The sequence below is a fragment of the Bradyrhizobium ferriligni genome, from assembly GCF_056837965.1.
The window spans coordinates 55,839-145,960 of the sequence record NZ_JBXEJO010000010.1; the positions used below are offsets into that span (position 1 = coordinate 55,839).

A 90,122-nucleotide genomic window follows, 5' to 3' on the forward strand; every position below is an offset into this window, starting at 1 on the left:
TCCGCTTCCCGCCAGCCGAGGTGGCCGCCCTCGAGAATCTCGGCCGTGATGTTGCTGCAGCGGAGCCAGGCGGCGGTGCCTTCGGCAAGCTTCTGCCCCTTCTGGCAGACCACGACCACGGACTGGCCGGTGAGGCGGGAGGCCCAGTCCTGGACGCCGAGATGGGAGTAGCGGACCGCGCCCGGGATCAGGCGCGGATCGGCGGCGAAATCTTCATCGAGGCGGACGTCGACGAGCGTCGGCGCCTTGGCCGTGCCGATGAGACGGGACAATTTTTCGGATGAGATCGATGTGTATGACGACATGGTGCGCCCTTGGTGACAGGACGCGATTCTTGGGCATGTCGCCTCGCGGGGAGATCGCACATCCCCGTAGCCGCATCAAAAACCTTGATCTCCGGGCTGTCAACCGGACTTTGCCGAATCCGCAGCAATCGCCGATCGACAGTCACGAAAACTTCATCGCGCAGCTTGGAACGAACATCCGCTGCGGGAGCGGCGGGCTGCCCCTATCAATCGCCGACCGAAGCCGGCTCGAGCCGATGGATCACCTCTCCATCTCCGGCGAGTCGCGAATAGGAACATACAATTCGTTGCCGAGTTGCGCGGTGGCAGGGACCAGCTCAGGTAGACGCCGACACCGCGAACGTGTCGCGCTCCCACCTGCATTCATTGGAGCAATGCCGATTGATGGACAGTCATTATTGGCATGCGACGCCTGTTGCGCTTGTCGCCATGCTGCTCATCACAACAACCGGCGGCGCTCTCGCCCACGATCATCAGCACCCCGACTTGAACGGTTGGTACGAGGGCTTGCATAGCAGCAAGGGTCCCTGCTGCGATGGCACGGATGCGCAGCACATTGACGACGTCGACTGGGAAACCAGGAACGGCCATTATCGGGTGCGCATCGATGGCGAGTGGGTCGACGTTCCGAACGAAGCCGTCGTGCCCGGGCCGAACCTGTCCGGCCGACCCATCGTGTGGCCCTACTACATAGACGGTCACCCGAAGGCGCGTTGCTTCATGCCTGGAAGCATGGGCTGACGCCCGTCGCTGATATCCCGCCGCCATGTCTGGATGCACGCCCGGCCGGCCGACAGCGTGGTTGACCAATATAGGGTACCCCCCTATATTACAATCATGTCGCATACCATCAAGCAGAAGTCCAAGCTCGTCGGCCGGGTTCGCCGCATCAAGGGCCAGCTGGAGGCCGTCGAGCGCGCGCTGGAGTCCGAGATTGGTTGTGCCGACGTGCTGATGCTGGTGGCCTCGGTTCGCGGCGCCATCAACGGGCTCACCGCGGAATTGCTCGAGGATCACATCCGCCATCACGTCGTGGATCCTGCCCGGGAAAAGGATCCCGAGAAGGCGCAGGGCGCCGCGGACCTGATCGACGTCGTTCGTACCTATTTGAAGTGAGTGCCATGACCGACCTGTCTCAGCTGCTCCAGCAGGGCAGCGCGCATGCATGGCTGTTCGTACCCAGCGCGATCCTGCTCGGCGCGTTGCACGGGCTCGAGCCCGGCCACTCCAAGACGATGATGGCGGCCTTCATCATCGCGATCCGCGGCACCGTGGTGCAGGCGGTGCTGCTCGGCCTGGCGGCGACGATCTCGCACACCGCCATCGTCTGGCTGGTCGCGCTCGCAGGGCTTCATTTCGGCCAGCAATGGTCCGGAGAACGCAGCGAAGCCTGGCTGCAACTGGTGTCGGCGGTGATCATCATCGCGATCGCAATCTGGATGGCCTGGCGCACCTGGCGCGAGCAGGCTGCCGAACACGATCACGATCATCACCATCATCACGACGAAACGCGCCGGCTGGTCCTGGCCGGACAATCGCTGTCGCTTGAGATCTTCGAGGACGGGGTGCCGCCGCGCTGGCGGTTGCGGAGCGAGGCCGGAGCGCTGCCGGCGGCGGGCGACATTGCCGTCGTGACGATCCGTCCCGACGGCAGCGAACAAAGCTTTCGTTTCGCCGGCCACGACGGCTATCTGGAAAGCATCGACGAAATTCCGGAGCCGCATGCGTTCAAGGCGCGCGTCTCGGTGGGCGCGGACATGGCGGAAGTCCTGTTCGAGGAGCACGACCATGCGCATATGGATCTCGGCGACGAGGACGACGCGCATGCGCGCGCGCACGCCGCCGATATCCGCAAGCGCTTTGCCGGACGCACCGTCACGACGTGGCAGATCATCCTGTTCGGCCTGACCGGCGGGCTGATTCCGTGTCCGGCGGCGATCACCGTGCTGCTGCTCTGTCTTCAGCTCAAGCAGTTCAGCCTCGGCTTCGTGCTGGTGCTTTGCTTCGGCATCGGGCTTGCGATCACCATGGTCTCCGCCGGTGTTGCGGCCGCGCTGAGCCTGCGTCATGTCGAGCGCCATTGGGCCGGCTTCAGCCGCTTTGCCCATCGCGCTCCCTACGTCTCGGCCGCGTTGATCGTGCTCGTCGGCCTCTATACGGGCTGGCTCGGGTTGCACGGGATCACGGCGTGATCCGGGATCACGGCCTGATCCACTTCGCCCCACTTCGATCTTGAAACCTGTGCGAGGTGGTCTAGATTTACCTCAAGGGGACAAGGCAGACTCCCCGTGAGACCTCGGTCCAAGCTCTGCGCGACATTCACCGTCGTGGAGCTTTCACATGGATACCGAACCACACACACGTCTTCGTTCCGAAAATCGTCTTCGCAACATCGCTATCCTGTCGCGTGGCGACGCCGCGTCGCGACGGGAGGCGACGGCGCAAAACAGCCGTTTCGTCCGCGTCTTCGAAGCGCTCGCCGCCTCGGGCATCGAGGCCGTTCCCGTCGTCTATGACGAGACATTCGCCGATGCCGTTCGCGACCAATTGCTGACCATGGACGGCGTTCTCGTCTGGGTCGATCCGATCCATCAGGGCAAGACGCGCGCGGCCCTCGATCCGCTGCTGCGCGAGGTCGCGGTGAAGGGACCGTGGGTCAGCGCGCATCCCGACATCATCCTCAAGATGGGCGTCAAGGACGTGCTCTACCGGACGCGTCGCCTGGGCTGGGGCGCCGACACCCATCGATACGCCACGGTCGATGCGTTCCGCGCCGAATTCCCCTCGCGCTTGCGTGCGGGTGGTCCGCGCGTGCTCAAGCAGAACCGCGGCAATGGCGGGCAGGGCGTCTGGAAGGTGGAAACCGTGTTGCCGAACACCGACGCGACGATTCGCGTGCTTCATGCGCTGCGCGGCAGCCAGCCGGAGCAGTTGCCGCTGGAGGACTTCATGGCGCGCTGCGAGCCGTATTTCGGCTGGGGCGGCTGCATCATCGATCAGGCGTTCCAGCCGCGCCTGCCCGAGGGCATGATCCGTTGCTATGTCAGCGGAGCAAAGGTCGCGGGCTTCGGGCACCAATTGATCAAGGCCTTGATCCCGCCGCCCCCGCAAGGCCCGGATTCTCCGGAAGCTCAACCTGGATCGCGCATCATGCACGGCCCCGATGCCCCGCAATTCCAGGCACTGCGAAGGTTGATGGAGGACGAATGGATTCCGCAAATGATGGCCGCGCTGACGATCGATGAAGCGTCGCTGCCGGTGATCTGGGATGCCGATTTCCTCTACGGTCCGCGCGACGCTGATGGCGCCGACACCTATGTGCTCTGCGAGATCAACGCGAGCTCGTGCTTTGCGATCCCCGACGAAGCGCCGGCGGCGATCGCGCAAACGGTAGGAGATCGCATCGGTCGGAACATGGCGAGCGTGAGGTGAGCACGCCCTCCAGGCTCCCTCTCCCGCATTCGCCAAGAGGCGTCGGCGGATAGGAGGGGGAGGGAGCCTGCCGCCGATGCTTGACGCACGCGTGGGGCGTCAATCAATTTGTTCTGATTTTCGGAATTCAACTATTCGCTGTCGTCCCTGCGAAAGCAGGGACCCATAACCACGAACGGTCATTGTTGAGCGATGCAGGAAAGACGCATTCCGTTCACCACTTCCGCCGCGGAGTATGGGTCCCTGCTTTCGCAGGGACGACGGTTGTGTTTGCGGCGCGCCCGTCAATCTCCCTCAGCAGCGCCACTCGCCACTCGTCCCGCGACCCCGAAGCGCGTGCTTCGGGCTACCCATTGCCAGTCCGATCTTCTATGGTGAACCGTTCGGGTCGCATGAGGCGAACTCGATAAATCCATGATATCAAAGGCTTAAGGCTCTGATCGAAGCCTTTGGAGGGCGGTTTGACGCGGTATATTTCGACCAGGGGTGAGGCCCCGGTGCTTGGCTTCTGCGATGTGATGCTGACCGGGCTTGCCCGCGACGGCGGGCTCTACGTGCCCGAGACCTGGCCGCAGCTGTCGCCCGAGACCATCGCCACCTTCTTCGGCCGTCCCTATTGGGAGGTCGCGGTCGAGATCATCCGTCCGTTTGTCGCCGGCGAGATTTCCGACGCCGAGCTCGGCCGCATGGCCAACGAGGCCTATGCCACGTTCCGCCATCCCGCGGTGGTGCCGCTCGATCAGGCCGGGCCGAACCAGTTCCTGCTCGAGCTGTTCCACGGGCCGACCCTGGCGTTCAAGGACGTCGCGATGCAGCTGATCTCGCGGCTGATGGATCACGTGCTGGCCAAGCGCGCGCAGCGCACCACCATCGTGGTCGCGACCTCGGGCGATACCGGCGGCGCCGCGGTCGAGGCTTTTGCCAATCTCGACAATGTCGACCTCGTGGTGCTGTTCCCGAACGGCCGCATCTCCGAGGTGCAGCGCCGCATGATGACGACGACCGGCGCCGCCAACGTCCACGCGCTGGCAATCGAAGGAACGTTCGACGATTGCCAGGCGCTAGTAAAGGCGATGTTCAACAACCATCGCTTCCGCGACACGGTGGCGCTGTCGGGCGTCAACTCGATCAACTGGGCGCGCATCGTCGCGCAGGTGGTCTATTACTTCACCTCGGCGGTCGCGCTCGGCTCGCCGCACCGCACCGTCGACTTCACGGTGCCGACCGGCAATTTCGGCGACATCTTCGCGGGCTATGTCGCCAAGCGGATGGGGCTGCCGATCCGGAACTTGCGCATAGCCGCCAACGTCAACGACATCCTGGCGCGGACGCTGAAGACCGGCATCTACGAGGTGCGCGAGGTGCACGCCACGACGTCGCCGTCGATGGACATCCAGGTGTCCTCGAACTTCGAGCGGCTGCTGTTCGAGGCGAGCGGCCGCGACGCCGATCAGGTCCGCCGCCTGATGGCCTCGCTGAAGCAGTCCGGCCGCTTTGTGCTGCCGGATGCGACGCTGGCCGCCGTGCGCCGTGATTTCGACGCCGGCCGCGCCGACGAGACCGAGACGGCGGCGGCGATCCGCGCCGCCTGGCGCGAGGCCGGCGACCTCGTCGATCCCCACACCGCGGTGGCGCTCGCGGTCGCCGACCGCGACACCTCCGATTCCAGGATTCCAAACATCGTGCTGTCGACCGCGCACGCGGCCAAATTCCCCGACGCGGTGGAAGCCGCCTGCGGGGTGCGTCCGCAGCTGCCGGTCTGGCTCGGAGGCCTGATGAGCAAATCCGAACACATCACGGTCATGAAGAATGATTCCGCCGAGGTCGAGCGCTTCGTGCTGTCGGTCAGCCGTGCTGCCAAGCAGGGAGTTGCCTGATGGGCGTTGAAATCACCAAGCTGCCGAGCGGCCTGACAATCGTCACCGACACCATGCCGCATCTGGAAACCGCGGCGCTCGGGGTCTGGGCCGGCGTTGGCGGGCGCGACGAGAAGCCGAACGAGCACGGCATCTCGCATCTGCTCGAACACATGGCGTTCAAGGGCACGGCGCGGCGCTCCTCGCGCGAGATCGTCGAGGAGATCGAGGCGGTCGGCGGCGACCTCAATGCCGGGACCTCGACCGAGACCACGGCCTATTATGCGCGGGTGATGAAGGCGGATGTGCCGCTGGCGCTCGACGTGCTGTCCGACATCCTCGGCAACCCGTCATTCGTGCCGGACGAGCTAGAGCGCGAGAAGAGCGTCATCGTGCAGGAGATCGGCGCGGCGCAGGATACGCCCGACGACGTCGTGTTCGAGCATCTCAACGAGCTCTGCTATCCGGAGCAGCCGATGGGGCGCTCGCTGCTCGGCACCGCCAAGACGCTGAAGGCCTTCGATCGCGACATGCTGCGCGGCTATCTCTCGACGCATTACCGCGCCCCCGACATGGTGGTCGCGGCCGCCGGCGCGGTCGATCACGCGCGCATCGTCGAGGACGTCACGCAGAAATTCGCAAGCTTCGACGCCACGCCGGCGCCGAAGCCGCAGGCCGCGATGTTCGGCAAGGGCGGCTCGCGGGTGGTGCATCGCGACCTCGAGCAGGCGCATCTGACGCTGGCGCTCGAAGGCGTGCCGCAGACCGATCCGTCGCTGTTCTCGCTGCAGGTCTTCACCAACACGCTCGGCGGCGGGATGTCGTCGCGGCTGTTCCAGGAGGTGCGCGAGAAGCGCGGGCTGTGCTACTCGATCTACACCTTCCACGCACCCTACACCGACACCGGCTTCTTCGGCCTCTACACCGGGACCGATCCGGCGGATGCGCCGGAAATGATGGAAGTCATCGTCGACGTCATCAACGACGCGGTCGAAACCCTGACCGAGGCCGAAGTCGCCCGCGCCAAGGCGCAGATGAAGGCCGGCCTGTTGATGGCGCTGGAAAGCTGTTCATCCCGGGCCGAACAGTTGGCACGCCATGTGCTAGCCTATGGCCGGCCGCAGACGGTGGAAGAACTGGTGGCACGGATCGACGCGGTCAGCGTCGAATCGAGCCGCAACGCCGCCCGTGCCCTGCTGGCGCGCAGCCGACCCGCCGTTGTCGCGCTCGGCAGCGGCAGGGGTCTGGACACGGCGGTGGCTTTTGCGGAAGGATTGACGACGTCGAAGGCAAAGACGCTGCTGCATTAAGAATTCTGCTTACCTCGCCCTGGGCTTGCGGGGAGAGCATAGGCCGCCTACCGGCGGCCGTTGACGGACATACGCCGAGGCCGAGCCTCGGCTATGGCCGAAGGCTTCGGGTGAGGGGTAGAGCCGCAAAACCGAATCTGCGGTAAGACCCCTCACCCCGACCCTCTTCCCGCAAGGGCGGGGCGAGGGAGAAGTGGCGGGGAGTGTTGGGCCATGGCCCTGTTTCGTTTGCCGTCCAATGGACCCGCTGCACTGATGCCGCGCGGTCACGGGCTCTTGCTGCGCGCGCCGCAGATGTCGGATTTCCCGCAATGGGCGCAATTGCGCGAATTCAGCCGCGCCTATCTCACGCCATGGGAACCGATCTGGCCCTCCGACGACCTGACCCGCGCCGGCTTCCGCCGCCGGCTGCGCCGCTACACCGAGGATATCGCCGCCGACCGGTCCTATCCGTTCATCATCTTCCGCGAATCGGACGGGGTGATGATCGGCGGGATCACGCTCGCCAATGTGCGGCGCGGCATCGTGCAGGCCGGCACGATCGGCTATTGGGTCGGGCTGCCGCACGCCCATCGCGGCTACATGACGACGGCGCTGCGGGTGCTGCTGCCCTCGCTGTTCGGCGAGCTCAATCTGCACCGCATCGAGGCGGCCTGCATTCCCTCCAATGCCTCGTCGATCCGGGTGCTGGAGAAGTGTGGCTTCACCCGCGAGGGCCTGGCGCGGCGCTATCTCTGCATCAACGGGATCTGGCAGGACCACCTGCTGTTCGGCCTGCTGCACGAGGATTTCCGCGGCTGAATCATAAGCCTATTGGCTGATGGCGATGCCCATTCCATGCCTTGGGTTCGCCGCCATTGCCTTGCTATAACGCCCGCGAAACGGGGAACCGGGCTTGGAGATTTGAGGATATTGATGGGTGACAGGGTGATCAGGTTCGCGCTCGCGGCGGCGGTATCGATCGGTCTCGGTGCCACCCTGCTGCCGTCGGCAGCTTCCGCGCAGTCGCTGAGCGACCGCTTCAAGAGCCTGTTCGGCGGTTCGTCCGACCAGGACAAGCCGGCAACGCCTGCGGCGCCGCAGCAGCTCAACGATGCCGACGCCGAACTGACCTGCCCGCCGGTGCAGATCCGCTCCGGAGCCTCGACCTATTCGGTGGCCGCGAACGGCAAGGAAGCGGTCGGCAACGACGTCAAGTTCCTGGCCTCGATCACGCGCACGGCGCGGCAGTGCAATCTGAACAGCGGCCAGATCACGGCCAAGATCGGTATTCAGGGGCGGATCATTGTCGGTCCCCAGGGCGCGCCACCGAGCATTCAGGTGCCGCTTCGCGTCGCTGTGGTGCAGGGCGGCGTCGGCGAGAAGACGATCATGACCAAGGCCTACACCACCACGGTGCAGATGGACGAGAGCGGCAGCGTGCCGTTCAGCCTGGTCGCCGAGGACGTCGTCTATCCGGCGCCGTCGCCGGCCGACAACGACAATTACGTCTTCTATATCGGCTTCGACCCGCAGGCCCTGAAGCCGGAGCCCAAGCCCCGCGCGCCGCACAAGAAGAAGTAGTACCAGAGCGTTTTCGAGCGAAGTGGGTACCGGTTCGCGTGAAGAAAACGCGTCAAAACAAAGCACCCCGCATCATGCGGACAGATACGGGCAAAGAAAAAGGCCGGCGCGATCAGCTCGCGCCGGCCTTTTGTCGAAGGAGTTGAGATCGCGTCAGTTCAGCTTGGAGCGGACTTCGGCGATGCCCTTGCCGACGAGGTCGTCGGCAACCGAGCCCCTGACCGATTGCGACAGGATGGTCGAGGCGGCGGTCACTGCGGCGTTGGCCGCGGCGGCGCGAACATCGGCCACGGCCTGGGCCTCGGCCTGGGCGATCTTGCTCTCGGCGGTCTTGGTCCGCCGGGCGACAAAATCTTCCATCTTGGTCTTGGCCTCGGCCGCGATCCGCTCGGCTTCGGCCTTGGCGCTGGAGACGATCTCCTCGGCCTCGCGCTCCGCGCTGGCGCGGCGCGCTTTGTACTCGCCGAGCAGCTTGGCGGCCTCGTCCTTCAGACGGCGGGCGTCTTCCAGCTCGGCCTTGATGCGCTCGGCACGGTGGTCGAGCGCCGTCAGCAGAGTGCGATGGACGCCGAGATAGCCGAACACGACCAGCAGAATGACGAAGGCGATCGCAACCCAGGTTTCCGGTTCGTAAAACATCGTCTATCCCTTCAGCGACGCGTCGACGGCGCTGTTGACCGCATTGGCGTCCGGCGTGACGCCGGCGAGTTGCTGGACGATGGCGCCGGCCGCATCCGCCGCGATGCCGCGGACGTTGCTCATGGCGTTGGTCCGGGTCGTTGCGATCTGCTTCTCGGCGTCGGCGAGCTTTGCCGCCAGCTTCTCTTCCAGCGCCTTGCGCTCGGCTTCCGAGGCCGCGTTCAGCTTCTCGCGGGTCTCGTTGCCGATCGCCTGCGCGTTGGCGCGCGCATTCGCCAGCTCGGTCTCGTAGGCCTTCAGCGCCGCGTCGGACTCGTCCTTCAGCTTCTGCGCCTCGGCCAGATCGCCCTCGATCTTGTTCTGACGTGCGTCGATCGTCCCGCCGACGCGCGGCAGGGCGAAACGCGACACGATCAGGTAGAGCGCGACAAATGCAATCGCCAGCGACACCAGCTGCGAGGCGAAATTGGACGAATCGAACGGCGGAAAGGCTCCGCCGTGATGTCCGCCGTCGGTCTCGGTGTGGGCGCCGGCTTTCTGGCCTTTTGCCTCGCCATGACTCTCAGCCATGGTGTTCTCCTGTTGCTGTCATGCGCGCCGCCCTTGAGGTGACCCTTGGGCGGCGCGAAGGGGTTGCCGCTAACGCGGAACCGGGGTGCCGCTCAGAGCGGAACGAACAGCAGGAGCAGCGCGATCAGCAGCGAGAAGATGCCGAGCGCTTCGGTCACGGCGAAGCCGAAGATCAGGTTGCCGAACTGGCCCTGAGCGGCCGACGGGTTACGCACTGCAGCGGCGAGGTAGTTGCCGAAGATGATGCCCACGCCGACGCCCGCGCCGCCCATGCCGATGCACGCGATGCCCGCGCCGATAAGTTTTGCTGCTGCCGGTTCCATATGTAGCTCCTTGAGAAAGATAGACAGATTGGTGGGTGGAGATTCCCCGGACCGCTTAGTGTCCCGGATGAATGGCGTCGTTGAGGTAGATGCAGGTCAGGATCGCGAACACGTAGGCCTGCAGGAACGCGACCAGCAGTTCGAGGGCGTACAGCGCAATCGTGAGCGCCAGCGGGAGCACGCCGCCGACCCAGCCGAGCGCGCCCAGCGAGAAGCCGAGCATCGCGACGAAGCCCGCGAACACCTTCAGCGCGATGTGGCCGGCCAGCATGTTGGCGAACAGACGAACGCTGTGCGAGACCGGCCGCAGGAAGAACGACAGGATCTCGATGAACATGACCAGCGGCAGGATGTAGATCGGAACGCCGTGGGGGACGAAGATGCTGAAGAATTTCAGGCCGTTCTTGTAGACGCCGTAGATCAGGACGGTGAAGAACACCAGAAGCGCAAGCGCCGCGGTGACGATCAGGTGACTCGCGATCGTGAAGGTGTAGGGAATGACGCCGACGAGGTTCGAGACGCAGAGGAACATGAAGAGCGAGAAGATCAGCGGGAAGAACTTCATGCCTTCCGCGCCGGCCGTGCTGCGAATCGTGGTGGCGACGAACTCGTAGGAGATTTCGGCGACCGACTGCAACCGTCCCGGAACCAGTTCCCGGCCGCTCGCCAGCATCAGCAGCGCAATCAGCAGCACCGCGATGAACATGAAGAGCGAGGAATTGGTGAAGGCGATCGTATGATTGCCGATGTGGCCGAGCGTGAAGAGGGGCTCGATATTGAACTGGTGGATCGGGTCGATTTTCATCCGCGCGGCTCTTGGTCCACCGGCTATAGTGCCGGTAATCGAATTTCAAATGTCGTGACTTCCCGCCAGCGCTCAGCGCTTGCCCGAGGCCACGCCCGCGGACCTCACCACGTTGACCACCCCGGCGACGAAGCCGAGCAGCGTTAACACGATGAAGCCGAATGGCGACGTCGACAGCAAACGGTCGAACCCCCAGCCAATCGCCGCTCCGACGGCAACGCCCGCGATCAGCTCCGAGGAAAGACGAAAACCGAGCGCCATCGCCGAAGCTCTGGCGGCACTGTCCCCGCTTTCATTACCGGATTGATCAGTCTTGCTCCTGCGGCTGTCGCGAATTTCTGACAACCGATGATCGAGACTTCCGAGCCTTGCGGAAAGCGCAGCTTCGTCAGGAGGCGATTGATCGCGACTTCCATTTGCGCCGTCGTTGGTGTTCTCAGCCATGCTGCAAACACTAACCGATGCCGCGGATGATGGAAATTGCGCCCGTCCCCGTCAAAAGCCGCGCGGACCATACTTACCGCGTCTAATCAAGTCAAGATTGCGTCGTAACCAGTTATTGCTTTGATTCTGCTGGTTTTATTTGGAGATATTCAAGGTCAGAGTGACGCAGTGATCGCAGTGCAACAGCTTGCGTGGCATTGAGCGATATTGCGTGGCTTTTCCCGCTCTGCTGGGATCGCCGAAAGTCCCGTCCCTCTCATGCAGTCAGGTTCCGCATGCCGCGCCAGATCGATTACTACTTCTCGCTGCAATCCCCCTGGGCCTATATCGGCCACAAGCCCTTCGTTCGACTCGTAAGCACTTACGATCTCAAGGTAAATTACCGGCCCGTGCTGCTGGTCGATCTGTTTTCGGAGACCGGCGGACTGCCGCTCGCCAAGCGCCATCCGGTGCGACAACGCTATCGGATGATCGAGTTGCAGCGCTGGCGCGACAAGCGCGGGCTGAATTTTCATCTGCAGCCGGCCAACTGGCCGTTCAACGGGCGGCTTGCTGATGGCGTCGTGATCGCGGTGCTCGAGGCCGGCCTCGACCCCGAGCCGTTCCTGCAACGGGCTTATCCTGCGGTCTGGGAGCAGCAGCTCAACCTTGCCGATCCTGCGACGCTGGTGAAGCTCGCCGACGATGCAGGTTTGCCCGGCCGGCAGCTGGTGGAGCGCTCCGGCACTGAAGCGATCAGCGCGACCTATGAACAGAATCGTCAGAATGCACTGGACGCCGACGTGTTCGGCTCGCCCGGATATGTGCTCGATGGCGAAGTGTTCTGGGGCCAGGACCGGATCGAATTGCTTGAAGACGCGTTGAAGTCAGGCCGCAAGCCCTATAGCTCTGTTGTGTAGGGGCAGGAATCAGGTTGAGGCGGAGCAAGCCATGCCCATCGCGATGTCGCCGTCGAAATTGTCCATCGCAATTGCTGCCATCCTGATCGCAAGCGGCGGCGCGGCGATCGCGCAAACCGCACCCGACACCGAGAATGGCCGCTACGCATTGTCTCCGGCCGGCGACGGTTTCCTGCGGCTCGACACGCGCACCGGCGCGGTGTCGACCTGCACCAATTCCAGCGCCGGCTGGGCCTGTTACATGGTGCCGGACGAGCGGGCGGCGCTGGATGCCGAGATCGGGCGTCTGCAGGCCGACAACGACAAGCTCAAGGGCGAGCTCGCCGCGCGCGCACCGTCGGCCAAGACCGACGAGGCGTTGCCGAAATCGGATTCGTTGAAGAAGCCAGAGCCGAAGAGCGCCGAGGGCGAGCGCAAGATCGAGATCCCGCTGCCGAGCGACCGCGACATGGATCGCATGATGTCGTTCGTGGAGCGGGCCTGGCGGCGGCTGATCGAGATGGCCAACCGCGTGCAGCGCGACGTCAATGGTGGCAAGATTTGATGTTGTGCTACCCCAATGTCGTCCCGGCCTAGTGCGCAATTGCGCACGGGAGCCGGGACCCATAACCACCGCTGGGAGTTGGGTGGCTAAGCTGGCAACTCCAAATCTTCGTAACTGAGGGGCCGCGGAGTATGGGTCCCGGCCTTCGCCGGGACGACATAGTGAGAGTTACAGATGAATTCATCGAGGACCATCACGCACTCGGCGCCGTCCTCCGTCGCGGCAACCAGCATCGTGTCGTCGCGATTGACGGTCGAAACGTCGGGCGCCGGCTTCACCGACATCACGCGCGAGGTCGTCAAATTCCTGCGTGAGGTGCGCGCCGGCGAGGGCGCGGTGACGCTGTTCATCCGGCACACCTCGGCCTCGCTGACGATCCAGGAGAATGCCGATCCGACCGTGCTGCTCGACCTGATGACGGCGCTCGATCGCGCGGCGCCCGAAGACGGCGGCTGGCGTCACGACGCCGAAGGTCCCGATGACATGCCGGCGCACATCAAGACCATGCTGACGTCGACCTCGCTGCAGGTCCCCGTGCTCGACGGCGAGATGGCGCTCGGCACCTGGCAGGGCATCTATCTGATCGAGCACCGCGCCCGGGCGCACCGGCGCGAGATCGTGCTGCAATTCATCGGGGCCACGCGCTGACGCGCGCATTGTCATCCGGCTTCGGCTCCTAAAACGACATCGGCCGCGGATCGCTCCGCGGCCGATGCATTTTTACCGGGATGTCGACGGTCAGGTCTTGGTGATGTCGACGTCCTTGGTTTCCGGGATGAACAGCGCGCCGACCACGACGGTGATTGCGGCGAAGATGACCGGATACCAGAGACCGGAGTAGATATCGCCGGTCGAGGCGGTGATCGCGAACGCGGTCGCCGGGAGCAGGCCGCCGAACCAGCCGTTGCCGATGTGATAGGGCAGCGACATCGAGGTGTAGCGGATGCGGGTCGGGAACAGTTCGACCAGCATGGCGGCAATCGGGCCGTAGACCATGGTGACGTAGAGCACCAGGATGAACAGCAGGCCGATGACCGAGGCCACCTGCGGACGGAAGACATCGAACGGGTGCGACATCTTCACGATGCCGGCGTCACCCGGCTTCGGATAGCCCGCCGCCTGCACCGCCGCGAGGATTGCGGGGTTCGACGTCTTGGCGTCCGTATACGGCACTTCCTTGTCGTTGATCAGGATCTTCACCGGCGAGCCGGCCGGGCCCGGCACCGTCGAGTATTTCACCGACGATTGGGCAAGGAAGGCGCGGGCGGTGTCGCAAGGCGCGCTGAAGACGCGGGTGCCGACCGGGTTGAACAGATCGCCGCAGCCCGCGGGATCCGCAACCACCTGCACCTTGACCGTCTCATAGGCCTTCTCCAGCGCCGGATTGGCGTTGGTCGTGATCATCTTGAAGATCGGGAACAGCGTGAGTGCGCCGATCAGGCAGCCCGCCAGGATGATCGGCTTGCGGCCGATCTTGTCCGACAGCGCGCCGAACACCAGGAAGAAGCCGGTGCCGAGCAACAGGGACCAGGCGATCAGCAGGTTGGCGGTATAGCCGTCGACCTTCAGGATCGATTGCAGGAAGAACAGCGCGTAGAACTGGCCCGTGTACCAGATCACCGCCTGGCCCATGGTCAGGCCGAGCAGCGCGAGGATCACGATCTTGGCGTTGCTCCAGGTCGCGAAGGCCTCGGTCAGCGGCGCCTTGGAGGTCTTGCCCTCGTCCTTCATCCGCTGGAACACCGGCGATTCGTTCAGCCGCAACCGGATCCAGACCGAGATGCCGAGCAGCAGCACCGACACCAGGAACGGAATGCGCCAGCCCCAGTCGGCGAAGTCCTTTTCGCCGGTGAGGGTTCGCGTGAACAGGATCACCAGCAGCGACAGGAACAGGCCGAGCGTTGCCGTGGTCTGGATGAAGGAGGTGTAGTAGCCGCGCTTGCCGGGCGGGGCATGCTCGGCGACATAGGTCGCGGCACCGCCATATTCGCCGCCGAGCGCGAGGCCCTGCAGCAGGCGCAGCGAGATCAGGATGATCGGCGCCGCGATGCCGATGGTCTTGGCGTTGGGCAACAGGCCGACGATGAAGGTCGACAGACCCATGATCAGGATGGTGACGAGGAAGGTGTATTTGCGGCCGACGATGTCGCCGACCCGGCCGAACACGATCGCGCCGAACGGGCGCACCAGGAAGCCCGCGGCGAATGCCAGCAACGCGAAGATGTCGCGGGTCGCCGGCGGATAGTCGGAGAAGAACTGCGCGCCGATGATGCCGGCCAGCGAACCGTAGAGATAGAAGTCGTACCACTCGAACACGGTACCGAGCGACGACGCGAGGATGACGAAACGCTCATCCTTCGTCATGCCGGCGGGCCGCGCCGAAGTTGCAGTCATAGTGGACATCTGGATTGCTCCCCCCGAAATATTGCTGCCATGCTCGCCCCCGGCTGGCGGGTGAGGCCCGAATGGGCCCTCGGCTTGAGATGAAGGTAACATCGCAGTGAAACCCGCCCCAATAAGACTTTTGGCCTTTTCAGGATCGAACCTATCTTCAGAAGGAAGAGCAGGATGGAACGCCTCTGCAGGCGTCTATTGCGGCGCACAAGCTGCGCGGGTTAACCGCGTTGGCATCTGGTATTATCAAGCGCTTGCGTGATACTGCCGCGCGGGCGAAAACCGAGCGACGCGGGTTTGCCTGAAGCCCGCTTGTGGGACTGAGATGACTGCTGCTGCCAATACTCATCTTGTCATCGCCGACGACCATCCGCTGTTCCGCGATGCGTTGCGTCAGGCGGTGTCGAGCGTCGTGAGATCGGCCACGATCAGCGAGGCCGGATCGTTCGAGGACCTGACCGCGCTGTTGGAGCGGGACTCCGAGGTCGACCTGATCCTGCTCGATCTGAGCATGCCGGGGATCAGCGGCTTCTCCGGCCTGATCTATCTGCGGGCGCAATACCCTGCGATCCCGGTCGTCATCGTCTCCGCCAGTGACGATGCCGGAACCATCCGCCGCTCGCTCGACTTCGGCGCCTCCGGCTTCATCCCCAAGCGCTTCGGTGTCGAGACGTTGCGGGATGCCATCATGAAGGTGATGGAGGGTGACGTCTGGGTGCCGCCGGACACCGATCTGTCGGCGGCCGGCGATCCCGACATGACGCGGCTGCGCGACCGGCTGGTGACGCTGACCCCGCAGCAGGTGCGGGTGCTGATGATGCTGTCCGAGGGGCTGCTCAACAAGCAGATCGCCTATGAGCTCGGCGTCTCCGAAGCCACCATCAAGGCGCATGTCTCGGCGATCCTGCAGAAGCTCGGCGTCGAAAGCCGCACCCAAGCCGTGATCGCCGCCGCCAAGATCGCCGGCGGCCAGTGGCGCCAGGGCACGCCGCCGACGTAGTCCCGAGCAACTCCAGCTGTGATCGCCGGGCTCGGGCCACGGCATTGAAAAAAGGGGCGCGAAAACGCGCCCGATGGCACGCTTCCGCGCAGCCATCCAGATCCCATTCAAACTGCGCATCGGTCGAAAACCGAGTATCCTGTCCGGCATCGGCCCGTGAGAGGCCGCGTGCTTTTGGGGAGAACGCCATGATTTCCGTCACTCGCGTCGCCGGACCATCTCTGGCTGCGGCAATCCTTCTCGGTACCAGCTCTTTCAATTGCGCTCAGGCCAAGCCCCTGATGATCGTCGGCCTGGACGAGAAGCTGTTGTGGGACGACGACGGCAAGCCGGTGCTGTCAGCGCCCGGCAAGGATCAAGTGCTGATCGTCGATCTCGCCGATCCCGAGAACCCGAAGATTGCGGCTTCTCTCCCATTGAAGAACTCGGTAGTCGGCCCCCCGGTCAACGTCGCGATCGATCCGACCGGAACGGTGGCGCTGGTCGCGGATTCGGTCGACGTGGTGAAGGAAGGCGATGCTCTTAAGCAGGTGCCGGATAACAAAATCTATGTCATCGATCTCAAGGCGGCCCCGCCCAAGCTGGCAGCGACCATTGCCGGCGGCAAGCAGCCATCAGGGTTGAGCTTCAGTCCCGATGGCAAGATGGCGTTGGTTGCCAACCGCGGGGACAATTCGATCAGCGTACTTTCGGTCAACGGCACTGACGTCAAGATCACCGACACGATATCGATGCCTGACAGTGTCGCACATGTCGCGTTCGCGCCGGACGGCAAGCACGCGCTGGTCGCGCGTTTTCCCGGGCACAAGATATCGGTGCTCGACATCGCCGGCGACAAAGTCACCTACACCAAGATAGACCTGCCGGCCGGCCAATGGCCTTACAACGTCGCAGTGACCCCGAACAGCAAGATCGCGTTGACGTCGGACAATGGCAACGCAGGCGCGTCGGACGGCAGCGTCGACACGGCCAGCGTCATCGATCTCGAAGCCAAGCCGCCGCGCATCATCGATCGCGTGGTGGTCGGCGATGGACCGGAGGGGCTTGGCGTCAGCCCGAAGGGGGATCTCGCAGTCTCGGTGATCCTGCGCGGCTCGAACATGAAGAATGCGTTCTTCCACGAGAAGAACGGCAGCGTCTCGGTCCTGAAGATCGACGGCAAGAAAGTGACCAAGACCGGAGATATCGAAGTCGGCGGACTGCCCGAGGCCGCGGTCTTCACGCCTGACGGAAAATACATCCTGGTCGGGAACTACCTCAGCCAGGATTTCTCGATCTTCAAGGTCGACGGAACCAACGTTACCGACACAGGCAAGCGCTTTCAGGTGCCGGGGCACCCGGCGTCGGCCGGAATGGGACCGAACTAAACCGACGCTTGGTGATCTGGAGCGTGTGATTTTCGGTTGAGGCCACTCCGCGGCTCGCTTCACCTCTCGCGCTTGCGGGAGGGAACGCCGTGTCCTTGCGGCGCCTTCATGATGCGATTCGATCCAATCGCATCATGATCCAAAGCGAGATACGCGCCCGGATTGCGCCGCCGCGCGCTACTCCGCCGCTACCATCTGCTGGGTGCGCCATTGTCCGAGCAGGGCGCGCAGCGAGGCGGGTTTCACCGGCTTGTTCAGCACGGCGATGTTTTCCTCGCGCGCGGCGGCGCGCACCGCGGGGCTGCGGTCGGCGGTGATCAGGATCGCCGGAATGCCGTCGCCGAAGCGGCGGCGGATCTCGCGGATCGCGGCAACGCCGTTGCCGCGGTCGAGATGGTAGTCGACCAGCACGCCGGTGACGCGGCCGCCGGCGGCCTCGATCGCGCTGATCGCGCCGTCGGCGTCGAGCACCGCGATCACCTCCGCGTCCCACGCCGTCAGCAGCGTCTTCATGCCGTCGAGAATGGCGGGATCGTTCTCGATGCAGACGATCAGCGAGCCGCTCATCGGCGTCTTCGACAGCGGCGTCGCCGTGGTGACCGCCGCGGTATGGTTGACGGCGGTCGCGACCGGCACGGTGACCGAGAACGCAGAGCCGCCGCTGACATTGGCCGAGATCGCGATGCGGTGGTTGAGCACCCGCGCCAGCCGCTCGACGATCGACAGGCCGAGGCCGAGGCCGCGCGCGATCCGGGCGCCCTGCTCGAGACGATGAAACTCCTTGAAGATCTCGCCGCGCTTCTGCACGGGAATGCCGACGCCGGTGTCGAAGATGCTGATCTGGAGCGTGGCGCCGCGGCGGCGGCAACCGATCAGGACGCGGCCGCGCGGGGTATATTTGATCGCGTTGGAGATGAAGTTCTGCAGCAGCCGGCGCAGCAGCGAGCGGTCGGATTCGACCGGCAGCGAGCAGGCCACGAAGCGCAGGTCGAGGCCCTTGTCGCGGGCGATCGGCATGAACTCGATCTCCAGCGAGCGCATCAGGTCGGCCATCCGGAAGCTCGTGATCGCCGGCGTCATGGCGCCGGCGTCGAGCCTGGAAATGTCGAGCAGCGCGCCCAGGATGTCCTCGATCGCTTCGAGCGAGTCGTCGATGTTTTCGACCAGGCGCGAGTCCTCGCCGCCGTTCTGACGCTCGACCAGGCTCGTGACATAGAGGCGCGCCGCGTTGAGCGGCTGCAGGATGTCGTGGCTGGCGGCCGCCAGGAAGCGCGTCTTGGAGGCGTTGGCGTCTTCCGCGATGCCCTTGGCGAGCGCGAGCTCAGAATTCAGCCGCGTCAGCTCCTCGGTGCGGTCGCGCACCCGCTTTTCCAGCGTCGCGTTGGCGCGCTCCAGCGCCTCCGCCGCCTCGAAGCTCGGCGTGACGTCGGAGAAGGTGATGACGAGCCCGCCGCCCGGCATGCGGTTGGCACGTACCTCGATCACCAGATGGCGGTCGGTGAAGCGTTCCAGATAAGGCTCGCCCTCGGTGGTGTAGGCGCGCAGGCGGGCCTGCAGGAGGCCGTCGCCGTCGCCGGACGCAGGCGGACTGATCGCGCCCATGAATTCGAGGATCTCGGACAGCGGGATGCCGAGCTGCACCAGATGCTGCGGCAGCCCCAGCAATTCGGAGAACTGGCGGTTGGAACAGATCAGCTGCAGATCGGCGTCGAACACCGCGATGCCCTGGCGCACGTGATTGAGCGCGGTCTGCAGGATCTCGCGGTTGAAGTGCAGGGCGGCGTGGGAATCGTCGAGCAGTTTCAGCGCGGCCTTGGCCGACACCGTGCGCCGTTGCAGCAGCAGCGACATCACGAGGCGCGAGGACGCCGCCCCGATCGAGGAGGCGATCAACCGCTCGGCATGCTGCAGCAGCTCGAAATCAGCCGGTGCCGACGCCAGCAGCACGATGTTGCGGTCGACGGCGAAGGAGGCGAAGGCCTCGCGGGTCCGGTCGGGGCCGAGATATTGCGTCACCGTGCTCTGGATGTCCTCCACCGTCACCGTGGTGCGCCAGCGCCGGAAGCTGGGCGCGATCGGGGCCAGCGCGTTGGGCACAAACACGTCGGCCTGCAACAGCTCGATCGAGGACGGCGCGCGCGCCAGCGAGAACAGCACATAGGTGAGGATGTTGAGCGCAAGGCTCCACAGCACACCGTGCAGCAGCGGCGGCAGGTCGGCGCCGAACAGCGCCTGCGGCCGCAGCGCCTCGATCCCGAACGGCCCGTGCTGCAGCAGCATCATGCCGGCGGTCGAGGTTTCCAGGAAACTCGGGATGAACAGCGTGTAGAGCCACGTCGCGAAGCCGACCAGCATGCCCGCCATGGCGCCGCGTGCGGTGGCTCTGCGCCAGAACAGGCCGCCGAAGAACGCCGGCGCCAGCTGGGTGATCGCGGCAAACGACAGCAGGCCGATCGCGACCAGCTGGGTGTTGCCGAGCGCGCGATAGTAGAAATACGCCAGCACCATGATGGCGAAGATCGAGAAGCGGCGCGCCTTCAGCAGGAAATCGCCAAAGTCCTTCTGGCCGGCGCTGGCGTCGTCGCTGCGCGGCAGGACCAGCGGCAGCACGATGTCGTTGGAGACCATGATCGACAGCGCGACGCATTCGACGATCACCATCGCGGTCGCCGCCGACAGCCCGCCGACGAACACGGCGAGGCTGAGCAATTGCGAATTGCCCTCGATCGGCAGCGCCAGCACGAACATGTCGGCATCGACCGCGCCGAACGGGAAGATGACGAGGCCGGCGATCGCGATCGGAATCACGAACAGGTTGATGGCGATGAGGTAGAGCGGGAACAGCCAGCGCGCCCGGGTGACTTCGGCGGGCGTCGAATTCTCCACCACGCTGACATGGAACTGGCGCGGCAGCAGCATGACCGCGCAGAACGACAGCAGCGTCATGATCAGGAAATTGCCGATCGACGGCACATATTCGATCGCGCGCACCGCCTCCGGCGTCTTCAGGGCGCGCTCGTAGAGCTCGACCGGAGAGAACATCCAGAAGGTGACGAAGGCGCCGGCGGCGATGAAGGCGACCAGCTTGACGATGGACTCGGCCGCGATCGCCAGGATCAGGCCGTGCTGGTGCTCGGTCGCGTCGGTGTGGCGGGTGCCGAACAGCACCGCGAACACCGCCATCGCCAGCGTCACCATCAGCGCGATGTCGCCGATCACGGGGATTTTCGAGAACGCCTGGTCCTCGCTCAGGATGGTCTCCAGCGACGCCGCCACCGCCTTCAGCTGCAGCGCGATGTAGGGCACGGAGCCGATGATCGCGATCAGCGCCACGGTCGCCGCCACCGCCTGGCTCTTGCCGTAACGCGCGGCGATGAAGTCGGCGATCGAGGTGATGTTCTGCGACTTGGCGAGCGCGATCACCCGGCGCAGCAGCGGCGTACACAGTCCGACCATCACGATCGGGCCGACATAGATCGCCAGGAAGTCGATGCTGGTGCGGGTGGCGAAGCCGACCGAGCCGAAGAAGGTCCAGGAGGTGCAGTAGATCGCCAGCGACAGCGGATAGATCCACTGGCTGGCACGACCGCGCTCGCCCGGCGACGTGCGGTCGCCGCGGCTGGCAATGAAGAACAACAATCCGATGTAGGCGAACGCCGTGGCGATTACGCCCCAGTCGTGCAGCATCGCTGCTTATCTCCGTCCAGGCCGGGGAAGGGGCCGGATACCGGATTATATAACGCAAAGAGCCGGCCGCGCGATGCACGGCCGGCCCAAATTCGGGGTCGGAAACGGATAGGGTTACTCGGCGGCCAGCGACTTCTGGCGCAGGGGCAGGCCGAGACGGTCCCAGACCTGGAGCAGCGCCTCGGCCAGCGCGTCGATCAGGCCGTCGTCATGGTAGGGCGAGGGCGTGATGCGCAGCCGCTCGGTGCCCTTGGCGACCGTCGGATAGTTGATCGGCTGGATATAGATGCCGTGGTCCTCGAGCAGCAGGTCGGAGGCCCGCTTGCACTTCTCGGGATCGCCGACGAACAGCGGCACGATATGGGTGTCGCTCGACATGACCGGCAGGCCGGCGGCGGTCAGGATCGCCTTGGTGCGGGCGGCACGGTCCTGGTGGCGCTCGCGCTCCCAGTTCGAGGTCTTCAGGTGCCGGATCGCAGCCGTCGCGGCCGAGCAGATTGCCGGCGGCAGCGCGGTGGTGAAGATGAAGCCCGGCGCATAGGAGCGCACCGCGTCGATAACCTCGGCGCGGCCTGCAATGTAGCCGCCGAGGCAGCCGAACGCTTTTGCCAGCGTGCCCTCGACGATATCGATCCGGTGCATCACGCCGTCGCGCTCGGCGATGCCGCCGCCGCGCGGGCCGTACATGCCGACCGCATGCACTTCGTCGAGATAGGTCATGGCGCCGTATTGCTCGGCGAGATCGCAGATCTTGCCGAGCGGCGCGACGTCGCCGTCCATCGAATAAAGGCTCTCGCAGACGATCAGCTTCGGCCGATCGGGACCGGCGGCGATCAGGAGCTCCTCGAGATGCGCGACGTCGTTGTGGCGGAAGATCTGGCGCTCGCAGCCGGCCTGGCGCACGCCCTCGATCATCGAATTGTGGTTCAGCGCGTCCGAAAGGATCAGGCAGTTCGGGATCAGCTTGGCGAGCGTCGAGATGCCGGTCTGATTCGAGACATAGCCCGAGGTGAACAGCAGCGAGGCTTCCTTGCCGTGGAGGTCGGCGAGTTCCGCCTCGAGCTGCACCAGCGGGTGATGGGTGCCCGCGATGTTGCGGGTGCCGCCGGCGCCGGTGCCGACCCGGGTCGCGGTCTCGACCATGGCGCCGACCACCTTGGGGTGCTGGCCCATGCCGAGATAGTCGTTGGAGCACCAGATCACGACGTTGCGGCTGCCTCTCGGCGAATGCCAGGTCGCGTGCGGGAAGCGTCCCGCGATCCGCTCGAGGTCGGCGAACACCCGGTAGCGCCGCTCGTCGTGCAGGCGGTTGAGGGCGGTATTGAAGAACTGGCTGTAATCCATCGGCAAACCCAGAAAGCGGAACCTGACCGGAATGATTGCTTCTTCTTAGAGCTTTTCCAGCTCTAATGTCCATGCATTGACCCACATCTGGGCATGCGCCGCAGTTGGGCAAATTGCCCTAGCCGGGGCCGTTCGGCTTGATTTCGGTCAAATCGCCGGGCGATGCCTTGCCGCCCGGCCGGCTTCAGGTCGTCTTGAAGCGCAGCATGCCGTCGGCGTGCATCTCCGCCGTCAGGCGGCCCTCGACCAGCATGTAGTTGACATGGGCGACCAGCTCGCCGGCGGCAAAACCCATCTGGTGCTCGTCCAGCACGTGCTTGTGGAACACCACCGGCACCAGCTCCTTGGAGGTCTGCGGCACCTCGCGGCAGGCCTCGGCGATCAGTCGGCAGCGCTCCTCATGATGATCGGCGAGCTGCTTGATCCGGGTCTTCAGCCCGTAGAACGGCACGCCGTGGCCGGGCAGCACCATCACGTCGTAGGGCAGGGTGGTGGTCAGGCTCGCCAGCGAAGCCAGATATTCGCCGAGCGAGTTCTGCTCGGGCTCGACCGCCCAGACGCTGACATTGGGCGAGATCTTGCTCAGCACCTGGTCGGCGGACAGGAACAGCTTGTCGGCCGCGCAATACAGCATCACCTGGTCGAGCGCGTGGCCGCCGCCGGTGATCACCTTGAAGCGCCGCGTGCCGATCACGACCTCGTCGCCATGGGTGAGGCGGTGATAGGACGGCGGCAGCACCGAGACGCGCTTCAAATAGTCCTGGCCGCGGCCGAGCAGTTTTTCGGTCAGGTCCTCATCCATGCCGTGGCGGCGGAAGAACAGCCGCTGCGCATTGCGCCGCTCCTCGGTGCCGCGGTTTTGGTGATAGACCGACTGCAGATATTCCACCTGCGACATGAACAACGGGCAGCCGAAGCGCTCGGTGATCCAGCCGGCGAGACCGACATGGTCGGGGTGCGAATGCGTCACGATCAGGCGGGTGACCTTGACGTGCTTCAGCGGCCCCTCGAACAGCGTGGTCCAGGCCGCGATCGATTCCTCATTGCCGAAGCCGGCATCCACCATGGTCCAGCCGTCGCCGTCGGCGAGCAGATAGATGTTCACATGGTTGAGGCGGAACGGCAGCTTCAGCCGCGCCCACAGCACGCCGGGAGCCACCTCCACGACCTGGTCGGGGCCGGGATGGTTCTCCCAGGGGTATCGCAGTGCCTCCGCCGAGGAGTGCACGGGGTCGGTCTTCGTATGCATGCTACCGGCTTAGCGGCACACGGGCCGCCGCGCCAGCCGAAAAATCAGATAGTCGTCCGGAGAATACGTTGATCGAGCGGCCTAAATTCCGTAGCCCGGATGAAGCGAAGCGCAATCCGGGACAGGTCACTTTGTCAAACCTCCCCTTGAAAAGGGGAGGTCGCTTTGCTCGCAGAGCAAAGCGGGTGGGGATCTGTTCTCTCCACATGGAGCGTCGCCTGCGGCTGACCCCCATCCCGACCTTCCCCCTTTCAGGGGGAAGGGGACAAACGGTGGTTCCGGATTCCGCGGCGCTTCATCCGGGCTACGGGATATCGTTGCTACGCCGCGCGGATGTTCGACAGGAAGCCGTCGATCTCCGAGCGCAGCACGTCGGCCTCGCGGCGCAGTGCGTCGGAGGCGCTCAGCACCTCGCCGGCGGCAGAGCCCGCCTCGGCAGAGGCGGTGGAGACGCCGACGATGTTGCTCGACACCTCGCTGGTGCCGCCCGCCGCATGCTGGATGTTGCGGGCGATCTCGCGGGTCGCCGCGCCCTGCTGCTCGACCGCGGCGGCGATCGCGGTGGTGACGTCGTTGATCTCGCCGATCGTGCTCGAGATGTTGCGGATGGCGGAGACGGCCGTCGTCGTCACCTCCTGCATGCTGACGATCTGCTGGCGGATTTCCTCGGTCGCCTTCGCGGTCTGGCTCGCGAGGTTCTTCACCTCGGAGGCGACCACGGCAAAGCCGCGGCCGGCCTCGCCGGCGCGCGCCGCCTCGATGGTGGCGTTGAGCGCGAGCAGATTGGTTTGCGAGGCGATGGTCTGGATCAGGTCGACCACCACACTGATGCGTGCGGCATTGTCGGCGAGCCCCTGCATCGTGCTGTCGGTGGCGCTGGCTTCCTCCACCGCCTTGCGGGCGATCTCCGCCGAGGTGACGACCTGGCGGCCGATCTCCTGGATCGAGGACGACAGCTCCTCGGTGCCGGCCGACACCGTCTGCACGTTGACCGAGGTTTCCTCGGCGGCCGACGCGACGGCGTTGACCAGCGCACTCGACTGGTCGGCGGTCGCCGACATGCTCTGCGCGGTCGACTGCATCGAGTTCGCCGCGGTCTGCAGGCTGCCTAGCGCGCTGCGGACGTTGGACTCGAACGTGACGATCTGCGCTTCCATGCGCGAGGCGCGCTCCGCCTTGGCGCTGCGGTCCTTGTTCTGGTTTTCCGTGAGCTCGCGGCTCTCGACCATGCTCTCGCGGAACACCTGCAGCGCGTCGGCCATGACGGCGATCTCGTCGCGCTGCCGGCTCTGCGGGATTTCGGTGTCGAGGTCGCCGTCGGACAATAGCTGCATCGAGCGCTGCAGGCCGCGGATGCGGCGCAGGATGTTGCGTCCGACATAGAGCCAGACGAACAGGAACGAGCCGACCAGCGTCAGCGCGCCGAGGCCGATCATCACCATGGTCGCGAGCGAGATCTGCTGCCGCGCCTGGAAGGTCGAACTGTCGGTCTCCTTCTGCACCGCGTCGACCAGCTGCTGCACGCTGATGCCGAGCCCGACATTGAGCTTGCGCGTCTCTTCCAGGATGGTCTGGCCGTAGTCGATCGCGTCGAGCTCCTTCTGGCGGATCTTGAACACGCCGGTCTTGCCTTCGCCGAGCACGAGCAGCTGCGAGGCGGTGTCGCGCACCGCAACGATCGCGGGATTGTTCGGCAGGTCCTCGAGGTTGGACTTGACGCGTTCGCGCCCGGCCTTGAACTCGGCCTCGATCGCATCGAGCGTTTCGCTGGAATTGGCCGACAGCGCCGCGGTCATGTCGGCGGCCATCAGATTGCCGGCGGCAAGCACGTTGCTGATCTGGCCGACGGTGCGGGCCGCCTCGGTGGCGTCGTCCGCGGACACCTCGGCCGCGGCGAGGATGGCGTTGAGGCGGGTCTGCGCGTCGAGCATCGCGGGACTTGCGGCGGAGACGAACGCGCCTTGCGCCTTGCGCAGCGCGTTGTACTGCTTGTCGCGCAGCGCGCCGACCTCGAGCCGCTCGCGCGCCGCCGAGATCAGGCTCTTGGTCGCCTCGTCGGTGTTCTTGACGTTCTCCTGCAGCGCGCTGATGACGGATTTGTCGGCGCCGAGCTCGATGATCTCGCCAAGCTTGGCGTTGGTGAGCCGCGCGACGTCCTGCACCTTCTTGGTGCGATCGTTCAGCGCGTCCTCGCTCTGCACGGCGAGCAGGCCGGGACCTTGCGCCGCCAGCGAAGCGCTTTGCGCGGCAAGTTGCAGGCTCGCGGCAAGCCGCGGAATGTCGCGACCGCTGAGATCCGTCATGGTGCCGCCGAGCTGATGCAGCACGATGCCGGCGCCTGCGCTGATCACCAGCGCCATGCCTGCGATCACCGCGAACGCTGCAAACAGGCTGCCCCTGACGCCCATCTGCGGCAGATGGATACGCTTGAGATTTGGATTGCCGAGCTTGAACCGAAACGCCATTGCCCCCGTGCCCCCTGGCCCACTACCTTGGCCACTACTCTTGGATGTTTCCCCGGCGCGGGAGTATCGGTGCGGCCGGTTAACAAAATCGGGAAAATTGCGACCATCTGCGGGATTTTTCAGGGCTGCCGCGCCGTAGCGCCGTCCTGGTTCGCTGTGCGGAATCGATGCTCGCGATATGACGCAAAAAGGCCGGCGTGAGCCGGCCTTTTCCACTATCGGTTGTGGGCAGTATTCTCAGTAGCGGCCGTAAGCGGGGCCGCCGAGGTTGCCGAGATTGAAGCGGTAGTTGAGGCCCGCCTTCACGGTGTGCTCGTCATTGTGGAAGCTGCCGACCGGCACCAGCGCGCCCGGCGCGGTGAAGCGGCTGTCGCCGAAGTCGTAGTACTGGTACTCGACCTTGGCCGACCAGTTCGGCGCGAACATGTATTCGGCGCCGCCGCCGATGGTCCAGCCGTTGCTGTGGTTGTCGCTGAGCGTGAAGCCGACCGGCGCGCCGCCGAGCGTCACCGTTTCGTTGTTGTCGGAATAGGCATACCCGCCCTTCACATAGATCAGGCCCGGGCCCCAGGTGTAGCCGACGCGGCCGGTGATCGAGCCGATGCCGCGCTGGTTGTTGTTGTAGACGTAGCCGCCTGGGAAGATCGCGTTGAGCTGGTGGCCGCCGACCCAGGAATACTGGCCTTCGACGCCGATCACCCACATCGGCGACAGCTGCCAGTCGTAGCCGCCCTGCACGCCGCCCATGAAGCGGGCGTCGGAGTCCGACAGCGCGAGGCCGTTGAAATTGTTGTTCTGGGAGAACACGCCGCCGAGATGGCCGCCGAGATAGAAGCCGGTCCAGTTGTAGAGCGGCGCGGCGTAAACAGGCGCGGGCGCCTTCTGATAGTAGCCACGGTTGAAATCGGCGGCGTTGGCGGTCGCGCCAAAGGCAGCGACGGCAGCCGCGGCGGCTGCGGTTGCGAGCAGGAACTTCTTCATGGGGGCAGTCTCCGGACAAGTCATGAGGCGCAGCGTGAATGGCGCCATCCATGGCGGATGGGTTAGACCGCATTTGAATAAAATGCAGTCACCCGAACGCTGCTCGGAGCGTTAAGTCGCAGCCTTTGCGGCGAAACGTTTTGTTGTGCCTAACGAACGCTTAAGGTGGAATGAAGCAAGGCTTAACGCGGTGCGCGCGGCGCGCATTTCCCGTTAACCAAGCCGCCGGCTAGGCCAGTCGCTTGCGCACGTCGTCGCGCATCTGCTCGCGGAACGCCTGGCGACGCGCGGCGCGATCCCTGACCGGAACGTCGTGGCGATCGAACACGTCGAACTTCTCCAGGATCGGATAGTGCTCGCTCGCCATCGCCAGCACGCGCAGCAGGGCGGCAACCTTCGGGGTCGGGCCGGTGACTTCCCACCTGCGCAGCTTCTCGGCGCCGCCGGCGGCCGACAGCCCGCACAGCTTCGCCATGTCAGCCGCCGTCAGCTCGCGGCCGAGTGCCTCGCCGAGATGTTCGCGTAATTTCTTCAGTTCTGGGCCGGTCACGCTGGGTCCGCTCCGCGATGGCAAAATGTGAAGTGAGTCACATGACGTGCTCGAGGTGCGGGCTATACACCGCGTATGCGACTTCTAAAGCATGATCCGGAAAAGTGCGAAGCGGTTTTCCGAAAAGATCATGCTCAAACAAAGAGCTAAAGCGCGATGACGATTCAACCTAATCTCATCGCGCTTCAGAGCCTTTTCCGTTCCAATTGAATCGGAACGGGGCTCCGGATTCTTGTTTTGACGCGTTTTCATCACGCGAACCGGTCCCCGCTTCGCTCGAAAACGCTTCTGAAGGAAACCATCATGCACGGCATCATCGAAAGCCTCAGCCCCGAACATGATCAGATCGATTGGAAATGGGTCGGCAGTGTGTTCGCGTTCTACGTCGTGCTGACGATCGGCGGGATGAGCGCGCTGCTGGCGCATTGAATCCAGCGCACGGAGATCGCGAGCGGTTGGAATCCATCGTCCGCTAGTGAGTCGCGCCGGATTGGTCGTGAACCCGATCGGCGAGCGTCTTGCGGCCGCGCCGGTTCAGCCAGCCCTGGCCCCAATCCCGAAGTTGCAGCAGCAGCGGACCAAGCGAACGGCCCTCGTCGGTCAGGCTGTACTCCACCTTCGGAGGAATCACCTGATACGCGATCCGCTGGATCAGCCCGTCCTCCTCCAGTTCGCGCAACTGCTTGGTCAGGAGGCGCGGCGTGCAGCCGGTCAAATGGCAGTGCAGCTCGTTGAACCGCTGAGTCCCGTCGAGCAGGTGATAGAGGATCACCGACTTCCACTTGCCATTGATCAGGTTGACTGCCGCTTCCATCGAACAGCCGGGAACCAGATCGTATCGTCTCTGCTTTTGCATATCGTTGACACTACGCTTAAGGATAGTACTGGCCAATTTTTACAGTATAGCGCATTCGGATACTGCCCTCCAGATGGATCAGGCCGCTGACCTCCGTCAGCCGCCATAAACATGAGGAGAGGACGGCGTGTCGAAGAGCGTGAGATTCCATCAGGTCGGCGGCCCGGAGGTGTTGAAGATCGAGACCGTCCCGATCCCTGTGCCGGGCGCGGGCGAGGTTCGCATCAAGACCCGGGCGATTGGGCTGAACCGGGCAGAGGTGATGTACCGGTCAGGCGCCTATGTGTCGGCGCCGGTGTTTCCCGCACGGCTCGGCTATGAGGCCGCCGGCATCGTCGACGCGGTGGGCGATGGCGTCGACGGCTTCGCGGTCGGCGACGCCGTCAGCGTGATCCCGGCGTTCAGCTTTGCCGACTATGGCATGTACGGCGAGGATGTGGTCGCGCCGGCCCGAGCGGTCGTGAAGCATCCGCCTTCGCTGAACTGGGAGATGGCCGCGGCCGTCTGGATGCCCTTCGTCACCGTCTGGGGTGCGTTGATCGACATCGCGAAGCTCACCAAAGGCGATGTCGTGGTGATTCCGGCCGCATCGAGCAGCGTCGGCCTGGCGGCCATTCAGGTCGCTCGCTACGTCGGTGCGTTGCCGGTCGCGCTGTCCCGGACGTCGTCGAAGGCCGATGAGTTGAAAGCCGCAGGCGCGGCGCATGTCATCGCCACCGCCGAACAGGATGTGACCGCCGAATTATTGCGTATCACCGACGGCAAGGGGGCGCGTGTCGTGTTCGATCCGGTCGGCGGTCCGGCGTTCGAGCAGCTGGCGCAAGCAACCGCGGTCGGCGGCATCATCTTCATCTATGGCGCGCTGAGCCCGGACGCGACGCCGCTGCCCCTGATGGCCGTGCTGGGGCGTCACCTGACCATCCGCGGCTATGAGCTGTTCGAGTTCACGTCGCAGGATGACAAGCTCAGGCAAGCGAAGGCGTTCGTGCTTCAGGGGCTCGCCTCCGGGCATTTCAGCCCAAGGATCGCGCGGACCTTCCCGTTCGAGAGCATCGTCGAAGCCCATCGTTTCCTGGAGGCGAATGCGCAGGTCGGCAAGGTGGTGGTGACCGTCTGAGGCCGCGCACCGAGCGCGCGACGAGGCCCTAGATCAGCGCGGGACACCATGGCTCTTCATGATAGTCGAAGCCCGAACCTGACCGGACGACGCGGATCAGGCCGGGGAAGTTGAGATGCGGCCCCGCGATCAAGATGCGCTCTGCGGCCGCCATATCGAGCGTCTTCATGCGCGTTGTGCGGGCCTGATCGGGGTCCGCGTCGAAGGCGATGGTGACGTCCGGCCGCTTGATCTGCACGTCAGGCACGTGCGTGATGTCGCCCCAGACCAGCAACGTGTCGCTTCCCGACGTCACCTTGTAGCCGCCATGGCCCGGCGTGTGTCCGGGAAGAGCAACGAACGCGATGCCAGGTACAGCTTCGCCGCTTCCGATCGGGCGCAGAGCTTTGCCGTAAGCTGCGAAGGCTGCACGGGCGAGCGCGAACATCGGTCGCATGGCCTCCGGCGCGGAGCTGGCGCGCGCGGTATCCGCCCAGAAAGCCAGCTCGACGTCCGACAGGATCAGCTCGGCATTGGCGAACACGGCAGCGCCGTCTGCGCCGACAAGACCGCCGATGTGGTCCGGATGCGCGTGGGTCAACAGCACCGCATCGATGTCGCCGGGAGCAACCCCGGCGGCGGCAAGTGCGCCCGGCAGCTTGCCGCCCCAGCCGTTGAACCCGCCGCCGCCGCTGTCGATCAGGGCGGTGCGGGTCCCGTCCTGCACGAGGAATGCGCTGACGCTGAAGCGCGGATCTGGTGGACGATGCGCAGCCGCAAGCATCGCCTCGGCCTGCGACACGGTGATGTCAGCCAGCAGCTCGAAGCTGAGATCGAGGTAGCCGTCATTCAATACGGTGACGACCGTATCTCCGACGCGGCGGCGATTGAGGCCCGGGGCCTGTGACGTTGGACGGCTGGACATGCGGGTCTCCTGTTGAGAGCATTCCGTTGTCCTCATTCATGAGCCCGCTTCTGCGAGAAGAGAACGCGCCGCCAGGCACGTCAGAATGAACCAGGGGTTTGCAATGGACCGCTTTCTCAGCATGGGAGTCTTCGTCAAGGCCGTCGAACTCGGCTCGTTCGCGGCCGCCGCGAGTGCGTACGGTATCTCGGCGCCGATGGCCGGCAAGCACATCCGTTCCCTTGAAGCGCATCTCGGTACGACCCTGGTGCATCGCACGACCCGCAAGATGGCGCTCAGCGATCTCGGGCGCGCCTATTTCGAGCGCTGCAAGGCCGTGTTGTCGGAAGCGCACGCCGCCGATGCCATGGTCAAGGATCACGTCGGCGCTATCAGGGGAACGCTGCGCGTCACCCTTCCCGTGATCTACGGGCGAATGCTGATCGCGCCGCTGCTGGTCAAGCTCGCGACCAGGCATACCGCGCTTGATCTCGTGCTGTCGTTCAGCGATCGGCCAAGCGATCTGCTTCGCGAGGGCTACGATCTGAGTGTGCGAAGCGGTCTTCCCACCGACGGTGGCGGTCTCATCAGCCGCAAGCTGGCGGAGTATCCGATGGTCGCTTGCGCAGCGCCCGCTTACACCGCCGCGCGGCCGTTGCAGGAACCGGTGCAACTCGCCGACCATGATGGCATCTTCTACAGCCGCTCGGGCCGGCCGCGACCCTGGCGCTTCCCCCGAGAGAGTGGGACCGAGCTCGATGTCATGCCGCGCAAGCGGCTGCTGCTCGACGATCTCCAGGGTATCGCCGACGCGGCCGAGGCAGGCATGGGCTTCGCCTGGTTGCCGCGGTGGCTTATCGAGGGGCGGTTGCAGGCTGGCCGGCTGGTGCCGGTCCTGACCGATCACGCGGCGCTGCGCTTGAGCTACTTCCTGGTCTGGCCGGAGGCGCAGTTCCTGCCACTCCGCACCCGGGTCGCGATCGATGCGATCGCCGAACATCTCGCAGCCGGCGCGCCGCGGGCGGGGCTCAATTTCAGTAAGTGACTGATGTTACAGCGGAAAGGGATGGTGCTGCCAGACAGGATTGAACTGTCGACCTCTCCATTACCAATTTAAGGGTGTATAGGCCGGAAGAGTAACCAAGGGTAAGTTATTGAGAGCCCAAGGGTTTGTTTTTGCTCTATAAATGGACCGGCAGAGTTCGGGAGAGTATGGGAGAGAACGTCCAGTTTTCGCTCCCCCGACGCTCCCCCGGAGGGCACACCCCATGGCGCGGTCGCGGCAGCAAAAGCGTTTTACCCCGCAAAGCATCGAACGGTTGAAGTACGACCCGGCCGCCGCTCCACCGAGCGGGCGGATGGAGATTGAGGACGAAGTCTGCCCTGGGCTTGTCCTTCGCGTCACCCCGCGCGGCGTGAAGTCGTTCAGCGTCATTTACAAGGTGCCGGGAGAGGGCGGCGCCAACAGCAACGGGCGGCTGCTTACCGGAGCCCAGCATCGCATCACCCTAGGGGCGACGCCTCCTCTGGGTTTGACGGAAGCGCGCGAACAGGCCCGGAAGATCATCCAGGCTGCTACGGAAGGGTTCGACCCTCGGAATGAGCGCCGGGAAAAGAACCTCATCCGGCACAGCAATACCTTCACCCTCGCCAGCGAGCGGTTCGTGGAGCTGGAGCTGAAGCCCAACGTGAAGGCGTGGAAGACGATCGGCAGCACGCTCCGGACCCACGTTGGACCTGAATGGGGTGACAAGCCTATCCAAGACATCCGGCGGTCGGACGTCCATGAACTGCTCGATGGGCTCGTTGCGCGCGGCAAGATGCCGATAGCGCGCGAAGTCCGGAAACACCTGTCCCGCTTCTTCAATTGGGCCATTGATCGCGAAATCATCAAGGACAGTCCGGTGCACGGGCTCAAGCGCGGCGACCTTGAGGTTAACGAGGAGGCGGGCAGGGCGCTGACCGATGCAGAGCTCCGCCACGTTTGGCAGGGCGCCGCCTCGCTGGGCTATCCGTTCGGTCCGATGTACCAGCTCCTGATGCTGACCGGACAACGCCGCAACGAATGGGCTGATGCCTCGCGTTCAGAAATCAATGCCGACAAGCGATGGCTGGAGGTGCCAAAGGCACGCTACAAGGGTAAGCGCGACCACATCGTACCGATTGCGGACGAGGCTTGGGCGATCTTCGACGCACTGCCTATCTGGCCCGGCAACGACTACTTCCTGCTCTCGTCACGCGACGGCGCGGTGCCGGTGTCCGGCTTCTCCAAGGCGAAGTTGCGCTTAGATGAAGCAGCACTGTCCGCGATGCAGAAGGATGACCCGGAAGCCAAGCTGGCCTATTTCCGCGTGCATGATTTCCGCGTTACCTGCGAGACCCGCCTCGCTCACCTGGGCTTCAATCAGGAGGTTCGCGACGCTGTCCTCGGGCACGCCAAACCCGGCCTGCAGAAGACATATAATAAGTATGGGTACCTTGAAGAGAAGAAGGCCGCGCTCGCCGCCTACGCACAGCATGTGATGGGGGTCGTGAGGTGAAGAAGCCGTTCACGCCTCGCGATCTCAAGCCGCCGCTGAGCGTGCCGTCTTTGGCTGAGCTGGGCGCCCAGCGAGAGCCACCATTCCCGATGAACCCAGAAGGGGAATGGCTCGATGCCGTAATTCGACAAGTGAACAAAGATGCAGAGCCAAACGGCTGGGTTGTTATACAGCCAGACCTGCGCAAGGCGGTCGACCTCAGTCCACATCGAGACCAGCTCGCTGAGCTGGTCTCAACGTGTGCAGAGGTCTACTTCACCGAGCTGGCAGACTACAAGCTGCGACGCGATCCGGCGGAATGGGCTGAGTTCTGGCAGCAAATAGGCGAGCCTCACCGGAAGGGAAGGCCACCAAAGGATCGGCTCGGCGAGTATTGGCAGTATTGGGAAGCCAAGGAAGGAAACTCTGGCAAGAGCCGAACCAATCCGGATGGACCACCGATCACCCCATTGAACGCCATTGTCCCGCTGGTACGCGATTGGTGGCAGCTGCGCACTGGGCGATCGTTCGCCCCGAAATTCAGCTACGGCAAACAGCAGCCGCGCAAGCCTGTGCAGTACGATCCCAGCTTTTGCAACCCAGCAGCACGGTTGATGATGAACATCACGACTTGGCTCGACAGTGACTATGACTTCAACGCCGCCAGCTCGGCGGTACGATCCCGCGCGATCCCGCGCAAAAAGCGCCGAGTAAGCCCGTAGGGAGTTCGGCAGCCAGCTGCGCTTTAGTCCCTTCCATGCAGCGTGCATGGAAGGAAGTCGGCCATGGCCGAGCGATTTATCAGTGTAAAGCAGGTGCTCGACAGGGTTTGCCTGTCCAAGTCGGTCATATACGACCGGATTAGAGCGGGCACGTTCCCTCGGTCAATTCGTCTGGGCCAGAACAAGGCGGTTTTCCTTGAAAGCGAAATAGATGCCTGGATGTTGGCCCAACGGGACGCGAGCGCGAACGGCAGCAAGCGCAGCAGGAATGCCGTCGCATCGCGCCGGGATCGAAAGGTCTCGGCATGAGTGCTCCGAAGCCTGACAACGAAGCTGCAATAAAATTCCTAAAGCAGGTCTATCCGGACGGGCCTTGGGTGCTCACAGCTATCCGGCCCGATCGCAAGGCCATCGAAACGAGGACGTTCCACGAGCATCAGCAGGGCGCGTTGGCTGATTGGCTGAAGGGATACAACGGGGAGCGAAATATCTATTGGTCAGTCAACCCGCCGCTGCACGACCTTAACAAGAAGGCAGAGCGCGAGGACATTAAAGAGGTTGCGTTTTTGCACGTGGACATTGATCCGCGCGCTGGCGAGGACCTAGAGGCCGAGCGCGCACGTTGTAAGGCCTTGCTCGGCGACAAGCTCCCTCTGGGCGTTCCGGCGCCGACGGCTGTTGTGTTTTCGGGCGGAGGCTATCAGGCGTTCTGGAAACTAGAGCGGCCCATTCCGATTAAGGGTGATCTCACGTTGGCGGAGGATGCCAAGCGTTACAACCAGCAGCTCGAAATTCTCTTCGGTGGTGACAACTGCCACAACATCGACCGCATTATGCGGCTGCCCGGCACGATCAATCTGCCGGATGAGCGAAAGCTGAAGAAAGGCCGCGTCCCGGAGCTCGCTACCCTCGTCTCCTGGGCACCGGAGGCCATCTACCCTCTGACCAAGTTCACCCAAGCCCAGGCGGTGCAGTCCCCCGACCTCAAGGGGTTCACATCCCCTGAGCGCGCGATCAAGATCAGCGGCAACATCGAGCGGCTGGCTGACATCAACGAGCTCGATCAGTGGAACGTCCCCGACCGGGTGAAGGTCATCTGCGTGCAGGGTCGGCATCCGGACGAGCCTAAGGAGGGCGACAACAGCCGCTCCATGTGGGTGTTCGACGCTTGCTGCCAGCTCGTGCGCTGCAATGTGCCGGATGCGGTGATCTTCTCCATCCTCACCGATCCGGACTTTGCCATCAGCGAAAGCATTCTGGAGAAGGGCAGCAACTCCGAGCGATACGCGCTGCGGCAGATCGAGCGCGCGAAGGAAGAGGTCGTTGACCCGTGGCTCCGCAAGCTGAACGAGAAGTACGCGGTGATCCGCAACATCGGTGGGAAGTGCCGCGTGATTGAAGAGGTGGAAGACCCGGCGCTGCAGCGGAGTCGTCTCACCCGCATGTCCTTTGAGGACTTCTCCAACGCTTGGCGCAACAAGCTGGTCCAGGTGGGGTACGACGATAAGAGTAACACCCCGAAGTTCGACAAGGTCGGCAAGTGGTGGCTCGACCACCCTCAGCGCCGTGAGTACAACACCATTGTGTTCGCGCCGAAGCGTGAAGTCGCGGACGCATACAACCTGTGGCAGGGTTTCGCCTACGAGGCGCGACCCGGCGATTGCTCGTTGTTCCTCGATCACGTCAAGCGCAACGTCTGCTCAAACGACGAAGCGACGTTCACTTACCTTATGGGCTGGATGGCGCGCTGCGTGCAGATGCCGGCACGCCCAGGAGAGGTGGCGATCGTGTTGCGCGGCGGCAAGGGTGTAGGCAAGTCGTTCTTCGCCAAGCAATTCGGCAAACTGTTTGGCCGCCATTTCCTGCAGGTCAGTCAGTCCAATCACCTTGTGGGCAACTTCAACGCGCACTTGCGGGACGTCCTTGTGCTGTTCGCGGACGAGGCGTTCTTCGCCGGAGACAAGAGGCACGCTTCCGTCCTTAAGACCCTGATCACCGAGGAAACGATTGCTATCGAGGCCAAAGGCGTGGACGTCGAGTCTGCGCCGAATTACGTCCACCTCATCATGGCCTCCAATGACGAGCACGTTGTGCAGGCTTCAACTGATGAGCGGCGCTATCTTTTGCTTGACGTCGGTACAGAGAAGCAGCAGGCGGTGCCCTATTTCAAGGCGATAGCGGAGCAACTCGAAAAGGGCGGCTATGAGGCGCTGCTGCACATGCTCCAGAACTACGACCTTTCTGATTACGAGGTGCGCAACGTGCCCAGCACGGCGGCGTTGGATGATCAGAAGAATGAGTCTTTGAAGGGCTTCGAGCGAATTTGGTTCGATTTGCTGCAGGCTGGCGAATTGCCCGAAGCAGATACGGCCGCCTCTGCGGCGCTTCGGCGACGTGACGATCGACGACCGCGTGTTGCGACCTCCGACCTGCAGAAATATGCGCAGCTAAATCGGCTGTCTGGAGAGAACATTACGCTGAATCAGGTTGCATCGCTGTTCAATGCCATGGGCTTCCTGAAGGACGAGAACAGCAGGCCGCGTTCGTATCAGCTGCCGCCCTTAGACGAAGCGAGGGCCAAGTGGGATCAGCTGCGTGCGCCGGGGAAGTGGGACAGCGCACGGCATTGGGCGGGCACGCGCGGCCCGCTCTCCGACGATGACGATCAACCGTTCTGATTGAGGTGATGTTATGCGTATTCATGAATTGTTGGTTGGGGATCGCCAGCTGGACTTCCCCTATGCTTTGATCAAGGTGCAGTCGCCGAAGTTTCAGCACTGTTGGCTGCCGGTGGCTCGTGGCTATGGACGCCTGGGCGAGGCGGGCTGGACGGACTACGAAATGTGCATCAACGACGCGCTGGTGTTTGCTCGTGACCCGCGCACGTTCGACGACGTGTGGACGACGACGACGGAGAATGCCTGCTTCCTGTATTCGTCGACCAACGAAGCCGCTGCGGACTATCAGGAGCGGCTCGAACGGCTGCTGGCCGAGTATCACTTCTTCCACGGCGATCCTCCGCCGGAGCTCCACTTCGCGCCGCTGGTACGAGGCAATTGAGCCGCCGACCCACCGACCTCGGGAATGGGCCGGTTTTGCTAACCCACAGTAATCGTGTGTTTTCCCCGACCCACCGACTTACCGACCGTTCCACTTGCCCAGGCAGAGAGAACACGGGAGCGACCGTCCAGCTGCTTCCTCTCTATCTCCTCTCTCTTTCTAATAAGTAGGTGAAGTCGGTGTAGTCGGTGAAACTCCACTAGCAGTGAGGTTTCTGGACCACCGACCTTTCCACCGACCACCGACCACCGACCTTGCCCGTGCGAGGCAGGTATTCTCACCTAGCGCACGATTTATTTCCTAGCCAGGGCACAAACCGCACTGGCACTGCCGACCCACCCGAGGTAGGCTCCGGTTACACGCTTGGGGTTGTGTCATGGGCAGTGACCTACTTTACCGCGCGAGCATCATTGTGTTGGGAATAAGCCCCATCGCCATCGTGGCGGTGGCGCTGTTCATGGACAGAGCCAATTAGTCCATTGGGCTCATCGGCTTCGGAATTCAGCCCTCCCGCCGCTAAAAAAGGCGCCTGAGATTGGCTGAAAAACCCAGCGGCGCTGAAGCTTTCTGCGCGCTGTGCTTGTGCGCTGCTCCCCGAGAGCTCCCCCGACTCCCACCAGCTCGCGCTAACCTTCACAGCCACTGAGCATTTCCTCGCTCGGCCTCTCCCTTCCATAGAGAGCGCTCTTTCTGGGCGCCTCGTACCGCACAAGGCTCCGCGCAAAATCCTCCGAGTAAGCCCGGAGTGAAGCCTGCCTGGCGCGAGCGTATCGCTCTGGGCATGACCAAGCCCAAGACCACCAACACCACCAAGACCGCACTCCAGCTCGCGCTGTCCACGCGCGCGGCGCTCGTCACCCGCGCTGGCACCGGCCGAACTGCGCCATGCACGGTCACTCCTGCTGGCCTGAAGGTCATCGAAGCGATGGCCGCAGAGGGGCAGGACCAAGCAACCATTGCGCGGAAGCTCGGCCTCCACCGCAAGACGCTGATGGACATCGTGAAGCGCGATCCCAACGTCGAGGAGGCAATGACCGGTGGCAAGGCATTGCTTGCCGACGAGCTCACGCACCACCTGCTCACTGCTGCGCGCAAGGGCAACGTGGTCGCCGCCATCTACCTGACCAAGGCTCGCCTCGGCTGGGTCGAGGGCGACCGGCCCGAGGCGCGGCCCAACATCATCATAAATTTGCCCGACGCTGCAACGCCCGAAGCCTACCTGCGTGCTGTCAGCGTGATCGAGCAGCCCAAGCCGGTGGAGGATCAGCAATGAGCACCGAGCGGTCGCGCTTCATGTTTCAGCCCGGCGACATGGGTGAGTTCGAACAGGTGCAGGTTGGCGTTGACGCCGATGGCAATCCTGTGTTGGCGCGGCAGTGCGTTCGTCCACCGCTCTACACCGGCGGCACCGACGTCGACGGCACGGCCACCCTTGCTCGAAAGCCAACGTTATGAGCAGCATCATCGCACCCACGCCGTATCAGTCCACCGTGCTGTCGGTTCCGGAGAACTGGAATTTGCTCATGGCCGGTGGCCGTGGTGGCGGCAAATCAACCGGCGCGTTGCTGCTGGTGCTGCGCCATGTCGAGAAGTACGGTGAGGACGCACGTCCGCTCATCATCCGCGAGACGCACAAGGCAACGCAGGAGTTGGAAGAGCAGCTGGACAGCCTGCTCACCACCGCCTACGGCAAGGGCGTTCGGCACAACCGCGCAGAGCACACATTCAGGTTGCCCAACGGTGCGATTGTCGAATGCGGTCAGCTCGACGGTCCGAACGCATATAAGAAGTATCAGGGACGATCCTTCACGCTCCCGATCATCGACGAGTTCGGGCTGCTGGCCGACCGCCGATGGGTTGACCTGCTGAAATCGAACTTGCGCGGCGCCGAAGGCATCCCGCTCCGCGAGGTCCGCACCGCCAACCCGGGCGGACCATTGCATGCGCTCATCCATCAAAACTTCATCGCGCGACAACTCGCCTGGCACCCGTATGAGCTGGACGGCGAAACGTGGGTGAACTGCCCATCAACATTGATCCACAATCCACATCTCGATCACGAGGACTACAAGCGGCGCCTTCGGGCAGCGTGCGGTAACGACGAAGAGCTGTTCCGGGCCTGGATCAACGGCGATTGGAACATCGCACGCGGTGCCTTCTTCGGCGGCACGCTCGACGAGAAGGTCCACATGCTTCCCGTGGCGTGGCCCTATCCCGTTACGAAGGCTTGGCGCTCGTACCTCGCGATGGATTGGGGCAGCTCCGCTCCTTCGGTCACCTACGTCTGCCTGAAGGCACCGGGCGACATCGGGCCATTCCCCCGTAACTCGCTCATCCTCTTGGATGAGCTAGCTACGGTTGACCCGAACGATCCCAACGAGGGATTGCGCTGGCCTCCGGGCAAGTTGGCCGAAGCAATCCTTGAGATGTGCGGACGGTGGGGTGCGAACACATACGGCGTCGGCGATGACGCCGCAGGTTTGCAGGATACACTCCTCCAAGTTCTGTACGAGCTCGGCGTGAACCTCCAGCGGCCCCAGAAGCAACGCGTCGCTGGCTGGTCCACGATGCGGCAGCTCCTCCACAACGCCAAGGAGCGGAATGGTCGTCCCGGCATGTGGATCACCGCACGCTGCAAATATTTCTGGCAGACCGTGCCGTTCATCCAGCGCGATCCCTCACGTCCTGAAGATGTGCTGACAACCGGTCCGGATCACGCGGCCGATGCCGCGCGCTACGCCGCGATGGAGCACCAGCAGACGTCTGGGCAGAACAACGTCCGCGACCACCTGCGCCCACACCTTCATCACCCGCTCGATGGCCCCGACGTTTACAGCACCGACCTGGGCAATCCCTACCGACAATAGGAGCCGACTATGTTCGAACCACTCACACCAATCCGTACTGACGTGCCGATTAGCATGCACCCTGACTCCTTCTCGGCCGACACGAGTAAGGCGCTGGAGCAGGAAGGCACCCTGGGCGTTTTCGCGTACTCAGCCGCACGCGAAGCGCTCAAGGTTTGCTACGAGCGTTTCGCTCAGCTGAATGACGCGCAAAACTCGATCCGCGAGGCGGAGCCGCTCACGGTTGCGCAGGCCAAGAGAGCCCAGCGAGCGGGGCACGACGTGCGGATGGTGAACGGGGTTCCCACGCTCGTTGCCTTCAGCGACGAACTGGTCGAAGCCGCCCGGCAAGCCTTGGCCGACGTCTTGCCGTCGGTCGATCGCAAGATGAAGGAACTGAAAGGCCTTCACGAGACGCTTGGCAAGCGCGTTGCCGAAGCAATCGACAATCCCAGCCGCAAGACGGCCGAAGGAACAGCGTTGGCGGCCGAGGTGCGCGCCTACGTCAAGAGCCTGCCCGACGGCGATCGCATGTCTTTTTGCATGCAAGCCGTGACGGACGGTGACAAAGCCACCGTTGCTGCGATCCTGCATGCCCAACCCTTCCTCTCTGGGCTCAATCAGGCCGCGCAAGACGCCATCCGGAAGCGGGCAGCGGCGCAGTTCGCACCTGTTGATTCCGCGCAGTACGAGGCAACCGCTAAGACCATCGAGCGCGTGATGGACGCTGGCAACCGGCTTACCGCCCGCTACGGCGAAGTCATCAACCGACCTGAGTCTCCTCGTGCGGTTGCCGCGAAGAAGGTGCGCGCGCTGGCCGGCAAATGATTGACGCTCGCATATCCAGCATCAACTTCAAGGCGCAGCGTAAGCCCTGGACAGAGCTCCGTGTGGGAATGACCCTCGCGGAGGTCTTCGCCCTGGGCATTGAAGGCCATCGTGTATGCGAGCGATTGGCGTGTCACCTCTTGGCCTTCGATCCACCGATCTCTCGAGCCCAGGTGAGGGCTGAATACAACGCCATTGATCCATACAGCACTGAGAAACGTCGCGCGCTGGCGCGCGAGCAGGTCCGCAGGCGGAACGCCAGCAAGACGAAGCGCAATTGCATGTGCTGCCAGAAAGCCTTTCCATCTGAGGGCCGCCACAACCGCATGTGCGAGGCTTGCAGGAAACGTGGCTACCCGCTCTGGTAAAATTCTCCGAGTAAGCCCGTAGGGTATTCCGCTCGACCACGCATTACCAACGCTGCGGCACCGATGACATTCCGTCGTCGGGCAAGTTGGAGCGAACAATGAAACGCGAATTCAAGCCGCTGATCCGTTACATCAGGTCCTATGACCGACGCGTCATGGTCCGTGTGCAACCCGGGTGCTTCGTGAACCTGCGCGCAGCGCGTCGCCTGGGCTTGGTCGCTCGACCTAGGCGCCAAGCTTAGCGTGCCGGATTAGTTTGATGCTTGAATGGGTCGAAGGCTTGGTGGGGGACAGGAGACAAAATCGAGTTCGGCTTGGCGACGGCGTTCCACCTGGGTTTCTTACCCCATTTGTCTGAACCAATCTCGAAGTCCTAGATGAAGCCGAAGAACCTCGTCCGGAGCTAGTGGTTTGCAGTGAGCAATAGGCGCACGAAGGGAGTTTAAGCTTCCAAGAATCTTTTGGACCGCTGATATGTCTCTCAAAGTATCTCCAAAAATAGTCCAATTAGCTTTGAGGATTTCACCGAGTTCACCGAAATTGGAATAATCGATCATCACCTCGGAGCGAAGTGTGACCCCAGCCGCAACCTCTTTGGCACGGTTTTTGTTGGCATTGTCCCGTACATTGGGTGGAACGACCGTGTCCCACCAACTCTCGCCATGGGCCTCTTCGAGGCGATCGCTTATCAGTTGGCGAATCGAATTCTCTAGACAGTAAAAGATCGCAAAATGCTGGGCCATGGCGTCCGCCTCCTCGCGAAGCTTCTGCGAAAATTGCGGATAGAATTGTTCCTCGGGCGTTGCCTTACTCGGTTTTTTGCGATGCCCCAGATCGATGCTGTGCTCCGATTCAACGCGCTGAATATCGGACTCAATACTCAGGTTGTTCAAGCCGAACAGCCGGATTGCGTCTGTAGGTTTCACGTCAGCCCCGCAGCAAATGTTCTTTCAACGATTTAAAGATGGCGTTGAACACTTCAGGATTCGTCGTCTCAGGCAAATTCAAGTTGATAGTGTAGCCTACCTTGAATTCCACATTTTCGGCCAAGTCCGGCCTGCGTTTCGTCTCGGGCGCAGGGTCGGAAGTCGAATTCGGCGTGGTGACTATCGCTTTGTCCTTCGTGGGGTGTTCGGCTTCCGGTTTGCCGTCGAAATCAGCTGCTTCCTTTAAGTTCCAGAACGTCGAAACAATGTACTTGGAAACTGAGCTGTCCTTCTCCTGACCGGTTATCTCAGTCACAAGGGAAGCTAGTTTTTCTTTGCTAAGGTGATGAGCGTACTCGTTGCGCTCGAATAGAGCGGAATATGCATTGCGTACACCCTCGGCCAGCGCGAGCGCCTTGGTGTCATCGTTGCGATACTGATCGTAAAGTCTTGTTGGAGTACCGTCCTGCTCAAGGAAGCGCATGCGCTTGAGCATCGGCAAAAATGCTTGGTAGTTTCCGCCGTTGAACCCCAGCACAGTTGCAAGATAATCCTGCGTGAACCGCTCTGGGCGCTTGGCTTCATCTATCTTCGCCAGAATCTTTGGAACGGCACCGGGGAGTGCCATGTACGGAAGCTTTGCAACCATTGGTTCCTCGCAAACTGAATCAGCGACGATCGTTCATACGCGAACGGGCGGCATTTCCGCCGCCCGCCGTATCAACTCAATTACGCGGAACGCTTCGAAGCTGCAATTTGCCTGCTTCCAAGGTGCGTCTTCTCCTTCAGCACATGATTCACGGCGCGCACATTGATTTCATATGCGGCAGCAATCTGATGCTGGTATTGACCACTCCACGAACGCAGCCAAACGTCGACAGCTTCGTCGTCCGTGAACTTCGTTTTATTCAAGAGCGCAGTCCTTCTATCGGACCTCTTGACCTATTCGAGTCACTGACGCACTGTTACGTCGATGACGCTGAAATGGCCTTCGAGGCCTCAGTGGATGACATGAGAAAGAGCCGAGGTTTCCTGGGGAGGAGGGCTCGGTTTTTTTCATGAGCGGCGATTCGGCCGCCACGGGACAATTTACACTGACGCCCTGCGGGAGTCCTGTTTTGTTCCCCTTCTCCCGGTTATTCACACCCTTCCAGCGCTGTGCGGCCCTACGGGCTAAATCAAACTGCTCTGGTCTTGCTCATCTCGTTGAGAGGCGCGCTCCCCCGCTCGCTCCCCCGCCGGTCGCGCGAAAAACCCCGCTGTACGGCGGAGTCCCTAAGTTATTGCTTTGATGAAAGAAATGGTGCTGCCAGACAGGATTGAACTGTCGACCTCTCCATTACCAATGGAGTGCTCTACCACTGAGCTACGGCAGCATGCCCGGGAATTAGAATCGGCCCCTCGAGGCCCGTCCAAGCGGGGCGGTTCTTGCCACAAGGCCCCCTCAGGCGCAAGCAAAAGGGTGGCCGTGAAATCCGCGGAAATTCACACCTCGCGCCAGCGATCGCTTCGGATCTGGCCGATCGCGGCCTGATTGGGTTCCCGATCGCCCTTTTACCGCGAATCGTGCCGCGTCATGCAACTGGCCGACCGGGCAGGGTGCGCCAGCGCTGTCCATTGGATATGGTCGCGTCTGCGCAGGCCGTCGGCGGTTCGAGAGTTCTAGAATGACAGGCGATCAGGACAGAGGCGGCGGGCAGGCCGGAGCCCGCGTGAAGGATTCACGACAGGATCGTCTGAAGCTGGCGCTGCGCGAAAATCTGAAGCGACGGAAATCGCAGGCGCGCGGTCGCGAGGATGTGGCTTCCGAACCAGCCGATGGCTCGCTAGATGACGCCGGCGGAAACGAGCCGCGCCGTTAAACACGGTTCGTGCGCATTGTTAAAGGAAGCGGGTCGCCGATATGGCTGTAGATGAGACGACGATCGATCGGCTGAGCGCAACCGCCTACGCCTTCCCGCGCCATGAGCAGACCTTTCCGACCCTGACCGGCCACGAGATCGAACGGATGCGCCGCTTCGGCGAGCCGCGCTCATACCAGGACGGCGAGGCACTGTTCGAGACCGGCACGCCAGGTCCCGGCATGTTCGTGGTGCTGTCGGGCAGCGTGTCGATCACCCAGCGTGATGGCCTCGGCCATGTCGCGCCGATCATCGACCAGGGACCGGGCCAGTTTCTCGCTGAGATCGGCCAGCTCTCCGGCCGCCCGGCGCTGGTCGACGGCCATGCCGATGGGGTGGTCGAGACGCTGCTGCTGCCGCCCGACCGGCTGCGCGCGCTTCTGGTTGCGGAGGCCGATCTCGGCGAACGCATCATGCGCGCGCTGATCCTGCGCCGCGTCAGCCTGATCCAGGGCGGCGCCGGCGGGCCGGTGCTGATCGGGCCCGCCTCGGTCGGCAACATGGCGTCGCTGCAGAATTTCCTGGCGCGCAACGGCCAGCCGCACCACTTCCTCGACCCCGAGACCGACAAGGATGCCGCCGACCTCGTCGCGCGCTATTCGCCGACGCGCGCCGAGCTGCCGCTGGTGGTCTGTCCCAACGGCACGGTGCTGCGCAATCCGTCCGAGACCGCGCTTGCGATGGCGCTCGGCATGATCGGCAACAGCGCGCATGAAAAACTCTACGATGTCGCCGTGGTCGGCAGCGGGCCGGCCGGGCTTGCCACCGCGGTCTATGCGGCGTCGGAAGGCCTGTCGGTCGCGGTGTTCGATTCCCGCGCTTTCGGCGGCCAGGCCGGCGCCAGCATGCGCATCGAAAACTATCTGGGCTTTCCGACCGGCATCTCCGGCCAGGCGCTGGCCGGGCGCGCCTTCAACCAGGCGCAGAAATTCGGCGCCGAGATGCTGATCCCGGTCTCGATCAAATCGCTCGACTGCACGAAAGCGTCCGGCGCATTCGTGCTCGACACCGCATGCGGGCATACGCTGCGCGCGAAATCCGTGGTGGTTGCCAGTGGGGCGCGCTATCGCCGGCCCGAGATCGACAATCTCGATGCCTTTGAAGGCCGCGGCGTCTGGTACTGGGCCTCGCCGATCGAGGCGCGGCTCTGCGCCAACCAGGATGTCGTGCTGGTCGGCGGCGGCAACTCCGCGGGGCAGGCGGCGGTGTACCTGTCGGCGCATGCCCGCAGGGTCAACATGATGATCCGCGGCGGCGGGCTCGGGGCCAGCATGTCGCGCTATTTGATCGAGCGCATCGAGGCGACGCCGAACATCGAATTGATGTTCAATACCGAGGTGATCGGACTCGACGGCACCGAGACGCTGCAGCGGGTGCGCTGGCGCAGCCGGCTCGCGCCCGACGAGTTCACCATGGATATCCGTAATCTCTTTTTGTTTGTCGGCGCCGATCCGGCGACCGGCTGGCTCGAGGGCTGCGGGGTGCAGGTCGACCGCGGCGGCTTCGTGATGACCGGCGTGCAGACCGGCGAGGGCGCGCGCGCCGTGCCGCTGCTCGAGACCACGGTGCCCGGCGTGTTCGCGGTCGGCGATGTCCGCTCTGGATCGGTCAAGCGCGTCGGCGGCGCGATCGGCGAGGGCGCGCAGGTCGTCGCCGCCCTGCACGGCTATCTCGCCGACGCGGGCAGTCCGACGCTGTAGCTTTTCCTCCGTCATCCTGAGGAGCCGCGAAGCGGCGTCTCGAAGGATGAATCGACCACAGTGTGGCCGTGCATCCTTCGAGGCTCGCAAGAGCTCGCACCTCAGGATGACGGATCAAATAGCTGCGACAGGTAAAGGCCGAAAAAATGACAAAAGGCTGCACCCATATCGCCGGCATCCAGGACGTCACGCCGAGCGCGCTCGGCTGCGAGGAATGCCTGAAGAGCGGCAGCCGCTGGCTGCATTTGCGCATCTGCCGGACCTGCGGCCATGTCGGCTGCTGCGACGATTCGCCGAACCGGCATGCGACGGCACATTTCCACGCCACCGGCCATCCCGTGATCGAGGGCTACGATCCGCCGGAAGGCTGGGGCTGGTGCTATGTCGACGAGGTGCTGTTCGACCTGTCGAGGCGCAAGACGCCGCATGACGGACCGATCCCGCGCTATGATTGATTCAGCTTCGCACAGGGCGCACGATGCCGCATCGTGTGACATACGTGCGAAAATTTTCAGCAATCGCCGACGCCGGCAAATTTCGATGAGATGTCGGCCGTCCTGCCATCGAAGCATGTAGCAATTTTCCGTCACGCATCGTAACCTCGCACGCGGGTCTCAACGGGGAGTGCGCCACATGACGACATTGGTGCTCGTGCACGTCATTATCAGCCTGATTGCAATCGTCGCCGGCGTGCTCGTGATGTTCGGGCTGCTCGGCTCGCGCGCGATGCCTGGGCTGACCGCGATCTTCCTCGTGCTCACGATCCTGACCAGCGCCACCGGATTCGTGATCCCGCCTTTGGTGACCGAGAAGCTGCTGCCGTCGCACATCATCGGCGGGCTCTCGCTGGTGCTGCTCGCGATTGCCTGCATTGCGCTCTATGCGATGCAGCTCAAGGGCGCCTGGCGCCCGATCTATATCGTGACTGCGATGGTCTCGCTCTATCTCAACGTCTTCGTGCTGGTCATCCAGAGCTTCCTCAAGGTGCCGGCGTTGCAGGCGCTGGCGCCGGCGGTGCCGCCGAACCCGCCGTCCGGGCCGGTGTTTGCGGCGGTGCAGGGCATCGTGCTGGTGTTCTTCGCCGTGGTGATCATCGGTGCCTGGCGCCGCTTCAGGCCGGTCACGTTCGCCTGATCTGACGCGCGCGACATCATTTCGCGGCGACACGCGGCATAAAACACGATGCACAATCGTGCGGCGTCGGGCGCTCATGCCTGACGCGCCGAGGACCGATATATTTGGCAGAAGAGGAGCGATCAAATGCCCACCATCACCACCAAAGACGGCGTCGAGATCTTCTACAAGGATTGGGGCTCGGGGCAGCCGATCGTGTTCAGCCATGGCTGGCCGCTGTCGTCGGACGACTGGGACGCGCAGATGCTGTTCTTCGTGGGGCACGGCTTTCGCGTCGTCGCCCACGACCGCCGCGGCCACGGCCGCTCCGCCCAGGTCGCCGACGGTCATGACATGGATCACTATGCCGACGACCTCGCTTCCGTCACCGCGCATCTCGATCTGAAGAACGCCGTCCATGTCGGCCATTCCACCGGCGGCGGCGAGGTGGTGCACTACATCGCCCGCCACGGCGAGAGCCGGGTGGCGAAGGCGGCGATCCTGAGCGCGGTGCCGCCGTTGATGGTGCAGACGGTGAACAATCCCGGCGGCCTGCCGAAGTCGGTGTTCGACGGCTTGCAGGCCCAGCTCGCCGCCAATCGCTCGCAATTCTACCGCGACCTGCCGGCCGGGCCGTTCTACGGCTACAACCGGCCCGGCGCAAAACCGTCGGAAGCCGTGATCCAGAACTGGTGGCGGCAGGGCATGATGGGCGGTGCCAAGGCGCATTACGACGGCATCGTCGCGTTCTCGCAGACCGACTTCACCGAGGATCTGAAGAAGATCAACGTGCCGGTGCTGGTGATGCATGGCGACGACGACCAGATCGTGCCCTACGCCGACTCCGCCCCGCTCTCGGCCAAGCTTCTGAAGAACGGCACGCTGAAGACCTACAAGGGTTTTCCGCACGGCATGCCGACGACGGAGGCCGAGACGATCAACAAGGATCTGCTGGCGTTCATCAAGGGCTGAGGCGCGGGGCTGCGTTCTGCACCGCGCCGGTCTAACGCGTCCTCGGCGAACGGGGTTCGCTCTGGACGTCCACAAACTCGTCATGCCCGGGCTTGTCCCGGGCATCCACGTCTTGGTGCTACGTGAAGAAAGGCGTGGATGGCCGGGTCACGCCCGGCGATGACGATATGTCGGAACTTCCGTCGACGCTGCGCTGTATGCGACTGCCGGGCGGCGAAGGTGCTGTTTGGGCCGGCCGGTTCCTCCAGCACGAATTCCATTGGCCGTCTGGTACCTCCCGGGCCGCGGGGCGTTATAACCACCGTCATGTCCCCACCCGCGCCGCTGAAACTGATCGCCCTCGACGCCGATGACCTCGCGGTCATCTCGGCCCATGTGCAGGACGCCCGCGTCCAGCCCTCCGACATCGTCTGGCGCCAGGACGAGAAGCGGCTCGTGGTCGGCCTGAACCGGCTGGACTGGGAGCAGACCTTGTCGGGCGGCACCTGCTCGCGCCGGCTGATCGCCGCGCTGCGGTTCGACCGGGTGCTGGCATGCAAGTCGCGCAATATCGACCTGGAGGCCCCGGAAGCCACCCTGGAACTGCTCGGGATCGAGTTCTATGCCTCCGACCCGCCGGGCGGCAGCGCGCTCCTGATGTTCGGCCATGGCGGGGCGCTGCGGCTGGATGTCGAGTGCCTGGAATGCGAATTGACCGATCTTGGGGCAGACGACCTCGGGATGGCGCCGGGGTAAATCAGCTCCCCCCAAGGGTTGACGGCCATTATCCGTCGCGCCATTGAGCAGGGACCCGAATTCCTCCTAAGAAAGCCGTCATGCCCGTTCGCCTGGACCGACAGAGCGCCGATTTCGAGCAGCGATTCCGCGATTTCCTGGCGGCCAAGCGCGAGGTGTCGGCCGACGTCGAGCGCGCCACCCGTGCGATCGTCGACGACGTGGCGGCCCGCGGCGATGCGGCGCTGCTCGAGGCGACCAAAAAGTTCGACCGGCTCGATATCGACGCGGCCGGCCTGCGCATTACGGCAGCCGAGATCGACGCCGCGGTTGCGGCCTGCGACCCCGAGACCGTCGAGGCCCTGAGGTTCGCGCGCGACCGGATCGAGACCTTCCACCGCCGCCAGTTGCCGAAGGACGAGCGCTTCACCGATGCCGCCGGCGTCGAGCTCGGCTGGCGCTGGAGCGCGGTCGATGCGGTCGGGCTCTATGTGCCCGGCGGTACCGCGGCCTATCCGTCCTCGGTATTGATGAATGCGGTGCCGGCCAGGGTCGCCGGCGTGCCGCGCGTGGTGATGGTGGTGCCGGCGCCGGACGGCAAGCTCAACCCGCTGGTGCTCGCGGCCGCCCATCTCGGCGGCGTCTCGGAAATCTACCGCGTCGGCGGCGCGCAGGCGGTGGCGGCGCTGGCCTACGGCACCGCGACGATCGCGCCGGTCGCCAAGATCGTCGGCCCCGGCAATGCCTATGTCGCCGCGGCAAAGCGGCTGGTGTTCGGCAAGGTCGGCATCGACATGATCGCCGGTCCCTCCGAGGTGCTGGTCATCGCCGACGACACCGGCAATGCCGACTGGATCGCGGCCGATCTCCTGGCGCAGGCCGAGCATGACGTCAGCGCGCAGTCGATCCTGATCACCGACAGTGCACGGCTCGCCGCCGACGTCGAGCGCGCGGTCGAGGCGCAGCTGGCGACCTTGCCGCGCGCCGAGATCGCCCGCGCCTCGTGGAACGATTTCGGTGCCGTGATCAAGGTGGCAAAACTCGACGCCGCGGTCGAGCTCGCCAATGCGGTCGCGGCCGAGCATCTTGAGATCATGACCGCGGATGCCGAGGGCCTGTCGAACAAGGTCCGCAACGCCGGGGCGATCTTCCTCGGGGCCCATACCCCGGAGGCGATCGGCGATTATGTCGGCGGCTCCAACCATGTGCTGCCGACCGCGCGCTCGGCGCGGTTCTCGTCGGGCCTCGGGGTGCTTGACTTCATGAAGCGAACCTCGATCCTGCGGTGCGGGCCGGATCAGTTGCGTGCGCTCGGGCCCGCCGCGATGACGCTCGGCCAGGCCGAGGGTCTCGATGCCCATTCACGTTCCGTCGGATTGCGCCTCAACCTCTCATGAACAAGCCACCAGACGACGAGGATTCCAACAATCGCATCGTCGCGGTGACGCTCGACGAGGAATCGATCGGCCGTTCCGGGCCCGATATCGAGCATGAGCGCGCGATCGCGATCTACGATTTGATCGAGCAGAACCTGTTCGCGCCCGAGGGCGCCGCCGGGCCGGGGCCCTACACCCTGCATATCGCGATCACCGGCAACCGGCTGATGTTCGACATCCGCAAGGAGGACGGCGCGCCGGTGGTCGCGCATCTGTTGTCGCTGACCCCGTTCCGCCGCGTCGTGAAGGACTACTTCATGATCTGCGACAGCTACTATCAGGCGATCCGGACCGCGACACCGGACAAGATCGAGGCGATCGACATGGGCCGCCGCGGCATCCACGACGAGGGCTCGCGCACGCTGCAGGAGCGGCTCAAGGGCAAGGTGCGCGTCGATTTCGAGACCGCGCGACGGCTGTTCACGCTGATCACGGTGCTGCACTGGAAGGGTGAGGGCGCATGATCGGTGACGCGATGATTGACGGGGGCGTACCCCGATCGAAAAAAGCCTGATCGCATGGAAGCGCCGCGCGCGCGCAACCCCCAGGCCGTGCTGTTCGCATGCGGCCTGAACAGCGTGCGGTCGCCGATGGCCGAAAGCCTGCTGCAGCAGATGTTTCCGCAAGGCCTCTATGTGCGCTCGGCCGGGGTGAGGAAGGGTGAGCTCGATCCGTTCGCCGTCTCGGTAATGGCGGAACTCGGCCAGGACATTTCCAGCCACAAGCCGCAAACCTTCGAGGAGCTCGAGGACTGGGAGGGGCTGAACTTCGATCTCATCATCACGTTGGCTCCCGAAGCGCATCACAAGGCGCTCGACCTCACCCGCACGCTCGCGGCCGACGTCGAATACTGGCCTACGGTCGATCCGACCGGCACCGAGGGCTCGCGCGAGCAGAAGCTGGCCGCCTATCGCGAGGTCTGCGACGGCCTGTTGCTGCGCATCCGCCGCCGCTTTGCCAAGGCCGGCGCGGCAAACCTGTGAGGCTTTGTGTGGCGAGGGGACCAGCATGTTCCGATTCGCAGAACCGCCGCTTGTCGCCAGACTGACAAACAGCTGTGCTTATGGGGCCTTGTCTCCAGGCGGGGGCGCGATTCGCGGCCGGTTCCAAGGTTGTGCATCCATGCCCCATCCGATAGGTTCCGCCCGCGTCCGTCCCCCCGATTCAGCCCAAAAGCCCGCATGCTAGGCCGTCCCAAATTCGTTCTTGCTTCCGGTTCGCCGCGGCGGCTGGCCCTGCTCAACCAGGCCGGCATCGAGCCCGATGCGCTGCGCCCGGCCGATGTCGACGAGACCCCGCGGCGGGGCGAGTTGCCGCGCGCCTGCGCCAACCGCCTGGCGCGCGCCAAGGCCGACGCGGCGCTGAAATCGGTGCATCTTGACGACGACCTGCGCGGCTCCTTCATCATTGCCGCCGACACCGTGGTCGCGGTCGGCCGCCGCATCCTGCCCAAGGCCAATCTGGTCGACGAGGCCGCGCAGTGCCTGCGGCTGCTGTCGGGCCGCAATCACCGTGTCTACACCGCGATCTGCGTGGTGACGCCGCGCGAGGCATTCCGTCAGCGCCTGGTCGAAACGCGCGTGCGCTTCAAGCGGCTCAGCGAGGACGACATCCAGGCCTATATCGGCTCCGGCGAATGGCGCGGCAAAGCCGGCGGCTACGCGGTGCAGGGCATCGCCGGATCGTTCGTGGTCAAGATGGTCGGCTCCTACACCAATGTGGTCGGCCTGCCGCTCTACGAGACCGTGACCTTGCTCGGCGGCGAGGGCTTTCCGATCCGCCACGGCTGGCTCAACTCCGTCGCGGTGTGAGGTATCTGCTTTCGTGCGGCGACGGCAGTCCACCTCTTCCGCTCGCGGGAGAGGTCGTATCGCATCGAAGATGCGATACGGGTGAAGCTTTTTCCTCCTGGGCGACTCGCGGTGAGACCCCCACCCCGATTGCTCCACATCGTCATGGCCGGGCTATGGAACGAGGCCGACAGCCGGACGCGATAGCTCGCCGCAGGGGCGCGCTGCCAAAATATCGAAAACAACCCCATGCAAAGTAGCCGGCGGCTGCCGGGCCACGGCAACTTGACTCGTCGGGCAAATCAGCGGCATTCTTCCATTATCCAGAAATCACGGAGACGCCCCTCGCTCCGAGGCTATCGCCCTGCGCTTGCGGGCGAGGTCGCCGTCTCGAGGCACGAGGCCAGGTACCTGCGCGGCCGGCGAAGACGCATATGCGATTGCCCTACCCGCAAGCCGAGAGGGAGCGCAGCGGAACATGCGGCCGCCTCCGCAATTGCCAGATGTTGTAAACTCCGTCCCAGCCATGACTGACCAACCCCGAACGCCCAAGGCCATACCTTCTGCCACCCCGCGCGCCTGCCCGATCTGCGGCAAGTCCGTCGAGGAGGCCTTCCGCCCGTTCTGCTCGGCACGCTGCCGCGACGTCGACCTCAACCGCTGGCTGACCGGCCGCTATGTCGTCCCAGGCCGCGAGGACGACGCGGAGGACCCGGAATAGCCAAGATTTCCCAACAAGTTGGGGAAAGAGTGCCGGGCGGGCTCGCCGCGCCGAAGCCTTTGGCGAAGGCGGGTGGACACGACGCTCCGACCTCTCTATAAACCGCCCGCTCGCTCCGGCCTTTTCGGCCCCGCGGGTATGCCCAGGTAGCTCAGTTGGTAGAGCATGCGACTGAAAATCGCAGTGTCGGTGGTTCGATCCCGCCCCTGGGCACCAAAACTACGCTTTTCCACGCTTGAGCACGCTCTTGTATGATAGTGTTCGCTGGACGATCGGCGCGAAGGGCGCTCGCGGATTTCCCTCCCTAAGGCTCGCAAAGTTTACGTACGTTCAAATCCAGTCCCCGCAACTAACGCCTCCCTCGACTCGCCGACGCACTTGGATTAAGCGTCGTGCATGTCAACCGAGTCCCTCAGGCTTTCCGTTCGCAGGGCATTCTTGATTTAAAGTCGGTCACGCTTGGCGATCTCGAGAAGATTGTCCAGCTCGGCGGGTTCGACGGTCTCGAGGATATAAGCACCGCATAGCTTCGCGGGCTGCCCTCGCATTGATGAGGAACAGCCGCGTCGCAAATGGCTCTGTAAAGGCGTGCGGAAGGCGCCGTGCTGCCGCCAACCATCATGCATAAGAACCCTGTCTCAGTGCCTCTTCCCACCCGGAATTGTGGTCAATTCTACCCAGCTCACATCACGCACCGTCACCTCACGCCCCGTGCGCTCAGCGATTCTCCTTGCCACCTCAAAAGCCCGATCTTCATCGGCAATTTCCAAAACGATGAACGAGCGCCTATTCGCCGAGACCCCAGCGCCGGTGAGTATCATGCGGGGCGTTCCTTCGCCTGAAGATCTCATTTTGTCACCGGACTTCCAATTGCTTGATCGCCTGAGCCGAAATCTCTGCGGGATCAGCGATGTCGGTCTGTGCGACCTTGATGATTGTCTTCGCGACCATTTCCGTGAGTGGGTCGTCACGATCCTTGACGGAGAGCGCATGCAGAGTGCGCTCGTAAGCGGTCACAATGCGGCTAATCTCCGTCGGCTTCATTTGCCGGATTTGCGTATGCAGATAGGTAGACATTTTTACCCTCCGAGCCCTTGTAGGTGGTCAAAGTCAATTTTCTTGCTCGCGGAAAACGATGAATTTCACAGTCATTGCCACGCCTTCCTTTGGTTCGCTAAGCACGATGACCGTCAGCTTAGCAACCGCCTTTTTGACTAAGCGAGTCCGCTTATGCTGAGCTAATTTCTTCAAGTCTCATCCATACCCTTGGTCGTAAGTGCGGGGAGCGCGTCCCGGATTTCGACGTAACCCATCTGGGTGAGCTTCTGAACGTCGGCCGGATCGAGCGGGCTGACGATGAAGCGCCTGGCCCTGATGTCCCGCAAGACCCAGCGAAGTCGGATAGCTTCATCCAGTGGCAAGCTCTTCAATTCACTCATGCAGCAGGTCATCCTTTTACGCTGCGCGAGCGGGTTGCTCAGGCTGCCGAAGCTTGTCCAGCAGCTGTTGCTCTTGGTTGATGCGCTCGCGAAAGCGCTCGCGCTCCTGTTCCGAGGTCGCGGTAGCGAGGAGATACTGGTAGTGGCCGATGATCTTCTCGCTGCCGCGAATTAGTGTCTCTTGAAGGTCGATCATAGGTGGTTTTCTCCCGATGTTGTGGCGGCCGGGATTGACCGGCACGTACCGATGGGGGGTACGTCAGACGCCACGCGTTCCACGGCCTCGAGCTCCTCGGCGAGGCGTCTTTCGATGAATTGACGCTCCAACTCGGAAAGCTGGGTTTTCAGAAGCCGCCGATAACGCCAGATGTTGTTACGGTGCGCTCGAAGTTGCTCGAGCCGTCTGTCGATCAATCTAGAGTGTCGTTTCTCCATCGGGCTGTATCTTGAGGTCCAGCGGGCTTCAATCCTGTCCACGACTTGCTTAGGCAGCTTGATGTCGGTCATGACACACTCCTATGCTGCAAGAGGACGCGCCGTCGAGCGTCGGCGCGCTGACTTTCTTCCCGACGGTCGGCGTGGATCGCCGTCCAGACCACGAAGTGAAGGCAGGATCACGTCGACGCGAAGGGAAGCTGAATGTCCCATCGGCGCGCGCGAGGTACGATGAGATGGAATGGCGGCGAGTTTGGAAGCCCGGCGCGCCAGAATGGCCCGCTTCTTGGCCATGATCAGTGGGGGGATCCGAGAATACATCCCGCGAACGTTCGAACCGTCGCTCGTTTGGGATCAACGACTTCAAAGCGTCCAGATTGGTATACGCGGTCGTCGGCCGCATGGTTGCCTCCGTTCTGAAGACGATATCGATGTGAAGGCTGCGTGCCGGATTTCCGGCACGCGGCTACGCCGGGTCAGGCCGCAGATTCGAGCCGTCGGGGCGCCTTCGTCGACGCTGCGTTAATCGCGATCCGCCGCGGCTTCATGGCCTCGGGAATCTCGCGCGCAAGCCCGACCTTGAGAAGCCCGTTGTCGAATGCAGCACCCTTTACCTGAACGTGATCGGCCAAGCTGAACTGCCGCTTGAACCTCCGGGTCGAGATCCCCTGGTAGAGGTATTCGCGCTCGTCCTTTTCGGGCTTGTTACCTTCGATCGTGAGGACGTTCTGCTCGGCCGTCACCGAAATCTCGTCAGGTGAGAAGCCTGCGACTGCAAGCGCAATCTGGTAGCGATCTTCGGCCACCCGTTCGATATTGTATGGGGGGTAGTTGTCGTCGCCGCCGGCCCGATTGGCCATCTCGGCAAGATCGAAAAGACGGTCGAAGCCGATCGTCGAGCGGAAGAGAGGGGAGAAGTCGTATGTGCGCATAGCCAAATCCTCCAGAGAGCAAGATGGATATGAACGGCACCGGGACACAACCGGCGCCCGTCTCGCCTGGGCCCGAATGGGCGCCCAGACACCGCCCCAAAGCGGGACTGGCGCGGCAAAAATTATGCAACAGAGTGACGGCGTCAAGAGTCGCTCTGAGAAAAATTTGCGACCTGCCTTCGACCCGGCCCGCCAATGGTGAACGAGCGGAAGCATCGCGGAGCCGCGCAGCAGCTCGGCACCGCGCTTTCTCCAGATTTGTTGCAATGCGGCACGTGGCGTCGGCAAGTTGTGGGCGTGGTGACCTACATGCCGGCAGTTCGTGCGACCTTTAGCAGCGAAGATCGGCCCTGCAGATGCTGTAAGTAAACGTGCCACCGGCAGCGACTAGCGGGCGTAGTGCTTTTCGACTCCAAGAACTGCGATTGCAACGCTTCGCGTGGCTCCCGGTGAGCGAGCGCGCCGACTATTATCCATCTGGTCCACTGGAAACAAAACCTCGCCATCTCCGTTTTAGTCAACGTCTGGACGGGTCTACCAGACGCTTACCGGGTGTTGACTTGGATATGCGACGTGTCGACATTCCTGGCGGGATTTCGCGCGACGTTGATGTCATCTTCGCTAGGTCGCATCGCGGTTCTCACGTCGCGTAGTCGAAAACCCTACGTTGAGTTTTATCTGCTTGATTTCTGTGTGGTTGATAGGAACAGAAAGGAGCGAGCATCATGCCTACCATCGCTGCGCTGCCCTCCCTATCCTCGAGGGACGGGCTCTCTCGGTACCTAACTGAGATTCGAAAATTCCCGCTTCTTGAAGCTTCCGAAGAGGTCGCTTACGCAAGGAGCTGGCGAGATCACGGTGATCGGCAGGCGGCATACCGCCTCGTGACAAGCCACCTGCGTCTGGCCGCAAAGATCGCGATAAGTTACCGCCATTACGGCCTGCCAATTGCCGACATCGTCTCAGAGGCCAATCTCGGTTTGATGCAAGCCGTCAAGCGCTTTGAGCCCGAGAGAGGTTTTCGGCTGGCCACTTATGCCATGTGGTGGATCAAGGCGTCCGTCCAGGAATACATCCTGAGATCGTGGTCGCTTGTGCGAATGGGCACCACGCCCGCGCAAAAAAAACTGTTCTTCAAGCTAAGGCAGCTTAAGACCAGAATTGCCGCTGCCGACGAAGGTGATTTGAGACCGGAGCACGTCAATTATATCTCCAAGCAGCTCAGGGTGAGCCCGCCTGACGTTATTGAAATGAATCGTCGGTTGCGCGGTGATCATTCGTTGAACGTTGCGATTGGCGATACGGAGGCATCAGAAGAATGGCAGGACCGCTTGATAGATCCTACCCCAGATCCGGAAAGTCGCCTCAGCGAGATCGATGACTATCATCGGCGCCAGGTCGCACTGACGGAAGCGCTCAACACCCTGTCAGCGCGCCAGCGGGCCATCGTCGAGGCGCGCCTGCTCGCCGATGAACCGAAGACTTTGGACGAACTGGCGCGGGAGCACGGCGTTTCACGCGAGCGGATCCGCCAGATCGAAGGGCGTGCCGTCGAGCTGATGAGGAGCGCGGTCCAGGCCCGCATCGCCGATACCCAAGCACGCTCGACAGCCGGGCTGAAGGGAAAGCCCTCGCTGCAACCCAAGTTTCCTCGCTACGCGAGATCTTGATAACTCTGCCCCACAAGCTCTCGGCGCTATTGGGAGACGCAAGCATGATTACCGAGGTCGTAATCGCTATCGCTTTTGCAAATTTATTCAGCGCGGCAGCGTGGGCGCCTTTAGTTCCTGGCTTCATCGTGTGAGCCAACCACAATTGGAGATCAATCTACTGGCGCGATCCATCAAGCCGCCGGTCGACAGGTTCAATCGCTTCTTCCGTAGTCCTCTCGGACAATTATGCCAGGCGGCGCGTTCGTGGGGATGGTATTGCAGGCGACGGAACCGTCTGGCTCTCCGCGATCGTGCGCGATGAGGGTCCGCACCTACACGGCTGATTGGCACTGCTCGGTGGCCATCGCGATGTCGCGGTGCGCACCGGGCATTGTGGCAGGGTTAGCCGATCGTCGGCTCTCCGTGCACGCAATCTGGCGAAACCTCGAAGGCCCGCGATGGATCAAGGCTCGGTATTATGAGAGTGTCAATTCTCATTGTCGGTGATGTCGTGCTCCACCTCATCCAGGGCATCGAGTAGGAATATGAGATCGGCGGGAGCGGAAGTGGGTCCACCTTCGTTGTCGGTGGACCATTTGTCCGTTGCGGGCTGTCAGCTCCCCACGCCGCGAGCGACGGTAGGCTCAGGACGGCTGCGAGCAATCCCGTCAGCAGCGCACGGGTGGTACGGGGTGCGGCGGAACCGTTGCTTCGATGCTCCGTACGAGCGGAGCCAATGATTCGATCCAAGATCATCTAATCCTCCTATCGTTCGAAAACCCGCCAGTGCGATCGTTGCGAAAGCTCGACGCGAGCGCAGCTCCGCCTCGACGCAACACACCTGGAAACTGCACGCTCATCGTGAGATTCTTGCTCGTTATCTGCTACCTCCCTCCTACATTGGGCGAGCGGCGCCCGGGGCGCCACGCCCGGGCACCGACCTGGTCAGAAGTCCATCGATGGCGCGACCGGAGCCGGGTCCGCCTTCTTGGGCTTGTCGGCCACCAGCGCCTCGGTCGTGATCAGCAGCGAAGCAACCGAGGATGCGTCCTGGAGCGCGGTGCGTACGACCTTGGCGGGATCGATCACGCCGGCCTTGACCAGGTCCTGGTACTCGCCGGTCGCGGCATTGAAGCCCCAGTTGTAGTCGCTGTGCTCAAGGAGCTTGCCGACAACCAGGGAGCCATCCTCGCCCGCGTTCTGGACGATCTGCCGTGCCGGCACCTGGATCGCACGACGCACAATGTCGATGCCGGCCTTCTGGTCGGCGTTGGCCGTCTTGATGCCGTCGAGCGCTCTGAGCGCGCGCAGCAGGGCGACCCCGCCGCCAGGAAGAATGCCCTCCTCGACCGCGGCCCGGGTCGCATGAAGGGCGTCGTCGACCCGGTCCTTGCGCTCTTTGACCTCGACCTCGGTGGCACCACCGACGCGGATCACGGCGACGCCGCCGGCGAGCTTGGCCAGCCGCTCCTGCAGTTTCTCCCGATCATAGTCGGAGGTGGTGTCCTCGATCTGGATCTTGATCTGGGCGACGCGCGCCGCGATGTCCTTCTTGGCGCCGGCACCGTTGACGATCGTGGTGTTCTCCTTGTCGACCACCACCTTCTTGGCGCGGCCGAGCATGTTGAGGGTGACGTTCTCGAGCTTGATGCCGAGGTCTTCGGAGATCGCGGTGCCGCCGGTGAGGATCGCAATATCCTCCAGTATCGCCTTGCGGCGATCGCCGAAGCCCGGCGCCTTGACGGCAGCGACCTTCAGCCCACCGCGCAACCGATTCACAACCAGCGTCGCGAGCGCTTCGCCCTCGACGTCTTCCGCCACGATGAGGAGCGGCTTGCCGGATTGCACCACTGCTTCGAGCAGCGGCAGCATGGTCTGTAGTCCGGACAGCTTTTTCTCGTGGATCAGGATGTAGGGGTCTTCGAGCTCGACCCGCATCTTCTCGGTGTTGGTGACAAAGTAGGGCGAGACATAACCGCGATCGAACTGCATGCCCTCGACCACCTCGAGTTCGGTGTTGAGGTGCTTCGCTTCCTCAACCGTGATTACGCCTTCGTTGCCGACCTTCTGCATCGCGTCCGCAAGGAAGCGGCCGATCTCGGTGTCGCCATTGGCGGAGATGGTGCCGACCTGCGCGATCTCGTCGTTGGACGTGATTTTCTTCGCATGAATTTTCAGATCGGAGACAATTGTCTCCACCGCAAGGTCAATGCCGCGCTTGAGGTCCATCGGATTCATGCCAGCAGCCACCGATTTCGCGCCCTCCTTGACGATGGCCTGCGCCAGCACCGTCGCGGTGGTGGTACCGTCGCCGGCGAGGTCGTTGGTTTTCGATGCCACTTCGCGGACCATCTGGGCGCCCATGTTCTCGAATCTGTCTTCAAGCTCGATTTCTTTGGCGACGGTGACACCGTCCTTGGTGATACGCGGCGCGCCAAACGATTTCTCGATCACCACGTTGCGTCCCTTGGGACCGAGCGTGACCTTCACTGCGTTTGCCAGTGTGTCCACGCCGCGCAGCAGGCGGTCGCGGGCTTCGGTCGAAAATTTTACGTCCTTGGCAGCCATGATAGCGATCTCCTTTCTGTTCAATGACTGTCAGCCTACCAGCGGCCTTTAGGCCGCCTTCTTCAGCTTGCCACTGTCTTCGACGACACCAAGAAGGTCGCTCTCCTTCATGATCAGGAGATCCTGGCCGTCGATCTTCACCTCCGTCCCCGACCATTTGCCGAACAGAACCCGATCCCCAGCCTTCACATCGAGCGGGATCAACTGTCCCTGTTCATTCCGCGCTCCGGGACCGGCGGCGATGATTTCGCCTTCCTGCGGCTTCTCCTTTGCGGTGTCGGGAATGATGATGCCGCCGGCGGTTTTTTCCTCGGCATCAAGGCGGCGCACGAGCACACGATCGTGCAGCGGACGGAAATGCATGCACATCCTCCTTTGCAATCTAGCGATGTCACTTGACCGGGGGCCGGATCCCAGCCCCGGCGGAAAATCCAATTAGGATCGCAGAAGGACCATTCAAGAGGTTGACCAAAACTTTTTGACGATCCGGGTTCGTCGTTTGCCGGGCATCTCGTTGAACCCTGTTTTGCGCTTCCCTGACGACCGCTATTTTCCGAACCGCGAAAACGTTGGCTTTCAATGAACCACTCGCACGACCCGTTTGCCATCTGGCGTCAACGAAAGGGCCGATGGACTGTCCCACTGGCCGCCCTGGTCATGAGTACCCCTGTGGCCAACATCTCCGTGAAGGTGAATCCTGCGAGGCAAGCCGCTCTATCGTGAGCCGCGGTCCACCAGTTCGGAAGCGATAGATTCGAAGATCAGGCGCTTCTTGAAAGATCGAGCAGCTCATCTAAATCAATTGCCGCCAAGGCCCTATTGCAGGGAACGGCACGCCAAATGCCGCGAGGATCTGGCGTTTCGGCATAACCGCGTTGCTTGCAGGAGAATGTGGCTATGAAGCTTTATCATCTTCCGTCTGCACCCCACTGTGGTGCGATCATCGAACGAAGCTTCAACCGACTTGTTCGCTGGTTCGCCGGCCCATTCAGAAATTGGCGCACCAGGCTCTCGGCTTGGAGAAACAGGACTTGAACTGGAGGGCGAACCATGCGTGGCTTTTACGTAGCGTTTGCCTTGTCGATGCTGGTGGTCAGCACAAGCCAGGTCTCCGGAATGGAGCGGGAGCCGCCTCGAGCGTCAGTTCAGCGCCACTCCGGACTTCCGCGCTGAAGAGCTCATTCCCGATATCTGCAAGGGATGCTCTTCCTGAGCCGGCGATGGAATTGGATGACTCGCGTGGCAACCGCTAGGATGCCATCGCGCGGATAGATGCCGCACGACGTGTTCGGCCGCCCGACATAACGCGCGCGAGCGCGTCATCGTCAATCGCGCAGCCTATTCACGATTCTTGTTTGGTAAGGAGGATCCGATGAAAGGAAAAGCAGCTCTGACGGCCCTTGCGGCTTTGGCTTTCACGTCGAGCGCAGTGGCCATGCCGAATGGTCTGCCGCGAGCGCAGCAGACCTCTAACGTTGAGCCCAATGTTGAGCAAGTTCGCTGGATCTGCAACCCGTGGGGACGATGCTGGTGGCGCCCGAACTTGTATGGCGCATACGCCTACTATCCGCCGCCGCCGCGCTTCTACGTGGCCCCGCCGTGGTGGCATCGCCGCTGGCATTGGCATCATTGGTGGTGAGGACGAGGACAGCGGGGCCGCCCCGAGGGCCCCGTTCGTTCATTCAGCTCGAAAGACGCCATTGATGGACGGATTGCCCGCACCAACTCTTCGGTTAGGTGAGGCACGACGCGCTTCGTCTCGCCATAGCTCGTAGGAGCTGACGCCTCGCTCGTTTGGTGCACTACCGGAGCTGTGAACCCCTAGGGGGCGCCGCGCCCCCTTGCGATGCAATCGATCCACGCATGACTTTCCACAGAGACGGCAAGTAGAGATGGGATGGCACACGGCGCGTCTGCAAGAGATGGCAAGGGACTTGAAACGTCAAAGGTCGCTTCTAAGTTGGCTCGGCACAAACAAGTAATTGCTCGCCTGCGGTCACCGCGTTTGCGATCATGACCGAGCAAAATGCCCGCCCGCCGCATTCGAGGACGGTGTCATTAGCGGCCATCGCGCCGCGCTGCCGCTGGAAGAAAAGCGGAGACCAACGAATGTGAATTAGGCAACTCAACACCTACCGCGGAGGCGGAGATGCCGGCCAACGCCCGATCTACATTTCCAGCTGATGCTCAAGCCGTCATATACAGGGTGGCGCGTTCAGTCATGACTTCAGCGCCAAGGCGGAAAGAGGAATGGAAACTTAAGTTTGAGCGTCGCACGCCGCTAAGCATCGAGCCATTGATGGGTTGGACGGAGGACGAGGATCCGCTCGCCCAACTCGAGCTCTCATTTCCCTCAGCAGAGGCGGCGATCGCCTACGCTCGCGGACAAGAGTTGCAGTACCTGCTTCTGGATCGTCCAGCACGTGACCAAGACCCCGGGCTAGTCTCGCCTCATGGCGTACCTGCGGGCCCAGCAGCGCCGGATCTGCGACGGACGTCTGAAACGCTTATGAGGGCAGCTCCGCGAACCATTACTCGCCGTATGATGCCCTTTCCGAGGATTTCGGTTTCGGTGATCTCAAGAGGCTTGCAATCGAACACTGCTTGGACGTCGAGCGCGAACCGGTGTTCAGGACTTCCGTCATCAGGGCGTCTTCATCCGAGACGAGGCTGGGCGTCAGAGGGGCGTCATGCAGGATGCGTCACCCGCTGACTCTGACGAATCCGAACACAGAGTTGCCGGGCGTACCCGTGCGGCGCTGGCACGGCAGCCGTGCCGTTGCGATTGATGACCTGACAGCCAGACACTCTGTTGCCGCGACAAGCTCTCCAGGCTAACTCCCTTCCGAGAAACCTTGAAATACCCGAGTTTGCTCCTATCGTCTTTTGTACAGCAAGCTTCACATTGCTGACGGATCTTCGGTCGGAGGCAATTGACTATGGACACGAAACGGGGATCGAGCTTTGCAGGTGCCGGAGATCTTGTGGCGCACGCTGAGGCGGCTCGCCGGTACCTTGCCGAGCTGAGCGCAGCTTGTGCGAACGGTGACAAGAGCGCGGCCCGCAGGGCACTGCGCCAAGCAATCAGTGAACTCGAACTCGCTCGCGCGATGTTGCGGATTGGAATCGACTGACCTGGACTACGGATGTCGGGCATTTCGCCAGAGATCTCGTCATGACGGTACAGCTTCACGATCTACTCACTGAGGCACTTGAAAGCATCAAGTCGGGCGGTTTGATCCGCAGATACAGCCTGGTTTGGGCCGGCCGTAGCGAGGCGCCACGCATCATCGTGTGGAAATCCGCCGACGTTGCAGACGAGGCGTTGCGTCGTACGATGATGAGATCACTGGCCGGCCTCGCGGCTGAGTCGCAGATTGTCATCGAAAAGGATTGAGGACTGCGGAGCGCCCTGTCCACGGTAGACCACGACCATGCTCTGGAATCAGTTCATCGGAATCACGATGCTGCTCTATGCGCTGACGAATCCGGTCGGTGCAATTCCAATCTTTCTGGCGATCACGCGGCAAGCCGGAAGCGCAAATATCCATCGTATCATCGTTTTGGCCGGCACGGCGGTCGCGGTTTTCTTCGTGGGGGCCGCCGTGCTCGGCAAGGAAATCCTGGGCTTTTTCAACGTCGGTCTCAACGACTTCCGTATCGCGGGTGGGTTGCTCGCGCTGGTCATCGCGCTCGAGATGTTTCAGGCCCGGTATGGGAAATTCATACAATTACCCAGCGGAGTGGACAGCAGTGAGGTGGATATTCATGGAATGGCGATAACGCCGTTTGCATTCCCGTTACTGGTCGGCCCAGCCGAAGTGAGCATCATCATCACCCTCTCCAATGATAATCCTGGCTGGCTATCGAAGGCGCTGCTTGCCGCGGCGTCGCTCAGTGCAACATTCCTGATCGGGGTGACCCTCTGGACGGCGGCGGCGATTGAGCGGTTCCTGGGAAAGACCGGAATTAACGTCATAACCCGCATCATGGCGCTCATCGTAGCGGCGATAGGCGTGAACTTCATAATGACGGGCCTTCGGAGCGAATTGCCCGGACTGGCGGGCTGAGCTTCTGCCGCGGCAGCTGCCGGCAGGGGCTCCGAGCCCAGCCGGTGCCGCTCCCGGGGGGAGGCTCAGCTCCCGCTGCCAGTGACCTAGCCGGGATGGCACCGTTCTCTGGTCGTCCCGACCCTTCACCTGGATCAAGGAATTTATACCTCTCGAACAAAGTACAACGTGCCTCCATTCCTGTTTGGTACCCGAGGGACCAATGCCCGCACTGAGTGGGCTCATCGTGGATCGCTCGTCGTGCGCTTGATGGGCAAATTGACCGAACTCGGTTCCGGTGCGGGCCGGAATATCCGGGCCAAACCAACCCAAAATTTTTGCAGCCACCCTTGAAACTGAATGCCGCTTTTCTAATTGGATTTTTGCCGCTTTCGGGCGGTGCCGGGCGCCAGGTTGGGCTCGGCAGAGCGAACAGGGCGCCGGACCGGTGTCTTGCACCGTGTGTCTTGCGCTCCTTCGTATCCATCTTGCTCTCAGGAGGACTTGGCTATGAGGACATACGATTTCACCCCCCTGTGGCGTTCGAGCATCGGGTTCGACCGCCTCTTCGATCTTCTCGACGAAACCCAGCATCGGTCCGAAGACAATTACCCGCCTTACAACATCGAGCGGCTCGGCGAGGACCGTTACCAGATCTCGGTGGCACTGGCCGGCTTCAGTCAGGATGAGATTTCCGTGACGGCCGAGCAGAACGTACTGACAGTAGAGGGGCGCAAGGGCGAGAAGGACCAGCACGAATTCCTCTATCGGGGCATCTCGGCGCGTCCCTTTAAACGGCAGTTCAACCTCGCCGATTACGTCCAAGTAAAGACGGCGATGTTCGACGATGGTCTGCTGCGGATCGAACTCGTGCGCGAAATCCCCGAGGCCATGAAGCCGCGGCGCATCGCCATCGAAAGCGACGCTCCTGCCGCGCAACTCACGCAGAAGGCGGCCTGAGCCCGCTTCATGTTGGGTCAAATCACGCACGGACGATAGCCGCCCGTGCGCTGACCAGCTGCATGTCAAGTTAAGGAGGATATCATGGGTATTCGCGATCTTGTTCCCTGGACGAAAGGTCAAGAACTCTCAACCAGACGCGAGGGATTTGATCCATTTCTTACGCTCCACCGCGAGATGAACCGCCTGTTCGATGACGCCTTCCGCGGCTTTGGCTCTTTGGGTCGCGTCAACACTCCGCTGATGGAAGGCCAGTTCAGCTGGCCGCGCCTGGAACTGAGCGAGACTGACAAGGAGGTCTCGGTTTCTGCCGAACTCCCGGGCCTCAGCGAAAAGGATGTCCAGGTTGAAATCGTCAATGGCGTCCTTTCGATCCGCGGTGAAAGGAAAGCTGAACACAGCGACGATTCCAAGTTCGTCAGCGAGCGATATTACGGATCCTTCGAGCGTCAGATTTCGCTTGATGGCGTCGAAGAAGACAAGGCGAAAGCCGAATTCAAGAACGGCGTCCTCACCGTCACGCTACCGAAGTCCGAGCAATCGAGATCGAGCGTCAAGCGTATTGCGATCAATAGCAACTGACATCTGAGGTCGGCGGCGCGTAAACGTCGCCGACCTCATCCTAAACCCGCATCAACCCGTCTCTGGACGAAAGGAGAAATAGGAGACACGACATGAGCCATGTCAATCGCAATGCCAACATCATTGATCCCCTTTTCCATCCGGTATCTCACTACAATTCACCCGGAGATGTATTGCACGACGCGCGGCTTTCGACAGACGAGAAGCGCGTTATCCTCTCGTCCTGGGCGTCGGATATGTACGCTGTCGAGTCCCAGCCAGCTCTTCGGGAGGTGCCCGGCATCCCACATAGGTTGCGCCTTGCCGACATCCTGGCTGCGCTGAAGCGTTTGGACGAGGAGAATGACCCGCCGCCTCGCGGCGGAATGGCGATGCCGCCGCCTCGTTTCAGCAAACCTGTTTACGCCGTTTCCGACCCGCAACGGCATACTGTGACGAGGCGGCATCGGCCGTTGAGAATATCTGGCGCCGATGCTCGGTGGACGCGCGAAGCAAATGTTCGGCGGTACCGGCGGCTGTTAGACACTCAACTGACCGACGCCGAACGCAACTTCGTCAGGCGGCGTCTTGTGGAGGAACTAAAGGGCTTGATCGCCTCCAGGAGCGAGCATCGTCACACAACCTGAGCCTCGGGGTTCCGAGGTGTACAACTGCGAAACTGACGATGAAAGCAGAAAAAGATGGCATCAGATCCGTTAGCTCAAGCGAAGATGGGCACAGAGGCCCTTGCGCTGTGTATTGCAGGGGTCTTGTGCGAACGTGACCCATCGCTTTTGCCCGTTTTCCAGGAGAGCGCGAAGACACTGCATCGCATTCTCGATGAACGCGGAGATCACGAGGCGGCGGCAATGATCGGCGCATTTGGCCGGGCACTAATCAAGCGCCCTCCAATCCCGAATTAACGAGACGACCCAGAAGAGTCCAAAGAACGTTCGATCTAGGCGCCCAAGTTAGAAGGATCGTCGTTGAGCTTGAACAACAACGTGAATTGGTGCGACATTTGATCTGTGATTTGTCTCCATGCCAATCATGTGCGGAGCGTCGCAGTTGCGTTGCCGCGTCGGTTCATAGCGAAGTGCGATCTAGATTGAGCTTCCGGATGAAACGCTATTTCTTCGACATCCGGGAGGGCGATGAACTCGCGGTAGACGAGGAAGGCATCCTCCTGCCCGATATCGAGGCAGCCGAGATCGAGGCAGCTAAATCGTTAGCTGACGTTGTGCGCGATCGAGCCGGTGCCAATACGTCGCGTCAAGTCACCATCGAGGTGCGAGATGAATCTGGAGCCGCGGTGGCAGAGCTCAGTCTTCAGCGTCCGGCGCGAAGGCATTGATTGACGATGGACTGCTCGTGACGCGTGGGTGGCCTCTGGGACGAACGACGTCTTTGCGTGGGCGCTGATTTTTTCCCGCGAGAGAGTGGCCAGAGCGCGAATAATCGTTTTCATCATCGATAACCGCGGAGCCGTTGCGGTGACCCGCCGGGTCCGCGGCAGCGGTGAGATCGGGACGATGGCCTACGGCGTGCGTAGCTCTCGTGACGGCCGCGATCGGTCGACTGTGAAATTCAAATTCCCGTCCCCGTCTTGATCGAGTAAGACGTTTCGCGTTCAGGCGAAACTTGCTCGGAACAATCCGAAGACCACACCGCCGCGCGCGATCAATGGACCCTCGCTTCTGAGGGGCATTGCGTTTGCGCTTCCTGCGACTCCCGAATGGATCGACGTCGAGCTTGGCGCCCGCTTGTTCCAGGCATTTGATCGCGCTGCCGATCGCCTATTTCGCGGCGCGGAGGGCGGGAGATTCGGTTGCGCGGGTGCGGGCACTCGAGAACATCCGTAATTTCCTAACCAGCTCGGCGCGGACGCTGGTTGCGCACCGATGCTTCCCTTCGCTTGCGACACTCTGGCTCACGGCAAGGCGGCGGACATCTTATCGGGCGCGCCGGTCCACGGGAGCGGGCTCAGGTGGCCCTCGATCGCCCCGAGTTCAATTCGGCACGGCGGCTGCCGTCAATGTGAAGACGATCGACGCCTTCGCGCAACTGATGAATGCGAAGCTGGGATGCGGGCGACGCCACCACCGCAGAGGCTATATCCGCGCGATGATCGACGCAGTCGAGGTCGGCAACCAGGCCGTCTGGATCATCGGCGACAAGGACATCCTCCAAGCCGCCATTGCCGGCAAGAACGGAAATCTTCGTGGTTTTGTATGCCCTTCCTTAGAGAGGGGTGACAGTTCATTCCGGAGACATGGGTTACACAATGGGGCCTTTTGCGGGGAGCGCAGAATGCCCTGGAAGGCGTGTAAACCCATGGACGAACGACTGAAGTTCATTGCCAGGCTGCTGGACGGGGAGCAGATGGCGCCGCTGTGCCGTGAGTTCGGCATCTCCCGCAAGACCGGCTACAAGATCCTCACGCGCTACAACAAGGTTGGTTTGGAAGGGCTCACCGACCGTTCGCGCCGGCCCTACCGCCATGCCAACCAGCTACCCACCCAGATTGAGACGCTGATCGCGCGCTTGAAGGAGGACAAGCCAAGCCGGGGAGCCCCAAAGATCAGGGAAAGACTCGCTCGGCTTTATCCGGATGTACACACGCCCGCGATCAGCACCGTGCACGCGGTGCTCGATCGTCACGGCCTGGTCAAGCGCCGAACCGCAGTTCGCAAACAAATGAAGGTCGGGGGGCGGGTGCTCCCCGGCTACCAAATCTACGATTTTGTGCGACACGCTACTATCTTGTACGATTTCACGGGTTTGATGGTACCGCCGAGCGAAGCTCCGCCGTGGAGGGCTCCTTCATGTCGCCCGCTCCCGCAATCATGCCGTTTGCCTCATCACAGAATCGTACGCCTGGGTGAAGAACGACACGTCCAGTGTGCGTCCGGCGCTACGCCATGCTTCATGGCGAACGAAATTGGCCATCAGCAAATCCGTGATCCCGAAGACGGATGCGGACGCAATATACCGGTCGTCATTGACAAAGACGTCGTGAGCTTCTCGTGATGGGGTGCTTCCATCATGAAACGCAATGTGCCGGCCGCCGGGGTGGCGCTCCTGAGCCGTGAGCATCTCGCCGACCGTCATAGGGGATCGACTGGGCCGCCGGCTTGAAACTTATGGACTAATGCCGACGACCGGCTGGGTTTCGAATTTCTATTTGAAGATCGCTACGTCGTCGTGGCCGGCGTGAAGAGCCCGCGGAATGCTTCGCCCAACAGCCAGGCGGCGTTATCCCTGATCCGGATGAATCGCTTTCTTGTCTGCGCAGTATTTTGCAATAAGAAAGCGGATTCCCTCTTGCGCGGTCTGGTCGGTTACAAAGCTTGAGAGCTTTTGGTAATGCTCGATTCTCCTGTCGAGTTCGATGCACTTCTCGCACATGGAGAGTCCCCAGCTAGGAGGCGGGAGCGCCTGTCGTCCTCAGTACCGCCGTCGATAGGCATCGAGGAGAAGCTCAGTGCCGTCAGCGATTGCTTCAACGCTTGACGGCCTTGTGCCGCTTGTGATGACGAAGTTGACGTTCCAAGACTGATAGAGGGCTACTTCCAGCACCATCTCGCTCGGGATCTTGGAAGCCATCGAAACAAAGCTCAACCTCTGCCTACTTCTTCTTTGCAGGACCGAAGTCCGGCTGCCAGGCGGCCTCTTTGCGGCTCGGCGCCGCTGCGATCACCTTTGCCTTTTCCTTCTTCGGTTTCTTGGCTTCGCGATTGCCGCGTTGCTGTCCCTTGGCCATGATGTCTATCTCCAATTGGGGTCTGAGTTCTTCCAGCCCATTTAGTTGCAATATGCGTCGAGGGCGACGTAAGGATGCTGGCGTCCATGTTGCCCTCGCGCCGAGTTCGCGTAAGGCGCATCATGACGGTCTTTCCGCGCCGCGCCGAAAGTGACGTGATAAGCTCTCTCTGTGACCGAGCAGACCAAGAGAGCCGTGCTAGCCATTGAGGATGGCCGCCGCACATACGAGAAGCAGAAGAAACAGTGGCACGATCACCGGTGGGACGATCCACTCCGAGGCACGAAAACGCGACATCGAACGCTCCTGCTAGTTCGTTGGCGGGAGCGCATGTGACCCTCAGTCACCGGTCGATGCCGTTGATAATACGGTGATGCCAGCGACCCTACGCCTGTGGCTGGCCAATAGCGAGCACTAAAACGTCGTGTGCCGGTCGCGATCCGAAAGTCACTGCGCAGAGAAGATTTGGAACGAGCGCTGTGTCATATAGTCCTGATCGCGCAGTACGCATTCATCTCATTTGTCGTGCCCGCCGTGAAAGCCTTGTATTCGGGTGGCTCGGTCGCCACCTCTAGCGAGAGCACAGCCGAGAATGCATTTCGAATGAAGATCAATGTCGGATTCGAGATGCTTCTGAACGCCGGGGAACCGCATATTATGTTCGTGAAGCTCAAACCCAACGGTTAGGACCCGTAAGCAAGACGAGGTTGGTGTCATGAAGCGACGACGCACGGTTGCTCAGATTATCCCCCTTGAAGAACGTCTCACCCAGGAAGCGAGCGAGCTACGCCGACGAGCTAGAAACCTTCCCCCGTGTCGAGAGCGGGAAGCTTTGCTGAGAAAGGCGCGGCACGACGAGACCACCGCTCATTTGACCGAGTGGCTCATGTCCCCCGGTCCACGGGCTCCCCTCTAGACCATGGGGGCAACGATGCACGCGGACCAACACCAATTCGACAGCGTCGAGATTGCCTTCGTCTGTGCTGCGGCAGTGTCGTTTGTGGCCCTGATCGCTAGCGTGGCCTGGCTTCTGCTGGGATGAAATACGAGGTCACTACAATGACCCGGAAGGCGCCTTTGATTATTCTCAACGTATCGAACCCCGCCGCGTTTTCGGGGAAAGGCAGCATCATCGTGCTCGAATACACTGATGAAGATGCCGCCATGAGGGCCGCCCGGAAGATCGCACGAGAGACGGGGCGCGCCGTCACTGTCCGCAGTGAGGATATGCGCGTGATCGGTTCGATATCGCCGCCGATGACCCATTGAAGCAAGGTATGTCTCCGGGAGTTCTCCATGGGTGAACGGAGTTCCGGTCAAACCCTTGCTGGCCAGACGAATTCTACAGGAACGCATCCATGGCGGCCCCTGTTATCCCGGTATCACCGACAACTACACCGGGCGCCGGTGGCAGAGAGACCCGTTTGCGCTCCCGCCTTTCACGGACTGGGAGCGTGTCATGTGCGAAAAATGCGTCGAACTTGACGGCAAGATTGCGCATTTAAAAGCGCTGTCCCCGAATGTAACCGATGAGCTGACCTTAGCGGGGATGGCCCTTCTGACCAAACATTACGAAGATCAGAAGCGCGAATTGCATCCCGAACAGAAGTAAGGCCGCCTCAGTTGGCGGAAAATGGGAAGAATGGGCCGACATCCCAGTTTCGGGACTTCGAGCAATCGGTTGCTAGAAACGAACCCGCGAGAGTTTCGTTGTAAGGAAATCACCGGCACGAAGTCCTTGGGCGCTGGTGGCTGAGAGACGCGATGCGCTCCCGCCTCGAACGGACGGGAGAGCCAGCCATGATCCGCTATTTCTTCGACATCCGAGACGATGGACATCTCTACCCTGACGAAGAGGGCCTGGAGTTGAATGATCTGCGAGACGCCAAGATGGAGGCAGCACACACAATGGCCGACATCGCACGAGACGCGGGGCGTTCTGGCGACGACCATGACGTGACAATCGAAGTTCGAACAGGCAAGGGGCTGCTGTTTCAGGCCGCCTTCGTGTTCCACGGATTGAAGCAGTAAGGCTGCCTCAATCGCGGCCAGTTCGAAAAAGGCTGAACCTTTTCTCGTCCCGGCCGGACGGATCAATATCCGGGATTTTGTTGGTTCCCTCTCGGGCTGGAAGGCTGCGCCGCCTGTAAGATTTTCAAACGGGCGGCGTCGCTTTGTCTAAGCCCCCCTCAGTTGTTGTCCGTGACTTTGCCCTTACCTTCGCGGGTCTTGCGTTTGACCGGGAGTTCGGACCGGATGTTCCACTTCTTTGTTTTCAATTGTGGGCCTATCGCTGCCAGCAGGTTCGGCGTATGCTTTCTACATCACCGCTCCGCCCGTGGCTTCTATCGGTGATGAGAACGCCGATTGCGCTTTCGCCCCACGCAGGGAGTAGCGCACGGTCAAATGATCAGTTTGCCTCAAATCTCGGTATTTTTTTCCTGCCAGAGCTGTGGCGCCACATATAACGCCTCACAAGATCACGACAATCGAAGCGGTCAGTTTCACTGCGTTCATTGCGCTAGATTGGTGCACCAATGGTCGAGCCCTTATAGCTATTCGGGTTGGCAATTATTCCGTGTGCCCGCCGGGTCGTCATAATGGCTCACTGCATCCGCTGCGATGACCCGCGTTGGGTCTGTGAGAAACATGAGGATCAGTCCAGCCGGACGCAATGAGGGGTGCATTGGATGAGGATCGAATAGTCGCTTTTCGGCCGTGATTGGGAGGAGATGCCAAAGCGCCTGCTGAGCCGCTTGAAGCTTACGCGGCTCTCTGGAAGAGAGCGACGAGAGGCTCGCCAACCGAGGCGACCCTAAACTGGAACCGGCCCACAGCCGAGCGGGCGTCAGATGATGGCCGTTCCGCTGGGTGCCACATTTGGCTTCGTTAGGAACGACCTTTCAGGCAAGACGCTGGGAGCAAATAGCGTGGCATCGCGGTCCCGGCCAAAGCTAGAGCATCGAGAGCACGACGATCCCGTCTTCAAGTTGCCCCGAAGCAAGGCGCGCCCGCGCCATCTGCTCCAGTTCCGTCCGGTACTTATGAAGATAACTAAGGGCTTGCTTGTCCGTCTGAAATGTCGTTGTGAGCCGGCACATCTGTCGAGCTGCGCCGAGCGCAAGAGAGAACGTTATTGTTCCGTCGCCGAGTGACTTGGCTCTACGCACGATCTGCATGCTCCGGCTTGGTGAGGCTTGGTCCTCGGCACAATCATCGACCACTGCCGAAGTTGACTATCGCGGCAACTTCCTGGTGCGCTTCTTTGGCGAAAGCGCCGGCAACGGTGTCAGACACGTTGCAGCGGCGGCTTCCCTGGTCTCGCGGAGTTCTCGAAGTCGCGCCATGTTTTTGCGAACCTCGATGGCCTGCCTTCCGACATCCACCATCGCGCGCGCTCCTTCTTCAGCCGCCAATCGCTTTCGGTTGGCACGCGCGATGCTTTCCGGTGATAATTCTGCCGGCTTCCTGACGCTCATGTTCACCACCGCTCAACAGGCAAAACCCGCTCAATCGGGAGATCGAGCGGGCAGCATGGTCGTTTCAGTACATCCGTGAAACGACACGACGAAGCTCACGCCAGCGAGAGGCTCTCGGCGCTGACCTTGCCCCGCATCTTGTCGGTCTTGACCTCGTAGTGGACCTTTTGACCCTCGGCGAGACCCGAAAGACCGGCTCGTTCGACCGCGCTGATGTGAACGAACACATCGCTGCTGCCGTCTTCCGGCTGGATAAAACCGAAGCCCTTTTGGCTATTGAACCACTTAACAGTACCTGTCGTCATCTTGTTCTCCAAAGCGCACGAGCGCGTACCGCGTGACAGTCACGCGATGATTTCAACTTCGTCGATGTCTTTGGAAAAGGAGCCCGCGGGCGCGTTCAACAAGGCACAGCGGCTAATCGAATACAGTGAACATATACGCTATGTGCGGTCGATATACAAGGGATGGGGCTGATTTGTTTCCGTTGGGCGCCTCCGCCGCCGATCGAGAGCTTCGAACGGGCCCGCCGAGGGAGGCCTAATCGATTGACACGGCCGTGCGGTAGTGATCCGGTCATTCTACCAACCGTATCGGCACGGCGAGCAGACCGGCTTGTTCGAAGCTGGCGTAGAATTACGCCGTTACTCTCATCCTCACAATCGTGAACGTCCCCTGCGCGAAGGCTGCGTGCAGGACTGTTCCAGTTCGCAGCCACCGAGGAGTTTTGATGCAGGTCCTTGTTCGCGACAACAATATCGACCAGGCACTTCGAGTCCTGAAGAAAAAGATGCAGCGCGAAGGCGTCTTCCGGGAGATGAAGCAGCGCCGCGCCTATGAGAAGCCTTCGGAAAGAAAGACGCGAGAAAGATCGGAGGCCATTCGTCGGGCTCGCAAGCTCGCTCGGAAGCAGGCGATCCGCGACGGATTGCTGCCGGCGCCTCCGAAGAAAAAGCTTCCAGAGCGCAAGCCGCCTTTGCCACAGGTCACCGTCACCTAGCAAGGATATCGGCCGGGTTGACTCCGCTGAGGTAAAACGACCGGTCAGAATGGCACGTGAGACTTATCGAAGCCGGATGACCTTCAATTCGTTCAGTTGGATTGTGGCAGCTGGATATGTTTGGGAATCGGATGGGTTAGGGCGCTTATTGAGGAAATGAAAACCTATTTCACCCCTCGCTTGCTAGAGGTCACCGTGACGCCTCAAGCGCCCACGCGCTGGAAATGGCACGTTTCCGAAGCAAACGTTGAGCTGGCCTACGGGTACGCGACCAGCCGAGAAACGGCACAAATCGAGGGGGATGACGCTCTATTCGCCATGCTCTCTGTGGGACCCGTCAAATGACTGCTAAGCGTCCAGGACTCCAACCAGCGCGCCAGATCCATTGAAAAGGCATTGCGAGGGAGGAGAAGTCTGACCGTGTCAATACGAGGAACGAAATCCGCATACCATCTGTTGCCGCCGAAAGGAAACGCGGATGATCCGCTACTACTTCGACATCAGAGACGACAACGGAATTTATCCCGATGAGGAAGGGATGGAGTTTGCAACGCAGCGTGAAGCTGAAGTCGAGGCAGCAGAATCGCTGGCAGGCCTAGCGCGTGACCTCGCCACTCTGGACGATCGACCGGATCTCTCGGTTGAGGTGAGAACCGTTGTTGGACGCGTATTCCAAGCCGCCCTCATTTTCGACAGAAGCGAGACGAAGCGGTAACGGCGCTGCAGCTGGCGGCGTTGCTCGCTTTCGGTGCTCGGCTTGCTCACAATTGCCTAGCTTGAGATCCGCTGCTCCGCCATGAGCCATTGATGGACGATCTCCCATTTGTCCTCAGCGCCTGACCGAAAATCCAGTAATGTTGGCTCGCGTCTGGCTTTGATTTCGAGGAAAAATCGCCGCGCGTCGCGTGCGCAGGCTTCTCCATCAAGCGGCTGCGTCTTGATCCAGTGATCCCATTCGCGAACGATCGCCTGCCTCGCTTCGCGATGATACGACGTCATCTAGCGGGCCTTATCGGCGGTGCATTGACGGGATGCTTGGATTCTCGCGCCAGTCGCTCGGCTTTGAGACGCTCGCGGTTGGCTTGGAACGCTTTGTCGGCCTTGGCGTGCTCGCTCTGCGCGGCTTCCACTTTTCGGAACATCTTGTTGGCTTCTCGCGCCGCGGCGGTTGAGCCCTGACGGCCGAAGACTCGGTCTCTGATCATCCCTGGCACTCGATCCTCCCTAAGTTATGAGATGGGTCTCGGGAGACCCGACTCCGGCTTAGGCCTCGGCGTGTTGTTCGTCCGTCGCTGGCGGCGGCCTTACGATTCACGATCCTTTCGCCGCCTTCGTCAAACGTCCTGGTGTCATTCCAGTTCCTGCGACGACGCCTCCATACGGAAGTTGCTAGAACAAACTGTCTGTCGACTTGTCGAGCCGTCTTAAGGAGCCGCCAGTTTCGTTGAGGTGACCCACCAGTTCACCGGAGATTCGATAAATCCTGCTGCCCTTCAGATCGTAAAGCTTCCGGCCCTTAAGGTCGAAAATAGCAGAATCGATCACCACGGCGACGTGTACGCCATCACTGTTGACTATGTCGCCCTTCAAGCGTGATCTCCCTTGTTTTCGCGAACTCGGTGGTGTGCCGACTATCACGGCGTCCTGAAGTCGATGCTTCTCAGGATGATCCCGGCGGGCACACCTTCGAACTCGCCCGCCATGTATTTGACGGTGGCGCGGGCTTCAATGCGCGCTCGGAGTCGCATGAACTGTGCTTCGCGCTCGCTCGATGCTGCGCGTCCCGCGCCTTCCAGCTCATCCATTGCGGAGGTCGAGATCGCGCAGGGGATGACCTTCGCGCCGTCGCGCATCGAGAACTGGACGATCATGCGGTCATACTCGAAACTGGTGAAACAGGCTTGTTCAAGTGCCATGCGACTAATCCGTTGCCGTTGGCCGAAGCCGGCACAGCTTCAGCCCTGCCCATCGAGCCGGGCGAAATCCGCCAGAATCGCCGCGATGAGATCGCGATGCCTTGTGTCGTCAGGCGACAGGCTCGCAGCGTAGATATTCAGCACGTACCGTGCCTTGGCAGCGGCTTCCGGCCAAGAGGTCGCGGCGACCGACATCAGTCCGCTTTCCAGCACGCTTTGCCGTTCGCGCAGCTCCCGCGCACGGCCTTCGACATCCGTCATTGCGCGGCGGATTTCCGTCGCCTTCTGCGCTGCCATCCCGCGATGTTTGTCGAGATCGAGCGGTTCGTCACTCATCTGGCATGCTCGCGTCGATCCGTTGTGCATCCGCCAGATCGACCGGACCGATGGAAAACATCTCCATCCTGGCGCCGTGCGAGGCTGCCGGCACGATCATCATGGTCGCAACGCGGCGATAAGACGCGAAGGAGAGCCCTTCGATCATCTCCTCATCAGTGATGACCTCGTAGCGTCCGGCAGGGAGAGGGTGATCGATGCCTCTGATTTGAAACGAATGCTTGAAGGTGACGACTTCCCGTCGCGAGCGAGTTTTCATGTACGCCCGCCTTTTGCCAATGCTCGGATGCCGATGTCGGCTCGCCCATAAGCCACCATGCGCTCTTTCAGCCGCATTAGCTACCGCTTTCTCACCGTCCGATGTCGCGGCGCGGAACGCCTCAAGCGCTCGTTGTTCCACCGGAGGACGCGTCATGACGCCCCATAACCGCCCATTGGTGGGCATCCATCGGTCACTGAGAGTTAACTGCGCTCCCGCCAAAGACGAGGAGCGTCCATTTTCATAGCTTCGCCTAGGTCCACTTTATTGTGCCGCCGGTGGTCGCCCCACTGTTTCTCCTGCTTTTGATTACTGTGATAGCTCTGTTGCCCGCATCGGGCGTTGGCCGACTCCTCGCACCGAGCGAGAGGCGGATATAGGGCCTCACTGGAAACGTCTAATCTCGAAGGTGAACGTCGCCCGTAAGACCGGTCCATCTTCGTCACGAACGTTGATTGCAAGACGGCGGGCAGGAGCATCGATAGTGCAGCGTCGAACTTCATCCTTGGCCAAGTGTGCCAGCGCCAAGGTTGCTTCGTGATGCATAGCCTCCAGCGAAACGAGATCTATCCCCTGTTCGTCGGAGATCATCTCGTCACCTTCGCGCTGATCGAAAAAGTACCTACGCATGCAATTGCTCCCGAATAAGGCGGGAGCGCTGTAGCGTCTCTCTGTCACCGGAAAATGCCCAGGTCGGATCGGTGATGGTTGCCAAGCTAGCGGACTTCCAAGCATTCCTCAATCTTGGACGATGGGTCAGTTCGGATGGTGGTGAGGTTCGGGCTGGTATGTTGACCGGCCAGGGCGCATACTCGACGAATGAAAAACCGCATCGGCTGGACGACTTGCCCCTCCATTGGCGGCAAATACGCAGTGGCCGAACTGCTTGAGGGTGGTGTAGTCGGCAATGGACTCATCACCTTCGCCACCAAGGCGCAGGCCCAGGAATTCATTGATTCTGGCCAGGCCGATGAGCTGGGGTTGCGTGGTTCCGTCCCGAAAAGCAGCGAATGACCACGCGCGACGAATGGACCGTAGACCTTGAGTGTCCACGTTGTGGGAGGCTCGACGTGGCACGTCTCTCACAGGCGGATGGCTACGCCTATGTGAGGGGGGACATTGCTACACGCGCCGATCATGTGCCGGCCGGGTTTGCCTGCATTGATCCGGAGACCAGCAGCTTTCAGTGCTCGAAATGTCAGGTGCTAATACCGTGATGTTGCTGCCGCGAATGAGCGACAAGCGGGCCATCGCTATTCTTCGCGAATTGCACACTGCGGAGGAGTGTTTCGTCGGGATGGTCGTCGCGCTGACCGGCGGTGACGGGGCATGCCACATCGTGTTTCGCAAAGCGGGCCAATCGTCGAGGACTTTATCCGATAAGCAGTGGCAGTAGCCAACGGTCGCAATCCCTCTCCAGCAGCGTTCACGACACGAGTGACAACCTGCGTGCGCAGCCCGCCGCAGAGCAGAACGCTCTTTACACCATCAAGCTAGCCATATAGCGTCCGTGTACAGGTTAGCAAAATGCTCACCTCGAAGCTGCCCATGAAGTAGCGACTTCCGAAGTCGCCACCAGTCGTCGTAGCAGCAGCTCACGTGCCATCGGAAGGCGCAATCATAACATTGTGTTTATCACAGCGCGCCAGCGTCGCAGGTGCGTCTCTGCGCGCGCTCAAGAAAGGCGACCTTCATGAAACTTCCTGCAATCTTGCGAGGCGAGGCACGGACCCGCTTCCTTCAGGGGATTGCCTTCGGCGCGGTGGCGACCATGGCGATTGGATTTATCTGGGGCGGTTGGGTCACAGGGGAAAGCGCTAGAATCATGCGCACCACGGCGGAGACCAGCGGCCGGATGTCCGTTCTGGTACCGCTTTGCGTCGCTCAGTTCACAGCCGCGGACGGCGCTCTCGCCAAATTCAAGGCGGCAAGCGCTTACTCCAAAGAGAACGTCGTCAGCGAATTCGTGAAGAATGTGGCATCCACCAGCATGGATTACTCGTTCGCAAAGGCTTGTGCCACCCAGATCGAAACGGAGCTCGCAAACGCAGCGAGAAAGAGTTGACGAGCGTACAAGCAAGCCGGGTCAAGGATTGTGCGCCCCCAGATTGCCATTCGTGCTTCATGAGGTCCGGATGACGCCGGCTCGATTCTGTACGCCAACGAAGCGGGGGCACCCGCGACGGCAGCCGATGAAGCCGAAACGTGACGAATCGCAGGTGCGTCAATCTGAGCTCAATTGGTCGGATCGAGACTGCGCGTCAGGAAATGCATAGCTAGTCGGTAGAAAATGGACGACGGTCCTGAAGAGCGGTCACGATGTCGCGCCAGACGCACTTTCACGTTCAATCCTTTGACCCTGGGAAAGGCGATCAACTAAAGGCCGATGCGCCAATTGCGTGCCAGAGCGAGGAAAGTGCGCGTCGAACTGCCGAAAGGCTTGCCATGAGCAAGGTGGGCGTCGTTGCCTTCTCGACAAGCTCGGATACCGAGACGGACGACTACGACGATCAGCCGACTGTGTTCTTTCGAGCAGGTAGGGTGCCGGCTGAATTCGACTCGATGCCTTGATGTCTATTTTGCGTCACTGCTTCTTCAGCAATGAAGACTGGCGTGCGTTATGCTTGAATCGAGAAAGATCAAGACAATTGCGGCGGCGGCCGAACCGAAAGATCGGACCATGGCAGCAAACTCTCGATTTCAGCGAGATGGTGGCGCAAGGATCACTGCAGGAGCCTGCGACGGGACAAGTGACATTTTATGCCCGTTGGCTCTTCTCGGAAAGTGTCGGATGGGAGTGGCCTTCCTGGAAGTAGATTTTGATTTCGTAACCATGCGCCAATCGACCATATGCGCAAAAAAGGGAAATTCGATGCGAAGTATTATTGCAGTGTTGGCTTTGTTTGCGTGTGTGCAAAGCGCCATCGCTAGGGAGCCGGACTGTCGCGCCATCGGAGGCACGACCGCACGCCTGGCCTGCTACGACGCGACCTATCCTCCGAAATTGGAAAAACCAGCAATCGTTGAAAGCGACGCAGGGCGGCCTCCATACAAAGACCCGTTTGCAGCAGAAGAAGCTCGGACAGCTGCCAAGATAAAGAACATCTGCCGCGGCTGCTGAAACACTTCTACTCGTTCGCTGTATCACGGAGCGTGCGACGGCTGGATCGCGATGACGCGGCTCTTGTGGCTAGCTGCTAGCCCGTCTCCTGCATCCGGCACCGCCTGGGAGATGTTGGACTGTTGTCTGGTTTCCGTCGGGGCCGAAGCACTGGCAGTTTCGGTTCGCCAAAGCCTTTCCCACCGAGGCGACATGGAGTAGTTTTCTGCTCGTCACCGGCCAAGGCTTGTCCCGTGGGCGTCGGTGGCTGAGAGACCGTTGTGCTCCGCCTACATAGCAAGGGGAGTGCGCCATGGCCGAGCCACTCAGTGAACAGTCCTTGGAGCTATTCGACGGCGCTCAGCGCGCTATCGACCGCAGCGTGGAGCTTCGGGCACAAACCGAACTGGCCATGGCGGAAGCCCGAAATCGAGTACTCCAACTTGAGCTCGCCACTTCCCGGAATCGCACCGCAAGCCTGGATGTATGGCAGATCGCCGTTCGGCTTTCGGGAGGACTTAGATGGATCGACAGCGCTGTAACGCGGCGACCACGCATACTTTCCGATTTGACCCGACTCTGGAACCTGACGAGTATCTACTTACGCCATCGACGCACGGTCCTATGGCGTCTATCGGTGGCTGAGAGATCGATCACGCTGTCGGCCCCCGTTCGAAGCCGCATCGGTTTCTCTCGAAGGATCAATCTTTCCCAAAAGATCAACTTTCCCAATCTTCTTGACGGGCCTATTCACTCATCGGGTCTCTCGATGCTAGCGAAATGAAATTCGCGAATCCGCGAACGCCATCTGGAATGATTTTGCAAACGGTGTGGAAACGTGCCGAAGCGCAGTGAGGTGTGGTGCCGACCGATGGCGGTTCTTTGAACTAAGGTGTGTGTCCATAAGGGCGGATGTCAGCGTCTGACGGTCAAGCGGAAATCACTCGATCAGCCAGAGCATTGCCGCTCGACCCATAGGGGACGGTCCCTCTTTTTGAGCGTCAATTTCCTGGCGGAGATCACTCTTTTCATTTTAACGGGACAATCTGAAAAAGAACCGGCTTCAGCGGCCCTTTCACCACGCTCGTCAACGGGAACGATTTGGTGAGCCTTCCTCCAATTCCCGAAGCCGTTCGATTTGCGCTCTGAGACTCTCCGGTTGTTCCGGCTCAAGCTTCAGCGACGCGCGCAGTTGCTGCCCAATGACTCTAAGAATCGCTCGGCAGTGCTTGTGGTCTATGTCAATGCGGTCGGGCATAGCGAAGTCTCCTTTGGCAGAGAAAAGCGCCTGCCCTCCCGCCGTCTGCGAGCACGGCTGCTCATTCAATGGAACTGGAGACCGGAACTTTTGACTATCTGCGCGAGCGCTTGTATTTGAGAACACGCGGGTCCAGCTGTAGGCCCTCTGGCTATCCGCGACATGCGCCGTGTAGTTGACGGCGAGCGACGATCTCATGAATCTAAGTCGTGCCTAGGCATTCCGTTCCTGATCTGTCTACGGAGATAGTTCCGGCTTGCTGCCGCCCAATCCCGGACGTTATCGGCTTCTCCGATTTGGCCGTTGCGGCACTGTCGATAAAGGCCGCCCTGGAGGCTTGCCGATCGGCCAAGACAAGACCATTCCCTCATCTCCGCGAACCTCCGCCATCATGCGAAGCACTCACGCCACCATACGAAGGACAAACAGCGGTTCGTCATGTCGGTGGTTCCGTATGATTCCCTCCCTGGGCACCATAATTCCTACTCCCAACCTGGTTCGATTCCCGATCTCACGCCAGATGAAGTGCTACGGAGCACAGTGACGAGTCACAACCGACCGTCATGTGGGTAGGAGTCTGGGTAGCGCCGAAACCGAACTGGCGTTCTACCCACCCGATTTGTCCGTGGTTCGATTCCCATCTTTGATAGTTCACACGGGGTGCAGGCACGGTTGCTCTTTTTCTCATCCATGATTCAATTAATCGCATGGATTATCGACGTTACGCCTTATACGCCATCAGAACTTTCAATAGTTCTGAGTCCGCCTACATTCTTCCCGACAGGCCCTATCTCTCCTTGCCAGTGGCGGAGCTTCGCAAGGTAAGCAAGAAAGCCGCGAAGATAGCGATAAAGTTCAACTACAAATTCCGAAATCAAATTGATTGGGATTTCAACAAGCGACCTGCGCGTTCTTTGAAAGTTGCGCTGGCGAAATAGGTAGACGCTAAGATCAAGGCGTCATGCGAGGTGACGGAACGTGTAAGATCGCAACATCGCGAAACGCAAATCCTCGCCTGCAACTTTCAGAGAACGATTCGCTGATCGTCAATTGCAAAGAATCTTCTATTCACACCTTGCGGGAGCATTCGCGATTGCTACGTTTCCACGCGACACCGGAATAGTCGAAGCGTGTAGGGGACACCGGTAGACTCGTAAACGTCCAAAAATCCCCAGCTCGCTGGCTTAACGCGCGATGTCGACTAAGTTAGGACCCCGCGCACGATGACAGGAGCCCGTCATGGGCATCTTCCTCGTCCTCGAAGCCAGTCAGCCAAACGGTAGGGTTTACCGTCTCGGCCTCGGGTGCCTCGTGCCCCCGCAAGTGGCTTCGATGGTAGCCGTGATCGTGCGGCTGTTCTGAATGGAAAGGCCGCTCCGAAAGGGGCGGCTTTTCTGTTTAAACATTCTGCGACCGCACAAGATCCCGGTACTCGTCAAATCCCGAGTCAGAGCGTGGTGTGCGGTCTGTCCTACTGAAGTACTTGGCGATGCGAGCAGCAGTCACTTCCGCCGTGCCGTTGGTGAGATCGCAATTGAATGCTGTTATGGCGGCCTGTGGTGGGACGAGTTTACCGGGGTTGGGAATGAACCCGGCTGCGACACAAGTGTCGCGGATGTCCTCATAGGCGGCCGTCAGCACAACCGGATCGTTGTGCGAGCCTATGAAGTCGTCGAGATAGACCGAAATACACACGCCGTTCGCTATCGCCCGGTCGATCGCGTCCGCGACCTCGGACTTCATGAGTGCGAGGCTCGCGAGCAGTGGCGACTGTACGAAGCCGATGGGAAGTGCGTGCGGCGGTCCCGGCAGCGGATTGCGAACACACGACCACATCGCGAAGGTGTTGGCGCCGGGATAGCCCCATTGCCGTAGTGCGCGGGTCACGCGCATCCTAGCGATCGAGTAGTAGAAATTTTGGATGTCGATTTTGAAGAAAAGATTGTTGTTCAGGTGCGCGTGCAGGGCAGCGACGTGACCGCCCTTTTTGAAGTGATACATGTAGTCGGGGAATACGACGCGGCGCTTGAAGTAGGCGAGCATCCGCCGACCACGACGCTCGCACTTGTCATTTGGGACGAAAAACCACTTACCGCGCGACCGATATTTGAACTCGTAATTGACGATCATGGCAGTTGGCGACCTTACCCACAATTTCAATCAGAAGATTGACGACGGTCAGGACCGGTATCAACCATTCCGCGATCTTGCGGGTAAGGGTCGCCATACGTGCAAAAAATTTGCGCATACGGCATCTCCATAGTTCCCCGCCAGCTACCCGCGACCCAATAACTTGGAGTCGTCAACCGAGAAGCACCTGATACGCAACGTTACATCACGCATCAGTTGTCCGAACGCGAACATCCGAACCATTACGATCCGAACATCCGGTGTCGCCAGGTCATCGCCAGCGGAAAGCACAACGTGGAGATGCGGGTTCCACGATTCAAGGGCTATCGACTTAAATCCTCACGGTTTACCGCGGCAGCCCCCGCCCCGTTGGGTAGGAGCATGGGTAGGCAATTTCCATATGTATAAAATCTCATGTTTATTCAATGGCTTATGCGTTTCGTGTGGGTCCGCCCCTGGGCACCATTTCGGTTTGACAGGCGCCCGGTGCTCCCCGCTGCGCCTCAACTCGCGTACAGATAGTTCGGCAGCCACAGCGTCATGCCCGGCCAGAGATACATGATCACCATGCACAGGATCACGATCAGCATATAGGGCATCATGCCGGCGAAGATCTGGTTCAGCGTAACGTGCTTCGGGGCGACGCCCTTGAGATAGAACGCCGACATCGCGACCGGCGGAGACAGGAACGCGGCCTGCAAGTTCACGAACACCAGCGTGCCCCAAAGGATCGGATCGATGTTGAAGTGCTTCAGCATCGGCAGGAAGATCGGCACAAAGATGATGATAATCTCGGTCCATTCGAGCGGCCAGCCCAGCACGAAGATGATCGCCTGCGACAAGATCATGAACTGCACGGGCGTCATGTTGAGCGAAAGCACCCAGCTTTCCAGCAGCGCCTGACCGCCGAGAATGGCGAACACCGCCGAGAACAGCGCCGAGCCGACGAACAGCCAGCACACCATCGCGGTCGTCTTTGCGGTCAGGAACACCGCTTCCTTGGTGCGCTTCCAGTCGAGCGTGCGGGCGTGGAAAGCGAGGATGAAGGCGCCAGCGGCGCCGACGCCGGCGGACTCGGTCGCGGTCGTGATGCCGAACAGGATCACCCCCAGTACCACGACGGTGAGGATGCCGAGCGGCATCACCGACGACGTCAAGAGCTTCAACACTTCGAAACGTTCGCCGTCCATGCGCAAGTAAGAGCGCGCCGTCCACGCAGCCAGCACGGCGGCTGATATCGCGAACCAGATGTAGAACTGGGTGTCCGGTCCCTTTTCGGCGGGCGACAGCTCCTTCGGCTCGACGGGGCTGCCGAGCTGCTGCAGGCCTTCGACGGCTCCGCTCGCGGCGCCGGCCTGCTGGTGGATCACGACGTACCACCAGACCGTGCCAAGCGCGGCTGCGGTCATCAGGAACGGCACCAGCGAAATGAGGAAGTTCTGCACGATCGCGCCATAGCCCATCGGCTTGCCGTCGATCCGGAGCGTCTTCGCCTTTGCGGGCGAGAGCAGTGCCTTGAACAGGCCGACGAACAGATTCGGCGAATACAGCGTCGCGAAATTTCCGATCCATTCGGGCACGCTGACGCGGGTCTGTTCCTCCGGCAGCGGCGGGGCGATCTTCGGGTTGATCATCGCCCAGCCCACGACATAGACGAGGTAGAGGAACGCCAGGAAGAAGCCGGGAAGCATCGCCGCCGCATAGAGCTTGACCACGGACTGGCCGGCGACCGCGGCATAGACGATGATCATCACCGAAGGCGGGATCAGGATGCCGAGCGTGCCGCCCGCGGTGATGACGCCGGAGGCGAGCTTCACGTCATAACCGGCGCGCAGCATCGGGTTGAAGGCGATCACGCCCATCAGTACCACCACCGCGCCGACGAGCCCGGAGGCGATGCCCCAGAACGTGCACACGATCAGGGTCGCAACCGCGAGCGAGGCGGGCAGGCGGCGGAAGGCGAGCTGGATCGAATAGAACATCTTGTCGACGAGGGCGCCGCGCTCCATCACATAGCCCATCAGCACGAACAACGGGATGGAGATCAGCACGTCGTTGGTCATCGCGCCGTAGGTGCGCTGGACCATCAGCTCGAAAACCTTGTTGTGCGTCCAGTTCTGCGACGGGTCGTAGAAGGCGATGAAGCCGAAGAACATGCCAAGGCCCATCAGCGTAAACGCCGTGGCAAAGCCCATCATGATGACGACGACGATGAGCGTCAGCATCAACAGGCCGAGCGCGGGATCGCTCATGTGTTCAGGTCCCCGCCCATGCCGCGCTGCCGCGCCATTTCATCGATGCGCGCCGCGCCCTCGATGGCGAGCTTGCGCGATTCCTCGTCCACGAATTCAGAGTGCGCGAGCTGCTCCCCGATGACGTCGGTCTCGGCGACGTCGGCGAGCCGGCTCGGCCATTCGCCGGTCTTCAGGCACACGATGCAGCGAATGATCTCGCCGATCCCCTGCAGCATGATCAGCGCGCCTGCGATCGGGATGACGGTCTTGAAGTGGTAGACCGGCGGGCCGTCCGCCGTGACGTTGGAATGCTCGTTGATGTGCCAGGAGTCCGCGGCGTAGAAGTAGCCGGCATAGATCAGCGCGGCGATGCCCGGGATGAAGAAGACGAAGTAGAGAACGAGGTCGAGCGCGGCCTGCGTGCGCGGGCGCATCGAGGAGTACAGGAAGTCGCCGCGGACATGGGCGTTCTGCGCCAGCGTATAGGCGCCGCACAGCATGAACAGCGACCCATACAGCATGTTCTCGGCGTCGAAGATCCATGCCGTCGGCATGTTCACGGCATAACGCTTGAACACCTCGATGCAGACGACGCTCATCAGGACGATCATCAGCCAGGCGGTCGCCTTGCCGACCCAGGTGGAGATGCCGTCGATCGTGTGCAGCAAACGCTGTACGCTCATGTGATACGGTTCGGCATAAGAAACGATCCCAGCATAGCACAGGGCACCGTCGGGGAGCGGACGGCGCCTTGCGGGCTTTATCTCGCCATCAGAGTTTCTTGGCCGCGGCGTTTGGCCCGAAATAGTGATCGTAGGCCATGCGGCGGCTCACCACCGTGTCCTGCTCCCACTGCGTCGCGCGCTTGGCGAACTCGATCTGCGACTGCACGATCTCCTTGAACAGGGGATTTTCCGCCGCCTTCTTCTTCACCACGCCATCATAGATCTCGAGCTGCTGCTTCAGGATGGCGTCGGGCGTCTTGTAGAACTTGACGTTGTCCTTGGTCTGCAACTCGACATAGTCCTTGGAGTAGCGGTCGATCGCCTTCCACGACATATCGGCCGAAGCCGCGTCCACCGCGTTGGCGATGATCGCCTTCATCTTCTCCGGCAGCGCGTTGTACTTGTCCTTGTTGAACGTGATCTCGAACTGCTCGGCGTTCTGGTGATAGCTCTGCAGCATGCAGACCTTGGAGACGTCGGGGAAGCCGAGCACGCGGTCCGAGGTGGCGTTGTTGAATTCCGCCGCGTCCAAGAGGCCGCGGTCCATGGCAGCCACGATTTCGCCGCCGGGCAGCGCGTTCACGGCCGCGCCCATCCCTGAGTACACGTCGATGGAGATTCCGACGGTGCGAAACTTCAGCCCCTTGACGTCGTCGGGCTTGGTGATCGGCTTCTTGAACCAGCCGAACGGCTGGGTCGGCATCGGACCGTAGGGGAACGAGACGACATTGGCGCCGATCGATTCATAAAGTTTTGCGAGCAACTCCTTGCCGCCGCCATAGCGGTGCCAGGCCAGCAGCATGTTGGCGTCCATCGCAAAGCCCGGTCCCGAGCCCCAGAGCGCCAGCGCCGTCTGCTTGCCGTAGTGATAGACCAGCACGCCATGGCCGCCGTCGAGCACGCCCTTGGAGACGGCATCGAGCAGCCCGAAGGCGGGCACGACAGCGCCTGCCGGCAGCACTTCGATCTTGAGCTCGCCGCCGGTCATGTCGTTGACCTTCTTGGCGTAGTCGAGGGCGTATTCGTGGAAAATGTCCTTTGACGGCCAGGTACTTTGCCAGCGCATGCTGATAGGCCCCTGGGCGCTGACGACGCTCGGCGCGGCTACCGTCGCGGCGGCCCCCGCAGCAGCGACCTTGAGAAAGCCGCGGCGGCTCGAAGTGCTGCCCTTGTTTGATTTGCTCATGGCTGCCTCCTCCCCCTTGGAATGCCGATTCTTTGCGGATCGGCGCTTTTTTTATTGGAACAAGTCAAAGTCTTGCGCGGGGGTTTGGCAAGAATGTTCGGAATGATGCGACGCTACGACGCGGACTGCAGTGATGACGCGCCGCACGAGGACCGACCACGGAAGCGTAGCCGCCTTTCGGAAGAGCAGATCATCGGAATTTTGAAAGAGCATGAGGCCGACGTTTCGGCCGCCGATCTGCCGCAAGCATGGCGTCAGCGACGCCAGCATCTACAAATGAAGAGCGAAGTTCGGCGGGATGGAGGGAGGTTGTCAAAGGCCAAGCGGCTGAAGACGCTGGAGGACGAGAACACGGCTGAAGCGGTTGCCGGCCGACGCCATGGTCTGGACGGCATGTGTGGTCCACCCCGTCCATGCACGGTGTCGTGACATCGTGGGTGACGATTTCAGTTGAATAAATGTATCCGGCCTCTCGCGAGTGGACTGCTGTTGCAGAGATCCGAGCACGCGGTTCATGCGCTGACGCCTTAAATTATATAGTTACTTCAATAACATATGAGTTCGAATTTTTATTCTGAATGGCGCGCCATTCCCCCCGATGCGATCGTAGCCAGCCATCCCTCCACGCAGACGCTCGTCCCGGCGTAGCCCGAAGGGCGAAGCCGGGTGGTTCGATCCCGCCCCTGGGCACCATCACCTTTGACGCTACCGTAATCAGCAATCGAAGCGTCGACGACTTACGCGCGAACGCGAGCTGCAGCCGCGCCGGTGACGACGCCGCCGTTAGCGACAGGGCAGGAAGCAGGCGGCCCTTGCAGGCCGCCTGGGTAGATTAGCCCGCGGGCAGAGGGCCTATTGGCAGAGATGCTGGAGTCCGTCGGACCCCTTGAAAGTGGTGCCGGGCCTGCAGACGATCCCATTGTGCGACGCGTAGCTGTTCCAGTCGCCGTTCCACGCGTAGTAGTCGCCATATGCGGCGGGCCGATCGTAGGCGCCGTATGCGGCGTAGGAATTGCGCCAGCCGCCGAAGGGAGCGGTTGCGATCGCCGCGGCTGTTCCGACGGCAGCGCCCGCCACGCCGGCGGCGGCCCCCACCGGTCCCACCGGCTCGCGATAGGCGGTTCGCCGCTGATAATAGCCCCGCCTGCTGTCGTACGGGCTCCCGGCTCCTCTATTGAGGCAGTTGGCGCTGGCGAATTGAGCTGAACAGGCGGCCGGGTTGGAGAAGACCGCTTGCGCCGACGCGGGGCTCGAAACTGCGGACGCCACTATCACGGCCGCGCCAAGAACTCTTAGACTCATCATGGCTTGCTCCCTGGATTTGGTTTGCTTTCGACGCTTGCGAAGCTTGGCATGACTGAATGCCAAGTCTGCAAGTTGGCTTGCGAGTTCCCGTTTTCTCGCACCTAACCAAATGCAACCTCCGGAAGTGGTTCCTGCGCATCTCGTGCGCAGCATCAAATCGACGTGACTCGCTGATCGATTTGGAATGCCGACCTCAGCAGAGGCTGCATGGGTGCGGCAGGGAGTCGCGGCGAGCAAGGATGCCGCGATCAATGCCCAAGCGACGTGTCAGCAATTCCATTCGTCAGGCGACTCCCGAGACAGAAGCGAGAATCCAAATTGATGAAAGATTGCGTCATCGCGGAACTGCACGATGACCGCGCCAAGTTGCGTCGGACGTGCACGCGACATTTGGCACAAACTGCATGAGTTGTGTGGTGAGAAAGCATCAACTGCCAACAAACGGCAGCGCACATCGCTGCTCGCAACATTCGAGTTGATCTTCGTCCTGATAGTCTGATGATGATTTGCGATCTTGAATTGTAGCCGCTCCTGCTTTTGCACCGCGACCCAGCAACCCGTTCTTTTCAATTTGACGTTGTTGAGAACGACAGGTTTGGAAGGCGGCGCAAAATGAAGTGCTTTACCGGCTCGACTCTCCTTGGATCTCGCGCGCGCAATTGCAGGGAACAGGCGTCAATGCGCGCCGCCCTGCAATCATTGGTCCAGTTCTTCAGGAAAAAGCCGAGACCTTGTGTCGCGGCCCGTCGCAGCCGGTTCCGGTTCGCCGCTCTCGCCTTGATCGCATCGGGCACCATGATCGGCACGGCGACGGCTCAAACTTGCACCGTGGCAGCCGGCTCCACCGTCACGCTCACGATGGGGATCTGCACAATTGCGTCAGGCACAACACTCACGGGGACACCCGCCATTCACGCCAGCAACGACACCACTCAGATCACGACCAACAACGTCACCATCAATCCCAACAATGGCGGCAGCATCGGCGGTCTGGCCGATACATTGGGCTCTATCATCTTCAGCTCAGGATCCAGCATCAACGGTAACTGGAGTACGGCCGCGTCCGCGCAGAGCGGTGGCACGATCGTCTTTCAATCGGGATCCGCCATTAATCCGGCTTTTGGCGGTGGTGGCACCGCGCTGCTTGCCGATGGATCAGGCAGCGGGATCAACGCGTCGGGACTTGCAGTAAGCCTCAACGGCGCCGGCAATAATGTGGCCGCAAAGGCGGCCAATGGCGGCTTGATCGCCATGCAGAATAGCTCGATCACCTACGCTGCGGGTGGCGGCGGCAATACAGGTCTGTGGGCGACCGGTGCCGGCAGCAAGGTTGGTGCGGCAAACACAACCGTCTCGATGCCCGGTGGCGGTGGCAACGATGTCGGCGCGCGCGCGGACACGAGCGGGACCGTCACGCTCAACGGGGGAACTGTCTCCGTCGAGGGCAATGGCGGCGGGGAGACCGGCCTGCTGGCGCAATCTGGAGGGAGCACGATCACGGCGACCGGCGTCGCGGTCACGGTCGCCGGCGGCGGCGGCGATGTCGGCGCCAAGGCACTCGACGGCGGCGCGATCACCTTGAGCGGAGGCAGTGTCGCCGCGACGGGCAGTGGTGGCGGCGAGATCGGCCTGCAGGCGAGCGGTGCCGGAAGCACGCTCACGGCGAGCGGCGTGACGGTAACCGTTCCGAACAGCAGCGGAGGCCGCGGCGTACAGGCCGACAATTCGGGCAGCGTCACGCTCGACGGCAACACGACGGTCACCACATCAGGCGCAGGCACCCATGCGGCCGGCGTGACGAGCGGCGGTACGCTGAGCATGACCGGGGGCTCACTGACGGCCAATGGAGCCGATGCCAACGCGCTCAACATAAGTGGCGGTGCTGCGACGCTCTCTGGAGTCACCATGACCAGTCCGAACGGTGCGTCGATCGCCGCGCCAGGCGGCACCAGCGGCGTGAGCCTGACCGGCGTGACTGCGGTCGTGAACAACAATCAATGGCTGAACGTCAGCGGCGGCTCTACGCTCAACCTCGTCGCGGACAGTTCCACCTTGCAGGGTGTTGCGCTCACCGACTCCGGCAGCACCTCGAGCGTCGCGCTGAAAAACAATTCGCTCTGGACCATGACCGGCAACTCTAACGTCACCAATCTGGTCAACGCGTCGAGCCTGATCCAGTTCACGTCGCCCGTCGGCGATCCGACGCAGCTGTCGAGCTACAAGACGTTGACGGCGGTCAACTACGTCGGCCAGGGCGGTACCATCGGGCTCAATACGTACCTCGGCACCGACGGTTCGCCCTCCGACAAGCTCGTCATCAACGGCGGCACGGCAGCCGGCAACACGTCTCTGAAGATCGCGAACACGACTGGTGGCGGCGCGCTCACCACCGGCAACGGCATCCTTGTCGTCGACGCGATCAATGGTGCGACGACGACGGCTGGTGCCTTCAGCCTGTCTCACCCGGTCTTGGCCGGCCCTTACCAATATTCGCTGTATCGTTCGAGCGTCGACTCCAGCAACCCGCAAGCCTGGTATTTGCGCGACACCCTCGACTGTGCCGGTCATCCCAATCTGCGTGCTTGCGGCGGTGGCGGTCTTATCAACTGCACCAATCTGCCCAACTTGCCTAGGTG

At 61.8% G+C, this 90,122-nt stretch carries 98 protein-coding genes, 2 tRNA genes and 4 pseudogenes (1 of these 104 only partly in view); 61 read left to right on the forward strand and 43 right to left on the reverse strand.

Features of this window, described 5'->3' with window-relative positions; all coding sequences use genetic code 11:
- Positions 1-305 carry the beginning of a chromate resistance protein ChrB domain-containing protein gene (locus AC1VNY_RS07940; protein ID WP_482404765.1) on the reverse strand. 514 nt of this gene lie to the left of the window's left edge, so 305 of the gene's 819 nt are visible here — the first part of the coding sequence; it begins with the start codon at positions 303-305; its stop codon lies beyond the left edge, outside the window.
- Positions 306-689: 384 nt separating this feature from the next.
- Between AC1VNY_RS07940 and AC1VNY_RS07945 the strand changes: the two genes are divergently transcribed.
- The 8 genes from AC1VNY_RS07945 to AC1VNY_RS07980 all read left to right on the forward strand — a co-directional run bounded on the left by AC1VNY_RS07945 (position 690) and on the right by AC1VNY_RS07980 (position 8,466).
- Positions 690-1,046: a hypothetical protein gene (locus tag AC1VNY_RS07945; RefSeq protein WP_240536796.1), complete on the forward strand. Its 357-nt coding sequence runs from the start codon at positions 690-692 to the stop codon at positions 1,044-1,046.
- A gap of 96 nt (positions 1,047-1,142) precedes the next feature.
- Entirely contained in the window at positions 1,143-1,421 is a 279-nt protein-coding gene (locus AC1VNY_RS07950; protein WP_482404766.1) for a metal/formaldehyde-sensitive transcriptional repressor, read from the forward strand.
- Between the two features lie 5 nt (positions 1,422-1,426).
- On the forward strand, positions 1,427-2,497 hold the full coding sequence (locus AC1VNY_RS07955) for a nickel/cobalt efflux transporter (RefSeq protein ID WP_482404767.1): 1,071 nt from the start codon (positions 1,427-1,429) through the stop codon (positions 2,495-2,497).
- Positions 2,498-2,645: 148 nt separating this feature from the next.
- Complete coding sequence (locus AC1VNY_RS07960) at positions 2,646-3,737, forward strand: Cj0069 family protein (protein ID WP_482404768.1); 1,092 nt, start codon at positions 2,646-2,648, stop codon at positions 3,735-3,737.
- 461 nt (positions 3,738-4,198) lie between these two features.
- Positions 4,199-5,614 (forward strand): threonine synthase, encoded by a 1,416-nt coding sequence (gene thrC, locus AC1VNY_RS07965; protein WP_482404769.1) that lies wholly within the window; start codon positions 4,199-4,201, stop codon positions 5,612-5,614.
- Positions 5,614-6,903 carry a M16 family metallopeptidase gene (locus AC1VNY_RS07970; RefSeq protein WP_482404770.1) on the forward strand — a complete coding sequence of 430 codons (1,290 nt, stop codon included), beginning with the start codon at positions 5,614-5,616 and terminating at the stop codon, positions 6,901-6,903. The genes thrC and AC1VNY_RS07970 overlap by 1 nt, the downstream gene beginning before the upstream one ends.
- Before the next feature lie 213 nt (positions 6,904-7,116).
- Positions 7,117-7,704 (forward strand): GNAT family N-acetyltransferase, encoded by a 588-nt coding sequence (locus AC1VNY_RS07975; RefSeq protein WP_026191927.1) that lies wholly within the window; start codon positions 7,117-7,119, stop codon positions 7,702-7,704.
- A gap of 114 nt (positions 7,705-7,818) precedes the next feature.
- Positions 7,819-8,466, forward strand: a complete 648-nt coding sequence (locus AC1VNY_RS07980) for a hypothetical protein (RefSeq protein WP_482404771.1) — start codon at positions 7,819-7,821, stop codon at positions 8,464-8,466.
- Positions 8,467-8,619: 153 nt separating this feature from the next.
- Here AC1VNY_RS07980 and AC1VNY_RS07985 read toward each other — a convergent pair whose 3' ends face one another.
- The 5 genes from AC1VNY_RS07985 to AC1VNY_RS08005 all read right to left on the reverse strand — a co-directional run bounded on the left by AC1VNY_RS07985 (position 8,620) and on the right by AC1VNY_RS08005 (position 11,247).
- Positions 8,620-9,105, reverse strand: coding sequence for a F0F1 ATP synthase subunit B family protein (locus AC1VNY_RS07985; RefSeq protein ID WP_482404772.1), 486 nt, complete (start codon positions 9,103-9,105; stop codon positions 8,620-8,622).
- 3 nt (positions 9,106-9,108) lie between these two features.
- Complete coding sequence (locus tag AC1VNY_RS07990) at positions 9,109-9,675, reverse strand: F0F1 ATP synthase subunit B (RefSeq protein ID WP_016847055.1); 567 nt, start codon at positions 9,673-9,675, stop codon at positions 9,109-9,111.
- Between the two features lie 92 nt (positions 9,676-9,767).
- The gene (locus AC1VNY_RS07995) at positions 9,768-9,998 is read right to left on the reverse strand and encodes a F0F1 ATP synthase subunit C (protein WP_016847054.1); all 231 of its coding nucleotides are present in this window, start codon (positions 9,996-9,998) and stop codon (positions 9,768-9,770) included.
- 55 nt (positions 9,999-10,053) lie between these two features.
- Positions 10,054-10,803: a F0F1 ATP synthase subunit A gene (locus AC1VNY_RS08000; RefSeq protein ID WP_028338954.1), complete on the reverse strand. Its 750-nt coding sequence runs from the start codon at positions 10,801-10,803 to the stop codon at positions 10,054-10,056.
- A gap of 72 nt (positions 10,804-10,875) precedes the next feature.
- Positions 10,876-11,247: an AtpZ/AtpI family protein gene (locus AC1VNY_RS08005; protein ID WP_028338953.1), complete on the reverse strand. Its 372-nt coding sequence runs from the start codon at positions 11,245-11,247 to the stop codon at positions 10,876-10,878.
- 275 nt (positions 11,248-11,522) lie between these two features.
- Here AC1VNY_RS08005 and AC1VNY_RS08010 point away from each other — a divergent pair, with 275 nt between their 5' ends.
- The 3 genes from AC1VNY_RS08010 (at position 11,523) to AC1VNY_RS08020 (ending at position 13,338) form a co-directional block, all read left to right on the forward strand.
- Positions 11,523-12,146, forward strand: coding sequence for a 2-hydroxychromene-2-carboxylate isomerase (locus AC1VNY_RS08010; protein ID WP_028338952.1), 624 nt, complete (start codon positions 11,523-11,525; stop codon positions 12,144-12,146).
- Between the two features lie 31 nt (positions 12,147-12,177).
- The gene (locus AC1VNY_RS08015; RefSeq protein ID WP_038384433.1) at positions 12,178-12,690 is read left to right on the forward strand and encodes a hypothetical protein; all 513 of its coding nucleotides are present in this window, start codon (positions 12,178-12,180) and stop codon (positions 12,688-12,690) included.
- Positions 12,691-12,864: 174 nt separating this feature from the next.
- A complete protein-coding gene (locus tag AC1VNY_RS08020; RefSeq protein ID WP_482404773.1) occupies positions 12,865-13,338 on the forward strand; it encodes a secondary thiamine-phosphate synthase enzyme YjbQ in 474 nt (157 codons plus the stop codon).
- Between the two features lie 90 nt (positions 13,339-13,428).
- Here AC1VNY_RS08020 and AC1VNY_RS08025 read toward each other — a convergent pair whose 3' ends face one another.
- Positions 13,429-15,054 (reverse strand): MFS transporter, encoded by a 1,626-nt coding sequence (locus AC1VNY_RS08025; protein WP_482404817.1) that lies wholly within the window; start codon positions 15,052-15,054, stop codon positions 13,429-13,431.
- A 355-nt stretch (positions 15,055-15,409) separates the two neighbouring features.
- Between AC1VNY_RS08025 and AC1VNY_RS08030 the strand changes: the two genes are divergently transcribed.
- Positions 15,410-16,084: a response regulator gene (locus AC1VNY_RS08030; RefSeq protein ID WP_028338948.1), complete on the forward strand. Its 675-nt coding sequence runs from the start codon at positions 15,410-15,412 to the stop codon at positions 16,082-16,084.
- Positions 16,085-16,272: 188 nt separating this feature from the next.
- Positions 16,273-17,451 carry a lactonase family protein gene (locus AC1VNY_RS08035; protein WP_482404774.1) on the forward strand — a complete coding sequence of 393 codons (1,179 nt, stop codon included), beginning with the start codon at positions 16,273-16,275 and terminating at the stop codon, positions 17,449-17,451.
- Between the two features lie 177 nt (positions 17,452-17,628).
- On the opposite strand, the gene AC1VNY_RS08040 is transcribed toward AC1VNY_RS08035, so the two are convergent.
- From AC1VNY_RS08040 to AC1VNY_RS08065, 6 genes are all read right to left on the reverse strand, one after another.
- Positions 17,629-21,138: a PAS domain-containing hybrid sensor histidine kinase/response regulator gene (locus AC1VNY_RS08040; RefSeq protein ID WP_482404775.1), complete on the reverse strand. Its 3,510-nt coding sequence runs from the start codon at positions 21,136-21,138 to the stop codon at positions 17,629-17,631.
- 114 nt (positions 21,139-21,252) lie between these two features.
- The gene (hemA, locus tag AC1VNY_RS08045; RefSeq protein ID WP_482404776.1) at positions 21,253-22,482 is read right to left on the reverse strand and encodes a 5-aminolevulinate synthase; all 1,230 of its coding nucleotides are present in this window, start codon (positions 22,480-22,482) and stop codon (positions 21,253-21,255) included.
- A 184-nt stretch (positions 22,483-22,666) separates the two neighbouring features.
- Entirely contained in the window at positions 22,667-23,731 is a 1,065-nt protein-coding gene (locus tag AC1VNY_RS08050; RefSeq protein WP_028338944.1) for an MBL fold metallo-hydrolase, read from the reverse strand.
- 320 nt (positions 23,732-24,051) lie between these two features.
- Positions 24,052-26,196 carry a methyl-accepting chemotaxis protein gene (locus AC1VNY_RS08055; protein WP_482404777.1) on the reverse strand — a complete coding sequence of 715 codons (2,145 nt, stop codon included), beginning with the start codon at positions 26,194-26,196 and terminating at the stop codon, positions 24,052-24,054.
- 237 nt (positions 26,197-26,433) lie between these two features.
- Positions 26,434-27,177, reverse strand: a complete 744-nt coding sequence (locus AC1VNY_RS08060) for an outer membrane protein (RefSeq protein ID WP_482404778.1) — start codon at positions 27,175-27,177, stop codon at positions 26,434-26,436.
- A 229-nt stretch (positions 27,178-27,406) separates the two neighbouring features.
- Entirely contained in the window at positions 27,407-27,727 is a 321-nt protein-coding gene (locus AC1VNY_RS08065; RefSeq protein ID WP_028338941.1) for a hypothetical protein, read from the reverse strand.
- Positions 27,728-28,030: 303 nt separating this feature from the next.
- Here AC1VNY_RS08065 and AC1VNY_RS08070 point away from each other — a divergent pair, with 303 nt between their 5' ends.
- Positions 28,031-28,156 carry a hypothetical protein gene (locus AC1VNY_RS08070; RefSeq protein ID WP_276487141.1) on the forward strand — a complete coding sequence of 42 codons (126 nt, stop codon included), beginning with the start codon at positions 28,031-28,033 and terminating at the stop codon, positions 28,154-28,156.
- A gap of 43 nt (positions 28,157-28,199) precedes the next feature.
- On the opposite strand, the gene AC1VNY_RS08075 is transcribed toward AC1VNY_RS08070, so the two are convergent.
- Positions 28,200-28,541 carry a winged helix-turn-helix transcriptional regulator gene (locus AC1VNY_RS08075; RefSeq protein ID WP_482404779.1) on the reverse strand — a complete coding sequence of 114 codons (342 nt, stop codon included), beginning with the start codon at positions 28,539-28,541 and terminating at the stop codon, positions 28,200-28,202.
- A 169-nt stretch (positions 28,542-28,710) separates the two neighbouring features.
- On the opposite strand from AC1VNY_RS08075, the gene AC1VNY_RS08080 reads away from it, so the two are divergent.
- On the forward strand, positions 28,711-29,700 hold the full coding sequence (locus AC1VNY_RS08080) for a zinc-dependent alcohol dehydrogenase family protein (protein ID WP_482404780.1): 990 nt from the start codon (positions 28,711-28,713) through the stop codon (positions 29,698-29,700).
- 28 nt (positions 29,701-29,728) lie between these two features.
- Here the strand turns inward: AC1VNY_RS08080 and AC1VNY_RS08085 are convergent, their stop codons facing one another.
- Complete coding sequence (locus tag AC1VNY_RS08085) at positions 29,729-30,604, reverse strand: MBL fold metallo-hydrolase (protein WP_482404781.1); 876 nt, start codon at positions 30,602-30,604, stop codon at positions 29,729-29,731.
- A 103-nt stretch (positions 30,605-30,707) separates the two neighbouring features.
- On the opposite strand from AC1VNY_RS08085, the gene AC1VNY_RS08090 reads away from it, so the two are divergent.
- From AC1VNY_RS08090 to AC1VNY_RS08135, 10 genes are all read left to right on the forward strand, one after another.
- Positions 30,708-31,628: a LysR substrate-binding domain-containing protein gene (locus AC1VNY_RS08090; protein WP_482404782.1), complete on the forward strand. Its 921-nt coding sequence runs from the start codon at positions 30,708-30,710 to the stop codon at positions 31,626-31,628.
- 223 nt (positions 31,629-31,851) lie between these two features.
- On the forward strand, positions 31,852-33,123 hold the full coding sequence (locus AC1VNY_RS08095) for a tyrosine-type recombinase/integrase (protein WP_482404783.1): 1,272 nt from the start codon (positions 31,852-31,854) through the stop codon (positions 33,121-33,123).
- Positions 33,120-33,824: a hypothetical protein gene (locus AC1VNY_RS08100; protein WP_482404784.1), complete on the forward strand. Its 705-nt coding sequence runs from the start codon at positions 33,120-33,122 to the stop codon at positions 33,822-33,824. Before AC1VNY_RS08095 ends, AC1VNY_RS08100 begins: the two co-directional genes overlap by 4 nt.
- Before the next feature lie 63 nt (positions 33,825-33,887).
- Positions 33,888-34,133 carry a helix-turn-helix transcriptional regulator gene (locus AC1VNY_RS08105; RefSeq protein WP_482404785.1) on the forward strand — a complete coding sequence of 82 codons (246 nt, stop codon included), beginning with the start codon at positions 33,888-33,890 and terminating at the stop codon, positions 34,131-34,133.
- A complete protein-coding gene (locus AC1VNY_RS08110) occupies positions 34,130-36,502 on the forward strand; it encodes a DUF5906 domain-containing protein (protein WP_482404786.1) in 2,373 nt (790 codons plus the stop codon). The genes AC1VNY_RS08105 and AC1VNY_RS08110 overlap by 4 nt, the downstream gene beginning before the upstream one ends.
- A 13-nt stretch (positions 36,503-36,515) precedes the next feature.
- A complete protein-coding gene (locus AC1VNY_RS08115) occupies positions 36,516-36,884 on the forward strand; it encodes a hypothetical protein (protein ID WP_482404787.1) in 369 nt (122 codons plus the stop codon).
- 781 nt (positions 36,885-37,665) lie between these two features.
- The gene (locus AC1VNY_RS08120; RefSeq protein ID WP_482404788.1) at positions 37,666-38,157 is read left to right on the forward strand and encodes a hypothetical protein; all 492 of its coding nucleotides are present in this window, start codon (positions 37,666-37,668) and stop codon (positions 38,155-38,157) included.
- A complete protein-coding gene (locus tag AC1VNY_RS08125) occupies positions 38,154-38,339 on the forward strand; it encodes a hypothetical protein (protein ID WP_482404789.1) in 186 nt (61 codons plus the stop codon). Before AC1VNY_RS08120 ends, AC1VNY_RS08125 begins: the two co-directional genes overlap by 4 nt.
- The gene (locus AC1VNY_RS08130; RefSeq protein WP_482404790.1) at positions 38,336-39,751 is read left to right on the forward strand and encodes a hypothetical protein; all 1,416 of its coding nucleotides are present in this window, start codon (positions 38,336-38,338) and stop codon (positions 39,749-39,751) included. Before AC1VNY_RS08125 ends, AC1VNY_RS08130 begins: the two co-directional genes overlap by 4 nt.
- Positions 39,752-39,760: 9 nt before the next feature.
- Positions 39,761-40,558 (forward strand): hypothetical protein, encoded by a 798-nt coding sequence (locus AC1VNY_RS08135; RefSeq protein WP_482404791.1) that lies wholly within the window; start codon positions 39,761-39,763, stop codon positions 40,556-40,558.
- 709 nt (positions 40,559-41,267) lie between these two features.
- Here the strand turns inward: AC1VNY_RS08135 and AC1VNY_RS08140 are convergent.
- From AC1VNY_RS08140 to AC1VNY_RS08155, 4 genes are all read right to left on the reverse strand, one after another.
- A complete protein-coding gene (locus AC1VNY_RS08140; protein ID WP_482404792.1) occupies positions 41,268-41,852 on the reverse strand; it encodes a Swt1 family HEPN domain-containing protein in 585 nt (194 codons plus the stop codon).
- Between the two features lies 1 nt (position 41,853).
- The gene (locus tag AC1VNY_RS08145) at positions 41,854-42,501 is read right to left on the reverse strand and encodes a DUF5343 domain-containing protein (protein ID WP_482404793.1); all 648 of its coding nucleotides are present in this window, start codon (positions 42,499-42,501) and stop codon (positions 41,854-41,856) included.
- Between the two features lie 80 nt (positions 42,502-42,581).
- The gene (locus AC1VNY_RS08150) at positions 42,582-42,764 is read right to left on the reverse strand and encodes a hypothetical protein (RefSeq protein ID WP_482404794.1); all 183 of its coding nucleotides are present in this window, start codon (positions 42,762-42,764) and stop codon (positions 42,582-42,584) included.
- Positions 42,765-43,153: 389 nt separating this feature from the next.
- Positions 43,154-43,228, reverse strand: a tRNA-Thr gene (locus AC1VNY_RS08155).
- A gap of 291 nt (positions 43,229-43,519) precedes the next feature.
- Here AC1VNY_RS08155 and AC1VNY_RS08160 point away from each other — a divergent pair.
- From AC1VNY_RS08160 to AC1VNY_RS08215, 12 genes are all read left to right on the forward strand, one after another.
- Positions 43,520-43,714: a hypothetical protein gene (locus AC1VNY_RS08160; RefSeq protein ID WP_225160827.1), complete on the forward strand. Its 195-nt coding sequence runs from the start codon at positions 43,520-43,522 to the stop codon at positions 43,712-43,714.
- Positions 43,715-43,755: 41 nt separating this feature from the next.
- Complete coding sequence (locus AC1VNY_RS08165; RefSeq protein ID WP_482404795.1) at positions 43,756-45,453, forward strand: FAD-dependent oxidoreductase; 1,698 nt, start codon at positions 43,756-43,758, stop codon at positions 45,451-45,453.
- A 146-nt stretch (positions 45,454-45,599) separates the two neighbouring features.
- Positions 45,600-45,908, forward strand: coding sequence for a UBP-type zinc finger domain-containing protein (locus AC1VNY_RS08170; RefSeq protein WP_482404796.1), 309 nt, complete (start codon positions 45,600-45,602; stop codon positions 45,906-45,908).
- Between the two features lie 178 nt (positions 45,909-46,086).
- Positions 46,087-46,587 (forward strand): hypothetical protein, encoded by a 501-nt coding sequence (locus AC1VNY_RS08175; protein ID WP_304497431.1) that lies wholly within the window; start codon positions 46,087-46,089, stop codon positions 46,585-46,587.
- Positions 46,588-46,713: 126 nt separating this feature from the next.
- Positions 46,714-47,538, forward strand: a complete 825-nt coding sequence (locus tag AC1VNY_RS08180; protein ID WP_482404797.1) for an alpha/beta fold hydrolase — start codon at positions 46,714-46,716, stop codon at positions 47,536-47,538.
- 306 nt (positions 47,539-47,844) lie between these two features.
- Positions 47,845-48,273, forward strand: a complete 429-nt coding sequence (locus AC1VNY_RS08185) for a DUF2948 family protein (RefSeq protein ID WP_028338931.1) — start codon at positions 47,845-47,847, stop codon at positions 48,271-48,273.
- Positions 48,274-48,353: 80 nt separating this feature from the next.
- On the forward strand, positions 48,354-49,649 hold the full coding sequence (gene hisD / locus AC1VNY_RS08190) for a histidinol dehydrogenase (RefSeq protein WP_482404798.1): 1,296 nt from the start codon (positions 48,354-48,356) through the stop codon (positions 49,647-49,649).
- On the forward strand, positions 49,646-50,152 hold the full coding sequence (locus tag AC1VNY_RS08195; protein ID WP_016841326.1) for a UPF0262 family protein: 507 nt from the start codon (positions 49,646-49,648) through the stop codon (positions 50,150-50,152). Before hisD ends, AC1VNY_RS08195 begins: the two co-directional genes overlap by 4 nt.
- Positions 50,153-50,206: 54 nt before the next feature.
- Entirely contained in the window at positions 50,207-50,671 is a 465-nt protein-coding gene (locus tag AC1VNY_RS08200; RefSeq protein ID WP_482404799.1) for an arsenate-mycothiol transferase ArsC, read from the forward strand.
- A gap of 198 nt (positions 50,672-50,869) precedes the next feature.
- Entirely contained in the window at positions 50,870-51,499 is a 630-nt protein-coding gene (locus AC1VNY_RS08205) for a Maf-like protein (RefSeq protein WP_018269043.1), read from the forward strand.
- Positions 51,500-52,004: 505 nt separating this feature from the next.
- Entirely contained in the window at positions 52,005-52,199 is a 195-nt protein-coding gene (gene yacG / locus AC1VNY_RS08210; protein WP_482404800.1) for a DNA gyrase inhibitor YacG, read from the forward strand.
- Positions 52,200-52,339: 140 nt separating this feature from the next.
- Positions 52,340-52,415 (forward strand) — tRNA-Phe (locus AC1VNY_RS08215).
- A 639-nt stretch (positions 52,416-53,054) separates the two neighbouring features.
- Here AC1VNY_RS08215 and AC1VNY_RS08220 read toward each other — a convergent pair.
- The 6 genes from AC1VNY_RS08220 to AC1VNY_RS08245 all read right to left on the reverse strand — a co-directional run bounded on the left by AC1VNY_RS08220 (position 53,055) and on the right by AC1VNY_RS08245 (position 55,005).
- Positions 53,055-53,276 (reverse strand): hypothetical protein, encoded by a 222-nt coding sequence (locus AC1VNY_RS08220; RefSeq protein ID WP_016845482.1) that lies wholly within the window; start codon positions 53,274-53,276, stop codon positions 53,055-53,057.
- Positions 53,277-53,309: 33 nt separating this feature from the next.
- On the reverse strand, positions 53,310-53,450 hold the full coding sequence (locus tag AC1VNY_RS08225; protein ID WP_157183403.1) for a hypothetical protein: 141 nt from the start codon (positions 53,448-53,450) through the stop codon (positions 53,310-53,312).
- Positions 53,447-53,638 (reverse strand): hypothetical protein, encoded by a 192-nt coding sequence (locus tag AC1VNY_RS08230; RefSeq protein ID WP_018269042.1) that lies wholly within the window; start codon positions 53,636-53,638, stop codon positions 53,447-53,449. The genes AC1VNY_RS08225 and AC1VNY_RS08230 overlap by 4 nt, the downstream gene beginning before the upstream one ends.
- Before the next feature lie 16 nt (positions 53,639-53,654).
- On the reverse strand, positions 53,655-53,834 hold the full coding sequence (locus AC1VNY_RS08235) for a hypothetical protein (RefSeq protein ID WP_018269041.1): 180 nt from the start codon (positions 53,832-53,834) through the stop codon (positions 53,655-53,657).
- Positions 53,831-54,145, reverse strand: coding sequence for a hypothetical protein (locus AC1VNY_RS08240; protein ID WP_041482610.1), 315 nt, complete (start codon positions 54,143-54,145; stop codon positions 53,831-53,833). The genes AC1VNY_RS08235 and AC1VNY_RS08240 overlap by 4 nt, the downstream gene beginning before the upstream one ends.
- Positions 54,146-54,549: 404 nt before the next feature.
- Complete coding sequence (locus AC1VNY_RS08245) at positions 54,550-55,005, reverse strand: Hsp20 family protein (RefSeq protein ID WP_018269039.1); 456 nt, start codon at positions 55,003-55,005, stop codon at positions 54,550-54,552.
- A 725-nt stretch (positions 55,006-55,730) separates the two neighbouring features.
- Between AC1VNY_RS08245 and rpoH the strand changes: the two genes are divergently transcribed.
- Positions 55,731-56,675, forward strand: a complete 945-nt coding sequence (gene rpoH, locus AC1VNY_RS08250) for an RNA polymerase sigma factor RpoH (RefSeq protein WP_482404801.1) — start codon at positions 55,731-55,733, stop codon at positions 56,673-56,675.
- Positions 56,676-57,602: 927 nt separating this feature from the next.
- On the opposite strand, the gene groL is transcribed toward rpoH, so the two are convergent.
- A complete protein-coding gene (gene groL, locus AC1VNY_RS08255; protein ID WP_018269037.1) occupies positions 57,603-59,225 on the reverse strand; it encodes a chaperonin GroEL in 1,623 nt (540 codons plus the stop codon).
- A 48-nt stretch (positions 59,226-59,273) separates the two neighbouring features.
- On the reverse strand, positions 59,274-59,588 hold the full coding sequence (gene groES / locus AC1VNY_RS08260) for a co-chaperone GroES (protein WP_016844152.1): 315 nt from the start codon (positions 59,586-59,588) through the stop codon (positions 59,274-59,276).
- A 1,786-nt stretch (positions 59,589-61,374) separates the two neighbouring features.
- Here groES and AC1VNY_RS08265 point away from each other — a divergent pair.
- From AC1VNY_RS08265 to AC1VNY_RS08305, 9 genes and pseudogenes are all read left to right on the forward strand, one after another.
- Positions 61,375-61,938, forward strand: coding sequence for an NADH dehydrogenase ubiquinone Fe-S protein 4 (locus AC1VNY_RS08265; RefSeq protein ID WP_075968948.1), 564 nt, complete (start codon positions 61,375-61,377; stop codon positions 61,936-61,938).
- Positions 61,939-62,400: 462 nt separating this feature from the next.
- The gene (locus AC1VNY_RS08270; RefSeq protein WP_016844154.1) at positions 62,401-62,622 is read left to right on the forward strand and encodes a hypothetical protein; all 222 of its coding nucleotides are present in this window, start codon (positions 62,401-62,403) and stop codon (positions 62,620-62,622) included.
- 37 nt (positions 62,623-62,659) lie between these two features.
- The gene (locus tag AC1VNY_RS08275) at positions 62,660-63,295 is read left to right on the forward strand and encodes a MarC family protein (protein WP_482404802.1); all 636 of its coding nucleotides are present in this window, start codon (positions 62,660-62,662) and stop codon (positions 63,293-63,295) included.
- Between the two features lie 489 nt (positions 63,296-63,784).
- Positions 63,785-64,234, forward strand: coding sequence for an Hsp20 family protein (locus tag AC1VNY_RS08280; RefSeq protein WP_016844156.1), 450 nt, complete (start codon positions 63,785-63,787; stop codon positions 64,232-64,234).
- Between the two features lie 84 nt (positions 64,235-64,318).
- A complete protein-coding gene (locus tag AC1VNY_RS08285; protein ID WP_026191922.1) occupies positions 64,319-64,816 on the forward strand; it encodes an Hsp20/alpha crystallin family protein in 498 nt (165 codons plus the stop codon).
- A gap of 92 nt (positions 64,817-64,908) precedes the next feature.
- Positions 64,909-65,442 (forward strand): hypothetical protein, encoded by a 534-nt coding sequence (locus AC1VNY_RS08290; RefSeq protein WP_482404803.1) that lies wholly within the window; start codon positions 64,909-64,911, stop codon positions 65,440-65,442.
- A gap of 473 nt (positions 65,443-65,915) precedes the next feature.
- On the forward strand, positions 65,916-66,149 hold the full coding sequence (locus tag AC1VNY_RS08295; RefSeq protein WP_194456839.1) for a DUF6894 family protein: 234 nt from the start codon (positions 65,916-65,918) through the stop codon (positions 66,147-66,149).
- Positions 66,150-66,522: 373 nt separating this feature from the next.
- Positions 66,523-66,703 (forward strand): annotated as a pseudogene (locus AC1VNY_RS08300) (ABC transporter transmembrane domain-containing protein); the annotation flags it as partial.
- A gap of 402 nt (positions 66,704-67,105) precedes the next feature.
- Positions 67,106-67,471 (forward strand): annotated as a pseudogene (locus tag AC1VNY_RS08305) (helix-turn-helix domain-containing protein); the annotation flags it as partial.
- A gap of 952 nt (positions 67,472-68,423) precedes the next feature.
- Here the strand turns inward: AC1VNY_RS08305 and AC1VNY_RS08310 are convergent.
- Positions 68,424-68,558: a hypothetical protein gene (locus AC1VNY_RS08310; RefSeq protein WP_016841200.1), complete on the reverse strand. Its 135-nt coding sequence runs from the start codon at positions 68,556-68,558 to the stop codon at positions 68,424-68,426.
- Positions 68,559-69,617: 1,059 nt separating this feature from the next.
- Between AC1VNY_RS08310 and AC1VNY_RS08315 the strand changes: the two genes are divergently transcribed.
- The 3 genes from AC1VNY_RS08315 (at position 69,618) to AC1VNY_RS08325 (ending at position 70,589) form a co-directional block, all read left to right on the forward strand.
- A complete protein-coding gene (locus AC1VNY_RS08315) occupies positions 69,618-69,827 on the forward strand; it encodes a hypothetical protein (protein ID WP_194456821.1) in 210 nt (69 codons plus the stop codon).
- A gap of 31 nt (positions 69,828-69,858) precedes the next feature.
- Positions 69,859-70,170, forward strand: a complete 312-nt coding sequence (locus AC1VNY_RS08320; protein ID WP_194456820.1) for a hypothetical protein — start codon at positions 69,859-69,861, stop codon at positions 70,168-70,170.
- Between the two features lie 188 nt (positions 70,171-70,358).
- A complete protein-coding gene (locus AC1VNY_RS08325; RefSeq protein WP_194456819.1) occupies positions 70,359-70,589 on the forward strand; it encodes a DUF6894 family protein in 231 nt (76 codons plus the stop codon).
- A 923-nt stretch (positions 70,590-71,512) separates the two neighbouring features.
- On the opposite strand, the gene AC1VNY_RS08330 is transcribed toward AC1VNY_RS08325, so the two are convergent.
- The 3 genes from AC1VNY_RS08330 to AC1VNY_RS08340 all read right to left on the reverse strand — a co-directional run bounded on the left by AC1VNY_RS08330 (position 71,513) and on the right by AC1VNY_RS08340 (position 72,342).
- Positions 71,513-71,737: a hypothetical protein gene (locus AC1VNY_RS08330; protein ID WP_309296299.1), complete on the reverse strand. Its 225-nt coding sequence runs from the start codon at positions 71,735-71,737 to the stop codon at positions 71,513-71,515.
- A gap of 57 nt (positions 71,738-71,794) precedes the next feature.
- The gene (locus AC1VNY_RS08335) at positions 71,795-72,037 is read right to left on the reverse strand and encodes a transcriptional regulator (protein WP_482404804.1); all 243 of its coding nucleotides are present in this window, start codon (positions 72,035-72,037) and stop codon (positions 71,795-71,797) included.
- Between the two features lie 95 nt (positions 72,038-72,132).
- Positions 72,133-72,342, reverse strand: a complete 210-nt coding sequence (locus AC1VNY_RS08340; RefSeq protein WP_026191921.1) for a cold-shock protein — start codon at positions 72,340-72,342, stop codon at positions 72,133-72,135.
- A gap of 425 nt (positions 72,343-72,767) precedes the next feature.
- Here AC1VNY_RS08340 and rpsU point away from each other — a divergent pair, with 425 nt between their 5' ends.
- Entirely contained in the window at positions 72,768-73,037 is a 270-nt protein-coding gene (gene rpsU / locus AC1VNY_RS08345; RefSeq protein ID WP_253594841.1) for a 30S ribosomal protein S21, read from the forward strand.
- Between the two features lie 478 nt (positions 73,038-73,515).
- On the forward strand, positions 73,516-73,752 hold the full coding sequence (locus AC1VNY_RS08350; protein WP_461847899.1) for a DUF6894 family protein: 237 nt from the start codon (positions 73,516-73,518) through the stop codon (positions 73,750-73,752).
- A gap of 56 nt (positions 73,753-73,808) precedes the next feature.
- Here AC1VNY_RS08350 and AC1VNY_RS08355 read toward each other — a convergent pair whose 3' ends face one another.
- From AC1VNY_RS08355 to AC1VNY_RS08385, 7 genes are all read right to left on the reverse strand, one after another.
- A complete protein-coding gene (locus AC1VNY_RS08355; RefSeq protein WP_194456815.1) occupies positions 73,809-74,036 on the reverse strand; it encodes a hypothetical protein in 228 nt (75 codons plus the stop codon).
- Complete coding sequence (locus tag AC1VNY_RS08360; RefSeq protein WP_246788630.1) at positions 74,033-74,242, reverse strand: hypothetical protein; 210 nt, start codon at positions 74,240-74,242, stop codon at positions 74,033-74,035. Before AC1VNY_RS08360 ends, AC1VNY_RS08355 begins: the two co-directional genes overlap by 4 nt.
- 184 nt (positions 74,243-74,426) lie before the next feature.
- Positions 74,427-74,627 (reverse strand): hypothetical protein, encoded by a 201-nt coding sequence (locus tag AC1VNY_RS08365; RefSeq protein ID WP_194456813.1) that lies wholly within the window; start codon positions 74,625-74,627, stop codon positions 74,427-74,429.
- Positions 74,628-74,671: 44 nt separating this feature from the next.
- Complete coding sequence (locus AC1VNY_RS08370) at positions 74,672-74,953, reverse strand: DUF1488 family protein (protein ID WP_482404805.1); 282 nt, start codon at positions 74,951-74,953, stop codon at positions 74,672-74,674.
- Between the two features lie 39 nt (positions 74,954-74,992).
- Positions 74,993-75,289 (reverse strand): hypothetical protein, encoded by a 297-nt coding sequence (locus tag AC1VNY_RS08375; RefSeq protein ID WP_194456811.1) that lies wholly within the window; start codon positions 75,287-75,289, stop codon positions 74,993-74,995.
- Positions 75,282-75,548, reverse strand: coding sequence for a hypothetical protein (locus AC1VNY_RS08380; RefSeq protein WP_018273180.1), 267 nt, complete (start codon positions 75,546-75,548; stop codon positions 75,282-75,284). Before AC1VNY_RS08380 ends, AC1VNY_RS08375 begins: the two co-directional genes overlap by 8 nt.
- A gap of 384 nt (positions 75,549-75,932) precedes the next feature.
- A complete protein-coding gene (locus tag AC1VNY_RS08385; protein ID WP_482404806.1) occupies positions 75,933-76,178 on the reverse strand; it encodes a DUF6894 family protein in 246 nt (81 codons plus the stop codon).
- A 189-nt stretch (positions 76,179-76,367) separates the two neighbouring features.
- Between AC1VNY_RS08385 and AC1VNY_RS08390 the strand changes: the two genes are divergently transcribed.
- The 7 genes from AC1VNY_RS08390 (at position 76,368) to AC1VNY_RS08420 (ending at position 81,268) form a co-directional block, all read left to right on the forward strand.
- The gene (locus AC1VNY_RS08390; protein ID WP_376972206.1) at positions 76,368-76,562 is read left to right on the forward strand and encodes a hypothetical protein; all 195 of its coding nucleotides are present in this window, start codon (positions 76,368-76,370) and stop codon (positions 76,560-76,562) included.
- Between the two features lie 679 nt (positions 76,563-77,241).
- Positions 77,242-77,613, forward strand: coding sequence for a hypothetical protein (locus AC1VNY_RS08395; protein ID WP_482404807.1), 372 nt, complete (start codon positions 77,242-77,244; stop codon positions 77,611-77,613).
- A 254-nt stretch (positions 77,614-77,867) separates the two neighbouring features.
- Complete coding sequence (locus tag AC1VNY_RS08400) at positions 77,868-78,119, forward strand: hypothetical protein (RefSeq protein WP_482404808.1); 252 nt, start codon at positions 77,868-77,870, stop codon at positions 78,117-78,119.
- A 49-nt stretch (positions 78,120-78,168) separates the two neighbouring features.
- Positions 78,169-78,669 (forward strand): hypothetical protein, encoded by a 501-nt coding sequence (locus AC1VNY_RS08405; protein ID WP_482404809.1) that lies wholly within the window; start codon positions 78,169-78,171, stop codon positions 78,667-78,669.
- A gap of 292 nt (positions 78,670-78,961) precedes the next feature.
- Entirely contained in the window at positions 78,962-79,432 is a 471-nt protein-coding gene (locus AC1VNY_RS08410; protein ID WP_482404810.1) for a hypothetical protein, read from the forward strand.
- A gap of 1,181 nt (positions 79,433-80,613) precedes the next feature.
- Complete coding sequence (locus tag AC1VNY_RS08415) at positions 80,614-80,844, forward strand: hypothetical protein (RefSeq protein ID WP_482404811.1); 231 nt, start codon at positions 80,614-80,616, stop codon at positions 80,842-80,844.
- 301 nt (positions 80,845-81,145) lie between these two features.
- Positions 81,146-81,268 (forward strand): hypothetical protein, encoded by a 123-nt coding sequence (locus AC1VNY_RS08420; RefSeq protein ID WP_283040481.1) that lies wholly within the window; start codon positions 81,146-81,148, stop codon positions 81,266-81,268.
- Positions 81,269-81,304: 36 nt separating this feature from the next.
- On the opposite strand, the gene AC1VNY_RS08425 is transcribed toward AC1VNY_RS08420, so the two are convergent.
- The 4 genes from AC1VNY_RS08425 to AC1VNY_RS08440 all read right to left on the reverse strand — a co-directional run bounded on the left by AC1VNY_RS08425 (position 81,305) and on the right by AC1VNY_RS08440 (position 86,181).
- Positions 81,305-82,036: a reverse transcriptase domain-containing protein gene (locus AC1VNY_RS08425; protein ID WP_482404812.1), complete on the reverse strand. Its 732-nt coding sequence runs from the start codon at positions 82,034-82,036 to the stop codon at positions 81,305-81,307.
- 503 nt (positions 82,037-82,539) lie between these two features.
- Positions 82,540-84,288 (reverse strand): TRAP transporter large permease, encoded by a 1,749-nt coding sequence (locus tag AC1VNY_RS08430; RefSeq protein ID WP_482404813.1) that lies wholly within the window; start codon positions 84,286-84,288, stop codon positions 82,540-82,542.
- Positions 84,285-84,953, reverse strand: coding sequence for a TRAP transporter small permease subunit (locus AC1VNY_RS08435; protein ID WP_035630999.1), 669 nt, complete (start codon positions 84,951-84,953; stop codon positions 84,285-84,287). Before AC1VNY_RS08435 ends, AC1VNY_RS08430 begins: the two co-directional genes overlap by 4 nt.
- A gap of 88 nt (positions 84,954-85,041) precedes the next feature.
- Positions 85,042-86,181, reverse strand: coding sequence for a TRAP transporter substrate-binding protein (locus AC1VNY_RS08440; RefSeq protein WP_482404814.1), 1,140 nt, complete (start codon positions 86,179-86,181; stop codon positions 85,042-85,044).
- Between the two features lie 105 nt (positions 86,182-86,286).
- Here AC1VNY_RS08440 and AC1VNY_RS08445 point away from each other — a divergent pair.
- A pseudogene (locus AC1VNY_RS08445) lies at positions 86,287-86,566 on the forward strand (transposase); the annotation flags it as partial.
- A 467-nt stretch (positions 86,567-87,033) separates the two neighbouring features.
- On the opposite strand, the gene AC1VNY_RS08450 reads toward AC1VNY_RS08445, so the two are convergent.
- Positions 87,034-87,486, reverse strand: a complete 453-nt coding sequence (locus tag AC1VNY_RS08450) for a hypothetical protein (protein ID WP_482404815.1) — start codon at positions 87,484-87,486, stop codon at positions 87,034-87,036.
- 678 nt (positions 87,487-88,164) lie between these two features.
- On the opposite strand from AC1VNY_RS08450, the pseudogene AC1VNY_RS08455 reads away from it, so the two are divergent.
- Positions 88,165-90,122: pseudogene (locus AC1VNY_RS08455) on the forward strand (hypothetical protein); the annotation flags it as partial.

Excerpts from the sequence above, each read along its gene's own strand:
- AC1VNY_RS07945 (WP_240536796.1), top strand. The coding sequence starts at position 690 with ATGGACAGTCATTATTGGCATGCGACGCCTGTTGCGCTTGTCGCCATG.
- AC1VNY_RS07950 (WP_482404766.1), top strand. The coding sequence starts at position 1,143 with ATGTCGCATACCATCAAGCAGAAGTCCAAGCTCGTCGGCCGGGTTCGC.
- AC1VNY_RS07955 (WP_482404767.1), top strand. The coding sequence starts at position 1,427 with ATGACCGACCTGTCTCAGCTGCTCCAGCAGGGCAGCGCGCATGCATGG.
- AC1VNY_RS07960 (WP_482404768.1), top strand. The coding sequence starts at position 2,646 with ATGGATACCGAACCACACACACGTCTTCGTTCCGAAAATCGTCTTCGC.
- AC1VNY_RS07970 (WP_482404770.1), top strand. The coding sequence starts at position 5,614 with ATGGGCGTTGAAATCACCAAGCTGCCGAGCGGCCTGACAATCGTCACC.
- AC1VNY_RS07975 (WP_026191927.1), top strand. The coding sequence starts at position 7,117 with ATGGCCCTGTTTCGTTTGCCGTCCAATGGACCCGCTGCACTGATGCCG.
- AC1VNY_RS07980 (WP_482404771.1), top strand. The coding sequence starts at position 7,819 with ATGGGTGACAGGGTGATCAGGTTCGCGCTCGCGGCGGCGGTATCGATC.
- AC1VNY_RS07985 (WP_482404772.1), bottom strand. The coding sequence starts at position 9,105 with ATGTTTTACGAACCGGAAACCTGGGTTGCGATCGCCTTCGTCATTCTG.
- AC1VNY_RS07990 (WP_016847055.1), bottom strand. The coding sequence starts at position 9,675 with ATGGCTGAGAGTCATGGCGAGGCAAAAGGCCAGAAAGCCGGCGCCCAC.
- AC1VNY_RS07995 (WP_016847054.1), bottom strand. The coding sequence starts at position 9,998 with ATGGAACCGGCAGCAGCAAAACTTATCGGCGCGGGCATCGCGTGCATC.
- AC1VNY_RS08000 (WP_028338954.1), bottom strand. The coding sequence starts at position 10,803 with ATGAAAATCGACCCGATCCACCAGTTCAATATCGAGCCCCTCTTCACG.
- AC1VNY_RS08005 (WP_028338953.1), bottom strand. The coding sequence starts at position 11,247 with ATGGCTGAGAACACCAACGACGGCGCAAATGGAAGTCGCGATCAATCG.
- AC1VNY_RS08010 (WP_028338952.1), top strand. The coding sequence starts at position 11,523 with ATGCCGCGCCAGATCGATTACTACTTCTCGCTGCAATCCCCCTGGGCC.
- AC1VNY_RS08015 (WP_038384433.1), top strand. The coding sequence starts at position 12,178 with ATGCCCATCGCGATGTCGCCGTCGAAATTGTCCATCGCAATTGCTGCC.
- AC1VNY_RS08020 (WP_482404773.1), top strand. The coding sequence starts at position 12,865 with ATGAATTCATCGAGGACCATCACGCACTCGGCGCCGTCCTCCGTCGCG.
- AC1VNY_RS08025 (WP_482404817.1), bottom strand. The coding sequence starts at position 15,054 with ATGACGAAGGATGAGCGTTTCGTCATCCTCGCGTCGTCGCTCGGTACC.
- AC1VNY_RS08030 (WP_028338948.1), top strand. The coding sequence starts at position 15,410 with ATGACTGCTGCTGCCAATACTCATCTTGTCATCGCCGACGACCATCCG.
- AC1VNY_RS08035 (WP_482404774.1), top strand. The coding sequence starts at position 16,273 with ATGATTTCCGTCACTCGCGTCGCCGGACCATCTCTGGCTGCGGCAATC.
- AC1VNY_RS08040 (WP_482404775.1), bottom strand. The coding sequence starts at position 21,138 with ATGCTGCACGACTGGGGCGTAATCGCCACGGCGTTCGCCTACATCGGA.
- hemA (WP_482404776.1), bottom strand. The coding sequence starts at position 22,482 with ATGGATTACAGCCAGTTCTTCAATACCGCCCTCAACCGCCTGCACGAC.
- AC1VNY_RS08050 (WP_028338944.1), bottom strand. The coding sequence starts at position 23,731 with ATGCATACGAAGACCGACCCCGTGCACTCCTCGGCGGAGGCACTGCGA.
- AC1VNY_RS08055 (WP_482404777.1), bottom strand. The coding sequence starts at position 26,196 with ATGGCGTTTCGGTTCAAGCTCGGCAATCCAAATCTCAAGCGTATCCAT.
- AC1VNY_RS08060 (WP_482404778.1), bottom strand. The coding sequence starts at position 27,177 with ATGAAGAAGTTCCTGCTCGCAACCGCAGCCGCCGCGGCTGCCGTCGCT.
- AC1VNY_RS08070 (WP_276487141.1), top strand. The coding sequence starts at position 28,031 with ATGCACGGCATCATCGAAAGCCTCAGCCCCGAACATGATCAGATCGAT.
- AC1VNY_RS08075 (WP_482404779.1), bottom strand. The coding sequence starts at position 28,541 with ATGGAAGCGGCAGTCAACCTGATCAATGGCAAGTGGAAGTCGGTGATC.
- AC1VNY_RS08085 (WP_482404781.1), bottom strand. The coding sequence starts at position 30,604 with ATGTCCAGCCGTCCAACGTCACAGGCCCCGGGCCTCAATCGCCGCCGC.
- AC1VNY_RS08090 (WP_482404782.1), top strand. The coding sequence starts at position 30,708 with ATGGACCGCTTTCTCAGCATGGGAGTCTTCGTCAAGGCCGTCGAACTC.
- AC1VNY_RS08095 (WP_482404783.1), top strand. The coding sequence starts at position 31,852 with ATGGCGCGGTCGCGGCAGCAAAAGCGTTTTACCCCGCAAAGCATCGAA.
- AC1VNY_RS08105 (WP_482404785.1), top strand. The coding sequence starts at position 33,888 with ATGGCCGAGCGATTTATCAGTGTAAAGCAGGTGCTCGACAGGGTTTGC.
- AC1VNY_RS08110 (WP_482404786.1), top strand. The coding sequence starts at position 34,130 with ATGAGTGCTCCGAAGCCTGACAACGAAGCTGCAATAAAATTCCTAAAG.
- AC1VNY_RS08115 (WP_482404787.1), top strand. The coding sequence starts at position 36,516 with ATGCGTATTCATGAATTGTTGGTTGGGGATCGCCAGCTGGACTTCCCC.
- AC1VNY_RS08120 (WP_482404788.1), top strand. The coding sequence starts at position 37,666 with ATGACCAAGCCCAAGACCACCAACACCACCAAGACCGCACTCCAGCTC.
- AC1VNY_RS08125 (WP_482404789.1), top strand. The coding sequence starts at position 38,154 with ATGAGCACCGAGCGGTCGCGCTTCATGTTTCAGCCCGGCGACATGGGT.
- AC1VNY_RS08130 (WP_482404790.1), top strand. The coding sequence starts at position 38,336 with ATGAGCAGCATCATCGCACCCACGCCGTATCAGTCCACCGTGCTGTCG.
- AC1VNY_RS08135 (WP_482404791.1), top strand. The coding sequence starts at position 39,761 with ATGTTCGAACCACTCACACCAATCCGTACTGACGTGCCGATTAGCATG.
- AC1VNY_RS08145 (WP_482404793.1), bottom strand. The coding sequence starts at position 42,501 with ATGGTTGCAAAGCTTCCGTACATGGCACTCCCCGGTGCCGTTCCAAAG.
- AC1VNY_RS08160 (WP_225160827.1), top strand. The coding sequence starts at position 43,520 with ATGACAGGCGATCAGGACAGAGGCGGCGGGCAGGCCGGAGCCCGCGTG.
- AC1VNY_RS08165 (WP_482404795.1), top strand. The coding sequence starts at position 43,756 with ATGGCTGTAGATGAGACGACGATCGATCGGCTGAGCGCAACCGCCTAC.
- AC1VNY_RS08170 (WP_482404796.1), top strand. The coding sequence starts at position 45,600 with ATGACAAAAGGCTGCACCCATATCGCCGGCATCCAGGACGTCACGCCG.
- AC1VNY_RS08175 (WP_304497431.1), top strand. The coding sequence starts at position 46,087 with ATGACGACATTGGTGCTCGTGCACGTCATTATCAGCCTGATTGCAATC.
- AC1VNY_RS08180 (WP_482404797.1), top strand. The coding sequence starts at position 46,714 with ATGCCCACCATCACCACCAAAGACGGCGTCGAGATCTTCTACAAGGAT.
- AC1VNY_RS08185 (WP_028338931.1), top strand. The coding sequence starts at position 47,845 with ATGTCCCCACCCGCGCCGCTGAAACTGATCGCCCTCGACGCCGATGAC.
- hisD (WP_482404798.1), top strand. The coding sequence starts at position 48,354 with ATGCCCGTTCGCCTGGACCGACAGAGCGCCGATTTCGAGCAGCGATTC.
- AC1VNY_RS08195 (WP_016841326.1), top strand. The coding sequence starts at position 49,646 with ATGAACAAGCCACCAGACGACGAGGATTCCAACAATCGCATCGTCGCG.
- AC1VNY_RS08200 (WP_482404799.1), top strand. The coding sequence starts at position 50,207 with ATGGAAGCGCCGCGCGCGCGCAACCCCCAGGCCGTGCTGTTCGCATGC.
- AC1VNY_RS08205 (WP_018269043.1), top strand. The coding sequence starts at position 50,870 with ATGCTAGGCCGTCCCAAATTCGTTCTTGCTTCCGGTTCGCCGCGGCGG.
- yacG (WP_482404800.1), top strand. The coding sequence starts at position 52,005 with ATGACTGACCAACCCCGAACGCCCAAGGCCATACCTTCTGCCACCCCG.
- AC1VNY_RS08220 (WP_016845482.1), bottom strand. The coding sequence starts at position 53,276 with ATGTCTACCTATCTGCATACGCAAATCCGGCAAATGAAGCCGACGGAG.
- AC1VNY_RS08230 (WP_018269042.1), bottom strand. The coding sequence starts at position 53,638 with ATGAGTGAATTGAAGAGCTTGCCACTGGATGAAGCTATCCGACTTCGC.
- AC1VNY_RS08235 (WP_018269041.1), bottom strand. The coding sequence starts at position 53,834 with ATGATCGACCTTCAAGAGACACTAATTCGCGGCAGCGAGAAGATCATC.
- AC1VNY_RS08240 (WP_041482610.1), bottom strand. The coding sequence starts at position 54,145 with ATGACCGACATCAAGCTGCCTAAGCAAGTCGTGGACAGGATTGAAGCC.
- AC1VNY_RS08245 (WP_018269039.1), bottom strand. The coding sequence starts at position 55,005 with ATGCGCACATACGACTTCTCCCCTCTCTTCCGCTCGACGATCGGCTTC.
- rpoH (WP_482404801.1), top strand. The coding sequence starts at position 55,731 with ATGCCTACCATCGCTGCGCTGCCCTCCCTATCCTCGAGGGACGGGCTC.
- groL (WP_018269037.1), bottom strand. The coding sequence starts at position 59,225 with ATGGCTGCCAAGGACGTAAAATTTTCGACCGAAGCCCGCGACCGCCTG.
- groES (WP_016844152.1), bottom strand. The coding sequence starts at position 59,588 with ATGCATTTCCGTCCGCTGCACGATCGTGTGCTCGTGCGCCGCCTTGAT.
- AC1VNY_RS08265 (WP_075968948.1), top strand. The coding sequence starts at position 61,375 with ATGCCGGCCAACGCCCGATCTACATTTCCAGCTGATGCTCAAGCCGTC.
- AC1VNY_RS08270 (WP_016844154.1), top strand. The coding sequence starts at position 62,401 with ATGACGGTACAGCTTCACGATCTACTCACTGAGGCACTTGAAAGCATC.
- AC1VNY_RS08275 (WP_482404802.1), top strand. The coding sequence starts at position 62,660 with ATGCTCTGGAATCAGTTCATCGGAATCACGATGCTGCTCTATGCGCTG.
- AC1VNY_RS08280 (WP_016844156.1), top strand. The coding sequence starts at position 63,785 with ATGAGGACATACGATTTCACCCCCCTGTGGCGTTCGAGCATCGGGTTC.
- AC1VNY_RS08285 (WP_026191922.1), top strand. The coding sequence starts at position 64,319 with ATGGGTATTCGCGATCTTGTTCCCTGGACGAAAGGTCAAGAACTCTCA.
- AC1VNY_RS08290 (WP_482404803.1), top strand. The coding sequence starts at position 64,909 with ATGAGCCATGTCAATCGCAATGCCAACATCATTGATCCCCTTTTCCAT.
- AC1VNY_RS08295 (WP_194456839.1), top strand. The coding sequence starts at position 65,916 with ATGAAACGCTATTTCTTCGACATCCGGGAGGGCGATGAACTCGCGGTA.
- AC1VNY_RS08310 (WP_016841200.1), bottom strand. The coding sequence starts at position 68,558 with ATGGCCAAGGGACAGCAACGCGGCAATCGCGAAGCCAAGAAACCGAAG.
- AC1VNY_RS08315 (WP_194456821.1), top strand. The coding sequence starts at position 69,618 with ATGACCCGGAAGGCGCCTTTGATTATTCTCAACGTATCGAACCCCGCC.
- AC1VNY_RS08325 (WP_194456819.1), top strand. The coding sequence starts at position 70,359 with ATGATCCGCTATTTCTTCGACATCCGAGACGATGGACATCTCTACCCT.
- AC1VNY_RS08330 (WP_309296299.1), bottom strand. The coding sequence starts at position 71,737 with ATGCAGATCGTGCGTAGAGCCAAGTCACTCGGCGACGGAACAATAACG.
- AC1VNY_RS08335 (WP_482404804.1), bottom strand. The coding sequence starts at position 72,037 with ATGAGCGTCAGGAAGCCGGCAGAATTATCACCGGAAAGCATCGCGCGT.
- AC1VNY_RS08340 (WP_026191921.1), bottom strand. The coding sequence starts at position 72,342 with ATGACGACAGGTACTGTTAAGTGGTTCAATAGCCAAAAGGGCTTCGGT.
- rpsU (WP_253594841.1), top strand. The coding sequence starts at position 72,768 with ATGCAGGTCCTTGTTCGCGACAACAATATCGACCAGGCACTTCGAGTC.
- AC1VNY_RS08350 (WP_461847899.1), top strand. The coding sequence starts at position 73,516 with ATGATCCGCTACTACTTCGACATCAGAGACGACAACGGAATTTATCCC.
- AC1VNY_RS08355 (WP_194456815.1), bottom strand. The coding sequence starts at position 74,036 with ATGACGTCGTATCATCGCGAAGCGAGGCAGGCGATCGTTCGCGAATGG.
- AC1VNY_RS08360 (WP_246788630.1), bottom strand. The coding sequence starts at position 74,242 with ATGATCAGAGACCGAGTCTTCGGCCGTCAGGGCTCAACCGCCGCGGCG.
- AC1VNY_RS08370 (WP_482404805.1), bottom strand. The coding sequence starts at position 74,953 with ATGGCACTTGAACAAGCCTGTTTCACCAGTTTCGAGTATGACCGCATG.
- AC1VNY_RS08375 (WP_194456811.1), bottom strand. The coding sequence starts at position 75,289 with ATGAGTGACGAACCGCTCGATCTCGACAAACATCGCGGGATGGCAGCG.
- AC1VNY_RS08380 (WP_018273180.1), bottom strand. The coding sequence starts at position 75,548 with ATGAAAACTCGCTCGCGACGGGAAGTCGTCACCTTCAAGCATTCGTTT.
- AC1VNY_RS08385 (WP_482404806.1), bottom strand. The coding sequence starts at position 76,178 with ATGCGTAGGTACTTTTTCGATCAGCGCGAAGGTGACGAGATGATCTCC.
- AC1VNY_RS08390 (WP_376972206.1), top strand. The coding sequence starts at position 76,368 with ATGAAAAACCGCATCGGCTGGACGACTTGCCCCTCCATTGGCGGCAAA.
- AC1VNY_RS08395 (WP_482404807.1), top strand. The coding sequence starts at position 77,242 with ATGAAACTTCCTGCAATCTTGCGAGGCGAGGCACGGACCCGCTTCCTT.
- AC1VNY_RS08400 (WP_482404808.1), top strand. The coding sequence starts at position 77,868 with ATGTCGCGCCAGACGCACTTTCACGTTCAATCCTTTGACCCTGGGAAA.
- AC1VNY_RS08405 (WP_482404809.1), top strand. The coding sequence starts at position 78,169 with ATGCTTGAATCGAGAAAGATCAAGACAATTGCGGCGGCGGCCGAACCG.
- AC1VNY_RS08410 (WP_482404810.1), top strand. The coding sequence starts at position 78,962 with ATGGCCGAGCCACTCAGTGAACAGTCCTTGGAGCTATTCGACGGCGCT.
- AC1VNY_RS08415 (WP_482404811.1), top strand. The coding sequence starts at position 80,614 with ATGGATTATCGACGTTACGCCTTATACGCCATCAGAACTTTCAATAGT.
- AC1VNY_RS08420 (WP_283040481.1), top strand. The coding sequence starts at position 81,146 with ATGGGCATCTTCCTCGTCCTCGAAGCCAGTCAGCCAAACGGTAGGGTT.
- AC1VNY_RS08425 (WP_482404812.1), bottom strand. The coding sequence starts at position 82,036 with ATGATCGTCAATTACGAGTTCAAATATCGGTCGCGCGGTAAGTGGTTT.
- AC1VNY_RS08430 (WP_482404813.1), bottom strand. The coding sequence starts at position 84,288 with ATGAGCGATCCCGCGCTCGGCCTGTTGATGCTGACGCTCATCGTCGTC.
- AC1VNY_RS08435 (WP_035630999.1), bottom strand. The coding sequence starts at position 84,953 with ATGAGCGTACAGCGTTTGCTGCACACGATCGACGGCATCTCCACCTGG.
- AC1VNY_RS08440 (WP_482404814.1), bottom strand. The coding sequence starts at position 86,181 with ATGAGCAAATCAAACAAGGGCAGCACTTCGAGCCGCCGCGGCTTTCTC.
- AC1VNY_RS08450 (WP_482404815.1), bottom strand. The coding sequence starts at position 87,486 with ATGATGAGTCTAAGAGTTCTTGGCGCGGCCGTGATAGTGGCGTCCGCA.